Origin of the sequence: Streptomyces sp. NPDC048416, assembly GCF_043200435.1 — a bacterium.
Lineage (GTDB): Bacteria > Actinomycetota > Actinomycetes > Streptomycetales > Streptomycetaceae > Streptomyces.
On the sequence record NZ_JBICXU010000003.1, the window covers coordinates 201,999 to 316,037 of the forward strand.

Consider the following 114,039-nt stretch of genomic DNA (forward strand, 5'->3'; position numbering starts at 1 on the left):
GTCCTGACCACCGTCAACGACCGCGAAGCCGGCTTCAACGACCTCGTGGTCACGCTCCAGCAGCTCGTCTCCGGATTCGCCGGGGACCGCAAACCGCTCGGCGAGGCCATCGCCGCGATGGGCGACCTCACCACGGTCACCGCCGGGCTGTTCAAGGACGGCAGGGCCCCGCTCAAGGAAGACATCAAGCAGCTGGGCCGACTGTCCTCGAACCTCGCTGAGAGCGCTCCCCCGATCGAGGACTTCCTGCGCAAGACCCCCGACAAGATGCGCGCCATCACCCGCATCGCCTCGTACGGATCATGGCTCAACCTCTACCTCTGCGAGGCCAAGGTGTCCGGCGTGAGGACCGAGGACGGCAGCCCGCCACCCACCGGCATCCCGGTCAGCGAATCGAGGTGCCAGGGATGAGGCTTCCCCTCCCGCACAGGCCCCGGGCCGACCGGCCGCCCCGCCGCACACTCGGGCGGCCCACGCTGAAGCGGCCCACGGAGAAGCGCCTCGCACCGAACCACCTCGTGTCGAAGCGCCTGCGCCTCAAGCCCATGAAGGAACGCAACCCCGTCGCGGTCAGCCTGGTGGGGCTGCTGATCCTGGCCCTCATCGGCGTCGCCGCGTACAACGCCGACTCACTGCCGTTCATCGGCGATGGTACGACCTACAGCGCCGACTTCTCCGAGTCCGCCGGGCTGCGCGACGGAGACGAGGTACGCATCGCCGGGGTCAAGGTCGGCGAGGTCGGCGGAGTCTTTCTGGACGGCGCCAAAGTGAAGGTCACCTTCAAGGTGAAGGACGCCTGGATCGGGAACGCCTCGACCGCCGCCATCGCCATCAAGACCCTGCTCGGCGAGAAGTACCTGGCGATCGACCCGCTCGGCGACGCCAGGCAGAACCCGGACAGCCGCATCCCGCTGTCCCGGACGACCTCCCCCTACGACGTCACCCAGGCCTTCGAAGGGCTCAGCAACACGATCGGTGACATCGACACCGCCCAGCTCGCCAAGAGCTTCGAGACGATCTCCGACACCTTCAAGGACTCGCCTCCCGAGGTACGCACCGCGGTGTCCGGACTCTCGGCACTGTCCAAGACCGTCTCGCAGCGCGACAGTCAGCTCGCCCAACTCCTCAAGGGCAGCGAGCAGTTGACCAAGACGCTCGCCAACAAGAAGAGCAGTTTCGAGACGCTCATCGACGACGGCGGGCTGCTCCTCGGTGAACTCAAGCAACGCCGCGACGCCATCCAGGCTCTCCTCACCGGAACCCGCGGACTCGGCACCCAGCTCACCGGCCTGGTCAAGGACAACTCCGCCCAACTCAAGCCGACACTGGCCGCGTTGGGCCGGGTCACGGACGTCCTGGTCGAGAACCAGCAGGGTTTGGAGCGCACCCTGGCACTGGCCGGCCCCTATTACCGGCTCGTCGGCAACACCATCGGCAACGGCCGCTGGTTCGACACCTACATCTGCGGGCTCGTCCCCAGGAACTACCTGCCGGCGAAGTCACTCCCGACGACCGGCTGCATGCCGCCGAAGAACGGAGGCTACCCATGAGCCGGCGACGCGCTCTCACGATCGTCCTGGCCCTCGCGGTCATCGCCGCCACCGTGGCCGGCGGGCTGCGCGTGTTCGCCGGTTCCGGCGGCAAGCACATCACCGCCTATTTCGACCACGCCGTCGGGATCTACCCCGGCTCGGACCTGCGGGTGCTCGGCGTCAAGGTCGGCGAGGTCGACTCGGTGACCCCACAGGGCCGGCAGGTCAAGGTCGTGGTGACCCTGGACCGGGGGGTCCGAGTACCCAAGGACGCCCGGGCCGCCATCGTCTCGCCCAGCGTCGTCGCCGACCGGTACGTCCAGCTCGCCCCCGCCTACACCGGCGGACCCGAGATCGCCGACCGGGCGGAACTGCCCGCCTCCCGCAACGCCACGCCCGTCGAGGTGGACCAGTTGTACGCCTCCCTGACCGAGCTCAGTAAATCCCTCGGCCCCGACGGGGCGAACGCGACGGGAGCGCTCTCGGGGCTGCTCGACACCGGCGCCAGGAACCTCAGCGGCAACGGCGCCGCGATCGGCGACTCCATCGAGCAGTTCGGCAAGGCGGCCAAGACGCTGGACGGCAGCAGCGACCATCTCTTCGCCACCCTGGCATCTCTGCAGACGTTCACCACCATGCTGAAGAACAAGGACGGCGCCGTACGCGACGCGCAGAACCAACTCGCCGACGTGACCTCGTTCTTCGCCGACAACAAGGACAACCTCGCAGGCGCGCTCAAGGAACTCGGTACCGCGCTCGGCGACGTCAAGACCTTCATCCAGGACAATCGCGGCAGCCTCAAGGCCGAGGTCGACAAGCTCACCCCGCTCACGCAGATCCTCGTCGACCAGCGCGCCTCCCTCGCGGAAGCCCTCGACGTCGCACCTCTGGCCGCTGGGAACGCTCTCAACGCCTACGACCCGGTGCACCGTACGCTCGACGGCCGCGGCGACATCAACGAGATCAGCATGGGCGGCGACCTCGTCTTCGCACCCAATCCGGCGGTGGCGGGCAGCGCGGCGCTCGTGCCCGTGCCGCAGGCACGACTGAAAGCGCTCCCAGCGCTCCCGCTGCCACCCGTGGGCACCGTGTACGGCACCGCGGCCGACCCCGCGAAGGGCTCCGCGGCCGACCCCGCGAAGGGCTCCGCCGACACCCCGTCACCCGACACCCCGTCACCCGACACCCCGTCACCCGACACCCCGTCACCCGACACCTCGTCATCCGATTCCGCGCATGCGTCCGATTCCGCGCATGCGTCCGACGCCGCGTCTGGGACGGGTGCCGCGCAGGGATCATCCGCGGCGGCGGATGGATCGGCCTCCGGCTCGGCGGGTTCCAGCTCCTCAGCGGGCTCCGGCTCGTCGACAGGTTCCGGCTCGTCGACGGGTTCCGGCGGTTCGGCGTCCAAGAACGGAGGCCGGGGATGAAGCCCCGTATCACCCGGCGCGCCGGCGCCGCGGCGGTGGTCGGCGTCGCGGTCGTCGTCGCCCTGGCCCTCTCGCTCGGCAGCTGTTCGGTGCCGTCGTTCTCCGGGATCGACCAGCTACCGCTGCCCGGCGGGGCCGACCTCGGCAGCCATCCGTACGACGTCACCGCCGACTTCGCCGACGTGCTGAGCCTGGTGCCGCAGGCCGCGGTCAAAGTGAACGACGTCGCCGTCGGCCGTGTCACCAAGATCTCGCTCTCGCCGGACGGATGGTCGGCCAAGGTCAGCATGCGCATCCGGGGAGATGTGAACCTGCCCGCCAACGCCTACGCCCAGCTGGAACAGTCCAGCCTCCTCGGGGAGAAATTCGTCCAGCTCTCCGCGCCGGCGAAGGAGACCAAGGAGGCGGCACGGGGACGCCTCGGGCCCGGCGCGGCGATCCCGATCGCACGGACCAATCGCAATCCGGAGGTCGAGGAGGTCCTGGGAGCGCTCTCCATGCTGCTCAACGGAGGCGGTGTCAGCCAGCTCAAGACCATCACGACCGAGCTCAACAAGGCGATCGGAGGCCGCGAGCCCGAGGTGCGCTCCACGCTTCAGCGCGTCAACACCCTGGTCGGCGATCTGGACGGCCATCGCGGCGACATCACCGACGCCCTCGACGGCGTCAACCGGCTCTCCGCGACCCTCGCCACCCGCAAACAGCAGATCGGAACGGTCCTCACCGGCCTCTCGCCCGGCCTCAAAGTCCTTGAGGACCAACGGGGTTCACTCCTGACGATGCTGAAGTCTCTCGACACCCTCTCCACGGTCGCCGTCTCGACGGTCAACAAGAGCAAGGACGACATGGTGGCCGACCTGAAGGCGATCGCGCCGGTCCTGACATCGCTGGCCGACTCCGGCAAGGACCTGCCGGACTCGCTCCAAGTGCTGCTGACGTACCCGTTCACCGACGAGGTGCTGCGGGGGGTCAAGGGCGACTACCTCAACGTGTACCTCGACGTCACGGCCGCGCCCGGCACGCAGATCATCCCGCCGCTCACGACGCCATCCCCGCCGTCGTCGTCACCGATGTCGTCGCCACCGACGTCCCCGACGTCCCCGACGTCCCCGACGTCCCCGACGTCCCCGACGTCCCCGACGTCCCCGACGTCCCCGACGTCCCCGAGGCAATCGGCTCACACGTCACCCAAGGCGCCTCTCGGTCTGCCGTCCGTCGGCGGGCAGGGAGGTGCGCGCTGATGCTGACGCTCGCGACGCGGCTCAAGAACGTGGCGTTCCTCGTCATCGGCGTGCTGGTGCTCGGTTACACCGGATTCCGGTACGCCGACATCGGCCACTACGTCGGCATCCGCGACTACTACTCGGTGAAGGTCCATCTCACCGAGACGGGCGGTCTCTTCACCCACTCCAACGTCACCTACCGAGGCGTCTCGGTCGGGCGGGTTGGGCCCATCGGGCTCACCGACGACGGGGTGGTGGCCGAGCTGCGTATCGACAACTCGGCGCCGCCCATCCCGAGCACACTGCAGGCGGTGGTGGCCAACCTGTCCGCCGTCGGCGAGCAGTACATCGACCTGCGGCCCACCTCCGCCGGGGCTCCCTACCTGGGCGACGGCGCGGTGATCGCGCAGTCCGACACCCGCACGCCGGCGCCCGTCACCACCGTACTCACCAGCGTCAACGACCTTGCCGCGTCTGTGCCGTTGGAGTCGCTGCGTACGGTCGTCGACGAGTTCGGGAAGGCCTTCGAAGGGCGGGGAGATGATCTCCAGGCACTCCTCGACAACGGCAGCGACTTCGTGCGGGCGGCGGACAGGGCGCTCCCGAGCACGACCACACTGCTCGCGGACGGTCAGACCGTGCTGAGCACCCAGGCCGAGGAAGGGCAGGCCATCAAGACCTTCGCGTCCGGGGCGCAGCGCCTTGCCGCCACGCTGAAAGGATCGGACACCGATCTGCGTCGTTTGATCGCGGCCGCACCGGACGCGGCCGGGCAGGTCAGCGGCCTGCTCAGGGATCTCGACCCGCAGATCAGCGTGGTGCTCGCCAACCTCCTCACGACGGCGGACGTAGCCGTGACCCGTCAGCGCGGGATCGAGGAACTACTGGTGAAACTACCGCCGTTGGCCGCGGCGGGAGCCACTGCCATCGACGCGAAGGGTGCCAATCTCGGCATGGCGGTCACCTTTTTCGCACCGCTTCCCTGCACCGACGGATACGGGGGGACGGCCTACCGCAACGGCCTCGAAACCGTCGACACGCCGAAGCTCAACACCAAGGCGCGGTGCGCCGCACCGGCGAGCAGCGGCATCGACGTACGGGGCTCGGCGCATGCCCCGAGCGGCGGCCCGCTCCGGGCGCCGGCGCAGCCGGGCTCCCTGCCCGGCGCTCAGCCCCCTGCCCAGCCTTCCTCGCCTGCGGCCACAGCGGCGGCACTTCCGGGGGCCCTCGGTCTGCCCGCCCTGCCCGGCGGCGCCCCGGAGGACCTGGCCGGGCTGCTCGGCCTGACCCCCCGCGCCGGAGAAAGGGACGTACAACCGTGATCCGACTCCCCGCCGGCCCCCGGCTCCGGCGCGCACTCGCCGTGGCCGTGATCGCGCTCTCAACCGCTTTCGCCGCCTTCGGAGGATGGGCGTACGTGGACGCGCGCAACGACACGTCCCTGGCGTACGCCGCCTCGCGCGACACCGCCCTGAAGGCGGGCCGTACGCAGATCGTCGCGCTTTCGACGCTGGACGCCGCCCACCCCGACACGACATTGCGCACCTGGCTCGACGCGTCCACGGGGCCGCTCCACGACGAGTTGCGCCGGGCGGGGACCGGAAAGCCGTCGGCGTCGGCGCGCGGCGAGGTCACCGACGCCGCCCTCACCGAACTCGACGACCGTGCAGGCAGCGCCAAGCTCATCGCGACGGTGCAGGTCCGGCTCACCCCGAAGGGCGGCGCGGTCACCACCGACCGCAAGCGCTTCGAGGCAACGCTCCAACGCATCGGCTCCGGCTGGAAGTTGAAGGCACTCAACGCGGTCCCGGTCGCGGCCCCCTGACCGCCGGACCGGATGGAGGACAGGGGCGTGCGAACAACCGGTAGGGAGAGAACAGCGTGAGCACAGCAGAGGCGAAGGCCACGGAGGGCTCGGAGCCGAGCCGGGGCCTGGAGCCGAGCCGGGGCCCGGAGCCGAGCTCTCGGTGCCTGGAGCCGAACCCGGACCTGGGCCCGAACCCGGGCCCGCAGGACTCGGGTTCGGGCGGCGACTCGTACCCCGGCTTGCCTGGCGGCGACGAGGACGCCGGGGCGCCGGGCACCGACCCGCACTCCGGCTCGCCTGGCGGCGACGAGGGCGCCGGGTCGCCGGGCACCGACGCGCACTCCGGCTCGCCTGGCGGCGACTCGTACCCCGGCTCGCCGGGCTCTGACGTCGGTGACCCCGGTGGCGTCGGCGACCCCGGTGACGCCTCCGCGCCGCCCGGGCGCCGGCGCCGCCTGCTCATCATCACGTGCGCCTTCGTTCTCGTACTCGCTCTCCTGCTCACCGGAGGCGGATTGCTGTACCAGGCACGGCAGTTGAGCGACGCGCCGGCGGCGAGCAATCGTGCGCTCACCGATGCCACGGCGACCACGCAGGTCATCGGGGATGTGAGCAACACGCTCGGCAAGGTCTTCTCCTACGTTCCCCAGGACACCCGTGCAACCGAGGACGCGGCGAGGGAGCTGCTGGGTGGTCGCGCGGCGGGGCAATATGCAGCGCTCTTCGGGGAGTTGAGGCAGCGGGTCGCCGAGCAGAAGCTCAGTCTGACCACGCACGTCGTGCGGGCCGGGGTCATCCGGCTGACCCGTGACCAGGCCGAACTGCTCGTCTTCCTCGACCAGCGTGCGCAGAGGGACACCAAGCCCGCCACCTCGGCAGCTGCCCAGCTGGCCGTCACCGCTCAACTCACCGACGGTCATTGGCAGATCACCGATCTCCGCGCCCGTTAAACCGCGCCCGCCGTCGCCGGAACCTCATAGAGGGAGAACGAAGAACATGGCACGCATGACGATCCAGCCCCTGCTCGTCGCCGCGATGACGCTCACGCTGATCGCGGGCGGGTTCGCGGCATGGGCGGGGTGGTCCTGGTACGGCGCCGCGCACGACGATTCTGCCGCCTACGCACGTTCCCGCGACAGGGTGCTCGCGGCAGGGGAGCAGGCCGTGCAGAACCTCTCCACCCTCGACCACAAGAATCTGGCTCACGGTCTCGACATGTGGCAGGACTCCACCACAGGTGACCTGCGCCAGCAACTGGCGGCAGGGCGGGGGGAGTTCGAGAAGCAGGTCCAGCAGGCGCAGACCGTCACCACCGCCAAGGTGCTCGACGGCGCGGTCACCGAGCTCGACGACCGGGCGGGCCGGGCCAGAGTGATGGTGGCGCTGCGGATCACGGTACAGGCCCCCAAGCAACAGCCCGCCGCCAAGGACAGCCGGATGCTCGGCGAGCTCACCCGCACGCCGGGCGGCTGGAAACTCAGCGCCCTCGGCCAGGCCCCGGTCGGCAACAGCGCGGCCAACTGACCCTCCACCTCCCGGACAGGAGCCGCAGATGTCGACGACCCGTCACCTGGTCAACCGCCAACGCCGACTGGCCCACGCCGACGCCACACGCACCGGTGCCGAGTCCCCACCACAACCCACCAGAAGGGCGGTCAAGTCCCGTGAGACCAAGCCCGGTTCGCGGGCGCGGACGCCCTCGTCCTCGTCCTCGACGGTTCCGGCAACAGCTTTGTCGGCTTCGACAGCTTCACCAGCTACGTCGACATCATCGACCTCATCGGCCGCGACGACCTGGCGCGGCCGTCGCCTCCGTGCGCTGCGGGGGCCTCGCGCGGGGATCTTCGCGTCCGTGCGCCGGTTCGTGCGCGTCCCCGCGCCCATCGTCCTGTGCGCGCTCATCGTCCTGCTGGGTTGCTTCGCCGGGCTCGCTGCCACCAAGGCCGACACCCTGCGCTCCGACCCGGCCGCACGTAACTCCGCGCTGACCGACGCGGCCCGTACCAGCGAGGTCAAGGGCCAGACCGACAAGGCCGTCGCCGCGTTGTTCTCGTACAACTACGCGGACACCGGACCCGTCGACAAAGCCACATCAACTCTCCTGACGGGCAAGGCGGTTCAGCAGCACCACGACATGCTGGCCGCCGTCCGCTCCCAGGGCAAGGACCAGAAACTGGTCCTGACGACCACCGTCACCGAGAGCGCAGTGGAGATGATCGACGGCTCCCGCGCCCGGGTTCTCGTCTACGCCGACCAGAGCAGCACACGGACAGCGGGGGAGAAGCCCGAAACGTCCTACGCCGCCGCCATGTTCGCCGTCGACGTGGTCCGCGCCGGCGGCACCACCTGGAAGATCTCCGGCATCGACACCTTCGGGCAGGGATCATGACGGCCAAGATCACGACGCCCCGACGTCGCGGAAGCATCCGATTCGGCGAACTCGCGCTGCCCGGCGGGAAGCGCTTCCGACGTGGATTCACCGGCACGGCCGTCGCGGCCCTGGCGATGGCCGCGCTCACCGCCTCGCAAGCCCCCGGGCTGTTGCGTACCGGCCCCCAGGGCCAGGACGGGCCGGCTGCCGCGCCTCCCGCGACGGTACGCGCGGACCCGCCGTCGGACGGCTCGTACCACGCCGAACTGCCGCCGCCGGTCACGCCGGTCCCGCCGCGCACCGCGAGCGCGCCACCCACCGTGGCGGTGATCGACCCCGTGTGGACCCAGGAGGGCATCCCCGCCACCGTGCTCGCCGCGTATCAGCGGGCCCAGACGCGTCTGGAACGCACCGAGCCGCGCTGCCACCTTTCCTGGCAACTCCTCGCCGCCCTGGGCAAGGTGGAGTCGGGCCATGCGGGGGGCGGCCGGGTCGACGCGCACGGGACGACCCTCACGCCGATCCTGGGGCCGGCGCTCAACGGCACGGGATTCGCGCGCATCAGCGACACGGACCACGGAGCGCTGGACGGGGACGCCGATTACGACCGTGCGGTGGGACCCATGCAGTTCATCCCGTCCACCTGGTCGACCTGGGGCCAGGACGGCAACGACGACGGGCGTAAGGATCCCAACAACGTCTTCGACTCGGCGCTCGCGGCCGGCGGGTACCTGTGCGCGGATGCCCGGAACCTCGCCGTCCCCGCCGACCTGGAGCGCGCCGTCCTGAGCTACAACCACTCGGCCGACTATCTGCGTACGGTTCTGTCGTGGCTGGAGTTCTACCGCCGGGGCGTCCATCCCGTGCCGGACGGCGAAGGCGCTCTCCCGACCTCGCCGGGAGCCGGCAGCGCCGGGCAGCTCGACGCCGACCACAACCGCAAGCAGGGCGGAGGCATCGTCATCGGGCCCCAACCGAGCTCGCGCCCATCGGCATGGACCCCCGGGCCGCCCACGGGCAGTCCCTCGGCGTCGCGGCCGGCGCACTCGCCCTCTTCGCCCCCTTCCAGCTCCCCTTCGTCCTCCGCTTCCCCCGGCCCCACTTCTTCCCCCTCCTCGTCGGATGGCCCAAGCCCGTCCCCGTCTGAGAGCGCGACCACCAGCCCCTCGCCGTCGGGCAGCCCCGGCGTGCCGGACTGCCCCGGCGGATCGCAGGCCCCCTCGGCGACGCCGGACCCCAGCGCGCCACCCGCCGGCCCCGGCTGCCCGTCACCCACCCCATGAGCGTCACCCATCCCATGACCGGCAGCGACCCCGTGACGCGCGCCGACCTTGTGACGCGCGCCCACCATGTGGCGAGCACCGATCTTCGTGGCGAGCACCGATCTCTGTGGCGAGCGCCGATCTCCATGGCGAGCACGGGTCTCCGTGGCGAGCACCGATCTCTATGGCGAGCACGGATCTCGGTGACGAGCCCCGCTCTCCGTTGCAATCACCCCCGCGACGATCACCCACCCCCCGACGAAAGGACTTCCGCGAGGTCGTAGCCGACCGGCTCTTGCAACTGGGCGTACGTGCAGCTGTCGGGAGCGCGGTCAGGGCGCCAGCGCCGGAACTGCGCGGTGTGCCGGAATCGGTCGCCCTCCATGTGGTCGTACGCCACCTCCACCACCCGCTCCGGCCGCAACGCCAGCCACGACAAATCCTTCTTGCCGGTCCAGCGGCTGGTCGCACCCGGCAGCCGAGCGCCTTCGTGTGCGGCCTCCTCGGCCCACGCGGCCCATGGGTGGGACTCGCTCACGGGGTCGTCCATGAGCAGCGGCGCGAGCTCGTCGATGAGCTCCGCGCGGCGTTTCATCGGGAACGCCGCGCACACGCCGACGTGCTGTAGCGCGCCCTGCGCGTCGTACAGGCCGAGCAGGAGCGAGCCGACCACGGGACCGCTCTTGTGATGGCGGTAGCCGGCCACCACCACATCCGCCGTGCGCTCGTGTTTGATCTTGTACATGAGTCGGGCGTCGGGCCGGTAGGGCAAATCGAGCGGCTTGGCGACGACCCCGTCGAGCCCGGCGCCCTCATACTGCTCGAACCAACGGCGGGCCACCTCGATGTCGGTCGTGGCGGGGGCCAGATACACCGGCGCTGGAACCGCTCTCAAAGCCTTGGCAAGCATCGACCGCCGCTCGGCCAGCGGGGTGTCGAGCAGCGCCGCGTCCCCGAGCGCCAAGAGGTCGAACGCGACGAAACTCGCCGGGGTCTGTTCGGCGAGCAGCTTCACCCGGGACGCGGCGGGGTGGATGCGCTCGGTGAGCCGGTCGAAGTCCAGGCGCCCCTCGTGCGCGATGACGATCTCGCCGTCCACCACACAGCGTTCGGGCAGCCGCTCCGCCAGCGCGTCGGCCAGCTCGGGAAAGTAACGGGTCAGTGGCTTGCCGTTGCGGCTGCCGATGACGACCTCGGCGCCGTCGCGGTGCACGATTGCCCGAAATCCGTCCCACTTCGCCTCGTACTGCATCCCGGGCGGAATCTTCGCCACGGACTTGGCGAGCATCGGCTTGACTGGCGGCATCACCGGGAGATCCATACATCCGATCCTCACCGATATGCGCCATTGGCGCCCTCCGCCTACCGTGGCCTGCATGGGCAAGGGTGAGGCGATCGAGCTGGAGGTCGGCGGGCGGACCGTGCGGCTGTCCAATCCGGAGAAGGTGTACTTTCCGGGGCCCGGCTACACCAAGCTGGACGTGGCCCAGTACTACCTGGCCGTCGCCGACGGCATCACACGTGCCCTGCGCGACCGCCCCACCACGCTGGAGCGCTACCCCGACGGCGTCGACGGCGAGTCGTTCTTCCAGAAGCGGGCGCCGAAGAACCTGCCCGACTGGATCCCCACCGCCAAGATCGAATTTCCGAGCGGCCGCCACGCCGACGAGATCTGCCCCACCGAGCCCGCCGCGGTCCTGTGGGCCGCCCAGCTCGGCTGCCTGACCTTCCATCCCTGGCCGGTGCGGCGCGAGGCCACCGACCACCCCGACGAACTCCGGATCGACCTGGACCCGCAGCCCGGCACCGACTTCGACGACGCAGTCCCCGTCGCCCATGAACTGCGGGCGCTGCTCGGGGAGTTCGGGATCACGGGCTGGCCCAAGACGTCCGGAGGACGAGGCGTCCACGTCTTCGTTCCGATCGAGCCGCGCTGGACGTTCACCGAGGTGCGCCGCTGTGCCATCGCCCTCGGGCGCGAGCTGGAGCGTCGCATGGAGGGCCGGGTCACCACCGCCTGGTGGAAGGAGGAGCGCGGCGAGCGGATCTTCGTGGACTACAACCAGACCGCTCGCGACCGCACCATCGCCTCTGCCTACTCGGTGCGTCCCAAGCCGCACGCCCCGGTCTCGGCGCCGCTTCGCTGGGACGAGCTCGACGACGTGCATCCCGAGGACTTCGACCTGCGGACCATGCCCGCCCGCTATGCCGAACTGGGCGATCTGCACGCGGACATGGACGACCACGCGTTCGGCCTGGAGCCACTGCTCGAACTCGCAGAGCGCGACGAACACGATCACCGGCTCGGCGACATGCCGTACCCGCCGGACTACCCCAAGATGCCGGGAGAGCCCAAGCGGGTACAGCCGAGCCGCGCCGCCAAGGACACCTAGACGCCGTCGGCCCTTCGCGGCGGTCCGTCGACCGCCGTGCCCGAATGGTCAGTGCCCGGTGCAAGACTCAAGATGGCAGGACAACGGGACACCCGAAGGAGCTCATCATGCTCACCACCCGTTACGTCACGGGCTCTCCCAGCTGGTTCGACCTCAGCACGCCGGACATCGGCGCCGCGGCCGCCTTCTACACCGGTGTCTTCGGCTGGACGTACCAGCCGGGCGGGCCGGAGGTGGGCGGGTACGGAACGTTCCAGGCCGGGGGCACAGTCATCGCGGGCGGCATGACGGTCCCGCCCGACCAGGGCGATCCCGCGTGGAACGTGTACTTCCAGACGCCGGACATCGAAGCCACGGCCACGTCGGTCGAGCAGGCCGGCGGCAGTGTCACCGTCCAGCCCGTCGACGTCATGGAGCTCGGCCGCAGCGCGTTCTTCCAGGACGCGGCCGGTGTCGGCTTCGCGGCGTGGCAGCCCCAGCAGATGAGCGGCATGGGTGCCGCCGGTGAGCGCGACACGCTGTCCTGGATCGAGCTGTACACCCCGGACGTCAAGGCGGCCACCGGCTTCTACCACGCGGTGTTCGGCTGGGAGACCTTCGAGGTGCCCTTCCCCGGCGGCACGTACACGACAGTCAATCCGGCCGCGGCCGGGCCCGACTCCATGTTCGGCGGAGTCATCCCGCTCGACAACGACGCCCTGGAAGCCGAAGCGGGCGCCTACTGGATGCCGTACATCGAAGTGGCCGACGCCGACGCGACCGCCGCCAAGGCGCGGGAGCTGGGCGGCACGGTCCGCATGGCCCCCATGGATGTGGCGGGCGTGGGCCGGCTGTGCAAGGTCGCCGACCCGTTCGGCGCACGCATCGCCTTCCTCACGAGCGCGGCGCCCTCGTCCTAGAAACGCGGGCGTTCACCGTTCGTTGACCGGACGTTGATCAGTGCCCGGCAGCGTGGTCGGCATGTTGAACAACACCATCAACTCCGCCGCGGAACTCACCTGGCAGGAAGGCGCGCTGTGCGCTCAGGCCGGACCCGAGTTCTTCTTCCCGGCGCCGGGCAGCTCGACGCGCGAGGCCAAGCAGCTCTGCGGAGCCTGCGAGCAACGGAAGGCCTGCCTCGAATACGCCCTTGCCAACGACGAGCGATTCGGGGTGTGGGGCGGCCTCTCCGAGCGGGAGCGGCTGGTCCTGCAACGCACCCAACAGCGATAAGAGCGCGGCGCCGTGCGGCGCCGCGCTCTCGTAATGGCTCAGAACTCCGGCTCAGCGCCGTAGGTCACTGCCGGGGCTCAGCGCCGTAGCCCATCGCCGTAGCCCATCGCCGTAGCCCATCGCCGGGGCGCGGCGCTGGGGCTCGGCGCTGGGGCTCAGCGTCGGGCACGCTGTTAGCGGCGGGCCGCCATGCGTGCCTTGCGCGCGGCCAGCTTCTCGTCGAACTTGGACGCCTCGGAGTCGAGCCCGCCCATGTACATGCCGAGCTCTTCCTGGGCCTTCAGGCCCTCGGGGCCGAGCCCGTCGATCTCCAGGACCTTGAGGTAGCGCAGCACCGGCTGGAGCACGTCGTCGTGGTGGATCCGCATGTTGTAGACCTCGCCGATCGCCATCTGCGCCGCGGCCCGCTCGAAGCCCGGCATGCCGTGGCCGGGCATCCGGAAGTTCACGACGACGTCGCGCACCGACTGCATCGTCAGGTCCGGGACGAGCTCGAACGCCGCACCGAGCAGGTTGCGGTAGAAGACCATGTGCAGGTTCTCGTCGGTCGCGATCCGGGCGAGCATCCTGTCGCAGACCGGGTCGCCCGACTGGTGGCCGGTGTTGCGGTGCGAGACCCGCGTGGCCAGCTCCTGGAAGGCGACATAGGCGACCGAGTGCAGCATCGAGTGCCGGTTGTCCGACTCGAAGCCCTCGCTCATGTGCGCCATCCGGAACTGCTCCAGCTTGTCCGGGTCCACCGCCCGGGATGCGAGCAGGTAGTCGCGCATCACGATGCCGTGCCGGCCCTCCTCGGCGGTCCAGCGGTGCACCCACGTGCCCCAGGCGCCGTCGCGGCCGAAGAGCGAGGCGATCTCGTGGTGGTAGCTGGGCAGGTTGTCCTCGGTGAGCAGGTTCACCACCAGGGCGATCTTGCCGAGGTCCGTGACCTTGGACTGCTGGGGCTCCCAGGCTTCCCCGTCCTCGAAGAGGCCGGGGAAGTTACGGGCGTCCGACCACGGCACGTAGTCGTGCGGCATCCAGTCCTTGGCGACCTTGAGGTGCCGGTTGAGCTCCTTTTCGACTACCTCTTCCAGCGCGAACAGCAGCCGGGCGTCGGTCCACGCGTCCGAACTGCCGAGGTGGGGAGAAGTGATCGTCACGGGTGTGCTCCAGGGGGACGGAAAAGGGGGGACGGCAGGCGTACCTACGCATACGTAGGTTACGAAACCGTAGGTTAAGGCGGCCATAAGCGCCCAGCCAAGTCCGTCATCCTCTTCGCCCAGCTACGTTCTGTTATATGTGCTGGTAGGTGCGGTGAAACGAGAGGCAAGTCACCTCCAGTGCGGTCCGTTCGCATCCGCCGTCCTGTGACGGGGGATACAGCGAACCGGGCCCCCGCCCCGGGGGGGGCAATCCCGGGTCGCCGGCCCCGGCCCCGGGGGAGCGATCCCGGGTCGGCGGTCCCGGCCCGGGGAGCGATTCCGGCCCGGGGGCTCCGGCCTGGGAGGAGCGGCCCCGGGTCGCCGACCCGACCCCGAGGGGACGAGCCCAGGTCCGCGCCCCGCCCCGAGGAAGCGGCCCCGGGTCGCCGACCCGGCCCCGAGGGGACGAGCCCGGGTCGGCGCCCCGACCCCGAGGAAGCGGGCCCGGGTCGGCGGTCCGCTCCTCGGCGCCTCGGCAGACGGACCGCGCCGCGGTGGATGCTCTCGGCGTGCTCAGCCCACCGCCAGCCCCTCCCTGACCGCTTCCGCCGTGGTGTCGGTGAGCTCGCCGTCGAGCAGCAGCCAGCGGGTGACGCCGATCGACTCCAGGAACGGCACATCGTGGCTGGCCACGATCAGCGCGCCCTCATAGGCGTCCAGCGCGGCCTTGAGAGCGCTCACACTCGCCATGTCCAGGTTGTTCGTCGGCTCGTCCAGCATCAACAGCCGGGGCGCAGGCTCCGCCAGCAGCAGCGCCGCGAGTGCGGCGCGGAAGCGCTCTCCGCCCGACAGGGTCCCCGCCGGTCGCTCCGCCCTGGCCCCCTTGAACAGGAAGCGCGCCAGCCGCGCCCTGATCGCGTTGTCCGTCGCCCCCGGCGCATAGCGGGCCACGTTCTCCACGACGCTCAGCGCGTCGTCGAGCACGTCGAGGCGCTGCGGCAGGAACCGCAACGGCACATGGGCCACCGCTTCTCCCGCAACCGGTTCCAGCTGCCCCGCGAGCGTCCTGAGCAGGGTCGTCTTGCCCGACCCGTTCCGGCCGACCAGCGCGATCCGTTCGGGACCGCGCACATCGAGCTCGCCCTCCACCCTTGCGCCGTAGGGGAGTTGGAGATCGGTCAGGGTCAGGACGCGGCGGCCCGGATGCACGGTGGTGTGGGGGAGCTCGATACGGATCTCCTCGTCGTCGCGCACTGCCTCCACCGCCTGGTCAAGCCGCTCGCGCGCCTGGCCCAGGCGTTCGGTCTGGAGGATGCGGTGCTTGCCCGCGGACACCTGAGCCTCGCGCCGGCGGTTGTTGGCGACGATCTTCGGCACCACCTTGTTGTCGTAGCTCTTCTGTCCGTAACGTTGGCGCCGCGCCAACTTGACCTGGGCGTCGGAGAGTTCCCGTTTTTGACGCTGCACATCGGCTTCGGCGACGCGCACCATCCGCTCGGCCGCCTCCTGCTCGGCCCGCAACGCCTCCTCGTAGTCCGTGAAGTTGCCTCCGTACCAGGCGAGTTGGCCCTCCCGCAGATCGGCGATGCGGTCCACCCGGGCAAGCAGCTCGCGGTCGTGACTGACGACCAGGAGTACGCCGTTCCATGCGTCGACGGCGTTGTACAGGCGCTGCCGGGCGGGCAGGTCCAGGTTGTTCGTGGGCTCGTCCAGCAGCAGGACGTCCGGGCGCCTGAGGAGCAGGGCGGCCAGGCGCAGCAGCACCGACTCGCCGCCCGAGACCTCGCCGATCGTGCGGTCCAGGCCGATGGCGCCGAGGCCGAGCTGATCGAGGGTCGCGCGGGCGCGCTCCTCGACGTCCCAGTCGTCGCCCACGGTCTCGAAGTGCCGCTCGTCCGCGTCGCCGCCCTCGATCGCGTGCAGGGCGGCCCGTACCGCGTCGATGCCCAGCGCCTCGTCCACGCGCAGCGCGGTGTCGAGGACCAGGTTCTGTGGCAGGTATCCGATCTCGCCCGCGATCTTGACGTGGCCGACCGTCGGGGTGAGGGCCCCGGCGATCAGCTTCAACAGGGTCGATTTCCCTGATCCGTTGAGGCCGACGAGGCCGGTGCGTCCGGGGCCGACGCCGAGTTGGAGGTCTTCGAAGACGATGGTGCCGTCCGGCCATGCGAAGGACAGCGCGGCCGAGCTGATCTGAAGAGGGGGATGTGACATACGGGTCTCCCGGTTGCGGGGAAGGAATGCGGGCAACGGGGGTTCTGAGACACCGCTCAGGGCACGAAGAAGGCCCTGGTCGTGGAGGACATGGCTCGGAGGCAGAGGTCACACCGGACGCGCGCGACACGGAAGGGAGTGCGCGGTGCGGTGTCTCAGGGCCTCAGACGAGCAACGTCCTGCTCCATTCGACGACAACAGGGCCAGTCACGAAGGTACGCCGCGTTCCGACGGTCCCGCAAACCAATTAACGGGGCCCCGTCGGCGGGTGTGCGGGTCCGCCGGGGCAGCAGGGGGCGGGGCACCGCCGCGGCCGGGCAGGAACGGAGGCGGTGCGGGAGGGGGCGCCTGCCGAGCGTGGCGCGACCAGCGGGCAGGCCGACCGGCTGGGCCGACTGGACCGACTGGACCGACTGGACCGACTGGCTGGGCCGATTGGCCCGATCGGCGGCTTGGGCAGCGATGCGGTCTGCGGATCGGTCAGTGGCTCGGGCAGCGGGCTCGGCCCAGCAGGTTCAGCCCCTCAGCTTCGATCCGCAGCTTCGATCCGCAGGTCCGGTCGGCGGGCTCGATCCGCAGGTCCAGTCGGCGGGCTCGGCCGACGGGCCCGGTCGGCGGGTCCGGGCAGGGTTCTCGGACAGAGTTCTCGGCCAGGCTTCCGGTCGCGCCGGGTCAGCAGGCGTCGCGCAGCAGCACGGCGAGGTCCCCGTCCAGATCGAGGTACTGGTGCTCCCGGCCGGCCGGAACCAGGAGCTGGGCGCGCTTGAGGAAGCGGCGCACCTCGGAGGTGCGGATGTGCACCATGGCGACGCCCTCGCGGGCGTGGAACTCCAGGACGGTCCGGTCGTAGCCGTAGGGGCGCACCCGTACGTCGCCGACCCCGGCGGGTCCTTCGATGCCCGCTTCGAGCAGTTCGCGGGCGAACTCCCAGGAGACGTCGGCGCCTTCGAGGGTGGCCGGCGCCGGGAACACCATGTGGACGGCGAACGGGTCGTCGGGGTCGTAGCGCAGGGTCGCGGGCACGGTTTCCATGCGGGGCGCGGACGCGATCAGGCGTACCTGGACGGGCTGCTCGATGACGGTGGACAAAGCCCTGCTCCCTCAGCCTCGGGGGTTCTCTCCTGCCGCCCGGAGAGACGTCGAAATTCAGCGTTGCGTGCACCGGAGGTTCACGTGACGTGCATCACTGCCGACCGTCGACGCGCGGCTCGCGGGGCGGATTGGTCGTAATAGCGCTGATTCCCCCTCTCACCTCAGCCACACCGCGTCACCCGTGTCTCGTATGGCTCAATTCTTTCGGCTGCCCGAACATCCGTCGCAGGGCGTCGACGGGGTGTTCGGCGCAGCTCGCGTACGTCCGCGCGCCCCGGCGTCCGGGACCGGTGGCGTAGGCGCTCTGGACGGGTGGGACGGGCTCGGCTAGCTTCCGACGCCATGAGGTCCATGGGGAAGACGCGACGCATGCTTTCGGTGGGGCTGGGCGGGCTGATGTTGACGGCCGCGTTGACGGCGCCGGCCCAGGCGCACGACCACCGCACGCCGAGCTGGCAGATGAAGGACACCGCGAGCGATGCCCGCTTCCGCGGACTCGCGGCGGTCAGCCGGTCGACCGCGTGGGTGGCGGGCACCAAGGGCACGGTCCTGCGGACCTCGGACGGCGGCCGCACCTGGCAGAACGTCTCCCCGGCGGGCGCGGCCGGCCTGGAGTTCCGGGACGTGGAGGCCTTCGACGGCCGACGGGCCGTGGTGCTCGCCATCGGCGAGGGCGAGGCATCCCGGGTCTACCGCACCGAGGACGGCGGAGCCACCTGGAGCGAGTCGTTCCGCAACACCGACCCGAAGGCGTTCTATGACTGTCTGACCTTCTTCGACCCTCGCCATGGCCTGGCGATGAGCGACCCCGTCGACGGCAAGTACCGCATCCTGTCCACCGCGGACGGTGGGCGCTCCTGGAAGGTCCTGCCCAGCGCGGGGATGCCGGCCGCGCAGCCGGGGGAGGCCGGCTTCGCCGCGAGCGGTCAGTGCCTGGTGGCCTCCGGGCCAAGGGATGTGTGGCTCGCCACGGGCGGCGGCGCCACCGGACGCGTTCTGCACTCCGGCGACCGGGGACTCACCTGGACGGCCGCCGAATCGGGCATCCCGGCCGGCGACCCGGCCCGCGGCGTGTTCGGCCTCGCCTTCCGCGACCGCACGCACGGCATCGCGGTCGGCGGTGACTACCGGGCGGGGCAGCCGTCACCGAACGCCTCGGCGGTCACCGGGGGCGGCGGCCACCGCTGGCGCCCGGCGGCGACACCCGTCGCCGGGTACCGCTCGGGCGTCGCCTGGCTGCCGCACTCGCGCTCGGCCGCGCTCGCCGTCGGACCCACCGGCACCGATGTGAGCCGGGACGGCGGCCGCACCTGGCGCACCGTGGACACCGGCTCGTACGACACGGTCGACTGCGCCGTGGACGGCGGCTGTTGGGCCGCCGGCGAGCAGGGCCGGGTCGCGCGCCTGGCGGGCTGAGCCCTTGCGCGGGGATCGTGCCGGGCTCGCGGGGCCCGGCACCGCTCCCTGATCCGACCTGATCCGGCCTCCCCCCGAACGAAAGGCCCTAGCTCGGCAACGTCTGCTGGAACGGGGCGAGTTCGGGCGCCACCTTCGTCGCAAGGAACTCGGTGATCCGGTAGGTGCACAGGCCGTTGATGAGGAAGGGGTCGCTCGCCACGAGCTCTTCCATCGCCGCACGGTCGTCCCCGACGGCCAGGATGACGCCGCCGTCGCGCGGCTCCTTGCGCCCCGACGCGATGAAGACGCCCGCCTCGTAATGCTTGTTGAGCCAGACGACATGGGTGTCGAGCAGGTCGTCGATGCGGTCGAGGGGAGCGATGTAGGTGAGCTCAAGTATGAACATGATCGAAAGGCTACTCCTGGCCGGTCCGGCGCTCCGTTCCGTGTCGCTGTCTCAGAGCGTGCGGGGTCTCAGAGCGTGCGGGGTCTCAGAGCATGCGGGCCATGCCCACCGAGTCGGGAGCGGTCTCAAGGAAGCCGAACTGCCCGTAGAGGCGGCGTGCTTCGCCGTCCGCGATCAAGGACACATAGGCGGTCGCGGGCGCCCTGCGCTCCAGCTCCGCGGTCAGCGCGGCCATGATCCGCTTCCCGAGGCCGCGGCCCTGATGGGCCGGGTGGACACAGACGTCGGTGACCTGGAAGGCGGTGCCCCCGTCGCCGATGATCCGGCCCATGCCGACGGGTTCTCCGGCCGCGTACAGGAGTACGCCGTACCAGGTGTTGGGCAGCGCCAGGGCCACCGCCTCGGCGGACCGGTCGGACAGGCCGGCGACGGTGCGCAGGTGCCGGAACGTCTCGGGGGAGGGCACGCCCTCCCGTAGCTCGTAATGGCTGAGAGTGTCGTTCATGCCTTACATGGTAGGTGTGGGGTGCGCGGTTTCGACAGTGCCGCCCCGAGTCTTTGCCCGGGGTCCGCGCGACGGTCGGGCCGGGACTGGCACGGGTGGAAAGCGGCCCCGCCAGGACGGCCGGCCGGGAGGGGGACGGGGTATGCCGTGACGGGCCGACAGGAACCGTCGCGCGCCGCGACCGGAGCGGGGAGGCGGCCGCTCGGCGCGGGCCGCGGCCGGAAATCGACGCCCCGGCGGAGCGCCTAAGGTGGGCGCCATGGAGATCATCACGGGGGTTCCGGACGGCTGGCCGCGCGACGAGGCGACCGCGCTCGCCGTGCAGGACGAGCTGCGGGACCGGGTCGTGCGGGACGAGAGGGGACCGGAGCCGGGCAGCGGCCTCGTCACCGGCGTCGATGTGGCGTACGACGACGAGCACGACCTGGTCGTCGCGGCCGCCGTGGTGCTCGATGCCGCGACCCTGGAGGTCGTCGAGGAGGCCACCGCCGTCGGCCGGGTGGCCTTCCCCTACGTTCCCGGGCTCCTCGCCTTCCGCGAGATCCCCACCGTGCTCGCCGCCCTCGAACGGCTCGACTCCGGCCCGGGAACGGTGATCTGCGACGGGTACGGGCTCGCCCACCCGCGCCGGTTCGGCCTCGCCAGCCACCTCGGCGTACTCACCGGGCTCCCCGTCATCGGCGTCGCCAAGAACCCGTTCACCTTCACCTACGAGCCGCCGGGGCCCCGCCGCGGTGACACTTCCCCGCTGCTCGCCGACGACGGCGCCGAGGTCGGCCGCGCCCTGCGCACGCAGGACGCCACCAAGCCCGTTTTCGTCTCGGTCGGTCACCGGGTGAGCCTGGACGGTGCCTGCGCCCACACCCTCGCGCTCGCCCGGCGCTACCGCATCCCCGAGTCCACCCGGCACGCCGACTCGCTGTGCCGCCGAGCCCTCAAGGACGCCCAACAGGGCCTGAAGCGGCCGCAGTCGGGTCTCTGAGCCCGCCCGGTTTCAGCGGGCGTCCGCGACCCTGAAGCGCATCCCGGCGGCCCGCAGCCGCTCGGTCAGGGCTGTGCCCATCGCGGTGGCCGGTGTCAACTGGCCGACGCGGTCGGGGAGTTCGTCGAAGGCGAGACAGAGCGCGCCCTCGGCGAGGATCTTCGCCGTCTCGTCATAGCCCGGGTCGCCGCCGGACACCTCGGTGAAGACCCGGCGGCCGCCGCCCTCGCCGACGAAGCGGACCGTGAACCAGCTGCGCCGCCTCCGTGCCTCGTCCGGGCCCTGCCCCGCCTCGTAACGGTTCATCAGCCACGTGCGCGCGGGCGGGAGTTGGGTGGCAGCGGCGACGGCGCCGGCCGCGACCACGCCGCCGATGGCGACCGGCAGGCGCCTGACCGCGACGAAGTGCCGGTAGCGGAAGTCGGGTCCGTACCGCTCGTCGGCGGCCGCCGAGCGGGCGATGATCTGCGGGTCGATGGTGGGCATGGGCAGCGCCCAGACGCCGGTCTCCTTGCTGAAGTGCGGCGCGCCGAGCGGGGCGCGGGCCCGCCGTCCCACCAGGCGCGGCTCGTGCAGGCGGCGCTCCCGTGCGGCCCTCGCGGTCTGCGCACCACGCCCGAGGACGGTCAGCGCGGAGGCCAGGGTGCCGCCGGAGAACATCGCCTTGGTCCGTACGAAGCCGTCGACGCGCAGGGGAGACCCGGCCGGCAGCTGGTGCACGGTGAACTGGACACCGAGGTCGTGCGGCACCGAGTCGAAGCCGCAGGCATGCACCAGGCGGGCTCCCCGCTCGCGGGCCCGCGCGTCATGACGGACGTACATCGAGTCGACGAACTCCGGCTCGCCCGTCAGGTCGAGGTAGTCGGTGCCGGCCTCGGCGCACGCCTCGACCAGGCCCTCGCCGTACCAGATGTAGGGGCCGACGGTGGTGGCGACGACCCGCGACGACTCGGCGAGCGCGCGCAGCGAGGCCGGGTCGGTCGAGTCGGCGGTGACCAGCGCCAGTGTGGCGCACGCCGGATTCAGCTCCGTGAGCCGTTCGCGCAGCCGCTCCAGCTTGCTGCGGCTGCGGCCCGCGATCGCCCACCGGCAGCCCTCCGGCGCGTGGACCGCGAGGTACTGGGCGGTCAGCGCCCCGACGAAACCCGTCGCGCCGAACAGCACGATGTCGTAAGTCCGCTTCGGGGGTTCCACCTGTGCCTCAGTCCGCTTCGAGGGTTCCACCTGTGCCTCCGCACTTCTGCTGCCTGGTGACGCCGTCGGCCGATGCCGGGTTGTGAGGCTAGCGTGCGGCGTGCGCTCGTGGCATCCGGGCCCGCGCCGACGTGACCGACGCGGCGAGGGGGCGCCGGGCAAGACCGGCGTACCGGGGCAACCGCCACCCCTGGGCCGGCCCGCCATGCTGAGCGGTTGCTCACGGGGGGTTGTGCGGAGTGGAACGTGTTCTTAGCATCATTGATGTTACATCAGTTGTGTCACAGTGCTGGGGGCTTGATGGCAGCGACAGGAACCGGCCCGCTGGCCGGGGTGCGCGTGGTCGAGCTGGCGGGCATCGGGCCGGGCCCGTTCGCCGCCATGCTCCTCGCCGACCTCGGCGCCGACGTGGTGCGCGTGGACCGCCCGGGCGGCGCCGGCCTCGGAGTCGACCCGGCGCACGACCTGACCAACCGCAACAAACGCTCCGTGATCATCGACCTCAAGGCGCCGGAAGGACCGGGCCTTGTCCTCGATCTCGTCGAGCGCGCCGACATCCTGATCGAGGGGTACCGGCCCGGCGTCGCCGAGCGTCTGGGCGTCGGTCCCGAGGACTGCCTCGGCCGCAACCCGGCCCTCGTCTACGGCCGGATGACCGGCTGGGGCCAGGACGGGCCGCTCGCCCAGCGGGCCGGACACGACATCGCGTACATCGCCATCACCGGCACGCTCGGCATGATCGGCGAGGCGGACGGGGCGCCCGTCGTCCCGGCCAACCTCGTGGGCGACTACGCGGGCGGCTCGCTCTACCTGGTCATCGGCGTCCTCGCCGCCCTCCAGCACGCACGCGGCGGCGGAGCGGGACAGGTCGTGGACGCGGCGATCGTGGACGGGACCGCCCATCTCACCACGATGATCCACGCCATGCTGGCGGCCGGCGGCTGGCAGGACCGGCGCGGCGCCAACCTGCTCGACGGCGGCTGCCCCTTCTACGGCACGTACGAGACGTCCGACGGCCAGTACATGGCGGTGGGCTCCCTGGAGCAGCGGTTCTACGACGAATTCGTCCGCGTCCTCGGCATCCAGGACGAGGCTCCCGCCCGCAAGGACCTCGCCCGCTGGCCCCGTCTGCGCACCGTGATCGCCGAAAGGTTCCGCACGAAGACCCGCGAGGAGTGGACGGCCCTGTTCGAGGGCTCGGACGCCTGCGTCGCCCCCGTTCTCTCCCTCGCGGAGGCGCCGCACCACCCCCACCTGGCGGCCCGCGCCACCTTCACCGGGCACGGCGGCATCACCCAGCCCGCGCCCGCACCCCGCTTCTCCGCCACCCCCGGATCCATCCACAGGCCCCCCGCCCTGCCCGGCGCCGACACGGCGGACGTCGCCCGCGACTGGGACCTGCCGGGACTCACCGTGGGCCGACCGGGGCCTGCCGGGACCCACCATGAACCTGGCGCCAACTCCCGTACAGGAGGCTTGAGTTGAAACGGCAGATCTTCAGTGCCGAGCACGAGGCGTTCCGCGAGACCGTCCGCACCTTCCTCGCCAAGGAGGTCCTGCCGCACTACGAGCAGTGGGAGAAGGACGGCATCGTCTCGCGCCAGGCCTGGCTCGCCGCAGGAAAGCAAGGGCTGCTCGGCCTCGCCGTCCCCGAGGAGTACGGGGGCGGCGGACAGGCCGACTTCCGCTACAGCGCCGTCCTCGCCGAGGAGTTCGCCCGCGCCGGAGCCGCCGGCCTCGCGCTCGGCCTGCACAACGACATCATCGGGCCCTACCTCACCGGGCTCGCCACCGAGGAACAGAAGCGGCGCTGGCTGCCGGGCTTCTGCGACGGCTCCCTGATCACCGCCATCGCCATGACGGAACCCGGCGCAGGATCCGACCTCCAGGGCATCCGCACCACCGCCGACGACCAGGGCGACCACTGGCTGCTCAACGGCTCCAAGACGTTCATCTCCAACGGCATCCTCGCCGACCTGGTCGTCGTGGTCGCGAAGACCACTCCCGAGGGCGGCGCGAAGGGCCTGTCCCTCATCGTCGTGGAACGAGGCGCCGAAGGCTTCGAGCGCGGCCGCAACCTCGACAAGATCGGCCAGAAGTCGCAGGACACGGCCGAGCTGTTCTTCCACGACGTACGCGTCCCGAAGGACAATCTCCTCGGCGAACTCAACGGCGCCTTCGTCCACCTCATGACCAACCTCGCGCAGGAACGGATGGGCATCGCGGTCGCCGCGATCGCCGCCGCCGAACACCTCCTGGAGATCACCACGAGCTACGTCAAGGAGCGCGAAGCCTTCGGCCGACCGCTCTCCAAGCTCCAGCACATCCGGTTCGAGATCGCCGAGATGGCCACCGAGTGCGCCGTCACCCGCACCTTCCTCGACCGCTGCATCGTCGACCACTCCTGCGGGGAGCTCGACGCCGTGCACGCCTCCATGGCCAAGTGGTGGGCCACCGAACTGCAAAAACGCGTGGCCGACCGGTGCCTCCAACTGCACGGCGGATACGGCTACATGACCGAATACCGGGTCGCCAAGGCCTTCGCCGACGGCCGCATCCAGACGATCTACGGCGGCACGACCGAGATCATGAAGGAGATCATCGGCCGCTCCCTGCTCGGCTGACCGGCCGCTTCCTGCCCGGCTGACCGATCGCTCCCCAGCCCGGCTGACCGCCCGCTCCCTGCCCGGCTGACACTCGCTCCTCAGCCCGGCTGACGCCCGCTCCTCAGCCCGGCTGACAGCGCTCTCACGAACCACCCTCACCCGAAAGGCCCGACGTTGAGCACCGAAGCGTATGTGTACGACGCGATCCGCACCCCCCGCGGACGCGGCAAGGCCAATGGCGCCCTGCACGGCACCAAGCCGATCGACCTGGTCGTCGGCCTGATCCACGAGATCCAGGCCCGCTTCCCGGGCCTCGACCCGGCCGCCATCGACGACATCGTGCTCGGTGTCGTCGGCCCGGTCGGCGACCAGGGCTCCGACATCGCCCGCATCGCGGCGATCGCCGCCGGGCTGCCCGACACCGTCGCCGGCGTCCAGGAGAACCGCTTCTGTGCCTCCGGCCTCGAAGCCGTCAACCTGGCCGCGATGAAGGTCCGTTCGGGCTGGGAGGACCTGGTGCTCGCGGGCGGCGTCGAGTCGATGTCACGCGTCCCGATGGCCTCCGACGGCGGCGCCTGGTTCGCCGACCCGATGACCAACTTCGACACCAACTTCGTCCCGCAGGGCATCGGCGCCGACCTCATCGCCACTCTCGGGGGTTTCTCGCGCCGCGACGTCGACGAGTACGCGGCGCTGTCCCAGGAGCGCGCGGCCGACGCCTGGAAGGACGGCCGCTTCGGCCGGTCCGTCGTCCCCGTCAAGGACCGCAACGGCCTCGTCGTCCTCGACCACGACGAGCACATGCGCCCGGGCACCACCGCCGACTCGCTGGCCGGCCTCAAGCCGTCGTTCGCCGGCATCGGCGAGATGGGCGGCTTCGACGCCGTCGCGCTCCAGAAGTACCACTGGGTCGAGGAGATCGACCACGTCCACCACGCGGGCAACTCCTCGGGCATCGTGGACGGTTCGGCCCTCGTCGCCGTCGGCTCCCGCGAGGTCGGAGAGCGCTACGGAATGACCCCGCGGGCCCGCATCGTGGCCGCCGCGGTCTCCGGCTCCGAGCCCACCATCATGCTGACGGGCCCCGCGCCCGCCACCCGCAAGGCGCTCGCCAAGGCCGGTCTGACCATCGACGACATCGACCTCGTCGAGATCAACGAGGCCTTCGCCGCGGTCGTGCTGCGCTTCGTCGCGGACATGGGCCTCAGCCTGGACAAGGTCAACGTGAACGGCGGCGCCATCGCCCTGGGCCACCCCCTCGGCGCGACCGGCGCGATGATCCTCGGCACCCTCGTCGACGAACTGGAGCGCCGCGATCTGCGCTACGGACTCGCCACGCTCTGCGTCGGCGGCGGCATGGGCGTCGCCACCATCGTCGAGCGTGTCTGACCGTCCCGCCCCGGCATCCCCTCATACGGAGAATTCAGCAATGACGAAGAGCACGACCATCCGCTGGGAACAGGACGAGACCGGCGTCGTCACCCTCGTACTCGACGACCCCAACCAGTCCGCCAACACCATGAACCAGGCGTTCAGGGACTCCATCGCGGCCGTCGCGGAGCGCGCGGAGGCCGAGAAGGACTCCATCCGGGGCATCATCTACACCTCCGCGAAGAAGACCTTCTTCGCGGGCGGCGACCTCAAGGACATGATCCAGGTCGGCCCCGAACTCGCCCAGCGGGCCTTCGACACCGGCACCGCCATCAAGAACGCGCTGCGCCGCATCGAAACCCTCGGCAAGCCGGTGGTCGCCGCCATCAACGGCGCGGCCCTGGGCGGCGGTTACGAGATCGCGCTCGCCGCCCACCATCGCATCGCGCTCGATGCGCCCGGTTCCAAGATCGGCCTGCCCGAAGTCACCCTCGGACTGCTGCCGGCGGGCGGCGGCGTGACCCGCACCGTGCGCCTCATGGGCATCGCGGACGCCCTGCTCAAGGTGCTGCTCCAGGGCACCCAGTACTCCCCGCGGCGCGCCCTTGAGAACGCTCTCGTGCACGAGGTCGCCGCCACACCCGAGGAGATGCTGGCCAGGGCGCACGCGTTCATCGACGCCCACCCCGAGTCCCACCAGCCCTGGGACATGAAGGGCTACAAGATCCCGGGCGGCACGCCGTCCAACCCCCGCTTCGCCGCCAACCTGCCCGCCTTCCCGGCCAACCTCAAGAAGCAGCTCCAGGGCGCGCCCTACCCGGCGCCGCGCAACATCCTGGCGGCGGCCGTCGAAGGCTCCCAGGTCGACTTCGAGAGCGCTCTCACCATCGAGGCCCGGTACTTCACCGAGCTCGTCACCGGGCAGACGTCGAAGAACATGATCCAGGCGTTCTTCTTCGACCTCCAAGCCGTCAACTCCGGCGTCAGCCGCCCCCAGGGCATCGAACCGCGCCCCGTCCGCAAGGTCGCCGTCCTCGGCGCCGGCATGATGGGCGCCGGCATCGCGTACTCCTGCGCCCGGGCCGGGATCGAGGTGGTCCTGAAGGACGTGTCGCTCGAAGCCGCCCAGAAGGGCAAGGCGTACTCCGAGAAGCTGCTCGCGAAAGCGCTCTCACGGGGGCGTACGACCGAGGCCGACCGGGACGCGCTGCTCGCTCGGATCACACCGGCCGCCGACCCCCAGGCGGTGGCGGGCTGCGACGCCGTCATCGAGGCGGTCTTCGAGGACACCGCTCTCAAGCACAAGGTGTTCCAGGAGATCCAGGACATCGTCGAGCCCGACGCGCTCCTGTGCTCCAACACCTCCACGCTGCCGATCACGGGCCTCGCCGAGGGCGTCTCGCGCCAGGCCGACTTCATCGGTCTGCACTTCTTCTCACCGGTCGACAAGATGCCGCTTGTGGAGATCATCAAAGGCGGGCGCACCGGCGACGAGGCCCTGGCCCGCGCCTTCGACCTGGTCCGCCAGATCAAGAAGACGCCGATCGTCGTGAACGACTCGCGGGGCTTCTTCACCTCGCGCGTGATCGGCCAGTTCATCAACGAGGGCGTCGCGATGGTCGGTGAGGGCATCGAGCCCGCGTCCATCGAGCAGGCCGCGGGCCAGGCCGGCTACCCGGCCAAGGTCCTCTCCCTGATGGACGAGCTGACCCTGACCCTGCCGCGCAAGATCCGCAACGAGACGAAGCGGGCCGTCGAGGAGGCGGGCGGCGTCTGGCCCGGCCACCCCTCGGACGCGGTCATCGACCGCATGGTCGACGAGTTCGACCGCACCGGCCGCAGCGGGGGCGGCGGGTTCTACGAGTACGGCGCGGACGGCAAGCGGGGCAAGCTCTGGCCCGGCCTGCGCGAGCACTTCACGAAGCCGGGTCACGAGATCCCGTTCGAGGACATGAAGGAGCGGATGCTCTTCTCCGAGTCCCTGGACACCGTGCGCCTCTTCGAGGAGGGCGTCCTCACCTCGGTCGCCGACGCCAACATCGGCTCGATCATGGGTATCGGCTTCCCCGCCTGGACCGGCGGCGTCATCCAGTACATCAACGGGTACGAGGGCGGTCTGCCCGGTTTCGTGGCGCGCGCCCGCGAGCTCGCCGAACGCTACGGAGAGCGCTTCCAGCCGCCGGCCCTCCTGGTGACGAAGGCAGAGAACGGCGAGAAGTTCCAGGACGCCTAGGAACGGACGCGCGGTCGTGGACGACGCGCACCGTGCGCCCACGGGAGGACGGTGAAACCGCCCCGGAGACACACGCTCTCCGGGGCGGTTTCAGTTGCCGACGTGGCCAGTTGGAGGCGTGAGAGCGCTCTCGTGGGATTCGTCCCCGGACTCGCCGGTGCCGGTGCCGGCGGCGGACGCGGTGCCGGCGGCGGACGCGGGCCGGCCCGAGCCGAACGCCGCCCTCAGCTCCTCCTTCAGCGACCGCTGGAACGCGGTGACCAGAGCCTGCAGGACCATCGGCTGCATGTGCGCGGACAGCGACTTCATCGCCTCGACATGATGGGGATCCGATTCGCGCTCCCGGTAGGGATTCCACACCTCGTCGCGGAAGAGCCGGGTCAGCTCGTGCGCGGCCGAGCGGGTGTGCTCCATCAGGACCGCACGGGCCGCCAGGATCGTCTCGTGGGCGATCGGGACGTCCAGGAGCTGGACGCCCAGCGCAAGGAGCCCCGGGTCGACGCGGAAGGTGTCGGCGGAGCCGGCGATCCGCTCCAGGACGTTCATCGCGGCGAGCCGGTCGACATCGGTGGCGGACAGCGCACGTCCGGCCCGCCGTTCCAGCTCCGCGCGGCTGACATCGTCCGTCGAGTCGGGCGCCCAGGAGGCGACCACGGCCCGGTGAATGGCCAGATCGTGGGCGCTGAGATCCGGCGGCAGCTGCTGGAGATGGCGTTCGATGGCGGCCAGCGTCATCCCGTGGTGCTGCAACTCCTCGATCAGGGCGAGCCGCGACAGATGGGCAGGACCGTAGTGCCCCACCCGTCGCGGCCCGATCACCGGCGGCGGCAACAGCCCCCGGGTGCTGTAGAAGCGGATCGTGCGCACGGTGACACCGGCTCGCGCGGCCAGCTCGTCAACCGTGAGTGTCGGCTCCTCGGTCTCCGTCGCCATGGCAGTGCCTCGCCTCCCGGTGTTTCCGGCCGCCGGTATGCGCGGCCGATCCGGTGCAACAGTATTGCTGTCTCACCACCGCTGCTCAATATGCTCACGTACTGGATCGCCGGCCGGAGCGGCAGCAGCACGATGCCCATCGTCGCGCCGCTGCCGGCGTCGTCCTTGAGCGGAACGGTCACGGTGTCGCCGTCGGTCCAGGAAAAGCCCTGGGTGTCGAATGTCCAGGTGCCGGTGACCTTCCGCGCCGGGGCGCGTCAGCGGGCGGCGGCGAATGCCGCTTCGAGACGGGGCACGTAGTCCACGAGATCCTGGGCCCAGCAACCGCTCTCATGCCCACCGTGGCAGGTGCTGCCCCAGGCGGATCCGTTGCCGTAGTCGACGTAGTGCGAGGGCAGTTGGAGCGCGTCCAGATGGTCCTTGGCGTGCTGGGCCGCCGACTGGACCCAGAACTCCGCGGCGGAGGGATCACCGTTGCCGTTGCCCGTGTAGATCGAGACCCCCATACCGGCCAGCGCCCCCATGTGGGCCGACGGGTCGGCCTCGTTCCAGCGCCAGTCGGCGTTGAACACCGGGTACGGCGTGCCGAAGATGGCGTCACTCGACACCGTGGGCCCGAAGTTGAGGGAACAGGAGGCGGCGGCGTTGCCGCACAGGGCGGCACCGGCATTGGTCAGTGTGGCGACCACGGCGCCGCGCATGACCATGTGGTCGACCGACAGGTCGTCGGCGCCGGAGAACGTGGCCACCTGGCCGAACAGGTCCGGATGCCGCTGGGCGTAATGCAGGGCGCCGAAGCCGCCCATGGAGAGCCCGCCGACGGCCCGCTCCTGCTTGGTCGCCAGCGTGCGCAGGTTGGCGTCGATGAACGGGATCACCTGGTTGATGTGGAAGTTCTCCCAGTTCTGCGCCCCGGCAGCGGTGTTATGGTCCAGCCAGTTGGCGTACCAGCCCCGGAGGCCGCCGTCCGGAATCACCGTGATCATCGACGTGGAGGCGGTGAGGGCGGGATAGGCAAGATAGGGGTTGGCGGGGTCGTCGGAGGCGCCGTGCAGGAAGTAGAACACCGGATACCGCTTGGCCGGCTCGGTGGCGTAGCCGGCGGGCAGCAGAATCCGGATGTGGTGTTCCTGGGAGACCTCGGCCGTCTTCACCGTGATGACGAAGTTGGTCGCGCTCCCGGTGGCGGCGCCGACCTGGGTCAGGCCGAACCCGTCCGCCAGGACCGGTGGCGCCGGGGTGTCGGCGTGCGCGGAAGGCGCGCCGAGCAGGAGGAGAGCGGTGCCGGCGGCCGCGACCACGGCTTTGAGGCGCAGGCGCCCCCATCGCGTCCCGGCCCAGCTCCGTCCCGCCTTCACCGCACGTCCCCGACGCAGGGACCCGCACACAGCCTCATCATGGAACGTCTCCCCCTGTATGTCAGCCGGCTGGGCCGGACCGGCCGCGCCCGAAAGCGAACGGCGACCGGCCTTCCCCGCACCTTGGCCGGACCTAGAACACGTTTCTGTATGCACGTTCTCATGCAGCTCTGTAGGAACGCTCTCATTCAGCCACTGCCCGGCGAAGCCACCGAGCCGCACGGTCACGCCGTCCGGCCGGCCTGGAGCGGGTAGTGGTCACTGAGGTTCGTGTAGGTGTAGCTGGTGCCCCAACTGCTCACCGTCCAGGGCTCCGTGGACTCCTGCACCACGTTGTTGTTCCAGTCGGACGGACGCGCGTGGCCCGCGACATGGAGGACATAGTCCAGGTCCTCGCTCGGGTCCGTCGGGTAGCGGAAGTGCGCGATCGAGTTCGCGGTGGTGTCGAAGGAATACGTGTGCCCCGTTCGCGAGTCGGCGCCGACCAGGCCGCCGTTCGTGAGCATCGAGGCGTACTCGGAGCCGTGCGAGTCCACGTTGAAGTCACCCGCCACCATGACTTCCTCACTCGCCGGGATGTTCTTCGCGTCGAGGAAGGACTTGATGGACTTGAACTGAAGTGCGCGGTCCTTGACCGCCTCGCCCGCGCCACACCCCGAGTCCGTCGACTGGGTGTGAGTGGCGACGATGTGCACCCGGGTGCCGTTCACGTCCAACACCGCATAGGCGAAGCCCTTGTTGGACCACCAGTCGGAGCCGCAGGCATCCTTGTAGATGACCTGTTCCTTGTGCACGATGGGCCACTTGCTGAGGAGGGTCACACCGCCGTCCTCGGGGGTGGTCGAGGAGTAGGAGCCGCCGGTCGCGTCCCACCCGTCCTTGCTCCGGCCGACGACGGGCGTCTGGTACGGATACTGGGCCGAGGCGTTCCGCTTCAACGCGTCGGAGGCCGAGTTGTCGAACGCCTCCTGAAGCACCACGACATCATTGCCCTGGAAGAACGGGGCGGCGGGGATCGCCTGGGCGCGGTGGTCCTGACCCCAGTTCGGGTACAACTTCTGGCTCATCAGGAACGTGTTGTACGTCAGGACCTTGAGGTGGGGCGGCTCGGGTATGGCGGCCCGAGCGGGTGCGGCGGCCGTCAGCGTGACGACCGTGAGCGCGGCGGCAAGCGCCGCCCCGTGGATCCGGCGGAACGAAGGAAGAGGCACCTGAACTCCTGTTTCTGTCACGGGGATTGGTCCGGTGAGCACATCAAAGCAGCTCGGGTTACCTAGAGGTAACCTCCGCGCGTCCGCCGGCTGGTCCCTGTCGTACGATCAGGAGTACGAGAGCCCCTTGGGCATCCGGCCGGGGCGCGTGTGAAAGCGGTGCCGGGCGTGAACCTGATACCCATGAACGTGGGCCCACTCAATCCCACGCTGCCGGATCTCCTGATCGGTCTGGTCTCGTTCGTGATCTGCTTCTGGATCCTGGCGGGCGTCCTGCTTCCTCGTCTCAAGCGGACGTTGGAGGAGCGCGAGGCGCTGACCACGGGGCGCACCCGTGAGGCCGAGGCCGTCCTCGCGGAAGCGGCCGAGGTGCGCGCCCGGTACGAGGCCGAACTCGCCGGGGCACGTCACGAGGCCGCCCGTATCAGGCAGCAGGCCAAGGAGGAGGGCTCCGCGGCCATCGCCGCCGCCCGCGCCGAAGGCGCCCGGGAGCGCGATGAGGCCATCGCCTCCGCGACCGAAACCATCAGCGCCGCCCGCTCGGCGGCCGAGGCGGAACTCCGCCCCCACGTCCACGTCCTGGCCGCCGAACTGGCCGGCCGCATCCTCGGCGAACCACTCCCGGCCACTGCGGCGGGCCGCTGAGCGGATACCCGGCGCCCGAGGACCTGATCGCGCTCTCATGCGGCAGCGGGCTGCGACGTGACCACGTCCGTCCGCCGTACCTGCGCCGCCGTACCTGCGCCGCGGCACATGCCCCGCGCATCCATACCGCGGCGCGTACGGCGCGGTGCGTACGGCGCGGCTCCTGCGCCGAGATCGACCAGTTCGGGATTGCCCTGCCAGTCTCCGGCCGATCGGCGACGGTCACTCTCGGCTCTCGGCTCTCGGCTCTCGGCTCTCCGCTCTTCGCTCTTCGCTCTTCGCGAGATCGTGAGCGCGTCGTACCGTGCCTGGCTCGCACCCCCGCGCGCCGTCGTGATCGCGGCGATTGCATACTGGAATCCCTATCAAAACGGCAGTGCACAGCAGTGTCGTCAGCCACAGGGAGCCCAGCAATGAGTCGCCACGACCCCGCGCCCGTGCCGCCTCCCCCCGGGGGCGTGCTGTGGAGCCTCGCGGGCGACGTCAGGATGCTCCTCACTCTCCCCGCCGCGCTCACGATGCAGGTCGCGCACCCCGCGGTCGGGGCGGGCGTGGACGAGCACTCGGTATTCCGTACGGATCCGTGGGGCCGCGGGGAGCGCTCTCTGCGCTCGCTGCAACTCTGGGTGTACGGCGGCGCCGAGGCCGCGGAGGAGGGGCGCCGGCTCCGGGAGCTCCACAAGACGATTCAGGGCACCGACGCCACAGGGCGGCGCTACCACGCGCTGACTCCCGCCTACTACGCGTGGGTGCACGCCACCGGCTATCCCGTCTACGCCCACGCCCAGCAGTACCTCGGCCGCCCTTTCACCGACGCCCAGCACCGCAAGCTGTACGCGGAGTGGCTTCAGGTCGGGCGGATTCTCGGGATCCATGACCGGGACATGCCGCAGAGCATCGAGGAGTTCTGGCCCTACTACCGCAAGGTGCTCGCCGACGAGATCTGTTCCAATGGGGTGGTCGAAGAACTTGTCGCCACCGACCGCCCCGTTCCGGCCCCCGATCGCGGCCCGCTGCTCCTGCGGACGCTGCTGAGAGCGCTCTGGCCGCTGCTCCTGCCTCCCCTCGCGCGTTTCCGGCGGTTCGTCACCATCGGTTTCATGCCGCCGGACGCGCGTGAGGCGATCGGGCTCGACTGGACGGACGAGCAGGAGCGGAAACTTCGCCGCTTGGGCCGACTGGTCCGCGTGGTCGTGCCGCTGCTTCCGGAGCGGCTGCGCTATCTGCCGCTCGCCCGCCGGGCCCGCGCCGAGCGCCGACACGCCGCGCGTGCGCGAGAGCGCTCTCAGTGACGCCGACGTGAACGCTGCCCGCCTGTGTGGTCCCGGCCTGCCCCCGATCGCTGCCGTGCTGTGCCCGAAGCTGCCCGCGCTGTGTGACGGGTCATGCTCGCGCTGTGTCACGGGTAACGCTCGCGCTGGGCCCGGGGCAAGCTCGCGTCGCTCCGCCCGTCTCACAGAGGTCCGGGACCGCCGGTGTTCGAGCCAAGGCCCGAGCCGGGCGGGCCCGAGCCGCCGTCGGCGTTCGGGGGCTTGCTCGGCCTCCTGGGCCCGTGGGCGTCCCGGTCCGTCGGTGTTCGGGCCCGTGAGTGTCCGGGTCCTCGGTGCCCGGGCCCGCCGACATGCGGTTCGCTCACGTTCGGCACCGTTCCGCGCCTGCGGCACCGTTTCCGCCGCTCAGGCCGACGCGCGCCGGATCAGCGTTGTCGGGGTGATCACCGAGGCGGGTGGGGCTACTTCCGCGCCGCCCTGGTCGAGCCCACGCAGCAGCAGCCGTGCCATCAGCCGGCCCATCTCCTCGATCTCCTGGCGTACGGTCGTCAGCGGCGGGTCGGTTGCCTCCGCCACCGACGCCATGTCGTCGAAGCCGACCAGCGCGACGTCGTCCGGCACACGTCGGCCGCTTTCCCGCAGTACCCGCAGCGCACCCGATGCCATCAGGTCGTTGGCCGCGAACACGGCGTCCAAGTCCGGGCGGCGCGCCAGCAGTTGGGTCATCGCGCGGGCCCCGCTCTCGGACGTGAACGCGCCCTCCGCGATCAGGTCCGTATCCGCTTCCGGGAGTACGTCGCGATATCCGTCGAGGCGGTCCGTCGAAGCGGTCTGGTCCAACGGGCCCGCGATGTGTGCGATACGCCTGCGGCCGATCGCGAGCAAGTGACGCACGGCTTCGCGTGCGCCGCCACGGTTGTCGGCGTCCACATAGGGGACCGCCGCCGGGAAGCCGGGCCGGCCGCCGAAGACCGTCAGCACGCCGGCCCCGCGGGTGATCCCGGGCAGCGGGTCTTCTTCGTGCAGTGAGAAGGCGAGCGCCCCGTCGACATGACCACCCGAAAGATACCGGGACACCCGCCCGTAGTCGTCCGCTCCCTCGACGAGCAGCAGCACCAACTGGGTGTCGTGCGCGGTGAGTTCCTTGCCGATGCCGCGGATCTGCTGGGAGAAGAAGGGATCGGAGAAGAAGCGGGTCTCCGGTTCGGCAACGATCACGGCGACCGCTCCGGTACGGCGGGTGACCAGTGAACGGGCCGCCGGATTCGGGATGTAGCCCAACTCCTCCACGGCTTGGCGCACCTTGTCGACCAGGGGCGGACGCACGCCCGTACCGCCGTTGACGACGCGGGACGCCGTGGCCCGGGAGACACCGGCGAGTGCCGCGACGGCTTCGAGCGTGGGGCGCGTCCCGAAGTACTGCTCGGTCAAGGCGAGTTCTCCTCATCGGCGGGTCGTGGGCGGGGCCTGGCGGCACCAGAGAAGCGACTCGGCGACTTGGCGGGAGCCTCGCGCGCCGGTGCCTGCCGAGCGTAACGGCGACGGCAGGGGGAGTGGCGCCGCTGATCCTGCGGCGAGAGCGCTCCCAGCCGCCGGCTCGGTGGGCGGTCACCCCCCTCCCCGTCGAGCGAGAGCGCTTGCGGGCCCGGGCCCCGGCGGGCAACGCCACCGCCCCTGTTGGACGAGAGCGCTTTCCGCCCCAGGCCCCGCAGGCACCGTTGCCCCTCCCCGTACGTCGAGAGCGCTTGCGGCCCCGGGCCCGGCAGGCGCCGTCAACCCCTCCCGTCGGGCGAGAGCGCTCTCAGCCTCGGGCCGGCAGGCACCGTTACCCTCCCCGTATGGCGAGAGCGCTTCCAGCCTCCCCGGGCGCGCCAGGCATCGTTACCCCTCTCCGCCGAGCGAGAGCGCTCCCCGCCCCGGGCCCGGCAGGCACCGCCAACCGCCCCGTGGGGCGAAAGCGCTTGCGAGCTTGGGCCCGGCAGCCACCGCCACCCCTCCCCAAAGGGCGAGAGCGCTCCCGGCCCCGGGCCCGGCAGCCACCGTTGCCCCTCCCCACACGGCGAGAGCGCTCCCGGCCGCGGGCCCGGGAGCCACCGCCACCGGCCTCCCCATAGTGCGAGAGCGCTCCCGTGCCGTCGGCTGCGATCCGCCAGCCAGCCAGCCAGCCAGCCAGCCAGCCAACCAGCCAGCCAACCAGGCTGGCCCCGGCCGCCCCCCGCCGAAGCGCTCTCAAGAGCCGTGCGGCCCGCGGCCCCCAACCACCTCCTCCGCCACGACCTGGACGTTTACTCGACCTGGACGTTGGCCGCGACTGCGACTGCGACTGCGACTGCGACTGCGACTGCGACTGCGACCGCGACGGCGATCGCGACCGCGACCTGCGCCTGGATCTACGCCCGCGTCAGTGCTGGGCGTGCGTCGAATGGGACTCGGCGATCTTCTTCCACGACTTCGGTTCGACCGGCTTAACCGGCTTGGCCGGCTGGGCCGGGGTGGCGTGCCCGCCCGACTTGGTGGACGGGGACGCGGCGATTCCGGCGCGGGGGCCGAACTTGGCCTTGAGCGCGGCTGCTTCGGACGGCTTGGCAGGCTGGAAGAGCCAGGTGTCGAAGAGCTCCGCGAGCGGCTTGCCCGAGACCTTCTCGGCGTACTTGACGAAGTCGCCGACCGCCGCGTTGCCGTACGCGTGCTGGGCGGGCCAGCCCTTGAGGATCTTGAAGAAGGACGCATCGCCGACCGTGTTGCGCAGGGCCTGGATGGCCACGGCGCCCCGGTCGTAGACGGCGGAGTCGAACTGATTGTCCGGGCCCGGGTCGCCCGGCTTCACCTGCCAGAACGGGTCGTCGGCGGGGTGTTGTGAGTACACCCAGTCCGCCAGTTCCTGCGCGGTGCCGTCGCCCTCCTTCTCCGACCAGAGCCACTGGGCGTAGGAAGCGAAGCCCTCGTTGTCCCAGATGTCCTTCCAGCCCTTGACCGAGACGCTGTCGCCGTACCACTGGTGCGCCAGCTCGTGCACGATCACGGAGACGTTCGCGCCGTTGGCGAACTGTGCCGGGCTGTAGAACGGGCGGGTCTGCGTCTCCAGTGCGAAGTGGCTCGGCACGTTGGGGGCGTATCCGCCGACCGCGTTGAAGGGGTACGGGCCGAAAACGCTCTCAAGCCATTCGGTGACGTCCTTGGTGCGTTCGATGCTGGCGCGTACGGCACCGTCGTTGTCGCCGAGATCCTTGCTGTAGGCGTTCAGGACGGGCAGGCCGCTCGCGGTCTTGTCGGTGGTGATGTCGAACTTGCCGACGGCGAGCGTGGTCAGGTAAGAAGCCTGAGGCTTGTTGGAGCGCCAGTTGTACGTCGTCCAGCCGATCTTCGAACTCTGGCTCTGCAACACGCCGTTGCTGATCGCCTGCGTGCCGTCGGGCACCTTCACCGAGATGTCGTACGTGGCCTTGTCCAGCGGGTGATCGTTGGACGGGAACCACCACACGGCCGAATCCGGCTCCTGGGCCGCGACGCCACCGTCCGGGGTTCGCTGCCAGGCCGTCCAGCCGTCGACCTTCAACTCCGATGGCTTGCCCGCGTACTTCACCACCACCGTGATGGACTTGCCCTTGGGCAGCGGCGTGGCCGGGGTGATCTCCAGCTCGTGGCTGCCCGACGTGGCGAACGTCGCCTTGGTGCCGTTCACGCGCACCTCGCTGACGGCGAGGCCGAAGTCCAGGTTGAAGCGCGAAAGATCCTGCTGGGTCGTGGCGAGCAGGGTGGCCGTGCCCTCCAACAGGTCGGTTGCGGGCTGGTACTTGAGTTTGAGGTCGTAGTGCGAGACGTCGTAACCGCCGTTACCGCTGGCCGGGTAGTAGGGGTCGCCGATGCCCGGGGCGCCCGGAGTGAAGTCCGCGGCCGACGCCGGGATCACCAGCAGCAGGGAGGCGGCGAGCACGCTCGGGGCGATGATTTTGCGGTGCACAAAAACTCCAAGTCGTCAGTGTCGTCGTGGGGTGAACGATGGTGAACGATCTCTTCGGACCTTATTCAGCCCTCGCGGCCCCGGTCATGTCCATGGCCCCTGCTGTCACACGATCGCCATTCGGCCGACATGGTCAGGCGTCCGGCTTCGTTCGTCGCGGGGCCACGATTTGCTTCACCTCTGGCCTGCGATGTGCTCCACCTCTGGCCCACGACTTGCTCCACCACTGCTTTATTGCTGCTGCACCATGGGCTCTCCCGCTCCTCTCCTGCCCTCTTTTGTGCGGGAGTTGACCGGAGTACCTTCCCGCCCATGCCGATACGCGCGCGGGGCACCCGCCACAGGTCCAGATCATTCCTATCGCTCGTCTTCACGGCCGTGGCCGCCCTGGCGGCGGTGCTCCTCGCCCCGGTGGCCGCCCAGGCGGCCCGTGCCGGGGAGAGCCGGCCCATCTATTCGTACGCGAACGCGATTCGCGAGGCCGTGTGGGTGGACACCGGTCTCGACGCCGACGGTGACGGCAGGGGCGACCGTGTCGCGGTTGACATCGTCCGGCCGCGCGAACCCGCGCAACAGGGCCAAAAAGTGCCGGTCATCATGGACGCGAGCCCCTACTACTCGTGCTGCGGGCGCGGCAACGAGAGCCAGCTCAAGACCTACGACGCCCACGGCAATGTCGTGCAGATGCCGCTGTTCTACGACAACTACTTCGTGCCGCGCGGCTACGCCTTCGTCGGGGTCGACCTGGCCGGAACCAACCGCTCGGACGGCTGTGTCGACGTCGGCGGGCCCTCCGACGTCCTGTCCGCGAAAGCGGTCGTCGACTGGCTGAACGGCCGGGCGCGCGCCTATACGACGCGTACGGGCGGCGTACGCGCGACCGCCGGATGGACCAACGGCCGTACCGGCATGATCGGCAAGAGCTGGGACGGCACCATCGCCAACGGCGTTGCCGCCACCGGTGTCGACGGCCTCAAGACGATCGTGCCGATCAGTTCCATCTCCTCCTGGTACGACTACTACTTCGCCAAGGGCGCTCCCCTGTACGACGGGGGGCCCGCCGAACTCGCCGACGCCGTGGAGAGCCCGGACGCGCAGGCGCACTGCGCCGCCGTTCAACAGAAGATCGTCGACGGATCGCCCCGCAGCGGCGACTGGACGAAACTGTGGACCGACCGGGACTACGTGCTGCGCGCCGACCACGTCAAGGCCAGCGTCTTCGTCGTGCACGGCATGCAGGACCTCAACGTCCGCACCAAGAACTTCGGCCAGTGGTGGGACGCGCTCGCCGCGAACGGGGTCGAGCGGAAGATCTGGTTGTCGCAGACCGGCCACGTCGACCCGTTCGACTACCGGCGCGACGACTGGGTGCCGGCCCTGCACCAGTGGTTCGACCACTACCTGCTCGGCTACGACAACGGCATCGAGCGGCAGCCGATGGCCGACATCGAGCGCCACCCCGACCAGTGGACCCCCGACACCGTGTGGCCCCCGTCGGGCACCGCGGCCACGACCGTGCATCCCGTGAACGGTCCCGTTCCTGGCGTCGGCGCGCTCTCACTGAAGCGCGCGCCCGCCAAGTCGACCGCCTCCTTCACCGACAACCCGGCGCTCGACGAGACGAGTTGGGCCGCCGACATCGACAAGTCGACCCCGGACAAGGCGGGTTTCACCACCAAGCCGCTGACCAAGGACCTCAGGGTGTCCGGCTCGTCCAAGGTGACCGTCACCGCGACGCCGACCACCAGCAGCGCCCACCTCTCGGCGGTCCTCGTCGACCTCGGGCCCGACACGATCCGTAACTACGCCGGGCCCGGCGAAGGCATCCTCACCGGGACCGACCGCACGTGCTGGGGCGCGAGCACGACCGGCGACAGTTCCTGCTACCTGACCACGTCCGCCGACAAGACGGACGTCGGCTCCACCGTCTTCAGCCGCGGCTGGGCCGACCTCGGCAACTACGCCTCCGATCGCAAGGGCAAGCCGCTGACCCCGGGCAAGCCCTACACCATCACGCTCGACCTCGCCGCCACCGACCACGTCGTGCCGGCCGGCCACCGGCTCGCACTGATCGTCGCCGGTACCGACAGCGGGCTCATCGACCCGCCGCCGAGCAGGCCGACCCTCACGCTCGACCTGGCGCGCTCAGGCGCCGAGGTGCCGTTCGTCGGCGGTCCCGGAGCGTTCACGCGAGCCACCTCCGGCGCGCGGGCGCAGGCCGGCCCGGGCGGCGCGGTGGCGCCCAAGGGGGTTCCGGTTCCGCGCATGACGCAGCGGCTGCCCGGCGACTTCCGCCGCTGACCGCACGTCCGGTTCCGCTGGGGTGACGGTTTGATCGCCGCCGTCACCCCCGCGGTTCTGTTGGCGGCGTGAGCGCCACCGTCGCCCGGCTGTCCCGGTACGGCGTGATCGCCGCCGTCACCAGCTCTTCGGCCGCCTGCACCCCACGGAGCTCAGTGCGTCAGATCGCGGAGCTGGATGCGTCAGCCCACGGACCTCAATGTGTCACCCCACGGACGTGCGTCAGCCCACGGAGCTCAATGTGTCAGATCGCCCGTGGGCACGCCCACGCCCCTCAGTGCCTGCGCCAGCGCCGCGAGCACCGGGCCGGGTTCGTCTCGCAAATAGAAGTGTCCGCCCGGGAATTGACGTACCGTCACCGGTTGGGTGGTGTGGCTCTGCCAGTCGTCGAGCTGCTTGCGCGAGTGGTCGGCGTCGCCGCCGAGCACGGTGATGGGCACGGGGAGAGGTTCCGCTTCCTGCCAGGTGTACGTCTCCAGGATGCGGTAGTCGTCCCGCAGCGGACCGACGACCAGCTCCCGCAGCTCCGCGCTGTCGAGGACTTCCTGCGGGATGCCGCCGTGGAGCTGCGCGACCCGTTCGATGAGTGCGTCGTCCGACAGCAGGTGCAGCGGGTCCGAGGCGCGCACGTGCCGGTGGTGCGGCGCGGGAAAGCCGGAAAGGATGAGCCGGGCCGGCAGCGGCCGGCCCGCGTCACGCAGGGCGCGCGTGACCTCGTACGCGACGAGGGAGCCCAGGCTGTGCCCGAAGAAGGCGTACGGCTTGTGGCTCAGCGGCACCTCGCGGAGGAACGCGGCGACCAGGTCCTCCATCGACGCGAACATCTCCTGCCCGTACCGCGAGCCGCGGCCCGGCGGGAGTACGGCCCTGAGTTCGGCTTCCGGCATGTCGCGGGCCCAGCGCAGGTATTCCGTGGCCGAACCGCCCGCGTGCGCGAAGCAGTAGAGCGTGGGGGCGCCGGGGCGCGGCTTCCCGGCGACCAGCCAGTTGGGCGACGCGGCAGAGTGCATGGTGCGGGGACCTCCGGTGGAGCGGGCGGGTGGGACGGGCAGCCCCGAAAGCGCGCGGGCCGGGGCGCCTACCGTGCGGCCCCGTGCCGACGAGTCTCGCACCCGTCCCCGAACGCGTGGCCGGTTTTAGCCACCCGGCGGCACGGGCGGACCCGGGTCCCGGTCACGGCCCGGCAGGGCGTGCTGCCCGCGCGGGGGAGCACTGTCTCGGTGGGGGCGTGCTGCCCGGGCGGGGGAGCACCGTCCCGGTGGGGGCGTGCTGCCCGGGCGGGGCGTGTTGCCAGGGCATGGTGGTGAGGCACGGGCGTGGCCACCGGGCGGTCGGGGCGGGCCGGGCAGGGTGGTGCGGGGCACGGGCGTGACCACCGGGCGGACGGGGAGTCGGGGCGGGCCGGGGGACGCCTTAAGATCGGTCACCTCATGACTGCAACTCTCGTCGCCAAGGACCTCGCCGCCGGCCACGGCGACCGCACCCTGTTCGCCGGGCTCGACCTGGTGGTCGCCCCCGGTGACGTCATCGGCCTCGTCGGACCCAACGGAGCCGGCAAATCCTCGCTGCTGCGCCTGCTCGCCGGGCTCGACGCCCCCGAGGAGGGCGAGCTGCGGCTCTCGCCGCCCGGTGCGAGCGTCGGCCACCTTCCGCAGGAGCCCGACCGGCGCCCCGGTGAGACGATCCGCGCCTTCCTCGCGCGGCGCACCGGCGTCGCCGCGGCCCAGGAAACGATGGACGCCGCGACGCAGGCGCTGGTCGACGGGGCGCCCGGCGCCGATGACGCCTACGCCGACAGTCTGGAGCGCTGGCTCGCGCTCGGCGGCGCCGACCTGGACGAACGCGCCGAGGAGGTCGCCGCCTCGCTCGGTCTGACCACCGGCCTCGACCAGCCGATGACCGCGCTCTCCGGCGGCCAGGCCGCCCGCGCCGGACTCGCTTCGCTGCTCCTGTCCCGCTACGACGTCTTCCTGCTCGACGAGCCGACCAATGACCTCGACCTGGACGGCCTTGAACGGCTCGAAGCCTTCGTGAAGGGTCTGCGGGCCGGAACGGTCGTCGTCAGCCACGACCGCGAGTTCCTTGCCCGCACCGTCACCAAGGTCCTCGAACTCGACCTCGCCCAGCAGCAGATCAACCTGTACGGCGGCGGCTACGAGGCCTACCTCGAAGAGCGCGACACCGCGCGACGGCACGCGCGTGACGACTACGAGGAGTACGCCGACAAGCGCTCCGCCCTCGAAGGCCGCGCCCAGATGCAGCGCTCCTGGATGGACAAGGGCGTCAAGAACGCCCGCCGCAAGGCCACCGACAGCGACAAGCTCGGAAAGAAGTTCCGCAGCGAGTCCAGCGAGAAGCAAGCCTCCAAGGCGCGCCAGACCCAGCGCATGATCGAGCGCCTTGACGTGGTGGAGGAGCCCCGCAAGGAGTGGGAGCTGCGGATGGAGATCGCCTCCGCGCCCCGTTCCGGCGCTGTCGTGGCCTCCCTGCGGGACGCCGAGGTGCACCGCGAGGCCTTCACGTTCGGGCCGGTCTCGCTCCAGATCGACTGGGCGGACCGCGTCGCCATCACCGGCGCCAACGGTTCCGGCAAGTCCACCCTGCTGGCCGCTCTCCTCGGACGGCTTCCGCTGGACGCGGGCCATGCCACGCTCGGCTCGGGGGTCGTGGTCGGCGAGGTCGACCAGGCGCGCGGACTGTTCCTCGGGGACGATGCGCTGCTGGACGCGTTCTGCGCGGCGGTCCCCGACACGGAGCCCGCCGAGGTCCGCACCCTGCTCGCCAAGTTCGGCCTCAAGGCGCACCATGTGCTGCGCCCGGCCGGTTCGCTCTCGCCGGGCGAGCGCACTCGGGCGGCCCTCGCCCTGCTCCAGGGCCGTGGCGTCAACCTGCTCGTGCTCGACGAGCCGACCAACCACCTGGACCTGCCCGCGATCGAGCAGTTGGAGTCCGCGCTCGACTCGTACACCGGCACGCTGCTCCTGGTCACCCACGACCGCCGCATGCTGGACGCGGTGCACACGACTCGGCGCCTGGAAGTCGCGGACGGAAAGCTGATCGAGCACTGACCGAGCACTGACCGAACACTGACAAAGAGCTGACAAAGAGCCGACCGAGCGCTGACCGAGCGCACGCGCCGCTGACGGTGCGGGGTTCCGGGGCACGGGTCGCTCGCCAGGAGGCGTACGGTCCGCGCCCCGGGACACCGGGCGAACCGTCGACTCAGCGGCCGCCGCGGCCCTTCGGGTCGACAAGCCCCGCCTTGCGCAGGGCGTCCGCCATGGCGCTGTTCGCCGGGGCCGGCGCCGAGCTGCGGCCCTGGCCGCCACTCTGGCGGCCGCCGTCACGGCCTTCGCCGCCGCCCGTGCGACGCGGCTGACCCTGGCCCTGTCCCTGGCCCTGTCGCTGCCGCGGAGGACGTCCGCCGCTGGGACCCTGCCCGTTCTGGCCCTGCCCGTTCTGGCCCTGCCCGTTCTGGTTCTGGCCGCCCCGCTCGCCCCGCTCCCGGCGGGGCGCGCCGCCCGGCGCCGAGGCGTCGTCGTCGAGGCGCAGGGTCAGCGAGATCCGCTTGCGCGGCACGTCGATGTCAAGGACCTTCACCTTGACGATGTCGCCCGGCTTCACCACGTCGCGCGGGTCCTTCACGAATGTCTTCGACAGCGCCGAGACATGGGCGAGCCCGTCCTGGTGCACGCCGATGTCGATGAACGCGCCGAACGCGGCGACATTGGTGACGACGCCCTCCAGGACCATCCCGGACTCCAGGTCGCCGATCTTCTCGACGCCCTCCTTGAAGGTGGCCGTCTTGAACGCCGGACGCGGGTCGCGGCCCGGCTTTTCCAGCTCGCGCAGGATGTCGGTGACCGTGGGCAGACCGAACGTCTCGTCCACGTAGTCGTCGGGCCGCAGCGAGCGGATCACCGAGGTGTTGCCGATGAGGGAGGCGACCTCGCTTCCGGCCGTCTTCACCATCCGCCGCACCACCGGGTACGCCTCGGGGTGCACGCTGGAGGCGTCCAGCGGGTCCTCGCCGTTGCGGATCCGCAGGAAGCCCGCGCACTGCTCGTACGCCTTGGGTCCGAGCCGCGCCACGTCCTTCAGCGCCCTGCGGGAACGGAAGGGGCCGTTGCTGTCGCGGTGCGCCACGATGTTCTCGGCGAGGGTCGAGCCGATGCCGGACACCCGCGAAAGCAGCGGTGCCGAGGCGGTGTTGACGTCGACGCCCACACCGTTCACACAGTCCTCGACCACCGCGTCGAGCGAGCGCGACAGCTTCACCTCGGACAGATCGTGCTGGTACTGGCCCACCCCGATCGACTTCGGGTCGATCTTCACGAGCTCGGCGAGCGGATCCTGGAGACGCCGGGCGATGGAGACCGCGCCGCGCAGGGACACGTCCATGTCGGGGAACTCCTGCGAGGCGAACGCCGAAGCCGAGTACACCGACGCGCCGGCCTCCGACACCATCACCTTGGCGAGGTTCAACTCCGGGTGCTGGGCGATGAGTTCACCCGCGAGCTTGTCCGTCTCGCGGGAGGCCGTGCCATTGCCGATGGCGATCAGCTCGACCGCGTGCTCCGTGCAGAGCCCGGCCAGCTTCGCCAGCGCCTGGTCCCACTTGTTCGCCGGGACGTGCGGGTGGATGACGTCGGTGGCCACGACCTTGCCCGTCGCGTCCACGACGGCCACCTTGACGCCCGTGCGGAAGCCGGGGTCGAGGCCGAGGGTGGCGCGCGTGCCCGCCGGGGCGGCGAGCAGCAGGTCGCGCAGGTTGGAGGCGAAGACGCGGACCGCCTCGTCCTCGGCTGCCGTACGCAGTCGCAGCCGCAGGTCGATGCCGAGGTGCACCAGGATCCGGGTGCGCCAGGCCCAACGCACCGTCTCGCCCAGCCACTTGTCGCCGGGCCGTCCGCGGTCGGCGACGCCGAAGCGGCGGGCCACCATGTTCTCGTACGTGGAGGGGCCGGGCGCCTGCGAGGGCTCCTCGGGCTCCAGGACGAGGTCGAGGACGTCCTCCTTCTCGCCGCGCAGCATGGCGAGCACCCGGTGCGAGGGCAGCGCGGTGAACGGCTCGGTGAAGTCGAAGTAGTCGGCGAACTTGGCGCCGGCCTCCTCCTTGCCGGCGCGGACCTTCGCCGCGAGCCGGCCCTTGGTCCACATCCGCTCGCGCAGCTCGCCGATCAGGTCGGCGTCCTCCGAGAACCGCTCGGCGAGGATGGCGCGGGCGCCTTCGAGTGCGGCGGCCGGATCGGCGACGCCCTTGTCGCTGTCCACATACGCGGCGGCCGCAACGAGCGGGTCCACCGACGGATCGCCGAGCAGGCCGTCGGCGAGCGGTTCGAGACCTGCCTCGCGCGCGATCTGCGCCTTGGTGCGGCGCTTGGGCTTGAAGGGCAGATAGATGTCCTCCAGGCGGGCCTTGGTGTCGGCTCCCCGGATCTGGGCTTCGAGGGCGTCGGTGAGCTTGCCCTGTTCGCGTACCGACTCCAGGACGGCCGCGCGCCGGTCTTCCAGCTCCCGCAGATAGCGCAGGCGTTCCTCAAGGGTGCGCAGCTGGGCGTCGTCCAGCATCTCGGTCGCTTCCTTGCGGTAGCGCGCGATGAAGGGGACGGTGGACCCGCCGTCGAGCAGCTCGACGGCGGCTTTCACCTGCCGCTCCCGTACGCCGAGTTCTTCGGCGATCCTGCCTTCGATGGACGTCGTCACGTTGCCGTACCGCCTTCTCGCTGAGCTTGAGGCGCCATTGTGGCAGGCGGCGCCGACAATCGGCGATCAGCCCTTGCCGACGAGGTCGGCCGGAAACCCGCCCGCCAGGGCGGCCGTCGTCAGGAATTCCCTGGCGAGTTCGGTGAGCCGGGCCACGCCCTGGTCGCCGAGGTGTTCGTAAGGGGCGAGGTCGAGCCGGTCGGTGCGGTTTTCGAGCTCGGCGCGCAGGGCCACGCCGGCCTCGGTCAACTCGCCCTCGGCGTCGAGCAGTCCGCGCTCACGCAGCCGTCCGGCGGCCGCGTCCCAGTCCGACTCCTGCCAGCCGCGCGTGGCGATCACCCAGCGCGGCGCCATGCCCTTGCCCGTCGCGGTGTGGCTGACCAGGGCCTCCAGCGGGTCGAGGCCGAGGTCGAGCAGGGCCGTGAGGTGGCCGTCGCCGCGGTGTTCGCGCAGCAGCGTCGCCGCGTGCCAGTAGGCCAGGTGAGGCTGTTCGGGCACGGGCAGGTCGGCGTGCGCGGCGTACAGGGGGCGGGCGTGCCGGGTGCAGCCCTCGGCGGCGCGCAGGGCGAGCTCGGCCGCCTGCGCCATCTCGTCGGAGGCGATCGTCTTCTCGCCGAGCAGCCGGCGCAGCGTGCTGTCGACGGCGCGCAGGCGTGCGGCCAGGACGGCCTCGGGGGAGGCCGTGCGCCACACCGCGGGCAGGTGCCGGGCGATCAGGGCGTGGTTGAAGTTGTAGAAGGCGGCCGCCACGACACCCGGCCCCACGGCCCCCATCGCGGCCGCGCGCCCGGCGAAGTAGGCGGCGGAGCGGTCCTCGATGCCGAGGGCGGCGAGTTCCCCGGTGAGGTCGGGCGAGAAGTAGATCGTGGAGTGCAACGCGTTGACGGGGTTGTGGCAGCGGCGTGCGGCCTGCGGCGCGAGAGGGCTCATGACCAGAACGTTACCGACTGGTCGGTACGTCGTGAAGGGGTGGGCCGTATCCGTTGCCGATGGCAGGAAAGGTGGGATTCTCGTCATTGCGGCCATCGGGTGCGGGGCCAAGGATGGGGGCATGACGCAGCGCTCCGTCCTGGTCGTCCTCTTCGACGGCGTTCAGAGTCTCGATGTGACGGGACCCGCCGAGGTGTTCGCCGGGGCCGGCCGCGTCCTGGGGGACCGGGGCGCCTACCGGCTGCGCTTCGCCTCCCTGGACGGCGCGCCGGTCACCTCGCACAGCGGCCTGCGCCTCATGGCCGACGCCGCACTCGCGGACGCAGGACAGCCGGACGTGCTGCTCGTGCCGGGCGGCGACGGCGCCCATCACCCCGCGCCCGGCCTCGTCGACTGGCTGCGGGTCAACGGCCCGCGCGCCGAACGGCTGGTGTCCGTGTGCACCGGCTCGCTGCTCCTGGCCGAGGCGGGACTCCTGGACGGACACCGGGCCACCACGCACTGGGCGGCCTGCGACACGATGGCGGACCGCTACCCCGCGGTGCGGGTCGAAGCGGACCCGATCTTCGTGCGGGACGGCCGAATCGCCACCTCCGCCGGGGTCACCGCGGGAATCGACCTCGCGCTTGCGTTGGTCGAGGAGGACCACGGCAGGGACGCCGCGCTGGCCGTCGCCCGCATCCTGGTGGTGTTCCTGCGCCGCCCGGGCAACCAGGCCCAGTTCAGCGCCCAGCTCGCCGCGCAGACGGCCCGCCGGGAACCCCTGCGCGAACTCCAGCAGTGGATCACCGAGCATCCGGACGACGATCTCTGTGTGGAGGCCCTGGCCCGGCGCGCCAGACTTTCGCCGCGCCACTTCGCGCGTGCCTTCCACGCCGAAACCGGCACCACGCCCGGCCGCTACGTCGAGCGGGTCCGTCTGGAACACGCCCGGCGTCTTCTGGAGGAGACCTTGGACGGGGTGCGCGAGGTCTCACGGGCGGCCGGATACGGCACCCCCGAGGCGATGCGGCGCGCCTTCGTCAAGACCCTGGGCGCCGCCCCTGCCGAGTACCGGCGCCGCTTCCGCCCCGCCTCCGCCTGACTCCCGCGCGCGCAATCGCGCAGGGAAGCGCGGACGGCCGCTGACCCCGGAGCCGCCGCCGAGCGCCGCCCCTGCCCCCGCACCTTCCGCCGCTCTCTCGATGAAGGGCACCCATGCTGATCGCCGTCGTCCTGTACCCCGGCTTCACCGCGCTGGACGCGGTGGGCCCGTACGAGGCCCTGAGCCGGCTCCCCGGCGCCGAGAGCGTGTTCGTCGCCGAGCAGGCGGGTCCGGTGCGCAACGACAACGGCAGCCTGAGCCTGGTGGCGGAGAAGCCCTTCGCCCATGTGCTGCGGCCCGACATCGTGGTGGTGCCGGGCGGCCCGCCCGGCGCGGTCGAACCGCATCTGCGCGGCGGGCCGCTCCTCGACTGGCTGCGCACCGCCGACGTCGCCTCCACCTGGACCGCCTCGGTGGGCACCGGCTCCCTGCTGCTCGGCGCGGCGGGCCTCCTGAAGGGACGCCGCGCGACCTCGCACTGGCTCGCCCTGGACCAGCTCGCCGCGTTCGGCGTGAGCGCGAGTGAGCAGCGGGTCGTCGTCGACCGCAAGTACGTCACCGCGGCCGGAGTCTCGGCCGGCATCGACATGGGGCTCACCCTGCTCGGGGCGATCGCAGGGGACCGTTACGCCCAGGCCGTCCAGCTGCTCATGGCGTACGACCCGCAACCGCCCTACGACGCGGGCTCGCCGCACAAGGCGCCCGCCGACCTGGTGGAGCAGTTCAGGTCGAACGGATTCCCCCGGGACTGAGGTGCCAGGTGAAGCGAGGGGGCCGGCGTTCCAGGAAGGCGGCGATCCCCTCCGCCGGGTCGGCGCTGGCGCGCTCACGCTCCGCCCAGTGGTGGTCCCGGTCGTCCCTGCCGTCGGCGAATTCCTTGGCGGCCGCCTGCGTGAGCTGCGAACGCGACACCAGGACGCGGGTGAACTCCCGCACCCGCACGCCCAGTTGGCCCGACGGCAGCACCTCGTCCACGAGCCCGGTGCGCAGTGCCCGTTCGCTGTCGATCAACTCGCCCGAGAACAACAGGTACTTGGCGGTTGCGGGGCCCACCAGGCAGGCCAGGCGCCGGGTGGAGGACGCCGGATAGACGATGCCGAGTTTCGCGGGTGTCACGCCGAACAGCGCGCCCTCCTGCGCGAACCGCAGATCGCAGGCGGCCGCGAGCTGACTTCCGCCGCCCACGCAGTGGCCGCGCACCGCGGCGAGCGTCGGTTTCGGGAAGGCCGCGAGCGCTTCCTCGGCCCCCACCGCGAGCGCCCTCGGGTCCTCGCCGGGCTCGCGCAGCGAGGAGATGTCCGCGCCCGCGCAGAACGTGTCCCCGGCTCCGGTGAGCACCAGTGCCCGTACGTCCGGATCGGCGGCCAGCTCGTCGAGCAGCGGGGGCAGCGCCCGCCACATCGCGCACGTCATCGCATTGCGCTTGGCGGGGTTGCTGATCACGACGGTCGCGACGCCCTCGGCCAGGCTCTGCTGTAGCTGCGGCTGCATGGGCCGGATGCTATCCGGGCACCCGCTCCCTATGATCGCAAGGGGGGTCGCACGCGGATCGTGAGGAGACGCTGATGGCCGGACCCAGGCGGAACGCCGAACGTGAGGACGGCAGGCACGATGCCGGGCGCGAAGGCAGAAGGCTGAGCCGGAGCTTTGGTCTGCTCGCCCTGCTCGGCGCGATTTTGGTCGTGGCCGGTCTCGTGGGCCTCGGCTACACCGAGTTCGCCACCCTCACCACCATGCTGCTCTTCGGCTGGCTGCTGCTCATCGGCGGCATCGTCGGTCTCGCGCACGCGATCCAGTCGCGCGGCTCCGGATTCTTCTGGCTCGCCGTCGTGGTCGCCGCGCTGAACCTGGCCGCGGGCGTCGTCATCGTCCGCCGCCCCGAGGGCAGCGCCGAAGCGCTCACGATGTTCGCCGCCCTGCTGTTCCTGACCGGTGGGGTCTTCCGGCTCGCGGGCAGCGTGGTGGTGCGCGGGCCGCAGTTCGGCTGGACGCTGGTGCAGGGGGCGTTCGGGGTGCTCCTGGGCGTCCTGGTGCTTGCGAGCTGGCCGAGCAACAGCAGGTACGTGATCGGCTGCTTCTTCTCGCTCGCCCTTCTGTTCGACGGGCTGGGTCTGATCGCCATCGGGGTGGGCGGGCGCAGAATCGTCACTCTCGTGAGTGACGCGGTGGCCGCGCCCGAGGCCGCGAAGCGCACACCTCCGATGTCTCCGACACCCCCGCAAGCCATGGCAAAGCCCTCAGATGGTGATCAGAACCCGACGCAACGATGACTTTCTCTGGCGCGACACGTCAAAAAACGCCGATAGATGCTGACTTCTGTTCAGTCGGCCGGTCCTGACCCGCGCACTCCGGACACTCATCAGCAGTGGACGTGCCGTCGAGCCGCAAGGGTGGGTGCCGGAACATGGAGATCCGCGGGGGCCTCCCGCCCGAACCCGCCGCTCCGGCCAGAGGGCAGTCGTACGAAGGCGTGTGGCGCTTCACCGCTCCCGCCGTCGACGTCTCCGTCCCGCAGGCCCGGCACGCGGTGCGCGACCTGCTGCGGCGCCAGGGCGTACCGGCCCACGACGACCTCGTCCAGGGCCTGCTCCTGATCGTCTCGGAGCTGGTCACCAACGCGGTCCGGCACGCGGCACTGCTCTCGCCGCAGGTCGCGGTCGAGGTGGCCATCGGGGCGGAGTGGATCCGGGTGTCCGTGGAGGACAACCACCCCTACCGGCCCAAGGCCCTGGAGGCGGACTACGGCCAGACCGGCGGCCGAGGGCTGCTCCTGGTCCGCGAGATCACCGAGGAGGCCGGCGGGGTGTGCGACGTCGAGCAGACCGCGAACGGCGGAAAGATCGTGTGGGCCGCTCTCCCGCTGGCCCCCCTGCCGGGGATCACCAGCCCGCGCCGGGCCCCGTGAGCTCCTTGATCGCGGGCCGCGCCGCGTCCAGCACCGTCATGAACCACGCCGAGAACGGGACGCGCGCGTGCTGCTCGGCCAGCTCGCCCGGCGTCACGAACGCGGTCTCGTCGATCTCCTCCGGGTCGGGCCGCAGCGCCGACGACTGTGCCAGTCCCACGAACAGGTGGTTGTACTCCTGCTCCACCAGACCCGACGCCGGGTCCGGGTGGTTGTAGCGCACCGTGCCCGCCTCGGCGAGCAGCGTCGGCGCGATGCCCAGCTCCTCGTACGTGCGCCGGGCGGCCGCGGCGAACGGGGACTCGCCGGGATAGGGGTGTCCGCAGCAGGTGTTGGACCACACGCCGGGGGAGTGGTACTTGCCGAGCGCCCGGCGCTGGAGCAGCAGCCGGCCCGAGGCGTCGAAGAGGAAGACGGAGAACGCCCGGTGCAGCTGCCCGGGCGCCTGGTGCGCGGAGAGCTTCTCCGCGGTTCCGATGGTGTTGCCGCTCTCGTCGACGAGTTCGAGCATGATGTCCGGTGCGGCGCCCGTGGTCCCGGTCGACGAGTTGTTCGCCGTGGTGGCTGGTGTGCTCGGCATAACCATCCTTCGCTTCGGTCCTCGGCTGCCCAGTCTGCCGTACGAAGACGGTGTGTCCGCCATTGGCCGGCATCCGCATGTCCTGCCCCGCACGGCGGCCCGGGAACCGTCCGGCGTCAGTGGCAGAGCCTCGCCTCGTGCTCGGCGTGGCCGCCAGGCTCCAGCTGGAAGGTGCAGTGCTCCACGTCGAAGTGATCGCCCAGGCACCCCTGCAACTCGTGCAGCAGCTTCTCGTGCCCCACCGAGTCCAGGACCTCCTGGCTGACCACCACGTGCGCCGAGAGCACGGGCATGCCCGAGGTGATCGTCCAGGCGTGGAGGTCGTGCACGTCCTCGACGCCCGGAAGGTCCACGATGTGGGAGCGCACCTGAGCCATGTCGACCCCCGGGGGAGCCGATTCGAGGAGCACGTTCAGGGTCTCGCGCAGCAGCTTGACGGTCCTCGGCACGATCATCAGGCCGATCACCAGGGAGGCGATCGGGTCGGCCGCCTGCCAGCCGGTGCCCATGATGACCAGGCCGGCCACCACCACGGCCCCCGAGCCGAGCGCGTCGGAGAGCACTTCGAGGAAGGCGCCGCGCACGTTCAGGCTCTCCTGCTGCCCCTTCATCAGAAGGCAGAGCGAGACCGAGTTCGCGACCAGGCCGATCAGGCCGAAGACGACGGCGGTGCCACCCGCCGTGCCGGCCGGCTCGATGAACCGCGTGACCGCCTCGTACAGGATGCAGCCGCCCACCCCGAGCAGCAGCATGCAGTTGACGAGCGCGGCCAGGATCTCGGCGCGGGCGTACCCGTAGGTGCGGTTGCCCCCGGCCGGACGGTTGGCGAAGTGGATGGCGAGCAGCGCCATCGCCAGGCCGAGACCGTCCGTCGCCATGTGCGCCGCATCCGCGACGAGCGCGAGGGAGTCCGCCAGGAGACCGCCGACGATCTCCACGGCCATCACGGTCAGTGTGATGGCGAGCGCGATCCGCAGCCGTCCCCGGTAGGCGGCCGCCGCGGTGCCCGTCGGCGGCGGTCCGCCGTGTGTGTGTCCGTGGTCGTGCCCAGCCCCCATGGAAGGCCCTCCCAGATCCGTCGCGCTGCATGTGCATGCCGATGTACGAGGGGCCAGTGAACTACGCGCGCGGGGCGGGGGCAACACGGGACTGAACACCGTTGTCATGTGCTCTGACCTGCGGAAATGCTGGCAGGTCAGAGCCTTGCAGGAATTCCTGTGCCGGACCCGCCGTGCGGTCCGCCCGCCGGGCCTTCTGCCCGCCGCCCGCAGGCGGTTTGTGGGCGGCGCCCTTGATCGACCATGATGATCGCGGCCTCCCGTCCACGGGAGCTGCCGGGCCCCATCGGGCGTGAACGGCCAGTGAATTCCCGCTTCCGTGCATCCGATAGCCTCTGCCGACGTGCCGCCCGCCCCCGTGCCGGGCCGGGCCGTTGGACTTCAGCCATGTCAGTCGCAAGGAGTGAATTCGTCTGTCGACCGCCATCCTTACCGGCCCGCCGGTGCCCGGATCGCAGCTCGGACCCGATCTGCGCGCGCTGGGTTTCGAGGTACAGAACGCCTTCCTCCCCGACGACCTGCCCCGCCTGCTCGCCGAGGTGCCGGCCGGTGAGCGCGTCGCCCTGGTCGACCCGCGCTTCCTGGGCCACGTCCACGCGCTGCGCCTGGCGCTGACCGACCCCCGCTTCCCCGCGGCCTCGGTGGCCGGGGCTCTCACCGTCCAGGCCGAGGCCCGCCCCGCGCTCACCCGGGCCCTGGCCCACGGCGCTCCCGCGCCCGCGACACCGGTGTGCACGGCCTCCGTGCTCACCGACGACATCGCCGCGGCCATCGAGACCGACGGCGTAGCGGTGCACCACCCCGAACTCGGCTCACTGGTGGCGACCGTTCCCGCGGACGAGGCCGCCGCCGCGGAGGCGGCGCGGGCCGTCGCCGCGGTCGACGACGAGGCCGTACGCCTGCGCAACGCCGTCAAGTCCCGCGACGGCTTCTTCACCACCCACTTCATCAGCCCCTACTCGCGCTACCTCGCGCGCTGGTGCGCCCGCCGGCAACTGACCCCCAACCAGGTCACCACCGCCTCGCTGATCACCGCCCTGATCGCGGCCGGCTGCGCGGCGACCGGGACCCGCGGCGGCTACATCGCGGCCGGAGCGCTGCTGATCCTCTCCTTCGTCCTGGACTGCACCGACGGGCAGCTCGCCCGCTACTCGCTCCAGTACTCGACGATGGGCGCCTGGCTCGACGCCACGTTCGACCGGGCCAAGGAGTACGCCTACTACGCGGGCCTCGCCCTCGGGGCCGCCCGGGGCGGCGACGACGTATGGGCGCTCGCGCTCGGCGCGATGGTGCTCCAGACCTGCCGGCACGTCGTGGACTTCTCCTACAACGAGGCCCATGTCGTGGGGACCGACGCCACCACGAACACCAGCCCCACCGCCGCCCTCTCCGACCGGCTCGACTCGGTCGGCTGGACGGTCTGGGTGCGCCGCATGATCGTGCTGCCGATCGGCGAGCGCTGGGCGATGATCGCCGTGCTCACCGCCGTCACCACGCCCCGCATCGTCTTCTACGCGCTGCTCATCGGCTGCGCCTTCGCCGCCTGCTACACCACCGCCGGCCGTGTCCTGCGTTCCCTGACCCGCCGCGCCACCCGCACCGACCGGGCAGCCCGCGCGCTGGCCGAGCTCGCCGACAGCGGACCCCTGGCGCAGCTGATCGCGGCGAAGGCGCCGCGGATCCCGGGCGCCCCCGTGGTCGCGGCCGTCGGCGCCGCCGCCCTGATCGCCACCGCCCTGACCCAGCCGGTCGGCAGCCGCCAGATGATCATCGCGGCCGTCTTCTACGCGATCCTGTCCGGCCTCGCCGTGGCCGCCCCCCTCAAGGGCGCCCTCGACTGGCTCGCACCGCCACTCTTCCGGGTGGCCGAGTACTGCACCGTGCTGGTCCTCGCGGCCCGCTCGGACGTGGACGGGGCCCTTCCCGCGGCCTTCGGGCTCGTGTCCGCGGTCGCCTACCATCACTACGACACCGTCTACCGCATCAAGGGCGGCTCGGGCGCGCCCCCGGCGTGGCTGGTGCGGGTGATCGGCGGCCACGAGGGCCGCACGCTCGTGGTGGCGGTGCTCGCCGCCGTCCTCGCCACGCGGGGCACAGACTTCACCCTGGCGCTCACCGCCCTCGCGGCGGCCGTCGCGCTCGTGGTGCTCGTGGAGTCCATCCGGTTCTGGGTGTCCTCCGGAGCACCAGCCGTACATGACGAAGGAGAGACAGCATGATTGGCCTTGTTCTGGCAGCCGGTGCCGGACGGCGTCTGCGCCCCTACACCGACACGCTCCCGAAGGCCCTCGTGCCTGTCGACGGTGACACCACCGTCCTGGACATCGCGCTGAAGAACTTCGCCGAGGTCGGCCTCACCGAGGTCGCCGTCGTCGTGGGCTACCGCAAGGAAGCCGTGTACGCCCGCAAGGAGGCCCTTGAGGCCGCGTACGGCGTCACGATCACGCTGATCGACAACGACAAGGCCGAGGAGTGGAACAACGCCTACTCCCTGTGGTGCGCCCGTGACGTCCTCAAGCGCGGTGTGATCCTCGCCAACGGCGACACCGTGCACCCCGTCTCCGTCGAGAAGACCCTGCTGGCCGCGCGCGGCGAGGGCCGGAGGATCATCCTCGCCCTCGACACGGTGAAGTCCCTCGCCGACGAGGAGATGAAGGTCATCACCGCCGAGGGCAAGGGTGTCCAGCGCATCACCAAGCTGATGGACCCGGCGAGCGCCACCGGCGAGTACATCGGCGTCACGCTCATCGAGGCCGAGGCCGCCGAAGAGCTCGCCGACGCCCTGAAGGCCACCTTCGAGCGCGACCCCGACCTCTACTACGAGGACGGCTACCAGGAGCTCGTCAACCGCGGCTTCACGGTGGACGTCGCCCCCATCGGCGAGGTCTCGTGGGTCGAGATCGACAACCACGACGACCTGGCGAAGGGCCGTGAGATCGCGTGCCAGTACTGACGCGGCTGATCCCCTCACCCGTCGTCGTCGACATCCGCCGCGGTGCCCTGGACGACCTCGCCGTCGTCCTCGCCGATCAGCGGATCTCCGCCAACGGCAACCTGGCGATCGCGGTCAGCGGGGGATCGGGACAGAAGCTGCGCGAGCAGTTCGCCCCGCTCCTGCCGGGCGCAGAGTGGTACGCGGTCGACGGCGGCACCATCGACGCGGCGGTCACCCTCGCCGACCAGATGCGCGGCAAGCGCTACGACGCGGTCGTGGCGCTCGGCGGCGGGAAGATCATCGACGTGACCAAGTACGCGGCGGCCCGGGTCGGGCTTCCGATGGTCGCGGTCGCCACGAACCTCTCGCACGACGGCATCTGCTCGCCGATCTCCACGCTCGACAACGACAACGGGCGCGGCTCCTACGGGGTGCCGACCCCGCTGGCGATCCTCATCGACCTGGACGTGATCCGGGAGGCGCCCGCGCGCTTCGTGCGCTCGGGCATCGGTGACGCGATCTCCAACCTGTCCGCCATCGCGGACTGGGAGCTCTCGCACCGCGAGACCGGCGAGCACGTCGACGGCCTGGCCGCCGCCATGGCGCGCAGCGCCGGCGAGGCGGTCCTGCGCCACCCCGGCACCGTCGGCGACGACGACTTCCTCGTCACGCTCTCCGAGGGCCTGGTGATGTCCGGGATCGCCATGTCGATCAGCGGCGACAGTCGGCCCTCCTCCGGCGCCTGCCACGAGATCAGCCACGCCTTCGACCTGCTCTTCCCGCAGCGCGCCGCCAGCCACGGCGAGCAGTGCGGTCTGGGTGCCGCGTTCGCGATGCACCTGCGCGGCGCGAAGGACGCGTCCGCCCTCATGGCCGAGGTGCTGCGCAGGCACGCCCTGCCGGTGACGACCGAGGAGATCGGCTTCAGCGTGGACGAGTTCGTCCAGGCCGTCGAGTTCGCCCCGCAGACCCGCCCCGGCCGCTACACCATCCTGGAACACCTCGACCTGTCCACCGATCAGATCAGGGACGCGTACGCCGACTATGCCAAGACCATCCGTAGCTGAACTCCGCCCGGTCGTGCACCCGGCGGGCGTCAAGGACCGGGTCAGCGGAGAGCACTGGGGCGGCCGCCTGTACATGCGCGAGATCTCGTTGCGCATCACCCGCCGCCTGGTCACCACGAAGGTCACGCCGAACCAGCTGACCTACCTGATGACGCTCAGCGGTGTCCTCGCCGCGCCGGCCCTGCTGGTGCCGGGCGTCTGGGGCGCCGTCCTCGGTGTCATCGCCGTCCAGGGCTACCTGCTGCTCGACTGCGTCGACGGCGAAGTGGCCCGCTGGAAGAAGCAGTTCTCGCTGTCCGGCGTCTACCTGGACCGGGTCGGCGCCTATCTGTGCGACGCGGCTGTCCTGGTCGGCTTCGGCCTGCGCGCCGCCGATCTGTGGGGCCCCGGCCGCATCGACTGGCTGTGGGCCTTCCTCGGCACGCTCGCCGCGCTCGGCGCGATCCTGATCAAGGCCGAGACCGACCTCGTCGGCGTCGCCCGCCACCAGGCGGGGCTGCCCCAGGTCAAGGACGCGGCCGCCACGCCGCGCTCCTTGGGCATGGCGCTCGCCCGCAGGGCCGCGGCCGCGCTGAAGTTCCACCGGCTCGTCCTCGGCATCGAGGCGTCGCTGCTGATCCTGGTCCTCGCGATCGTGGACCAGGTACGGGGCGACCTGTACTTCTCGCGCCTGGGCGTCGCGGTGCTCGCCGGCATCGCGCTCCTCCAGACGCTGCTGCACCTCGTGTCCGTCCTGGCCTCCAGCAGGCTGAAGTGAGCGCCCCGATGAAGGTCGGCGCGGTCGTCATCACCATGGGCAACCGGCCCGCCGAACTGCGCGCGCTGCTCGCATCGGTGGCGAAGCAGGACGGCGACCGGGTCGAGGTCGTGGTCGTCGGCAACGGCGCCCCGGTCCCCGACGTCCCCGACGGCGTACGCACCGTGGAGCTGCCGGAGAACCTGGGCATTCCCGGCGGGCGCAACGTCGGCATCGAGGCGTTCGGTCCCTCGGGCGCCGAGATGGACGTGCTGCTCTTCCTCGACGACGACGGCTCGCTGCCCAACGCGGACACCGCCGAACTGTGCCGGCAGGCCTTCGCGCAGGACCCGGAGCTCGGCATCATCAGCTTCCGGATCGCCGACCCCGAGACGGGCGCCACCCAGCGCCGCCACGTGCCGAGGCTGCGCGCCGCCGACCCGTTGCGTTCCTCGCGCGTGACGACCTTCCTCGGTGGCGCCAACGCCGTGCGCACCCAGGTGTTCGCCGAGGTCGGCGCGCTGCCCGAGGAGTTCTTCTACGCCCATGAGGAGACCGACCTCGCCTGGCGGGCACTCGACGCCGGCTGGATGATCGACTACCGCGCGGACATGGTCCTGCACCACCCGACGACCGCCCCGTCCCGGCACGCGGTCTACCACCGGATGGTGGCCCGCAACCGGGTCTGGCTGGCCCGGCGCAATCTGCCGGCCCCGCTCGTCCCGGTCTACCTCGGCGTCTGGCTGCTCCTGACCCTGGCCCGCAAGCCCTCGGGTCCGGCGCTCAAGGCCTGGTTCGGCGGCTTCAAGGAGGGCTGGTCGACGCCCTGCGGACCCCGCCGCCCCATGAAGTGGCGTACGGTCTTCAAGCTCACCCGGCTGGGCCGTCCCCCCGTCATCTGAGAGCCGGCTCCGCGACCATCGGGCGTACTTCTTGAACACGAAAGTTTCCACTTGTGAGTGACACAACCCTGTCCCCGGCGGACCTCGCCGCCAAGCACGGGCTGTCGGTGAGCGGCGCCCGTCCCGGGCTCACCGCTTACATCAAGCAGCTGTGGGGCCGGCGCCACTTCATCCTGTCGTTCTCGTCGGCCAAGCTGACCGCCCAGTACAGCGAGGCGAAACTCGGCCAGATCTGGCAGGTGGCGACGCCCCTGCTGAACGCGCTGGTCTACTACTTCATCTTCGGCGTGCTCATGGGGACGAGGAAGGGCATCCCCAACGATGTCTTCATCCCGTTCCTGGTGACCGGCGTGTTCCTGTTCACCTTCACGCAGAACTCGCTGATGGCCGGCGTACGGGCGATCTCCGGCAACCTGGGCCTGGTGCGCGCCCTGCACTTCCCGCGCGCCTCGCTGCCGATCTCGTTCGCGCTCCAGCAGCTCCAGCAGCTGCTCTTCTCGATGATCGTCCTGATGATCGTGGTGGTCGCCTCCGGCTTCGCGCCGGGCATGACGTGGATCCTGATCGTCCCGGTGCTGGCGTTGCAGTTCGTCTTCAACACCGGTCTGGCGCTGATCTTCGCCCGGCTCGGCGCCAAGACGCCCGACCTCGCGCAGCTGATGCCGTTCATCATGCGGACCTGGATGTATTCGTCCGGCGTGATGTTCAGCATCACCGCCGTACTCAAGGACAAGCCGGGCTGGCTGAAGGACGTCCTGCAGGTCAACCCCGCCGCGATCTACATGGATCTGGCGCGTTACTCCCTGCTGGACGGTTACGGCGGCGGGTCCCTGCCCCCGCACGTCTGGGTCCTGGCGGTCGGCTGGGCCGTCGTCGTGGGCGCCCTGGGATTCGTGTACTTCTGGAAGGCGGAGGAGCGGTATGGCCGTGGCTGAGGACATCAAGGACCGCGTGGCGGTCGAGGACGCGCGCATTCCCACCGTGATCTGCGACGACGTGCACATCGTGTACACCGTCAACGGTGGCGGCGGCGGGCGGGGCAGTGCGACGGCCGCGCTGAGCCGCATCGTCAAGAAGGACAAGACCGGCGGCGCCTCGCGCGGCATGCGCCGGGTGCACGCGGTCAAGGGCGTGTCGTTCACCGCGTACCGCGGCGAGGCGATCGGCCTGATCGGCTCCAACGGCTCGGGCAAGTCGACGCTGCTGCGGGCCATCGCCGGCCTGCTGCCGCCGGAGAGCGGGCGCGTCTACACCGACGGGCAGCCCTCGCTGCTCGGCGTGAACGCGGCGCTGATGAACGACCTCACCGGCGAGCGCAACGTCATCCTCGGCGGCCTGGCCATGGGCATGTCGCGCGAGGAGGTCAAGGAGCGCTACGAGGAGATCGTCGACTTCTCCGGCATCAACGACAAGGGCGACTTCATCTCCCTGCCGATGCGGACGTACTCCTCCGGCATGGCGGCCCGGCTGCGGTTCTCCATCGCCGCGGCCAAGGACCACGACGTTCTCATGATCGACGAGGCGCTTGCCACCGGTGACCGCCAGTTCCAGATCCGCTCCGAGGCGCGGATCCGCGAACTGCGCAAGCACGCGGGAACGGTCTTCCTCGTGAGCCACAGCATCGGTTCGATCCGGGACACCTGCGACCGCGTGCTGTGGCTTGAGCGTGGCGAACTGCTCATGGACGGGCCGACCGACGAGGTCGTCAAGGCGTACCAGAACGAGTCGGGCCGCTGACGGCCACTCACCCCCGGCGGTCCGCACACCCGAAGCCCCTGTCGATCAACCCCGGCAGGGGCTTGTGCGTCCTATGGTGTGGTCGGACACTCCGCGCGGCGTCCGGACGGTCAAGATCCCGTCAAGTTGCCAGTGTGCGGGGAAGGTTGGGCCTGTTGGGAGTGTTCTTGTAACGCTCGCAACACCCCGGCGCGTCGGCGGCCGTTGTACAACGTAAGCTGTACCGGTGCTGATTCGCCGCAAGTGGGGTGATACGCCCCGGGCTCCCGGCGTGACGGGCCATCCCGTCCGGGGAGGTCAGGCGGCGTGTCCGAAATAGGATGTTTTGGGTCGGCGGTGTAGAACGGGAGATGTGACGGCCATGGCTACGGAAGATCTCCAGCTCAAAGGGACGGCCGCCGTTCCCGCCCCGGGCGGCACCCGGTGACCCCAGTCCGGGACGTGCGCACCGGAGCCGCATCACGCGCCACGCTCGACAAGGCCGCGGACGAGAACTTTCCGGTGGCCCCCTTCTTCCTGCCGCGCGCCTGGCGCGACGACCTCATGGCCGTGTACGGCTTCGCCCGGCTCGTCGACGACATCGGTGACGGCGACCTCGCTCCCGGCGGCGCCGACGCCCGCCACCTCGGCGTCGGCCCGGCCGACGCGGACGACCGGCTCGTCATGCTCGACGCCTTCGAGGCGGACCTGCGCCGGGTCTTCGACGCGGAGCCCCACCACCCGCTCCTCATGGCGCTCCAGCCCACCGTGCGGCGCTGCGGGCTCACCCCCGAGCCGTTCCTCGGGCTGATCGCGGCCAACCGCCAGGACCAGCGGGTGCGGCGCTACGAGACGTACGAGGACCTGCTCGCCTACTGCGAGCTCTCGGCCAACCCCGTGGGACGCCTCGTCCTCGCCCTCACCGACACCGCGAGCCCGGAGCGGATCCAGCGCTCCGACGCCATCTGCACGGCGCTGCAGATCGTCGAACACCTCCAGGACGTGAAGGAGGACCTCGGCCGTGACCGGATCTACCTGCCGGCCCAGGACATGGCACGTTTCCACGTCACACCGGCCGATCTGGCCGCCCCGCGCGGCAGCGCATCGGTGCGTGCCCTGGTCGCGTTCGAAGCGGAACGCGCCGGGTCGTTGCTGAATGAAGGCACCCCCCTGGTGGGTAGCGTCCACGGCAGACTCAAGCTGCTGCTGGCCGGATTCGTGGCCGGAGGACGTGCCGCGCTCGACGCGGTCGCTGCCGCCGGCCACGACGTACTCCCGGGGGCGCCCAAGCCCACCAAGGCAAGGCTGATGCGCGAGGTGGGAGCCGTCTTGCGAAGAGCGCGTAGAGAGGGGTGAGCCGGACAGTGGAGGCACAGGCACCCGTGTCCGCACCGGTACAGGCCGCATACAGCTACTGCGAGGCCGTGACCGGGCAGCAGGCGCGCAATTTCGCGTACGGCATCAGGCTGCTGCCGGCCGACAAGCGGCAGGCCATGTCCGCGCTGTACGCGTTCTCGCGCCGGGTCGACGACATCGGCGACGGGACGCTGGCCAAGGACGCCAAGGAGACGCGCCTTGAGGAGACCCGGGCGCTGCTCGGGCGTGTGCGCGACGGCGCGGTCGACGAGGACGACACCGACCCGGTCGCGGTGGCGCTCGCGGACGCGGCGCGCCGCTTCCCGATCCCGCTCGGCGGACTCGACGAACTCATCGACGGCGTCCTGATGGACGTCCACGGCGAGACCTACGAGACCTGGGACGACCTCAAGACGTACTGCCGGTGCGTCGCCGGCGCCATCGGACGGCTCTCGCTCGGCGTGTTCGGTACGCAGCCCGGCGCGCCGGGCAGCGAGCGCGCCGCCGAGTACGCCGACACGCTGGGCCTCGCCCTCCAACTCACCAACATCCTCAGGGACGTTCGTGAGGACGCCGGCAACGGGCGGACCTATCTGCCCTCCGACGACCTCGCCAAGTTCGGCTGCTCGACGGGTTTCAACGGGCCCCAGCCGCCGCCCGGTTCCGACTTCGCCGGCCTCGTCCACTTCGAAGTGCGGCGCGCCCGCGCCCTGTTCGCCGAGGGATACCGGCTGCTGCCCATGCTGGACCGGCGCAGCGGTGCCTGCGTCGCGGCCATGGCCGGCATCTACCGGCGGCTGCTCGACCGCATCGAGCGCGACCCCGAAGCGGTGCTGCGCGGCCGGGTCTCGCTGCCCGGCCGCGAGAAGGCGTACGTCGCGGTACGCGGCCTGTCGGGGCTCGACACGCGCAACGTCTCCCGGCAGACCGCCAGGAGGCGCGCCTGATGCACCACGCGCACCTGGACGAAGGGCCGAAGAGCATGACGCGGGCCCTGTGTGCCTCCACCGGCCGCTTCGCGGCGCCCTGGACCGCGCCGGCCCGCCGTGCGCACCACACCGGCACGCCGACGCGGGAGGGCGACGCATGACGAACGCGCGGCCCCAGCGCGCCGTGGTGATCGGCGGCGGTCTCGCCGGCATCACATCGGCGCTCGAACTCGCCGACGCGGGCGTCGAGGTGACCTTGGTCGAGGGCCGGCCGAGGCTCGGCGGACTCGCGTTCTCCTTCCGCAGGGGCGAGCTCACCGTGGACAACGGCCAGCACGTCTACCTGCGCTGCTGCACCGCCTACCGGTGGTTCCTCGATCGGGTGGGCGGGGCGGAACTGGCCCCGGTCCAGGCCCGGTTGGACGTCCCCGTCCTCGACGTCGCACACCCCGGTGGCCCCCGGCTCGGCCGGCTGCGCCGCGACCCGCTGCCCGTGCCCCTGCACCTGGCGCGCAGCCTCGCGACCTATCCGCACCTCTCGCTCGCCGAGCGGGCCTCCGTCGGGCGCGCCGCCCTCGCGCTCGGCCGCCTCGACCCGGACGACCCGGCTCTGGACGGCGTGGACTTCGCCACCTGGCTCAGCCGGCACGGCCAGTCCGACCGCACCATCGAGGCGCTGTGGGACCTGGTGGGCGTGGCGACGCTGAACGCCACCGCGCCGCACGCCTCCCTGGGGCTCGCCGCCAAGGTCTTCAAGACCGGCCTGCTCTCCGAGCCGGGCGCCGCCGACATCGGCTGGGCCCGCGTGCCGCTCGGCGAACTGCACGACACCCTGGCCCGCAAGGCGCTCGACAACGCGGGAGTGCGCACCGAGACGCGGACCAAGGCCGAGTCCGTCTCCCGTACGGACGACGGCGGCTGGCAGGTCCGGGTGAGCGGCGAGACGCTGGACGCCGACGCCGTCGTGCTCGCCGTGCCCCAGAAGGAGACGTACGACCTGCTGCCCGACGGCGCACTCGACAACCCGGGCAGGCTGCTCGACATCGGGACCGCTCCGATCCTCAACGTGCACGTCGTCTACGACCGCAAGGTGCTGCGACAGCCCTTCTTCGCCGCGCTCGGCACCCCCGTGCAGTGGGTCTTCGACCGTACGGACTCCTCGGGGCTCACGGGCCGGGGGCAGTATCTGGCCATCTCGCAGTCCGACGCGGGGGACGAGATCGAGCTGCCCGTGGCCGAACTGCGCGCGCGTTACGTGCCCGAGCTGGAAAAGCTGTTGCCCGCGGCGCGCGGCGCGGACATCCTCGACTTCTTCGTCACCCGGGAGCGGACAGCGACGTTCGCCCCCACCCCCGGCGTCGGACGGCTGCGGCCGCCGGCGCGGACCCGCGCGGACGGTCTCTATCTGGCCGGGGCGTGGACCGCGACCGGCTGGCCCGCGACCATGGAAGGCGCCGTGCGCAGCGGATTCAGCGCCGTCGGCGCCGCGCTCGCCGCTCTGGGCCGCCCCCATGTTCATCCGCTTCAGGAGGCGGCATGACTGTTAGCAGTACTGGAACAAGAGGAGAGACTGTGCCGACTGTGCCTTCGGCTTCGGCGAATCCGGCTGTGGACACCGTGGACGTCAACGCCCTGCTGGAGCGGGGGCGCGCGCTGTCGACGCCGGAGCTTCGCGCGGCCGTCGACCGGCTCGCGGCTCCCATGGACACCGTCGCCGCCTACCACTTCGGGTGGATCGACGCGCAGGGCCGCCCCTCGGCCGGCGACGGCGGCAAGGCCGTACGTCCCGCGCTCGCCCTGCTCTCCGCGGAGGCAGCCGGTGCCGCCGCCGAGGTCGGTGTGCCGGGGGCGGTCGCGGTGGAGCTCGTGCACAACTTCTCGCTCCTGCACGACGACCTCATGGACGGCGACGAACAGCGCCGCCACCGGGACACGGTGTGGAAGGTGCACGGCCCGGCGCAGGCGATCCTCGTGGGCGACGCCCTGTTCGCCCTCGCCAACGAGGTCCTGCTGGAGCTCGGCACGGTCGACGCGGGCCGCGCCACGCGCCGGCTCACCACCGCCACGCGCAAGCTGATCGACGGTCAGGCCCAGGACATCTCCTACGAGCACCGCGAGCGGGTCACCGTCGAGGAGTGCCTGGAGATGGAGGGCAACAAGACGGGCGCACTGCTCGCCTGCGCCGTCTCCATCGGCGCGGTCCTCGGCGGCGCGGACGACAGGACGGCCGACGTCCTTGAGGCGTACGGCTATCACCTCGGCCTCGCCTTCCAGGCCGTCGACGACCTGCTCGGCATCTGGGGCGACCCGGACGCCACGGGCAAGCAGACCTGGAGCGACCTGCGCCAGCGCAAGAAGTCGTTGCCGGTCGTCGCCGCGCTCGCCGCGGGCGGCACGGCCTCCACACGGCTCGGTGAACTGCTCGCCGCCGACGCCAAGAGCAATGACTTCGACAGCTTCTCCGAGGCGGAGTTCGCCACCCGTGCGGCTCTGATCGAGGAGGCCGGCGGCCGCGAATGGACCTCGCAGGAGGCCCGCAGGCAGCACACCATCGCCATCGACGCACTCGGCGCCGTCGACATGCCCGAAATCGTCCGCGCGCAGCTCACCGCGCTGGCGGACTTCGTCGTCGTACGAAAGAGATGATCACCATTCCCATATGACTCGCAGTCGCCGGAAGGGCCCGGGCAACCGGGCTCGCTCCGACGGAGACCCCAGCACAGCAGAAGTAGCCACTGCACTAAGGGGAAGCCATGACAGCGACGACCGACGGAAGCACCGGGGCCCCGCTGCCCCGGGCCGCCGCGGCCAGTACGACCGCCGGGACGGCTCCCGGCGCGGACAAGGTGCTCGACGCCGCCCGGCTGGCCGCGGAACGCGGCGTGGAGCACCTGTTGGCGAGACAGGACGCCCAGGGCTGGTGGAAGGGCGACCTGGAGACCAACGTCACCATGGACGCCGAGGACCTGCTGCTGCGGCAGTTCCTGGGGATCCAGGACGACAGGACGCTCCGGGCCGCGGCCCTGCACATCCGGGGCGAGCAGCGTGACGACGGCACTTGGGCGACCTTCTACGGCGGACCCGGCGAACTGTCCGCCACCATCGAGGCGTACGTCGCCCTCCGGCTCGCCGGCGACCTGCCCGAGGACGCGCACATGGCCCGCGCCTCGGCGTGGATCAGGGCGAAGGGCGGAATCGCCTCGGCCCGGGTCTTCACCCGTATCTGGCTGGCCCTGTTCGGCTGGTGGAAGTGGGACGACCTGCCCGAGCTGCCGCCCGAGCTGATCTTCCTGCCGCCGTGGGTCCCGCTCAACATCTACGACTTCGGCTGCTGGGCGCGGCAGACCATCGTGCCGCTCACCGTGGTGTCGGCGAAGCGGCCGGTCCGTCCGGCGCCCTTCGCGCTCGACGAGCTGCACACCGACCCCCGGTGCCCCAACCCCGCCAAACCCCTTGACCGGGTGGCGAGTTGGAGCGGCACGTTCCAGCGGCTCGACAAGGTGCTGCACGCCTATCGCAAGGTGGCGCCGCGGGTGCTGCGCCGGGCCGCGATGCGTGGCGCGGCGCGCTGGATCATCGAGCGCCAGGAGAACGACGGCTGCTGGGGCGGCATCCAGCCCCCCGCGGTGTACTCGGTGATCGCCCTGCACCTGCTCGGCTACGACCTCGACCACCCGGTGATGCGGGCCGGCCTTGCCTCGCTCGACCGGTTCGCGGTGTGGCGCGAGGACGGTGCCCGCATGATCGAGGCGTGCCAGTCCCCGGTGTGGGACACCTGTCTGGCCGCCATCGCGCTCGCCGACGCGGGCGTCCCTGCGGACCACCCCGCCCTGGTCAAGGCGGCCGACTGGATGGTCGCCGAGGAGATCACCCGGCCCGGCGACTGGGCCGTCCGCAGGCCCCGACTGGAGCCCGGCGGTTGGGCGTTCGAGTTCCACAACGACAACTACCCGGACATCGACGACACCGCGGAGGTGATCCTGGCGCTGCGCCGGGTCAAGCATCCGCAGAGCGAGAAGGTCGAGGCGGCCATCGCGCGCGGGGTGCGCTGGAGCCTCGGCATGCAGTCGAAGAACGGCGCCTGGGCCGCGTTCGACGCGGACAACACCAGCCCCTTCCCCAACCGGCTGCCGTTCTGCGATTTCGGCGAGGTCATCGACCCGCCGTCGGCCGACGTCACCGCCCATGTCGTGGAGATGCTGGCCTACGAGGGCAAGGCCCACGATCCGCGCACCCGGCGCGGCATCGAGTGGCTGATCGCCGAACAGGAGCCCAACGGCGCCTGGTTCGGGCGCTGGGGCGTCAACTACGTATACGGGACGGGGTCGGTGGTGCCCGCGCTGGTCGCGGCCGGGATCCCCGCATCGCACCCGGCGGTCCGCCGCGCGGTGAACTGGCTGGAATCCGTGCAGAACGACGACGGCGGCTGGGGCGAGGACCTGCGCTCCTACGGCGAGACCGAATGGATGGGCCGCGGGCCCTCCACGGCCTCCCAGACCGCCTGGGCGCTGCTCGCGCTCCTCGCCGCGGGGGAGCGGGACGGCAGGGCCGCCGAGCGAGGCGTCGCCTGGCTGGCCGAGAACCAGCGCGAGGACGGCTCCTGGGACGAGCCCTACTTCACCGGGACCGGGTTCCCCTGGGACTTCTCGATCAACTACCACCTGTACCGGCAGGTGTTCCCGCTGACCGCGCTCGGTCGCTACGTCCATGGAGAACCGTTCTCTCCCAACGCCGGCAAGGGGAGTTGATGGACACACCCCAGGATCCGCGGCCCGTGCCGCTGGTGATCGCCTGTGCGCTCACCATCGAGCGCCTCGCGCTGCGCGGCGCCCGCGGAGCCGCGGGCCCGGTCACCGTGCTGCGCAGCGGCATGGGTCCCAAGGCCGCCGAACGCGCTCTGGGACGCACCCTGAGTGCGCCCGGGACACACGACGCGGCGGTCATCGCCTCAGGCTTCTGCGCCGGCCTCGTCCCCGGGATGCACCCCGGGGACCTGGTCGTCGCCGAGGAAACCCGTGATCCGCGGGGTACCACCGGCTGCGTCGACGTCGAGGTGCTGGCCACGGCGCTCGCCGCGGCGCTGCCGGGCCGCACCGTCCACACCGGCCCGCTCGCCGGGTCCGATCACGTCGTACGGGGCCCGGAGCGGGCCGGTCTGAGGGCGACCGGGGCGATCGCGGTGGACATGGAGTCCGCCGCTACGCTGTGGGCCGCCCAGCGGGCCGGACCGCGTCCGGTTGCGGCCGTCCGGGTGGTCGTGGACGCTCCAGAACATGAACTCGTCCGGATTGGCACGGTGCGCGGTGGAATATCAGCCTTCCGCGTTCTTCGTGCCGTTCTTCCCGCTTTCTTTGAATGGCACCGTTCTTTGCTGCTCCCCAGGAGGTGAGCCAGATGGCCATGCCGCTTCGCCAGTCCATCAGGGTCGGGACCTATCTCTTTGAACAGAAGTTGCGCAAGCGTGAGAAGTTCCCGCTGATCGTCGAGCTGGAACCGCTCTTCGCCTGCAACCTGAAATGTGAGGGCTGCGGAAAGATCCAGCATCCGGCCGGGATCCTGAAGCAGCGCATGCCGGTGGCCCAGGCCGTCGGAGCGGTTCTGGAATCGGGCGCCCCGATGGTCTCCATCGCGGGCGGCGAGCCGCTGATGCACCCTCAGATCGACGAAATTGTGCGGCAGTTGGTGGCCAAGAAGAAATACGTCTTCCTGTGCACCAACGCCCTGCTCATGCGTAAGAAGCTGGAGAAGTTCACGCCGTCGCCGTACTTCGCGTTCGCCGTGCACATCGACGGGCTGCGCGAGCGGCACGACGAGTCCGTGGCGAAGGAAGGCGTCTTCGACGAGGCGGTGGAGGCGATCAAGGAGGCGAAGCGACAGGGCTTCCGGGTCACCACCAACTCGACCTTCTTCAACACCGACACCCCGCAGACGATCATCGAGGTGCTCAACTTCCTCAATGACGACCTCAAGGTCGACGAGATGATGATCTCGCCCGCCTACGCCTATGAGAAGGCGCCCGACCAGGAGCACTTCCTGGGTGTCGAACAGACCCGGGAGCTCTTCAAGAAAGCGTTCTCCGGCGGCAACCGCGCACGCTGGCGGCTCAACCACTCACCGCTCTTCCTGGACTTCCTGGAGGGCAAGGCCGACTTCCCGTGCACGGCATGGGCCATCCCCAACTACTCCCTGTTCGGCTGGCAGCGGCCCTGCTACCTGATGAGCGACGGGTACGTGCCGACGTACCGGGAGCTGGTCGAGGACACCGACTGGGACAAGTACGGCCGCGGCAAGGACGACCGGTGCGCGAACTGCATGGCGCACTGCGGCTACGAGCCGACCGCCGTGCTCGCGACCATGGGGTCCCTCAAGGAATCGCTCAGGGCGGTGCGCGAGACCATTCAGGCCAACCGCGGGTGACGTCTGAGCCCCGGAGAGCCCGGCTGTCCGGGCTCCCCGGGGCTCTGCGCGTCGACGGCCCGGGGCGGGACGCGCGGCGCGCAGAGCCCCCGGGCCCGGCCGGCGGCTGTCCGGCGGGGGCGCGCGACGCCGCCCGGCCGGCTCCGCCGTGACACGGGCCCGAGGGTGAACGCGAGCCGAACAGGATCCGAAAAGCGGCGCGCAAAGGTGCTGTGGCCGACATCGGGCCCGCCCGGTCGAGAGCGCGGGACGGATCGGCGCCGCGCTCGCGGTCACGGAGAGAGCCGCCGCTGCGGCGAGAAGGAGAAGGACGCATGACCGACGGCGAGCCGAAGGGCTTCCCCGCACCGAGCCCCGAAGTCCCTCAGGGCAAGGGCTTCGACCTCACGCGACTCCTCGCCGAACGCGGCGCCGAGCGCTATGAACTGCACACCAGACACCTCAACCACCAGCTTCCCCGCATGCTGCACACCATCGGCTTCGACAAGGTGTACGAGCGGGCCGAGGGCGCCTACTTCTGGGACTCCGAAGGCAACGACTACCTCGACATGCTCGCGGGCTTCGGCGTCATGGGCCTGGGCCGGCACCATCCGGTGGTCCGCAAGGCACTGCACGACGTGCTGGACGCCTCGCTCGCCGACCTGACCCGTTTCGACTGCCAGCCCCTGCCCGGGCTGCTCGCCGAGAAGCTGCTCACGCACAGCCCGCACCTGGACCGGGTGTTCTTCGGCAACAGCGGGACCGAGGCCGTTGAGACCGCTCTCAAATTCGCCCGGTACGCGACCGGCAGGCCCAGGGTCCTCTACTGTTCGCACGCCTTCCACGGCCTGACGACCGGCTCGCTCTCGGTCAACGGCGAGTCCGGCTTCCGCGACGGGTTCGCCCCGCTGCTGCCCGACACGGCGCTCCCCCTCGGCGATCTGGCTGCGCTGGAGCGGGAGTTGAAGCGTGGCGACGTGGCCGCGCTCATCGTCGAACCGATCCAGGGCAAGGGGGTCAACGAGGCGCCGCCCGGCTATCTGCTCGCCGCGCAGGAACTGCTGCACCGGCACAAGGCGCTGCTGATCGCCGACGAGGTGCAGACCGGCCTCGGGCGCACCGGCGACTTCTACGCCTACCAGCGCGACCCGGGCGTCGAACCGGACCTGGTGTGCGTCGCGAAAGCGCTCTCAGGCGGCTATGTTCCGGTCGGAGCGACCCTCGGCAAGGAGTGGATCTTCAAGAAGGTGTACTCGTCGATGGACCGCGTCCTGGTCCACTCGGCCAGTTTCGGCTCCAACGCCCAGGCCATGGCGGCCGGCCTCGCAGTGCTGTCCGTGATGGAGGAGGAGGGGATCGTCGAGAACGCGCGCACCACCGGCGATCTGCTGCGCACCCGGCTCGCGGCCCTGATCGACCGCTACGAGCTCCTGTCGGACGTCCGGGGCCGCGGGCTCATGATCGGCATCGAGTTCGGTCGGCCGTCCTCGCTCAAGCTGCGCAGCCGCTGGACCATGCTCCAGGCCGCCCGCAAGGGGTTGTTCGCGCAGATGGTGGTCGTGCCGCTGCTCCAGAAGCACCGCATCCTCACCCAGGTCTCGGGCGACCACCTGGAAGTGATCAAGCTGATTCCGCCGCTGACCATCACGGAGCGCGAGGTCGACCGGTTCGTCGAGGCGTTCACCGCTGTCATGGACGACGCGCACGGGGGCGGCGGACTCATGTGGGACTTCGGCCGGACCCTGGTGAAACAGGCCGTCGCCAACCGCTAGGGGGTGTCTGGTGGATCATGGCCGGGGGTGCGGCGCCTGGTGCGGTGCATCGCAAGGCGCCGGAACGTCGTGATAGCGGAGCTATCGGGGCGTTTCGGCAACGCCGCGAGGTGCCGTGCCAGGCGCCGCACCCCCGGCCATGATCCACCAGACACCCCCTAGGGGCCGGCCACGGCAGGGTTTGCCTCAGAGGCAAAAGATTTGCCTCTGAGGCAACCGACTGCCTGAATGGGGTGCATGAGCACTCCTGGCGACGACGACGTCGCGGCGCTCCCGGGCGTCGCACCCCGGCTGCGCGAACTGCGCCGCCGCCGCGGCCTCACCCTGGAGGCCGCCGCCCAGCGGGCCGGCCTCTCGCCCGCGCATCTGTCCCGGCTCGAAACGGGCGCGCGTCAGCCTTCGCTGCCGATGCTGCTCGGGCTCGCCCGCATCTACGGTACGACGGTTTCGGAACTGCTCGGCGAAATGCCGCCCGAGCGCGAGCCCGTCCTGCGGGCCGGCCGCGCCGCACCGCGCGAGGCCGACGGCTGGACGTACCACCAGACCGGCGGGCCGGGGCGCGCCATGCAGGCGCTGCGCGTGGAGGTTCCGTACGGCACCCAGCGCGAACTCGTCCGCGTCCACCCCGGCGAGGAGTGGCTGTACGTCCTGACCGGCCGGCTCAGGCTGAGCCTGGGGGAGGCCACTCACGAACTCGACCCGGGTGACAGCGCGCACTTCGACTCGCTGACCCCGCACCGGATCTCGGCCGCCTCCCGCGGCGGGGCCGAATTCCTCTTCGTGCACACCCTGTTGCAGAGCCCCGATCCGCATCCGTACCACCCGCACAGCTGAGAGGACACACCAGACATGTCCGAGCCTGAGAGCGCTCCCATCGCGGCGACGCCCCGCAAGAACATCGAGGAGACCGCGGAGACCAAGTTCCCGAGGGGTCTGGTCGTCCGCCTCTTCGCCTATCTCATCGCCGGACACATCTTCGCGGGCTTCCTCTATCTGCTCTTCGAGGTCGGCGGCAAGTAGGTGCCCGTCCGGCCCCCGGCCGGAGGGCTCAGGCGGAGCCTTCCAGGAGCCGTTCACGCAGCCGCTCGCGGGTCTCGGGGGCGAGCCCCAGTCCGTCGCGGAAGTAGCGGTCGGTGGTGCCCCAGGTCGTCTCGATGGTGTCGAACGCGGCGTGCAGATAGCTCGCACGGGCGTCGAAGAGGGGGCTCAGCAGCTCCATCACCTCGTCGGACATCGCATCGGGCGACGCGCTCGTGCGGCGCACCCGGTAACGGCGGTGCGGGGCGTTGGACTTGAGGTAGTCGGCCTCGATGGCATCGCGCTCCACGCCGACCGCGAGCAGGGCCACCGCTATGGACACGCCCGCCCTGTCCTTGCCCGCCGCGCAGTGCATCAGGGCCGGCACGCTGTCGTCGGCGAGCGCGTGCAGCACCCGGCTGTGCTCGGCGGTGCGGTGGGTGATGATCTCGCGGTACGACGCGATCATCCGGTCCGCGCCCCTGCTCCCCGAGAGCGCGGACCGCAGCTCGTCGAGGTCGCCCTCGCGGACCATCTTCCAGAACTCGGCGCCGTCGGCCGGATCCGTCAGCGGGATGTTGACGTTGCGCACGCCCGGCAGTGCGACGTCGGGTCCTTCCAGCTTCTGGTCCCCGGCATTGCGGAAGTCGAAGACGGTGTGCAGGCCGAGCGTGGCGAGGAAAGCGGCGTCCGCGGCGGTGGCGTGGGCGAGGTGCCCACTGCGATAGAGCCGCCCGCCCCGCACCCGAAGGCCGTCCACGGTCGGCAGCCCGCCCACGTCACGGAAGTTGCGCACCCCCGACAGTGCGGGCTCGGCGGAGGCGGTGGGGGCCTGCGGAATCTGTTGGGTCACGGGGACTCCTGACGTCGGTCCTGGGCGGCGCGGCCTGCGCGTCTTTCGACGATACGACAAACGTTCCTGGGGCAACCATCTCCGTGCCTCCCGTACAAACGTTGCCCTCACGCGGGGCCCGGCCGGCCGACGCCCGAGGTGAGAGCGCTCTCTGGCGCTGCCGGGCTGCCGGGCTGCCGGGCCGTCGGGCCGCCGGGCCGGGCCGAGGGGTCGCCGGGTCGCAGGTTCGCAGGTTCGCCGCGTCGCCGCGTCGCCGGGCTGCCGGGCTGCCGGGTCGGGCCGCCGGGCCGCCGGGTCGCCGCATCGCCGCGCCGCCGGGTGGCCGCGTCGCCGCGCCGCCGGGTGGCCGCGTCGCCGGGCCGCCGAGCCGGTCGGCGCCGCCATCTCGCTTACGGCAGCGGGGGGTTCATCCGTGCCGGGTCCCGGCGGCGGTCTGGCGGAGGCTCGGCGGACACGTGTGACCCCGGGCGTCCATTCCTGAAAACCCGGCCCCCGCAAGAGGTTTGTTCATTCCGGTGGGATCTCTTCACCTCTTCGCCATCAAAGGCGCAAGTCCGCACATAGTCGAGAGAAAGCCTTTGCCTTGGGACTCCTGTCAACGCGTGGGGCCTGTCGGTACGTTCGTGACTGCCCCCACTCCTCGTGGTGGCAGTCTCCGAACGTCAATTTGTCATGCACTCGACGTTTCTTCGCGTCCTGTCCGATTCCCAGGACCGGGCGATCCCCCCATGGAGGAAGAACGTGCAACACATACGGACCTTCAGGTTCGGACAACGATCCGGCGCCGCCGCGCCCGCGCTGCTGTCTCTGCTCACGCTCGTCACGGCGGGTCTTCTCGCCGCGGCCCCCTCGGCCACCGCCCAGCAGGCCGGCCATCCCGCCTCCGACGTCAAGCAGTTGTGCGCCGCACAGGCCGGACTCCGCATGATGCACTGCCTCGCGCTGGAGCGTACGGACGTCCAGCAGCACAGGGGCCTCACCGCAGGCGCCGCCCCCTCCGGCCTCGGGCCCGCCGACCTCCAGAAGGCCTACAACCTTCCGGCCGGCGGTGGCGCCGGTGCGACCGTGGCGATCGTGGACGCGCAGGACGACCCGAACGCGGAGTCGGACCTCGCCGCGTACCGCTCGCAGTACGGGCTGCCCGCCTGCACCACCGCCAACGGCTGCTTCAAGAAGGCCGACCAGAACGGCGGCACCAACTACCCCACGGCGGACGCGGGTTGGGCCGGCGAGATCTCCCTCGACGTCGACATGGTCAGCGCCGTGTGCCCGCAGTGCCACATCCTGCTCGTCGAGGCCAATTCCGCGAGCATGGATGACCTGGGAACCGCGGTGAACCGCGCGGTCTCCATGGGCGCCAAGTACGTCTCCAACAGCTACGGCGGCGGTGAGGACGCGGGCGACACCACCGCAGACAGCAAGTACTTCAACCACCCCGGCGTCGCCATCACCGTCTCCTCCGGCGACAACGGCTACGGCGTCGAGTACCCGGCCGCCTCCCAGTACGTCACCGCTGTCGGCGGCACGTCGCTGAAGAAGGACAGCAGCACGCGCGGCTGGTCCGAGTCGGTCTGGGGATCGAGCGGCGGCGGTGACGGAGCCGGCTCGGGCTGCTCCGCGAACGACCCGAAGCCGTCCTGGCAGAAGGACACCGGCTGCGCCAAGCGCACCGTCGCCGACGTCTCCGCGGTCGCCGACCCGGCCACCGGCGTCGCGGTGTACGACACGTATCAGGCCGGCGGCTGGAACGTGTACGGCGGCACCAGCGCCTCCTCGCCGATCATCGCCGGCGTGTACGCCCTGGCCGGCGCCCCCAGCGCGAATGCCACCCCCTCGTCCTTCCCCTACGCCCACACCTCCGCCCTCAACGACGTCACCTCCGGCGCCAATGGTGGCTGCGGCACCTACCTGTGCGAGGCGGGCTCCGGCTACGACGGGCCGACGGGCCTCGGCACCCCGAACGGCACGGCGGCGTTCACCGGCTGACCGGCTGACCGGCTGACCCACCCGCCAATCCGCCCACCCCTCGACCCACCAACCCACCAACCCGCCAACCCGGCAGCCAACCGGACCGCTGGTTCGGGCAACCGCCGACATCCGGGGCCGTCGCATCGCGACGGCCCCTTCGGCCGTTTCCCGGTGTGACCTCCGTCCGGTACGGCGCAGGCATCGGGACGTCCGTCGTGCGGAGCGAGGGTCAAAAGCCCTTCCCGGCACGTCAGTTGTGGACGGTCGGCCGACTATTCCCGGACACGGGAAACTGACCGGGTGGTCTATATCACCCCCAGTCAACCCCTCCCTACGGTGGCGTAGGTCACTTGCGCGGGTGGAGGATGGACCCTCGTGGCAGACGATTCGAGATCATTCAGCAACGGCACGTTCGGGTCGTACACGGCGATCGGCGACAGCTTCACGGAAGGGGTCGGCGACCCCGGTCCGGACGGGACGTTCGTCGGCTGGGCGGACCGGTTCGCTGTGCTCCTCGCCGACCAGCGGCCCGAGGGCACCTTCCGCTATGCCAATCTCGCGGTGCGGGGCAAACTCCTCGACCAGATCGTCGAGGACCAGGTGCCCAGGGCCAAGGAGCTCGCTCCCGACCTGGTGAGCTTCTGCGCGGGCGGCAACGACATCATCCGTCCCGGCACCGACCCCGACGAGGTGGCCGAACGCTTCGAGCGGGCACTCGCCGACCTGAAGCCGGCGGTCGGGACCGTCATGGTGACCACCGGCTTCGACACCCGGGGCGTCACGCTCCTGCGCCATCTGCGGGGCAAGATCGCGACGTACAACGGGCATGTGCGGGCCATCGCCGACCGCTACGACTGCCCGGTGCTCGACCTGTGGTCGCTCAAGTCGGTCCAGGACCGGCGCGCCTGGGACGGTGACCGGCTGCACCTCTCCGCCGAGGGACACACCCGCGTCGCCCTTCGGGCGGCCCAGGTGCTCGGGCTCGACGTGCCGGCCGACCCGGACCAGCCCTGGCCGCCGCTGCCGCCGCGCAACACCCTGGAGGTGCGGCGCGACGACATCCACTGGGCGCGCGAGTACCTGGTGCCGTGGATCGGGCGACGGCTGCGCGGCGAGTCGTCGGGCGACGAGGTCTCCGCCAAGCGGCCCGACCTTCTGCCGCTCTGACGTGCCGTCAACTCTGACGGTCGGTCATCAGGCGTCCTAGTCCGGGGATTTGGGCGCTCAGCGGGCCAGTACCTTCGCCTCCGTCTCCGGGTCGAGACCGAGCCGGGGGCGGTCCGGGCGCTGAGGCGCGGTCCCGCCGATCGAGCGGAGCCAGGCCCAGGTGTCGGCGACCGTCTCCTCGACGGGGCGGCAGCGCAGCCCGGCAGCCACCGCCTTCGCGACCGTCGTGGCGTGGATCGTGTCGTGCAGCTCGCCCGGCGGAATCCACACCGGCAGCTGCATCCACGGCTCGATTCCGGCCGCGAGGATCGGCTCCGGGTCGGTCCAGCGCGGCACGGCCCGCCCGCCGGTGACGCGTACGCAGGCATCGAGAAGAGACCCCATGGTGGCGTGACCCACCGGGCTGACCAGGTTGTACGCGCCGCCCAGGCCGTCCTGCGCCGCGTCCAGGATCCACTGGGCGAGATCACGGCAGTCGATGTACTGCACGCCCAGGTCGCGAGGGCCCGGGGCGAGCATGTCTCCGCCGCGTGCGGCCCGGGCCAGCCACCACGGGAGCCGGCCGATGTTCTCCCACGGGCCGAGGATCAGCCCCGCCCGCACCAACAGCGCCCTGTCCTCGCCGAACTCACGGACCGCGGCCAGCTCGCCGCCCCGCTTGGCCTGCGGATAGTCCACCTCGCCCGTGGCGTCGGGCGATCCGTCCACCAGCGGCGCCCGCTCGTCCGCTTCGGGCGGCGTCGGATGGGGGTACACCGACCGGCTCGACACATAGACGTACCGCTCGGCGCGGCCGGCGAGCAGCCGGGCCGCGTCACGGACCGCGACCGGGGCGCCGGACCAGGTGTCGACGACCACGTCCCACGTGCCGTCCGCGAGCGCCGCGAGCCCGCCCTCGGCGGCGCGGTCGCCCCGGAGGGAGAGCGCCCCTGCGGGCGGCTCGTGCCGCCCGCGGTGAAAGACCGTCACCTCGTGCCCGCGGGCCAACGCCGCCTCGGTCACGGCCCGGCCCACGAATTCCGTTCCACCCAGCATCAGCAGTTTCATGGCGTCCACTGTGCCCACGGCGCGAGCCGTAAGGAACGGTTGCTTGCTGTGGGCGTAATCGACGAGGCGGACGCAGGCGCCGATGCCGGGCCCACCGCTGTACTTCCGCCTCCCGGCGGGCCGTTCGGGACACCGTCCATCGAGGGCATGCCGCACCACTGGTACGGCCGGAACGAGGTGGGTGCGCATGCCTGGGTCCCGTACGCCGGGCAGTCCGTCCGCCCCGTCGGCGAGCGGGCCCACACGGATCGGGGGCGGCGGGCCGTTGCCGTCGTCACCGCGGCGCCCACGGCTCCGGCGTGAGCATTTTCGGAAACAGAATGGCCTGAAATATCTCGTCGCGGCATGGACGCCCCTGACTCCATGGCGCAGAATCTTGCTCGCGGTCGGTCCGTGAAGATCGCGAACTTCTTTTCCTTGGGACGCTCGCCCTGTGGCAGGCGCCTTCAGTGGCACATGGTTCGCGCGGCCGTTCTCCGCTGATCAGGCGCTGGGCTGCGGCGGTTGACCACCGTGCTCAATCTCCCCTCTCCAGATCGAGGTTGCATGCGCACTAAGATATGGGGCTGCCTGTTCGGCGTGGCCTCGATGACCGCTGTCGCGCTGATCGGTGCCCCCGGCGCTCAGGCCGCTCCGCCCACCGCCTCCCACTCGGCCCACGCGACCACCATCAGCGTGGCGGCCGGCGAGAACAGTGCGACCAGGACGGTGGGCGGAAGCACCGTGACCGTCACCAGGTCAGCCCCCTCCGTCGCCGTACTCACCTGCACCGTCAGCCCCGGCAAGCCCTACCACGGCGCTGCCGGCGTGACCTCCACGGTCTGGGCCTACTGCAACAGCAACGCGGCCACTCTGACGTTCGGAACGGCCCTGTACTTCTACGGATCCAGCGTCAGCCAGAACAATGCGACCAAGCACAACTGCACATCGTGCTATGTGACCGTTACGGCGCCCTACGAGGCCGGCCAATGGAAATCGGGCGCGATTCTCGGATACTTCGACAGCACGGGGAACGGGCAGTTCACCAACGAGGCGTACAGCGCAACGGCGAGTCTGTAAGAAGTCTGCCACGGGCCGTCCCGCTCGGGCAGATCTCGCGACGGAGCCGGCTTGAGCCGTCCTCGGCGCGACAACTCCCTTGCGGCGTCGGCCCGTTGGCCCGGTCAACTCCCGTGCGGCCATCGGTCGCCGGCCACCCGGGCGTGCAGGTGCTCGTCGTGCCAGCCGTCGGCGTGCAGCAGCGCTCCGCGCATCGTGCCCTCAAGGGCGAACCCGGCCCGCTGCGCGACCCGGCACGAGGCCGGGTTCCCCACCGAGTGGGTGATCCTCAACCGGTGCAGCCCCAGCTCTTCCAGCGCCCACCGGGCGGCCCGCAACGTCGCGTCGAGCGCCGCGCCGGCGCCGCGCCCGGTCGGCAGCAGCCAGTACCCGAGTTCCGCGCTGCCACCGCGCAGGTCTAGGGGGTGTCTGGTGGATCATGGCCGGGGGTGCGGCGCCTGGCACGGCACCTCGCGGCGTTGCCGAAACGCCCCGATAGCTCCGCTATCACGACGTTCCGGCGCCTTGCGATGCACCGCACCAGGCGCCGCACCCTGACCGACCCTGATCCACCAGACACCCCCTAGGTCCGAGAGCGCCAGCAGACCCACGGCCCGGTCGTCGTCACGCAGGGAGATCGCCCAGATCGCCGCGGCCTCCTCCGTCCAGCGCTGCCCCCAGCGGGCGATTTCGCGCGGGCGGCGTCGTGCGACAGCGGCTCGACGCGGTTCCACCGCACGATGTCCGGGTCGAGGCACGAGGCCACCAGGGCGGCCGCGTCCGACTCCCGCCAGGGCCGCAGCTCACGGCCGCCGGGCAGGACGAAGGAGGGCTGTGCCGTGCGGGCCATCCGGCCGGCGGGCACCACAGGGGGTATCGGAGTGATCATCCCCGCATCATGGCAGCCGGTGCGGGGCTGATCCGGGGAAACCGGCGGACCGGGCAAGGCACCCGTGCGGCCGAAGGGGGCGATGCGGCCCCCGGGGCGAACTTCTTCGCGTGGGACTGGGGCAGGCGCCGTGCGGCCGAGGGGGACGATGCGGCCCCCCGGGGCGAACTTCTTCGCGGGGGACCGGGGGAATCCGGCCGCCCGGATCCGCGTTCCCCAGCCATGACGGCATTCGAGGCACCCCAAGAAGCGCTGCTCACCCTGCTCGCCGAGTACGACGGCGGCGTACTGGTCACCTTGAAGGGGGACGGGCGACCCCAGCTCTCCAATGTCAGTCACGCCTACTACCCCGAGGACGGCGTGATCAAGGTCTCGCTCACCGACGACCGGGCCAAGACCAGGAACCTGCGCCGCGACGCCCGGGCGAGCTACCACGTGACCAGCGACGACCGCTGGGCGTACACCGTGGTGGAGGGGACGGCCGATCTCACCCCGGTCGCCGCGGATCCGTACGACGACACGGTCGAGGAGCTGGTCGCCCTCTACCGGGACGTCCGGGGCGAACACCCCGACTGGGACGACTACCGCACGGCCATGGTGCGCGACCGGCGCCTCGTGCTGCGGCTGCGCGTGGAGCGGGCGTACGGCCTGCCGCGCCGCGGCGGGGCCTGAGCGATCGCGCCGTCCACGGTCCGCCGCCAAAGCGACGGGAGGAGGCGCGCGAGGGGGGCGCACATAATGGAGACAACCCGAACATCAGGAGGTGCCGTGACCGGCGCTGGTTCTCTGCTTCCGCTCCGCTCCAGACTTCGTGAGCTGCGGCCCGACGCGTTCGGGGCCGACGCCAAAGGGGAGCGGTGGGCCCGGATCCGCCGCTCGCCGAACTTCGCGGACGGCGTGTTCCAGAACCCCGAAGGAGCGCGCGTCGCCCCTTCGGGCTCAAGCGTGGAGTTCGCCAAACAGTTCTTCGCCAAGGAGCAGCGCGTACGCCGCGCGCCCACCGGCACCATTCCGGTCCATCCGACCACGCTCGCGGACATCGCCAAGCCACCGGCCACCGGGCTTCGCCTCACCTGGATGGGGCATTCGAGCGTCCTCGCCGAGATCGACGGACGCCGCGTGCTCTTCGACCCGGTGTGGGGCGAGCGCTGTTCCCCGTTCGCGTTCGCCGGGCCCAAGCGGCTGCACCCCGTACCGCTGCCACTGGCCGCGCTCGGCCCGGTCGACGTCGTGGTCATCTCCCACGACCACTACGACCACCTCGATCTGCCGACGATTCGCGCCCTGGCCGGGACGGGCACGGTGTTCGCGGTGCCGCTCGGTGTCGGCGCGCACCTGGAGCACTGGGGAGTCGACCCCGACCGGATCCACGAGCTCGACTGGAACGAGGCCGTGAAGGTCGAGGGAATCACCCTCACCGCGACGCCGGCCCGGCACTTCTGCGGCCGCGGCCTGCGCAACCGGCAGCACACGCTCTGGGCCTCCTGGGTGGTGGCCGGGCCCGAGCACCGGATCTACCACAGCGGCGACACGGGTTACTTCGGCGGCTTCAAGGACATCGGCGCGGAGCACGGCCCGTTCGACGCGACCATGATCCAGATCGGTGCCTACAGCGAGTTCTGGCCCGACATCCATATGACTCCTGCCGAGGGCATGCGCACCCACCTCGACCTTCAGGGCGGCGCGCCGCACGGCGTGATGATGCCGATCCACTGGGGCACGTTCAACCTCGCCCCGCATGCCTGGGCCGAGCCCGGCGAGTGGACGCGGGACGCCGCTCAGGAGGCCGAGCAGGCCGCCGCGTTCCCCCGCCCGGGGGAGCCGTTCGAGCCCGCCGGTGAGCTGCCCACCACGCCCTGGTGGCAGCCGCTGTCCGCGCCGCTGGCCCACCCGTGGCGCAGCACCGCGGCTCCGGAGGTCACGCCGATGCCGCTGGGTGAGCTGGACCTGGCGGGGGAGCGCTGAGCCGTGCCGCGCGGCTGAGCCCGCTGCCCATGGTGTGAGGGGGCGTGCCCCGTTCTCACGGGGCGGGCACCAGGTGCGGCACCGACGTGGAAGGTGCCCGGGCGGCCCGGCCGCGCGGGTGCAGTGCGGCGTACTCCAGCGGGGCGGACGGGTCGATGGACACGTCGAGCGGGGCGGGTTGCGCACCCGCCCGGACCAGCAGATCACCCACCGCGGCGATCATCGCGCCGTTGTCGGTGCACAGCTTCAGGGGCGGCACGCGCAGGGTGATCCCGGCCGCGGCACAGCGCCGCTCGGCGAGGGACCGTACGCGTGAGTTCGCGGCGACCCCGCCCACCACGACCAGGGTGTCGACGCCGTGCGCACGGCAGGCGGCCACCGCCTTGCGGGTCAGGACGTCGGCGATGGCCTCCTGCAAGGACGCCGAGCCGTCGGCGACGGGCAGCAAAAGACCCGCGTGCCGCTCGGCCCAGCGGGCGGCGGCCGTCTTGAGGCCCGAGAAGGAGAAGGCGTACGGGTCGTCGCGCGGGCCGGTCAGCGGCCGGGGAAACGCGACCGCGCCCGCGTCGCCGCCCCGGGCCGCCCGGTCGATGGCAGGGCCGCCGGGGTAGGGCAGCCCGAAGACGCGGGCCACCTTGTCGAAACATTCGCCCGCCGCGTCGTCCAGGGTGTCGCCGAGGTGGATGATCGGGTCGCGCGCCAGGTCCCGTACCAGCAGGAGCGATGTGTGGCCGCCGGACACGATCAGCACCATGCACGGGTCGGGCAGCGGGCCGTGCTCCAGGGTGTCGGCGGCCACGTGCCCGGCCAGATGGTGGACCCCGTACAGCGGTACGCCCAGGGCATACGCCAGTCCCTTCGCGCCGGCCAGTCCCACGTGGAGCGCGCCGGACAGGCCCGGGCCGGTCGTCACGGCGATCGCGTCGATGTCGGACATCGCCAAGTCCGCCTCCTCCAGCGCGCGTTGGACAGCGGGAGTGAAGGCATGGACATGGGCCCGGGCGGCGATCTCCGGGACGACTCCGCCGTACCGGGCGTGCTCGTCCATGCTCGACGCCACCGCGTGGCCGAGCAGCCGCCCCTCGCGCACGAGACCGGCACCGGTCTCGTCGCAGGACGACTCGATCCCGAGCACCACTGGAGAGCCCACCCCAACACCTCTTTTGCATATGGTCTGCTGTTGCGAACAATGTGCAACAAGAATACGGGGAGGCCGGGAGTGCGGGACCCCGCCGGAGCCGGGTGCGGGACACTGGGGGCATGCGTACCCAATCCGTACTGGTCTATGACGGCGATTGCGCGTTCTGCACCACGTGTGTGAACTTCGCCGAGCGGCGTCTGCGGCCCCGCTGCGAGAGCACCCCCTGGCAGTTCGCCGATCTGGCTGCCCTCGGCGTCACCCAACAGCGCGCGGAATACGAGGTGTTGTGGGTCACCCCGGCCGGCAGGGTGCACGGCGGCGCGCAGGGCGTCGCCAAGCTGCTGCTGAGCGCGGGCAAGGGGTGGGCGGTGCTGGGGGCTTTGCTCACCGTGCCTCCCGTGCGCTGGGTCGCCCGCGGCGTCTATCGGCTCGTCGCCGACCATCGTGACCGCATGCCGGGAGGCACACCGGCGTGCGCCCTTCCCGCGCACCTGCGGCCGAGTGCCGAGTCCCCGGCCACCGCCGACTGAGCCCCGGCCCTCGACCGCGAGCCGAGCCCCGGCGGAGCCGGAAAACCCGGCGCCGCCCGGCCCGCGAGAAGCGGCGGCCCGCGGCCCGGTGCGGCGGCGGGCGCTCTGCTCGTGATCAGCCGATGTGCTGGGCGGAGAGCGGTGTCGGCTCGTCGTCGTCGGCCGACGGCTGGACTCCGGCGCCCGACGCCACCACGAGGGAGCGGCCACGGCGGGGCCGCAGGCTCAGATGGCGCTGCCTGTGCTGCTCCTCGTGCAGGTCGACACGGCGCGCGTGCAGGAGCTGACGCAGACTCACCAGGCCCTCAAGGCGCGGCTGTTGGTCGCGGCTGACGATGAGGATCCGGGTGATGTCGTGCTCGGCCATCCGGTTGGCCAGGGTGCGCAGGGTCTCGTCCTCGTACGCGGTCACGGCGGGGCGTACGACGTCGGTCAGGGGTGTGCTGTCGTCGTCGCGGCCGTGGACCAGCTGATGGCGGGTGACGACCCCGGCGAGGGTGTCGCCGTCGAGGACGGGGTAGAGGCGCTGCGCCAGCAGCTTGTCGGGGTCTCCGGCCTCGTACGCGCTGTGCAGCGTCCGGGCTGCCTCGCCCACCGTCTGCTCCGCTTGCAGGGTGAGGCGCAGCGGAGTCTCCAACTGCCGTACGAGGTGGACCTCCAGCGGGTCGACGGAGTACTCGCGGGTCAGGTGCATGCCCCGCCGGGCCAGCTTCTCGGTGAGCACGGAGCGCTTGAGGACGATGACCGACAGGAGGTAGGCGGCCGACGCGGTGATGACCATCGGGATGAGGGCGTTCATCTCATGGGTCAGTTCGAGACAGAACACGATGCCGGTGAGGGGCGAGCGCATGACGCCGCCCAGGACGCCCGCGAGCGAGACCAGCGCCCAGAAACCGGGGCTGACCTCCGGGAAGATGAGCCCTTCGGCGGCCCCGAGCGAGCCGCCGATCATGAACATGGGCGCGAGGACGCCGCCCGATGTGCCCGAGCCGAGCGACAGGCCCCAGATGAGCGTCTTGACGACGAGAATGCCGATGATCAGGCCCGTCGTGGCGCGCCCGGTCAGCAGCTGGTCGATGACGTCGTAGCCGACACCGAGGGCGCGGGGCTCGAAGAGGCCGCCGACGCCGATGATCGCGCCGCCGATGGCGGGCCACCACATCCAGTGGAAGGGCAGCTTGGCGAACAGGTCCTCGGAGAAGTAGACCAGCCAGGTCGCGCCGAGGGCGAGCAGTCCGGCGGCAAGTCCCGCGACGACGCACAGCCCGTACGCGGACGTGGAGAGGTGTGCGGGGACGTGGGCGCCGCCGAACAGGGGCGCGGTGCCGAGCAGGGGGCCGCGCACGAGCGTCGCTGTCGCGGCCGCGACGGCGACGGGCAGGTACGAGCGGGGGCGCCACTCGAAGAGCAGCAGCTCGACGGCGAGCAGGATCGCGGCCAGCGGCGCGTTGAACGTCGCGGCCATACCCGCCGCCGAACCCGCGACGAGCAGTGCCTTGCGTTCGTCGGTGGTCACGCGCAGGTGCTGGGAGATGATCGAGCCGACCGCGCCGCCGGTCATGATGATGGGGCCCTCGGCGCCGAACGGGCCGCCGGTGCCGATGGATATCGCCGCCGACAGGGGCTTGAGCGCGGCCACCCGGGGCTGGACGCGGCTGCCGCCGATCAGGATCGACTCGATGGCCTCGGGCATGCCGTGGCCCCGGATCTTCTCCGATCCGTAACGCGCCATGAACCCGATGACCAGGCCGCCGACGATGGGCATGACCACCAGGAGCCAGCGGTGCGGGGTGTCGTGCGGCGCCGTCGTCGAGAAGGCGAACCGCCCGTAGAAGCACAGGTTGGTGAAGAGCGCGATCAGTTTGAGCAGGCCGACGGCGACCAGCGCGGCGGCCCCGCCGATCGGGATGGCGAGCGCGGTGATGGCCACGACGCGCGGCGGAACGTGGAAGTCCCCGAGGTGCGGGATCTTCACGCCGTGGTGTGCGGGCGGATGGGAATGGGCGGCTTGGGAGAAGGGCATGGCAGGGCTCCGTATCCGGGGCGGGGTCGGGCAGGGCTCGCCGGTCCGGGCACGGCGCGGTGGCTGGCCGCGCGGCCCGGGGCAGCGGTGGGGGACGGGCGGCGCTGCCCGTCAGGAGCGGAAGAGGAAGACGATGCGGAAAGGGGGGCGGGTCGGCACCCGCGTGGGCAGTGCCTTGCGGGCGCCCGGAAGGGCGGCGTGCTTCGTCGGACGCGGTGCCTGTGGGCGTGGCCCGGTCAGTCGGAGAACGGGCGGGCCGAGGCGACGCGGCCGGGGCGCAGGACGCGGATCGTGGTGCGGTGGCAGATCCGGCAGGTGTTCTGGGTCAGCGGCGAAGGCTCCTGGACGCCGCGGACGTAGTAGTCCGTGCGTCGGACGCCGTTCGCATCCGTCGAGTGCTGTATGTCGTACGAGCCTTCCCAGCCGTGCCCGCAGTGCAGACACACGAACGAATAGGCTTCGCGTATCGGCTCCACCGTCATCGTCAATCACTCCTTGCCGACCGGGCCCGTCGCGCCCGCGCAGGTCCGGTCTTCCGCACACAGGCTAACATTGCAGACTGCAATGATTACAAGGGCCGCCCTGTTCGTCCTGAGGCAGCCTTGACACATCGGGGTGTATCGATGTCCACGGCGCACGACGAAGGCGCACAGCAGGCGCACGAGGCAGCACGGCAGGCGCGCGGCGGGCTCCCCCAGGGCCGGGCGGCTCAGGCGGCTCAGGATCGGCGGGTCCTCGATCAGGAGGCCGAGGAAGTGGCCGTGGCCGTCATGGCGGCGTCCCGGCTCCTGGTCGCGATCTCCGCGCGGGCCCTCACGTCGATCGACGACTCCATGACGCTCCCGCAGCTGCGCGCCCTCGTGGTTCTGGAAAGCTGTGAACCGCTCAAGCTGGCCGCCATGGCGACGACCCTGGGGGTGAACCCCTCGACCGCCATGCGGATGGTCGACCGTCTGGAGGCCGCGGGGCTGGTGGACCGCAGGACCAACCCCGCAAGCCGGCGCGAGGTCGTCCTCAACCTGACCGACGCGGGCCGTTCCCTGGTGGGTCGCGTGATGGCGCACCGCCAGGCCGAGGTCAGTGCGCTCGTCGCGCGCGTGCCCGCCGAGGAGCGGGCCGGGCTTGTTCCCGCCCTGCGCGCTCTGACGCGCGCCGCCGGTGAGCTGGCCGTGGACCCCTTCGACGAAGTGCGGCGCATCGGCGGGCTCGTCGAGGACCCGCTCGCGCCCGGACGGTGACGACGATCACGACAAGGGGTGGGCGATGAGGGTGCTGGTGGCCGGCGCGACGGGCTACTTGGGCAGCCGGGCCGTGCGCGAGCTGGCGACGCGCGGTCACCGCGTGCGGGCCCTGGTCCGCACGCCGGACAAGCTGGCGCCGGTCCGTTCATGGGTCGACGACGTGCACGTCGCCGACGCCACCGACGCGGCGGCCCTGGCCGGCTGCTGCGACGGCGTCGACGTCGTGGTCAGCGCCATCGGTCTCGTCGGCAGGCGCAGCCGGCTGACCTGCTGGGACGTGGACTACGGCGCGAACCACGCGCTGCTTCAGGAGGCGCGGCGCGCGGGAGTCGCCAAGTTCGTCTACGTGTCGGTCGTGCGCGCGCCCGGCCTGGAGCGCGTCCAACTGGTGCGCGCCAAGCGGAAGTTCGAGGAGGAGCTGCGGGGTTCCGGGCTCGCGTACACCGTCCTGTACCCCAACGGGTTCTTCTCCGACATGGATGAGTTCCTGGCCATGGCCCGCAAGGGCCGCGCTGTCGTATTCGGCAAGGGCACCTTCCGTATCAACCCGGTCGACGGGGCCGATGTGGCGGCCGCGGCCGCCGACGCCGTCACCGGGGCCGCCGAGGAAGTCGACCTCGGCGGCCCCGACGTGCTCACCCACGAAGCCATCGCGCGAGAGGCCTTCCGGGCGCTTGGCCGGTCCGCACGCATCACGCGCCTGCCCGCCTGGACGCTTCGGGCGGCCCTCGCGGTCCTGCGGCGGGCGACCCCGCTGAGGGTGCACGGCCTGCTGGAGTTCCCGCTGACCGTGCTCACCCAGGACGTCCTGGCCCCCGCCACCTCGCCGACCACTTCCGGCAGGCCGCCGCCCAGGACGGCTGAGCCGCCCGGAGCGGGCCCGGCGGCGGGCCCGGCCGGTCAGCGCGGCACGGGCTTCTCGTGCCGCGGGCGGACCCCGGAGGCGGGATGCCGGTACGGGGTGGCGCGTGCCCGCGAGCGGTAGACGACGTAGGGCCTGACCAGATAGCCCACCGGCGCGGTGAAGGCATGGATGAGGCGGCTGAAGGGCCACGCCGCGAACAGCGTCATGGCGAGCAGGGCGTGCAGCCGGTACACGAGCGGGGCGTGGGCCATCGCGTCCACGTCCGGGTCGAGCGCAAACAGGCTGCGGAACCACACCGAGACGCCGAGGCGGTAGTCGTACGGATTGGTGGCGCTGGTCGCGGTGGCCGTCAGACCCGCCAGGAGCACCAGGGTCAGCAGCGGATACACGAACCGGTCGCTGCGGCTGGTGGCACGGCGTACGCCCGGGGTGCGCAGCCGGCGTACGAGCAGGATCGCGAGGCCTGCGCCGGCGCCGATGCCCGCGGCGCCGCCCATGGCGAGCGCCGACGCGTGGTACATCTCCTCGCTGACGTGCAGCCGCTGGGTGAGCGCCTCCGGCACGAGCAGCCCCATGATGTGCCCGCCGATGACGAGCAGCAGCGCGTAGTGGAACAGGGGGCCGCCCACGCGCAGCAGCCGTGACTCGTGGAGCTGGCTTGAGCGGGTGGTGAAGCCGAAGCGGTCGTAGCGGTAGCGCCAGGCGGTGCCGGCCACGAGGACGGTGAGGGCGAGGTAGGGCAGGACGCCCCACAGGGCGATGTGCAGGTGTGTCACCGGCGGGCTCCTTCGGTGGGCCGGGAACCGTGGGGGGAGAAGGGGGCGAGCCCGACGGTCTCGGTGGGCGGCCCGTTGCGCGCAAGGCGCAGGGCCGCCGCGTGGTCGGCGGGCGCGGGGCCGGGCAGGGTGCGGCACACGGCCCGCACCACGTCGGCATGGGGGCTGGCGAACTTCTCCAGGGCGTGGCCGAGGAGTTCAAGGGCGGCCCGGTGCTCGACGAGCACGGCGAGACCCGGCTCGGGGCAGCGGGCCGCGAACTCCAGGACGCCGGGCAGGAAGTCGGGCAGCTCCCCGTCGCTCTGCTCCCAGCCGTGCTCGCGGAACAGCGCCTTGAGCCGGGCGAGGGAGGCGCCGCGGCGCCGGGTGTCACCGTCGGTGTAGTACGTCAGGTGCAGGGCGCGGCGCCTGCTGCGGTCGAAGGTGGCGACATAGCGGGCGCCGAGCTCCATCGGTGCCACCTGCGCGACGCTGTCGCAGAACCGCAGCATCAACTCGGCGTCGGCAGTCGGGAGTTGACCGAGCGCATGGCGGACGATCCGGAGTCGGCCGGGCCACTGGGCGTCGGGGTAGCCGAGCAGCAGCGAGGCCGCTTGGTGCAGGGCGGGGCGGATCACCGGCCGTCGTCCTTCCGGCGCTTGGGGAAGAGGCCGCCCGGAGCGCCCCGGCCGTCCCAGTTGAGGAGGTTGACCCGGCCGCGCAGCCCGGTGTCTGCCGGCGCGCCCGCGCCGGCCGCCGCGGGCACCGGCGGGGCGTGGAAGGCCTCCATGCCGGGCAGCCCCGCCTCGTACATGCCAGGACCGCCGTCGCCGTCCAGGCTGCACCCGTCGCCGGGGTCACTGGGCACCGATCCGGTGTAACTGGTGGGGATCACATAACGGTCCTCGTACTTCGCGACGGCGAGCAGCCGGTACATCTCCTCGATGCGCCGCTCGTCGAGGCCGACGGCGCGCGCGATGGCCGGGTCGCGCTCCTCGCCGAGGTTGACGCGGCGCATGTGGGCGCGCATCGCGGCGAGACGGCACAGCGCCGCCTCCACCGGGCCGGTGTCCCCGGCCGTGAAGAGACCGGCCAGGTACTCCAGGGGGATGCGCAGCGAGTCGATGGCACCGAAGAGCCGGGCGGGGTCCTCACCGTCGTGACCGCTGCGGGTCAGCGAGTCCACCACCGGGGACAGCGGCGGCACGTACCAGACCATGGGCATGGTGCGGTACTCCGGATGCAGCGGCAGCGCCACCCGATAGTCGGTGATCAGGGCCCGCACGGGCGAGCGGCGCGCGGCGGTCACCCAGTCGTGCGGAATGCCCGACTCCTCGGCGGCGCGGGCCACTTCGGGATCGTCCGGGTCGAGGAAGCAGCCGAGCTGTGCCTCGTAGAGGTCCTTCTCGTCGGTGACGGAGGCCGCCGCGCCGACCTTGTCCGCGTCGTACAGCATCACGCCGAGGTAGCGCAGCCTGCCCACGCAGGTCTCCGAGCAGACGGTCGGTTCACCGGCCTCGATGCGCGGGTAGCAGAACGTGCACTTCTCGGCCTTGCCGCTCTGGTGGTTGAAGTAGATCTTCTTGTACGGGCAGCCCGACACGCACATCCGCCAGCCGCGGCAGCGGTCCTGGTCGACCAGGACGATGCCGTCCTCGATGCGCTTGTACAGGGCGCCCGACGGGCAGACCGCGACACACGACGGGTTGAGGCAGTGCTCGCAGATGCGCGGCAGGTAGAACATGAACGCCTGCTCGTACTCCAGGCGCACCGACTCGTTCATCTGCCGCAGCACGGGGTCGCCGGCCAGGTGGGCGGGGCCGCCGCCCAGGTCGTCGTCCCAGTTCGGCCCCCATGTCACCTCGGTCGGCCGCCCGTCGATCAGCGAGCGGGGCCGGGCGGTGGGCACGTCGTCGCCGAGCGGGGCGCTGGTCAGCGTCTCGTAGTCGTACGTCCACGGCTCGTAGTAGTCGGCGAGCGAGGGGAGTTCGGGGTTGGCGAACAGGGTGGCGAGGCGGCGCGCGCGGCCACCGCTGCGCGGCACGAGGCGGCCGCTCTTGAGATGCCAGCCGCCCTTCCACTTCTCCTGGTCCTCGTGGCCGCGGGGGTAGCCCTGGCCGGGCCGGGTCTCGACGTTGTTGAACCAGGCGTATTCGGTGCCCGCGCGGTTGGTCCACGTCTGCTTGCAGGTGACCGAACAGGTGTGGCAGCCGATGCACTTGTCGAGGTTCATCACCATGGCGACCTGCGCCATGACACGTCCGATGGTCGCTGTGCGACGGGGCATGGTCTCAGTACTCCACGTTCTGCGAACGGCGGCGGATCACGGTCACGGCGTCGCGCTGGTTGCCGGTGGGCCCGTAGTAGTTGGGCGCGAACGACAACTGGCCGTAGCCGCCGATCAGATGGGTCGGCTTGATGAGGACCTTGGTGAGCGCGTTGTGGACACCGCCGCGCCGGCCTGTGGTCTCGGACTTGGGGACGTTCACCATCCGCTCCTGCACGTGGTACATGAACACGGTGCCGGCCGGCATGCGGTGCGAGACGATGGCGCGGGCGACGACCACGCCGTTGGCGTTGACCGCCTCGATCCAGTCGTTGTCCGCCACCTCGATGGCCTCGGCGTCCTGGACGCTCATCCAGATCACGGGCCCGCCGCGCGCCAGGGTCTGCATCAGCAGGTTCTCCTGGTACTCGGAGTGGATGGACCACTTGGAGTGCGGGGTGACATAGCGGACCGCCACCGAGCGGGCGCCCGGCTCCTGCGTCCCGGCGTACTCGCCGAGCACTGCCAGGTCCAACGGTGGCCGGTACAGGGGCAGTTGTTCGCCGAGCTCGGCCATCCAGTCGTGGTCGAGGTAGAAGTGCTGACGCCCGGTCAGGGTGTGCCAGGGCTTGCGGTGCTCGGTGTTGATGGTGAAGGGGGAGTAGCGGCGGTCGGGAGCCTCCTTGCCCGACCACTCGAAGCTGGCCCCGACCTGGACGGGTCCGCGCTGGGTGTCGGAGAACACCACGCGTCGTTCGGAGACCGTCTCCGACAGCGAGGAGAGTTCGCTCTCGGGGCCGCAGCGCAGGGCCAGTTGCTCGAATCCCTCCGCAGCGAGGCGGCCGTTGGTGGTGCCGGAGAGGGCGAGGATCGCCTCGCACAGCTTCACATCGGTGTCCAGGAGCGGGCGTCCGCTCGCCGGGCCCGCGGCCGCCGTGCCGCACCGGCTGGCCAGCCAGCGGGTCTCGGGCCCGGGGTGGACGGTGACACCCTTCACCGTCATCCCGTGCTGCTCGGCCAGGGGCCCGAGCGCGGCGAGCCGGTCGGCGACTGCGGTGTAGTCGCGCTCCACCAGGGTCAGGTCCGGCATGTTGAACCCGGGCACCGGAGCCGGGCCGCCCCGCCACTCGGGAGTGGTGCCGCCGGGCTGGGCCATCTCGCCCGGGGTGTCGTGCTGGAGGGCGGTGGCCACCAGGTCGTACGCGGTGTCCAGATGGCCCTCGGCGAGTTCGCTGAGCCTGGCCGCGAGCCCGTGGAAGATCTCGAAGTCGGTACGGGCCTGCCACGGAGGGTCGATGGCCGGCGAGAACGCGTGCACATAGGGGTGCATGTCCGTGCTGGACAGGTCGTGCTTCTCGTACCAGGTGGCGGCCGGCAGCACCAGGTCGGCCATCAGTGTCGTGGACGTCATACGGAAGTCGAGGGCGAGCAGCAGGTCGAGTTTGCCGCGCGGAGCCTCCTCGTGCCAGACGACCTCGCTCGGCCGCTCGTCGGGGGCCGCCTCGTCGGCGGACGCGTTGTCACTGGTGCCCAGCAGATGGCGCAGGAAGAACTCGTTGCCCTTGGCGGACGATCCGATGAGGTTGGCGCGCCACACCGTCAGCACCCGGGGCCAGTTGGCCGGTGCGTCGGGATCCGACGACGCGAAGTCGAGCCGCCCGGCGGCGAGTTCGGCCGCCGCCCATTCGCCCGGCTCGTGACCGCTGGCACGGACCCGGGCCCCGAGGTCCAGGGGGTTGGCGCTGAACGTGGGATAGGAGGGCATCCAGCCGATGCGCGCCGACTGCGCCACCAGATCGGCGGTGTGCCGTCCGGCGAACAGTCCCTGCCCGACCGGCGAGGCGAGGGCGTCCGCCCCGTACCTCTCGTAGCGCCACTGGTCGGTGTGCAGGTACCAGAACGGCGTGCCCGCCATCTGCCGGGAGGGACGCACCCAGTCCGCGGCGGACTGCATCTGCTGCCAGCCCGTGTAGGGGCGGACCTTCTCCTGCCCCACGTAGTGGGCCCAGCCGCCGCCGTTGACGCCCTGACAGCCCGTCAGGAGCAGCAGCGACAGGAAGGAGCGGTAGATGGTGTCGGAGTGGAACCAGTGGTTGGTGCCGGCTCCCATCACGATCATGCAGCGACCGCGGGTCTTCTCCGCGGTGTGCGCGAACTCCCGTGCCGCCCGCACCACCGCGCCCGCGGGCACCGAGGTGATGGTCTCCTGCCACGCCGGTGTGCACGGCTGCGAGGCGTCCTCGTAGTCGACCGGCCACTGCCCGGTCAGGCCCTCACGCCACACGCCGTACTGGGCGAGCAGCAGATCGAAGACCGTGGTCACCCGGCGCCCGCCGAACTCCCGCACCGGCACCGAGCGGCGCAGCGTGCCGGCCCGGTCGAAGCGGGGCAGCAGGATCTCGGCGCTCAGGGCGCCCGTGGACCGGTGGAAGGTCAGCTCGGGCACGATGTCGCCCAGCTCAAGGTTCCAGCGGCCCTCGCCCTGCTTGGACCAGCGGTCGCCGAGGGTGCCGCCCGGCACGACCGGCCGGCCCGACACCTCGTCGACCAGGACCGGCCGGAAGCGGTCCGCCTCGGCGTCCGACTCGTCCCCGAGCCCGAGGTCGGCGGCGGTCACGAACTTCCCGGCGACGCAGCTGCCGTCCTCGCGGGTCGTCACCTCGACCAGGAACGGCAGGTCGGTGAACTTCCGTACGTAGTCGACGAAGTACGGCACCTGGCGCTTGACGAAGAACTCGCTCAGGATGACGTGCCCCATGGCCATCGCCAGAGCCCCGTCCGTGCCGGGGTGGGGGTGCAGCCACTCGTCGGCGAACTTCGTCGCGTCCGCGTAGTCGGGGGAGACCACCACCACCTTCTGCCCCCGGTAGCGCGCCTCGGCCATCCAGTGGGCGTCCGGCGTCCGTGTCACCGGCACGTTGGAGCCCCACAGCATCAGATATGCCGCGTCCCACCAGTCACCGGACTCCGGCACGTCCGTCTGGTCCCCGAAGACCTGGGGGGAGGCGATCGGAAGGTCCGCGTACCAGTCGTAGAACGACAGCATGGGGGCGCCGATGAGGGAGTGGTAGCGGGCGCCCACCGCGTGCGAGGCCATCGACATGGCGGGGATCGGCGAGAACCCGGCGACCCGGTCGGGACCGTACGTCTTGATGGTGTGCACCTGGGCGGCCGCCGCGATCTCCAGGGCCTCCTCCCAGCCGATGCGCACCAGGCCGCCCTTGCCTCGGGCCGCCTGGTAGCGCCGGCGCCGCTCGGGGTCCTGGGTGACCTCGGCCCAGGCCGCCACCGGGTCCTTCAGACGCCCCTTGGCCTCGCGGTACATCTCCACCAGGACCCCGCGCGCCAACGGGAACCGCACACGTGTGGGGGAGTAGGTGTACCAGGAGAAGGAGGCGCCCCGGGGGCAGCCGCGCGGCTCGTACTCGGGGCGGTCGGGGCCCACGGAGGGATAGTCCGTCTCCTGGGTCTCCCAGGTGATGAGCCCGTCCTTGACGTACACCTTCCACGAGCACGACCCCGTGCAGTTCACCCCGTGCGTGGAACGCACCACCTTGTCGTGCGCCCAACGCTCGCGGTACGGCTCGTCGTTGACCTTCTGGTCCGTCCGGTACACCGCCCGCAGGTCCGGGGTCGTCGTGGTCCGCCGCAGTATCCGCCCGGCTCGCAGAAGCTGTTCCGTGGCGTTCGCCGCCACCTTTTCCGCCTCCTTGCGGGCACCGCGCCGTACTGCCACCGTCGCTCCTTTCAGGGCTCCCGGAACACACCGGCCCTCCGCTCTGGCTTACGGTGGCCGGTGTTCCGCTTCACTTCAGACTGCATCCGTGGCGCTCTGTGTGAAGGCGCGACTCCGGAGAGTTGATGGGAGCTATACGCTTTTTGTCTTGCTCTTTGCAATACTTGCACTACGCATGTGTGTGGCCGGCCGACGAGGCGGCCGGAGGGAAACCGTGCTGGTCAATGGGAGGGTGACGGAGTGATGGAAGAGCAGAACGCCCGTGTGGTGGCCGATCTCGGCCGAGAGCTCGCGGTGGCCGCGCCGCACGCGGCCGGTGCGCTGTGGCGGCTGAGTGAGAGCGGGCGGGGGCTCGACGCGAACCTGCTGCGGCTGCCGCCGGACCGCGCCATCGACGAGCACACGGATCCCGCGCTCGACGTCCTGCTGGTCGTCCTCGAAGGCGGCGGACGGCTGCGCACCGCGACGGGCACCGAGGACCTGCGTCCGGTCACCGCGCTCTGGCTGCCCAAGGGTTCACGCCGCGCCCTGACGGCGGGGCCGGACGGCATGGGCTACCTCTCCGTGCACCGGCGCAGGCCTGGCCTCGCCATCGGCGGCCCGCCGAGCGACGAGGGCGGCGAGCGCGGCGAGGGCGGCGAGGAAGCGTGCCTGCTCGCACGGGTGTGCCCCGAATGCGGCCGACTCGCCACCGAGCGCGCTGCGCGGTTCTGCTGGAACTGCGGCACGGCGCTGGAGGGATGACGGCCGCGGTGGCGGCGGGGTGTGTGGGCGGGGGGCCGTCTGCTCGCAGTCGGCGGCGTGCAGTCCGCGGTGCGCAGTCCGCGCCTCACAGTCCGCGGCTCGCGGCTCGCGGTCCGCAGTCCGTAGCCCGCGGCTCGCAGTCCGCGGCCCGTGGCTCGCGGTTGTAGCCCGCGGCTCGCGGTCCGCGGTCCGCGGTCCGTAGCCCGCGGCTCGCAGTCCGCGGCTCGCAGCCCCAGCCCCCAGCCCGCGGCTCGCAGCCGACGTGGCGCCCGCTCCCTCGCAGCTGCCGGAAGCATCAACTCGCGTTGTTTCGAAGGGGGTTCACACGGCGGTTTCGCCGTCCGTGCCGGCTGAGGTCAGGATGCGCCGCAGCCAGCGCGTGCGTGCGGCGCGGGCGTCCTGGCTGAGCGCGGCCCGCGGGGCGAAGCTGTCGAAGCCGTGGAAGGCGCCCGGCCACACGTGCAGCTCCGCAAGGCCGCCGGCCCGCCAGATCGCGTCTGCGTAGGCGACCCCCTCGTCCCTGAAGGTCTCGGCCGATCCGACCTCGATGTACGCCGGGGGCAGGCCCGTCAGGTCCGTGGCCCGGGCGGGAGCGGCGTAGGCCGGCACGTCCGAGGTCCCGTACAGATCGCCCAACAGGGCTTGCCAGGCGGTCGCGTTGGAGGTGCGGTCCCAGATGTCGTGACCGGCCATCTGGTGGCTGGAGCAGGTGGCGCCGCGGTCGTCGAGCATCGGGCACAGGAGCAGTTGACCGATCGGCGCGGGTCCGCCCCGGTCGCGGGCCATCAGGGCGAGCGCCGCGGCCAGGCCGCCACCCGCGCTTTTCCCGCCGACCACGATCCGGTCCGCGTCGATCCCCAGCGTGCGGGCGTGCGCGGCCGTCCAGAGGAGCCCGGCATAGCAGTCCTCGACCGGTATCGGGTACCGGGCGCCGGGAGCGAGCGGGTACTCGACGGAGATGACGGCGAGCCCCAGCGGAAGGGCCCACTCGCGCAGTACCTTCGGCAGGACGGACCAGGCGTTTCCCATGATCATCCCGCCGCCGTGCAGGTAGTACAGCAAGGGCAGCGGCCCGTCGGCCGCGGCGGGCCGCGCGCAGACGAGGGTGGTCTCGCGGCCGCCCGACGCCGCGGGCACGCGCAGCTCGCTCACCTCGAAGCGCCCGTCGGCCCGCAGGTCCCGCGCGGTAGGCCTCGGCCGTGCGGTGGCATCCCGCTCCTGCCGGGCCGCGAGGTTGTCGGTGGTGAACGCTTCCCTGGCCTCGCTCCGCAACTCCGCCAGGGCCGCCCGGAGTTCGGGGTCGAGTGCAGGCGCCGCGCGGCCGTCCGGGACCGCCGCGGATGCCGGGCGCGCCCGGTCCTCGCTCATGCGGCGTCGCTGCGTGCGGTGAGCGGGCGCCGCCCGGCATCCCGTCCGCGAGAGCGCGTCGCTGCGGCGGTACGGGCGGGGTGCGCCGGTGCGTGATCCATGCGGCGTAGTTAATCACTCAGCCCGGCGCGGCCTGCCGGGGTGGCCCCAGAGAGCCGTCGGCATTCGATGGACGCATCAGGGAACGCGTGTTGTCGGCGGGTGTCGACCACCGCGTCGGCCATCCTGCCGAAGGCCCATGAAACCGCCCGCCTGGAGCCGGGCGCACCGAACCGCCCGCCTGGAGCCGGGCACGCCGAACCGCGCACCCGGAGCCGGGCGCACCGAATCGACCACCTGGAGCCGGGTGCACCGAACCGCGCACCTGGATCCGGGCACACCGAACCGCGCACCCGGAGCCGGGCGCACCGAACCGCCCGCCTGGAGCCGGGCGCACCGAACCGCGCACCCGGGGCCGGGCACACCGTCCCGCCGGGTCCGAAGCCCCGGCCGCCAGGTCGCCCGGGACGTGCCCGCGCCGTCGCAACTGGAGGAAACCATGCAGATCGCCGTCACCACCCCGACCGGCAACGTGGGCCGGCACGTCGTCGCCGCGCTGCTCCGCGCCGGTGTCCGGCCGCGCGTCCTGCTGCGCGAGCCCGCGCGCCTGGACCCCGGCGTCAAGGACGACGTGGACGCCGTGCGCGTGGACCAGTACGACGGTGACGCCGTGGTCGCCGCCACCCGTGACGTGGACGCACTGTTCTGGGTGGACCCCACCACCGGCAGCGAGGACCCCCTCGCCGACTACGCCCGCGCCACCGACGCCGTGGTCCGTGCCGTCACCGAGAACGGGATCCGCCGCGTCGTCTTCCAGAGCAGCGTCGGCGCCGAGAAACGCCACGGCGCGGGGGAGATCGACGGCCTGGCCCATACGGAAACCGCTCTCGACGCCCTCGGTGTCGACGTCACCCACCTGCGCTGCGGCTATTTCTTCAGCAACCTCGAACTGCAACGCGACGCGCTACGGGCCGGCTCCCTCCAGGTCATCCTTCCGCTCGACCAGCCCATGGCCTGGGTCGCGCCCCGCGACATCGCGGAGGTCGCCGTCGGGCGACTGCTGTCACCGGCCTGGTCCGGCCGCTGCGTACAAGCGGTGCACGGCCCTGCCGACCTCACCTGGCGGCAGGTCGCCGGCATCCTCACCGCCGCCACCGGGCGCCGGATCGCAGTGGAGAGGATCACGGACGACGCGATGCGCACCCAGCTCAGCCGGGCCGGGATGACCGACGGGCTGGTCGAGGCCGTGCTCGGCATGTCGACGGGCCTGCGCGAGAACTTCGTACCCGAACAGCGGCGCACGCAGGTGAGCACCACCCCGACCACCCTCGCCGCGTGGACCTACGACCACTTGAGGCACGAGATCGGCGACAAATGACGTGGTCCCGCGGGCAGTTGTGCGCGCCGGGAGCTCCAACCCGTGCCCGCCACGGGTGTCCGGTCTCCTTCCCGCCGGTGTTATGTTCCCCCGATGATGGATGTCGCAGCAGCCCAGGCGGTCCTCGACAACAGTCCCTTCGGCCCGTGGTGGGGGTTTCGGGTGGACGGCGTCACAGAGGGATGGGCCAGGGTCTCGCTGCCGCGGCGCCCCGAACTCTTCCGCCCGGGCGGCGTCCTCCAGGGCGGCTGCGCCATGACCCTCGCCGACGTGACCTGCTGGATCGCGATCATGTCGCTGGCCGGCGAGGACGACCCCTCCGTCACCCAGCAGATGACGACCACCTTCCTCGGCCCGGCACGCACCGATCTGGTCTGTGAGTCGAGGATCGTCCGCTCGGGCCGTCTGATCGTCTACGGCACCGCCGAGACCACCGACACCGAGGGAAAGCTGGTCTCCCACCACACCCTCACCTACATCCGGCCACCCGCCACGACCGGGGGCGGCGCCGTCGACGCCAGTCCGAAATGACCGGATGGTTCGGGCGGGGAAACCGGCAGAACCGCGCCCGAACCGCCTGTTCCGGCCCTCGGCACCCTGAATCGCCGGTCATGGGAAATTACTTGGTGTGATTCATAGGTGTACTGCGTATGTTTCGCCGTATGCCCTTCACGCGTTCCCGCTCGGACGGATCTCCAGTCACCCGTACCCTTCGATTCCTCGGAGTGAGTGTCCTGGCGGGCGTGATGGCCGCCGGCATCGCGCTGCCGGTGGCGGGCGCGCTGGGGGTGGGCGCCAAATCCGCCGCGGAGAACTTCAACAGCCTGCCCGACGAGTTCAAGACACCGCCGCTCTCGCAGGCCTCCCAGATCTACGACGCCGACGGTGGACTCATCGCCACCGTGTACGACCGCGACCGCACCGTCATACCGGGCGACCAGATCGCGCCCGTCATGCGCCAGGCGCTGGTCGACATCGAGGACAACCGCTTCTACCAGCACGGAGCGGTGGACCTGCAGGGCGTGCTGCGCGCGCTGAACAAGAACGCGGCGAGCGGGAGCGTGGCCCAGGGCGCCTCCACCCTCACCCAGCAGTACGTCAAGAACGTGTTCGTGGAGCAGGCGGGCAGCGACCAGAAAGCGGTCCTCGAAGCCCAGCGCCAGACCCTGGGCCGCAAGATCCAGGAACTACGGTACGCGATCGAGCTCGAACAGACCCTGCCCAAGGACCAGATCCTCACCAACTACCTCAACATCACCTTCTTCGGTGAGCAGGCGTACGGCATCGAGGCGGCCGCCGAGCGGTACTTCAGCGTGCACGCCAAGGACCTGACCCTGCCGCAGGCGGCCCTGCTGGCCGGCCTCGTCCAGTCGCCGTCCATGTACGACCCGGTCACCTACGCGACCCTCGCCAAGCAGCGCCGCGACACCGTACTCGGCAAGATGGCCGAGTACGGTTCGATCACCGCGGCCCAGGCGCAGGACGCGATCGGCACACCGATCAAGCTCAAGATCAGTGCGCCCCGCCAGGGCTGCATCACCGCCCACCAGGGCGAGGGCTTCTTCTGCGACTACGTCCACCGGATCGTCCTGACCGACGCGGCATTCGGCAGGACCGCGAGCGAACGCCGGGCGCTGTGGAGCAGGGGAGGCCTCCAGATCCACACGACGCTGTCCCCCAAGGCGCAGAAGGCGCTCCAGGAGTCGGTCACCTCGCACGCGTACAGCACGGACGACGCCGCCGCGGTGATGAGCCTCGTGCAGCCGGGCACCGGCAAGATCGTCGCGATGGGCCAGAGCCGCGACTACGGACTCGGCGCGCATCAGACGGAGATCAACCTCAACGTCGGCACGAAGATGGGCGGCGGCCTCGGCTTCCCGACCGGTTCCACGTTCAAGCCGATCGTGGCGGCCGCGGCGCTGGAGAAGGGCACGAGCCCGGACCAGAAGTACCCGGCACCGTACTCCATGCCCTGGCCCGCCATGTCCGACTGCTCAGGCAACACCTATCCGGAGAACGGCGAGGTCCACAACGACAGTCACTCGCTGGTCGGTCCGTTCGCCATGCCGGACGCCATGGCCCAGTCCGTCAACACCTACTTCGCCGAGCTGGAGGCCGACACGGGCCTGTGCGACGTGGCGAAGATGACCAACGCGCTCGGCATCAAGGCCCAGGCGGGCGGCACCAAGTTGCAGGTGGTCCCCTCGCTCACGCTGGGCAGCAACGACCTGACGCCGCTTGAGATGGCCAATGTGTACGCCACCTTCGCCAACCACGGCACCTACTGCACCCCGATCGCCGTGACCTCGGTGACCAAGCCGGACGGCGGGAGCGTCCCGGTGCCCGGGGCCGACTGCCACCAGGTGATGTCGGCGCAGACCGCCGACACCGTCACCACCATGCTCCTGGGCGTCGTCCAGGACGGCACCGGCAAGCCCGCCGGGCTCACCGACCGCGACAGCGCGGGCAAGACCGGCACGACCGACGAGAGCAAGCAGGTCTGGTTCGCCGGCTACACCCCGGAGCTGTCCGGCGCGGCCGTCGTCAGCGACACCAGGAGCCCGCACGACCTCGACGGCCAGAGCATCGGAGGCACCACCGTCGGGCAGGCGTTCGGCGGCACCCTGGCGGGGCCCGTCTGGCGCGACGCCATCGAGGGCGCGCTCGCCGGGACCCCGGCCGGCCCGCTCACCACGACGACCCTGCCGGGCTCGGACGGCTGACGGCACGGGCCCGGCGCGGGCGGATACGGGCGGGCATCGGGCGCGCGGGCCCCGGGCGGGCGCGGGCGGGGCGGGGCGTGGGGCCGCGCACATCGGTGCTGGTTATCGGTCTGCCGTGCGACGCGTCATACCAGAGTGGGACGCCACGCGGGGAAGTTTGCCAACTGCGCACCGAGGGTGATGGATCGGCTACTACGGTGAGTGGCCGACGATCAAAATGGGCCTTACATCAGCCGAGTTGGGCCCGCCAGAGTGATCCATGGGACCCCACGCACCGAGGACGCCGATGTCTCATCTCCGCGCACCCGCAGCGCGGCCGGACCGCCGCGAAGGCGGGCGGCACGGCCGTAACGCCACCCGGCCGCAGCAGGCCCCCGCCGACGCCGCCCGCCAGGACCCGGCGGGCCGGACCCCGGCGCCCCCGGGGCCACGCCCGTCACCCGAGTCCCGCATACGACCCCAACTGCTGCGCGCCGCCGTACTGCCCGCCACCGTCGCGGTGCTGTGCGGCGCGGCCGCCGTCGCCTTCACCCTGCACTCCACCGGCAGCCACCCCTCGCTGGGGCTCTGGGCACTGCTCGCGGGCCTTGCCGTACTGGCGATCGCCGCGCTCGTCGCGGCCGGCATCGGCGCCGACCGGGTGGCCAAGTCCGTGCTCGGCCGGGCCAACGGGCTGCGCCGCGGCAGCGCCAGGTCGGCAGCCGACCTGCGTACGGTCGTCGAGGCGCTGCGCCGCGGCGAAGGCCCGCCCGCACGCCGGACGCCGACGCATCTGCCGCCCGGCGCCGATGAGTTCGAACTGCTGGCGCACGAGCTGACCCGCTCGCACGACGCGGCCGTGGTCGCGGTGGTGCAGGCCTCCCAGCTCTCCAGCAGCGTCGGCAACGAACAGAAGGTCGAGGTCTTCGTCAACCTCGCCCGCCGGCTCCAGTCCCTCGTCCACCGGGAGATCCAGCTCCTGGACGAACTGGAGAACCAGGTCGAGGACCCCGAACTGCTCAAGGGGCTCTTCCACGTCGACCACCTGGCCACCCGGATCCGCCGGCACGCCGAGAACCTGGCCGTGCTCGGCGGCGCCATCTCCCGGCGCCAGTGGTCCCACCCGGTCACCATGACGGAGGTCCTGCGCTCCTCGATCGCCGAGGTCGAGCAGTACCCACGGGTCAAGCTGGTCCCGCCGATCGACGGGACGCTGCGCGGCCACGCCGTGGCCGACGTCATCCACCTCCTGGCCGAACTCGTCGAGAACGCCACGGTGTTCTCGGCACCGCACACGCAGGTCCTGCTGCGGGCACAGTTCGTGACGGCGGGTCTCGCCGTGGAGGTCGAGGACCGCGGCCTCGGCATGCCGGTCACCGAGCAGAACAAGATGAACGCGCTGCTGTCCGACCCCGACCAGGTCAATGTCGCCCACCTCCTCCAGGACGGCCGCATCGGATTGTTCGTGGTCTCCGCGCTGGCCCGCAGGCACGGCATCGCGGTCCGCCTCCAGACCAACATCTACGGCGGAGTGCAGGCCGTTCTGGTACTGCCCCAGGGCCTGCTGGGCGCCGAACCCGGCGACGCGAACCAGCAGGACCGCACGGACTCGCGGACGGCGCCGGGCTCGGAGCAGGAGAGCACCGGACAGACCTCCCTCGCGCCGGCCCCCGACCTGGCGGCCCCGGCCATGGGCGCGAGCACCCACCTGCCGGCCGCCATTCCAGCACCGGCACCCGCGCCCGCACCGGCACCCGCGCCGCCCCCCGCCCCCGCACCGGCTCCCGCCTACGCCGAACCCGTACAGCCGGAGCCCGCCCACCAGGCCCGGCCGTCCATCCACCTGCTGCCCCCACCCCGGCAGTACGTGGCGGAGCCGACCACGGCCGGTCACGGAAACGGACCGCTGCCCGTACGGGGGGCGCACGAGGAGCGGCCCAACCCGGCCGCCGCACCGCCCGGCCTCCAGCACGGCATGACTCCCGCGGTCGCCGAGCCCGTGCTGCCCACCGTGCCCAGAGTCCGCGACGACGCCGTACGCGGCACCATGGGCCGCCCCGATCTGCCCCGGCGCCGCAGTCAAGAACACCTCGTACCCCAGCTGCGGGACGCCCCCGCGCCCCGCAGGAACGGCGAAACCACCCTGCACGACCCGGGGTTGATGGCCGCCTTCCAGCGGGGCATCGGACTCGCCGAGGCGCAGCAGAGCCACACCGCACAGCCGACCCACCAGTCACCCCAGGCGCCCCAGTCGGAAACTGACGCCGAACACTCCAAGGAGTAGATGCACCATGGCGAGCGATGCGCCGACCGGACACGTCTCGGACCTCGACTGGCTGCTGAGCGGACTGGTCCAGCGGGTGCCCTACACCCGCAACGCGGTTCTGCTCTCCTGCGACGGCCTGGTGAAATCCGTCCACGGCCTGGACACCGACAGCGCCGACCACATGGCGGCCCTCGCGTCGGGTCTCTACTCGCTCGGCCGCAGCGCGGGAGCGCGCTTCGGTGACGGGGGCGAGGTCAGGCAGGTCGTGGTGGAACTCGACTCCACGCTGCTGTTCGTGTCCACGGCCGGCTCGGGCACCTGTCTCGCCGTCCTGGCGGGCCGGGAGGCGGACGCCGCCGTGCTCGGCTACGAGATGGCCATGCTCGTCAAGAGCGTACGGCCCTACCTCGTGACGCCGGCCAGGCAGGGAGCAGGCACACCGAGCGGCCTGAGGAGTTGACCGTGGCGGCCCCCCAGGACGGGCCGTGGCTCGACGACGCGGCCGGGCGGCTGATCCGCCCCTATACGGTGAGCAACGGCCGTACCAGGCCGACCGCGACCCTCGACCTGCTCTCCCAGGTCATGGCGACCGGCGCCCCGCCCCAGACGCATCTGGGCCCCGAGCACTCGCAGGCACTCGGCCTGTGCAAGGGGCCCACCTCGGTGGCGGAGATCTCGGCCCATCTGCGGTTGCCGGCCGTCGTCACCAAAGTGCTCCTTTCCGATCTGGTGGACTGCGGGGCGGTGACCGCACGGGCCCCACGCTTCACTCACACACCCACCGACCGATCTCTGCTGGAGGCAGTGCTCGATGGCCTACGACGACGGCTGTGACGCCCGCCTAGCCGGGGACGCCGTGGACCTGTTCCCGACCGCGCTGAAAATCCTCGTCGCGGGAGGGTTCGGGGTCGGCAAGACGACCTTTGTCGGAGCGGTCAGCGAGATCGAACCGCTCTCCACCGAAGAACTCCTCACCACATTCAGCGTGGGCCACGACAGCCTCGAAGGAGTCGAGTCCAAGACCACCACCACGGTCGCCATGGACTTCGGCCGCATCACCCTGGACGACCGCCATGTGCTCTACCTGTTCGGTACGCCGGGACAGGAGCGGTTCTGGTTCATGTGGGACGAGCTGTCCGAAGGGGCGCTGGGCGCGGTGATCCTCGCCGACACCCGCAGGCTCCACGAATGTTTCGCCGCCGTCGACTTCTTCGAGCGGCGGGGCATCGGATTCCTCGTCGCCGTCAACGAGTTCGACGGTTCGTACCGCTACGACCCGGAGGAGGTGCGGGCCGCCATAGACCTCAAACCCGAGGTCCCCGTCGTACTGTGCGACGCCCGCATCGCAAGCTCCGGCATCCGGACGCTGGTCACCCTGGTCCAGCATCTGCTCGCCACCGTCCCGGCAGCCACCAGCCATGGAGCCTGACTATGACGTACGACCCGACCGGACATCTGCTGCTCACCCCCGTGGACCGGGAGGCGCCGGTCCGCGTCCAGCGGCTGCGGCAGCTGGGCATGGGCCAGTTGCCCGATCCCGCCTTCGACGAGTTCGCCCGCAAGCTCGCCGAGGTGACCGGCGCCCCCTTCTCGATGGTCAACTTCATTGACGAGAACCAGCAGTTCTTCGCCGGACTGCACACGCCGAACGGCACCCACACGGGCTCCGACCTCGGCACGGCGGTCGGCGGATCCGGTGGCGTGAGCCGGATCATGGCCCGCGACCACGGGTACTGCCCGCACGTCGTGGTGCGGCGCAAGGCGCTCGTCCTGGAGGACGTGTGCGACTACCCGCGGTTCGCGGGGAACCCGGTCGTGGACGAGATCGGCATCCGGTCCTATCTCGGGGCGCCGCTCATCGACCGTACGGGCATCGCACTCGGCACGATCTGCGTCGTGGACACCGAGCCCCGGCCCTGGGGCAGGGCGGGCCTTGAGACGATCAAGTCGATGGCGGCGGAGCTGATCGAGCAGATCCACCGGCGCGAGGACGGCCGCATCTGAGCCGTCCCCGCGGCGCACCTGTGGTCAGTGGACCGGGGCCGGCTCCTCCATGCGTACCTGATCCGAGAGCCGCTGCGACCACTGGCCCTTCGCCGTGCCCAGCGCCACCTCGGCCAGCCGCAGCAGTTGGACGTCCGAGGTGCCGGCCGGGGCGAAGATGTGGTGGGCGTCGCGCAGGTACCGCTCGATGGGGCGGTCGGTGAACAGCCCCGCCGCCGCGTGGATCTCCATGGCGTTGCGCGCCGAGTCCAGAGCCGACTCGACGTTGACCACCTTGGCGTTCATGAGCTCCGCGTCGCACGGCAGCCCCTGGTCGAGCAGCTGGACCGCGTGGTAGGCCACCAGTCTCGCCGTCATGACCCGGGACTGGAGCTGGCCCAACTTGATTTTGATGTTGGGGAGTTCGTGCAGCGGCTTGCCGTAGCGGACCCGCTCACGGCAGAACGCGGTGGTCTCCTCAAGGATCGCCTGGTGAATGCCGAGCGACACGGCGGTGAGGTTGGCCCGCCCGTAGAGCACGCTTGAGGAGTATGCGACGGCGAGTCCTTCACCCTCCTCGCCGAGCCGATGGGACGCGGGCACCCGGCAGTTGTGGAAGCGGACCTCACCGAAACTGAAGCCGTGCAGCCCCATCGACTCGCTGTGCTCGCCCAGCGAGAAGCCGGGCCGGTCGGACTCGACGAGGAAGGCCGAAAGCCCTCTGGAGCCCGGCCCGGTGCGCAGGATCACCCCATGGAGATCGCCCACATGACTGTTGCCCACATACACCTTTCGGCCATTGAGAATGTAGTCGTCACCGTCCCGCACCGCGCTCGCGGCCATGCCCAGCACATGCCCGCCCGACTCCGGCTCGGTCACTGCGATCGTCGGCAGGCACTCACCGGCGGAGACGGCCGGGAGCCAGTGCTTCTTCTGCTCCTCGTTCCCATAGTGAAGGATCTTGGCGACGCCGAGCTGCGAGGCCTGCACCATCGCGCCCATCGCGCCGCTGACCCGCGACAGCTCCTCGATGATGATGGTCTTGCCCAGGTGTCCGACCCCCATGCCCCCGTACGCGGGGCTGACGGTGGCCCCTATCCAGCCCTGGCGGGCGATGAGCCGCGACAACTCGTGCTGAACGGTGCGCGCCGTCTCCATCTCCGCTATCCGTGGCCGCACCTCGTGTTCCGCGAAGTGCCTGACGTCGTCCCTGAGTTGTTGGTGCGGTCGGCTGTTGATGTATCCGTGCATCCGCGAGCCCTCCTCCGCGAAACGCCTGCTGCGGGTGGCCCCGGCAGGTGGTGCATCGGCAGTGGTCCCGTCCCGAAGGGGCCGACCTCTCGTGTGGTGGATCGTTGTCGGTTCGTACACCATCCATAACCAACGTTGGCCAGAATCAAGCGAGTTGACGTTGAGTGGCGAGGTGTTGTGTGGGGGCCGGCCCCGTCCGGTCCCAGTCGATTGCATCCCCTTCACACAACTTCCTGCCACATGCCCACGGCAAAAGTTTCGTGGGCATGTGGCACTGAGGGACAGGAAGCGGAATCAGATGAGCGCGGACGTGACATCTGAGGACAACTGAAGAACTGGTTCCGCTTCGACAACGACGAAAATGGACTGCTCTTCCTGCGTGTGGGTGAACGAAACGGCTCCCGCCACCGCGCCCACCAGCGCACTCCCGTCCGTGGGGTGGCGTCGGGTGGCGGATCAAGCGGGGCCATGAGGAGGGTGCGACCGGTGCGCACGCCCCGCGCACCAGGCCGCGGGGGCGGCATGGTCGCCACGACAGCCCCTCTGGCCTGCTGCTTTCCGGGCCGGGCCGGGAGGCGGCCGAAGGATCATGAGGAGCCGGAGAGCGGTTTCGGGTCCGAGCGGGCGGGGTGGCGCGTCGGGCCGGCGACCCGGCACGGGCCCGGGAGGCGGGAGCGAGGCGGCAGTCGTCTTCTTCCCCTCCCTGTGTTCATAAGGGGAACGGGTCGGCCCCGGGAGCGCTGTGGGACCCTTGCCGTGCGCTTCCGACTACCTCGGGGGGACAGCGCGTTGGAGTGCGGATCGGCGCGAAGGGGGCGTTGAGGTGGTGTGGGGCGCGCGACGGAGCGTGAAATGTGGAATGGACCGCCTCCCCGGTCGCGCTCCCGGGGCGGCGGCACGTTCCGGCCGACGAGCGTCCGCTTCCGGACACCGGCCGCCGCCGCGCCAAGCGGGCCGACCGCCCGGGCTCGCTGCCCGGCGTGTTTCGCATGGGCCCGCGGTGTGGGGAAATGGTGGAAAAACCGGCCAGTGCGCGGGCCGGACGGAAGCGCTCCGTACGCCTCGGCCCTGCGGGTGTCGCGCCGCACGGGTGTCGCGCCGCACGGTGTCGCGCCGCACGGTGTCGCGTGCGACAGCCGAGGCGGGCGCCACCGTACGCCCCGGGCGCCGGTTGTCCCTAGGGGGTGCCTGGCGCACCAGGGCCGGGGGCGCGGCCCCCACTGTCCCGGTTCGTACCGTCCCGGCTCCCACCCCTGACGCACCCGTATCCGCCCCCGCCGCAACACCGCTCGACATGAAGGAAGTTGACACATGAGTGACCTCCGTATCGGCGTCATCGGATACGGCATGCGCGGCGCCTTCGCGCGCACCGCGCACCGGCCCGGTCGCGGCGCTCGCGTCGTCGCCGTGGCCGACCCCGACCCCCGGGCGCGTGACGCGGCCACCGCGGCCTTCCCCGACGCGCGGGTCCCCGGCGACCACCGCCGGGTGATCGAGGCCCCGGACATCGACGCCGTGCTCGTCCTCACCCCCGACCACACCCACGCCGACCTCGCCTGCGCCGCCCTGCTCGCCGGGAAGCCGGTGTTCGTCGAGAAGCCCCTCGACATCACGGTCGAGCGCTGCGACGAGATCCTGCACACGGCCCGTGAGACCGGCACCCGGGTGTACGTGGGTCACAACATGCGGCACATGCCGGTGGTGCGGACGATGCGGGACCTGGTCGCCCGCGGCGCCGTGGGCAACGTCAAGACGGTCTGGGTCCGTCACTTCGTGGGGTACGGCGGCGACTGGTACTTCAAGGACTGGCACGCCGAGCGCCAGTACACCACCGGCCTCCTGCTGCAAAAGGCGGCGCACGACATCGACGTACTGCACTGGCTCTCCGGCGGCTACACGCGTGACGTCCAGGCCATGGGCGATCTCATGGTGTACGGCGACAACCCGAACCGCCGGGCCCCGGGCGAGCCGAAGGCCGATGACTGGTACACCAAGGACGGTCACTGGCCGCCGCACACCCAGCGCGGCCTGAACCCGGTCATCGACATCGAGGACGTGTCCCTGCTCAACATGCGCCTGGACAACGGCGTCCTGGCCTCGTACCAGCAGTGCCACTTCACCCCCGACTACTGGCGCAATTACACGGTCATCGGCGACGCCGGCCGTCTGGAGAACTTCGGCGACGGCCCGGGCAGCCACGTGAAGGTCTGGAACTCCCGGCGCTCCCACTACCGCGCCGAGCCCGACGCCACGTACGAGATCCCCAAGGCCACGAGCCGCCGGGGGCACGGCGGGGCCGATCCGTTGATCATGGACGAGTTCCTGCGCTTCGTCCGTGACGGCGGCGCCACCGACACCTCGCCCGTCGCCGCCCGGATGGCGGTCGCCGCGGGGTACGAGGCCACGGCCTCCCTGCGGGCCGGCGGCGTCCCGCGGCGGGTGCCACCGCTCGACCCCGAGCTGGCGGCGTACTTCGAACGGGGACAGCGGCACGAGGCGCACTGAGCCCGCCGCGTCCCGCCGCGGGTACCCCGTGAAAGGGGTTCGTGACCACCCGGGGAAGTGCGGTATTGTTCTCATGCACGAACGGCCGGGGGAAACCCCAGGTCAGACGGGCATCGGGACGTGGCGCAGCTTGGTAGCGCACTTGACTGGGGGTCAAGGGGTCGCAGGTTCAAATCCTGTCGTCCCGACTTGAAAGAGTCGAGGTCAGGGCCGGTTTCGGAGAAATCCGAAACCGGCCCTCGATCGTTTCCGGGGCCGGATGGGCCCCCAGTGATCGAGACCCCCGGCTGTCCGAGGCCGACGACCGGGCCCGGTGGGGAGCGCGGTACGTACGGCGCCCCGACAGCGGAAACGATCAGCCGCCTCCGAGGGGGCACTGGCGTACGCCTCCGAGGGGGGACCGGCGTACGCCTTCGAGGGGGGACCGGCGTGCGCCTTGACGCGTGTTCACCGCTGACCACCGACCGCTGACCACCAACCGCCGTCCGCCGACCGGCCGGGTGTCTCTGCGGCTCCCGCCCCGCTGGGGGCACGCGCGTCGGCGGTCGGGTGACAGGGGTTTTGCCGCCGTCGGCTGCCGGGGACTGATCACCATGTTTTCCCCCTCAACCGCTCGAACAGGAGCCAACATGCGTATGCGCACCACTCTGGCCGCCGGCGCTCTCGCCGTCGCCGCGATCCTCGGCAGCACCGGCACCGCGCTGGCCCACGACCGGGACGACGACCACCACTCCGGTGGCAAGACCGCCGCCTGCGGCTCGTTCGCCGCGACGATGGGCATGGGGCACGCCGCGGTCGGCAACGGCTGCAAGTACTCCTCGTGGGAGGGCATGATGCACGACTACGGCTTCCAGAACCACCACTCGTCCTAGGTCCTCGCGGCCAGTGCGAGCACGCAGGGCGCGTCCCGCCTCCAGGGCGGGTACGCGCCCTGCCGCTGTGCGTCCGCGCCCTGCCCGCCGTGTCGGCGAGCCCGGCGGGGGCGATCCCGGGGGCGATCTCGGGGGGCGGGCCGGGGGCGATCCCGGGGACGGGCGCACCCCGATCCTGTGACCCAGCTCACTTGTCAAGGGTGACAGGACGTTGTCGCGAGCGGCTGCGACCGTACGGAACATGGAGATCAAAGACGAGGACTGTCTCGCTGAAACCTTGGCATTCAACGAGCAATTCGCGGCAGCTGCCGCGAGCCGGCCCGCTCCCGGCGGGCCGCCGGACGCCACGCTGTTCGCCACCCTGCGGCGCAACCGGCTGGGCGGCGACACGCCACCCGTGAGACTGCCGCAGGGCCGCGACCGGATCGTGGCGGGCGGGGTGAAGGTCAGGACGTTCGTGCCGGACCATGTCGACGGCGTGTACCTGCACATGCACGGAGGCAGCTGGGCCTTCGGCTCCGCCGACGGGCAGGACGAGCGGCTGTGGTGGCTCGCGACCCAGACGCGGCTGGCCGTGGTCAGCGTGGAGTACCGCCTCGCGCCCGAGCATCCGTTCCCCGCCGGGCCGGACGACTGCGAAGTGGCCGCCCGGTGGCTGGTGGAGCATGCCGCAGCCGAGTTCGGCACCCGCCGGCTCCTGATCGGCGGCGAGTCGGCCGGCGCCCACCTTGCCGTCGTGACACTGCTGCGCCTTCGGGACCGGCACGGCATCAGCGACGCGTTCGGGGCGGCCCAGCTTCTGTTCGGCGTGTACGACCTGTCGATGACACCGAGCCAGCGGACCTTCGGATCCCGGCGGCTGTTGAGCAACACCGACACCCTGAGGCCCGCCTACGAGATGTTCACGCCCGGCATGGAAGCGGAGCAGCGCCGCGATCCCGATGTCTCACCGCTGTTCGCCGATCTGACGGGTCTGCCGCCCGCGCGGATCGCGGTCGGCACCGAGGACCCCCTGCGGGACGACTCGCTGTTCCTCGCCGCGCGCTGGCAGGCGGCCGGCGCGCCCGCGCAGCTCGACGTCGTCGCGGGCGCCATGCACGGATTCACCCTGTTCCCGCTGACCGTCACCGAACGCGAGCTGCGGCGGGAGCGGGACTTCCTGGCCGCGGCGGCACGGTAGCGTCCACCGACGTGAACCGCACTGCTCGGCTGTACTGGCTGGTGGAAGAGTTGCGTGCGGCGGCGCCGCGTCCGGTGACGGTCGCGGTGCTCGCCGCGCGGTGCGAGGTCAGCACGCGCACCGTGCAGCGCGACCTCCAGGCGTTGATGGAAGCGGGCGTCCCGGTGCGCACCGCGACGGGGCGCGGCGGAGGCTGGTCCATCGACGCGGCGATGACGCTGCCACCGATCCGGTTCACCGCCGACGAGGCGTCGGCCCTGACCGTGGCCCTCGCCGCGGCCGACGCCACCGCCCCCCATGCCGGCGCGGCCCGCAGAGCGGCCCAGAAACTCGCGGCCTCGATGAGCGGCCCCGCCTCGGCCGCGGCGGGCGTGCTCGCCACCCGGATCGTCACGCTGCCCTCACCGGCCAACCCCACGGTCCGCGCAGCGGTGGAACAGGCCCTCGCCGCCAACGCGGTGCTGCGCCTGTCCTACGCCGACGCGGCAGGACGCGCGAGTTCGCGTGTGGTGGAACCGGCAGGCCTGCTCGGTGCCGGGGGCCGGTGGTACCTCATCGCCTGGTGCCGCACGCGACAGGCCGGCCGTGGATTCAGGCTGGACCGGATCGCGGAAGCGGTGCTCACCGCCGAGCAGGCTGAACCCCGTGACCTGGGGGCCCTGTTGATCGGCTCGGTGGCCGCCGAGGCGGCGCGGCCCCCCGCCCTGACGCCGCTCATACCTCCGTCTTCCGACGCCTGAGGGGGCCAGGTGCCGGCTGCGCAGCACGCCGGGGCGCGTCGCAGTCCTGGCCGGGATGGAACGCGGTGACGGGGAGCGATTACGATCCGGGCTCATGAGCACCTCGGATCAGGAACAAGCGGTGGACGCGGCCCCGGAAGCGCCGAGGGCGCCCGAAGCGAAGGAAGAGCCCATACCCGGCGGGGCGTCGGCGCCGAAACGGCCGCGGGCTCAGCGCGCTTCGGCACGGCAGGACGTCGACGCGGCGGAGGAACCGGGTGCGGCGGAAGGTGGTGCCGGTGCCGGTGCCGGTGCCGGTCTTGATGCCGAGGGTGCGGATTCCGGTGCCGGTGCCGGCGGTGTGGTTGCGGAGGCCGGTGCCGGGGCGCGTGCCGGATCCGTGATCACGGAAGGCGTGGATGAGGCCAAGCGCGCGGAGGGTGCGGGGTCCGGTGCCGCCGGGTCGGGGGTTCCGGGAGCCGCCGCGTCTGCCGCCGAGGGCGCCGCCGGGTCCGCGGGGGAGGGAAAGCGTGGGCCGGCCATGACGGCCACCCCCGCCCCCGCCCCCGCTCCCACCGCCGCCGCAGCCGAACGCCCCGACGGCGTGGGCGACTTCGAGGACGATACGGACCCCGAGGACGCCTCGGACCGCAGCGAAGCCATGCGGGAGGGGATGGCTCCTCGACAGGCGCGGCGCATACGCATGGTTGCCGCCGGTGTGCTCATGGCGGCGATGGGGGTGATCCTCGTCGTACGCCTGGCCACCCGGTCGTCCGTACTCGTCGTCGGTGTGTACGGGATCGCTCTCATCCTGTGCGGGGTGGTCATCGAGCTGAGCCGCAACGGGCGGACCCGGCTGGGCTCCTGGCTCCTCGTGGTGGGTCTCGCCGCGGCGTTCGGCATGGACTGGTTCGTCCTGCCATGACCCCCTGCCCCGGGGCGGGGGCCGGGTCCGCCATCCGTCCGACCCGGCGTCGCGGTACCCCCTGACTCCATGTGAGGCGCGCCCTCGGGGACCGGGGGGCCGCTTCCGGGGAGGGCCGGTGGCGCAGTCCCCGCGCCCCTTAACCCCGGCGTCGTCTGCGGGCTGTGGCCGGTTGTTCGCGCAGTTCCCCGCGCCCCTTAACCCGCGTCCGTCTGCGGGCTGTGGCCGGTTGTTCGCGCAGTTCCTCGCGCCTCGCGCCTCTTAACCCCCCTCCGTCCGCGGACCGCATCCGGTTGCCCGAGCAGTCCCGCGCGTTCCCCCAACCCCCTCCGTCCGCGGACCGCATCCAATTGCCCCCGCAGGTCCCCGCCCCGCCAAACCCCCTCCGCCTGCGGGCCGTACGGTGCGGTGCGCGGGCGCCCGGGTGTGTCGGCTGCGGCCAACCCGTCGACTCCTCTGCGGTGCGGTGCGGTGCGGTCCGTGTCCGATGCCATGCCGGGTGGGGCCGTGAACTGGGCCCCCGGCGGGGGAGATGCAGCCCACCCATCGCGCTCACGAAACCCCCGCGTGTCACAGGCGTTGACATGTACCCGCCTCGCGGTGATTCTTGATGCTCGAAACTCCACTGTTCCAAGCATGAACGCGCACGCCTCGCCCCGGCTGTTGCTCGGTACGAACGGAGAACGACCCTTGCGGACCCCCTGGCACCGATTCCACCCGCCCCGACGGCCCGCCGTGGCCGTCTTCTCGACGCTCGCGCTCGCCCTTACCGCGCTAACCGTCCCGGCCGTCCCGGCCGCCCGCGCCGAGGCCGCGGCGCCACCCGGCGGCGTCCTGGACAGTGGTACGAAGTCCGTGACGTGGCAGAGCCCGGTCTACGAGAAGGGCACTGTCGGTTCGCCCGACAAGTGCCCGCCGCCCGCGCAGGATCCGGACGGCGCCGTCTGTGCCCGGTTCGACCTGACGGTGCGGCCGCCGGCCGGTGAGTGGGACGACAACCCGGAAGGCGGCGTGCCCGTCTCCGTCCAATGGGCGACCCCCACGGACGACTTCGACCTGTACGTCTATGACGACGCGGGCAAGCAGGTCGCGTCGAGCGCGGGCACCGCCGACCCCGAGGCCACCGTCATCCCGAAGGCGTCGGGGACGTACCACGTGGTCGTCGTCCCCTACGACGTGCACCACAACTCGTTCACGGGCACGGCCTACCTGCCGGAGCCGACCGACGCCGGGAACGTCACCGCCTTCGGCGGCAAGGACGGCACGTACGACATCGCCGCCGGAGCGCTGAAGGCCCGCGTGGACTTCCTCGCCGACGACACGCTGCGGCTGCGCGCCGCCCCGGACGGCACCTTCACCGACCCGCCCGACAGTCACATGATCCAGACCCGGCCGAAGCCGCAGAAGAACACCAACTCCTTTGACGCGGGCGCCTATTACGGCATTCGCAGCAAGGACGTCGTCCTGCGCGTCTACAAGAAGCCGCTCCGCTTCGCGCTCTACAAGGGCGACAACAGAACCGTCATCTGGTCCGAGGCAGACCCGCTGCGCTGGACCTCCGGCGGCATGCGGCAGAGCCTGACCCGCGGCGCCGACGAGCAGTTCTTCGGCGGGGGCGAGCAGAACGGCAGCTTCTCCCACCGCGACCAGGTCATGAACGTCGGCAACAACACCAACTGGAACGAGGGCGGCTGGAACAACTCGCAGCCGTTCTACATCTCCTCCGCCGGATACGGCGTGTTCCGCAACACCTTCACCCCCGGCGTCTACGACTTCGGCCCGCGGGTGCGCACCGGGCAGCAGGAACGGCGCCTGGACGCCTACTACTTCACGGGCGACGTGAAGTCCGTCATCGGCAAGTACACCTCGCTGGTCGGCAAGCCGTTCATGCCGCCCGTGTACGGGCTCGAACCGGGCGACTCCGACTGCTATCTGCACAACGCCAACCGGGGTGAACGGCACACCCTGGACGCGCTCAAGGTCGCCGACGGCTACACCCAGAACCAGATGCCGCTCGGCTGGATGCTCGTCAACGACGGCTACGGCTGCGGCTACGAGAACCTTGTCGAGACCGGAAAGGGCCTCCAGGCCCACAACGCGCAGCTCGGCCTGTGGACCCAGGACGGCCTGGACAAGCTCGCCGACCAGGTCAAGGCGGGCCAGCGCGTCGCGAAACTCGACGTCGCCTGGGTCGGCAACGGCTACGGCTTCGCGCTCAACGCGTGCGATCAGGCGAAGGCCGGCATCGAGGACAACAGCGACGCGCGCGGCTTTGTCTGGCTGCCCGTCTCCTGGGCGGGAGCCCAGCGCTGCGGCGTGCTGTGGAGCGGCGACCAGAAGCTCAGCTGGGACTACCTGCGCTGGCAGATCCCCACGTACGCGGGCGCCACGCTCTCCGGCATCGCCTACAACACCGGCGACGTCGGCAGCATCTTCGGCCACGACCCGAAGATGTACACGCGTGACCTCCAGTGGAAGGCGTTCCTGCCCACCATCATGACGATGGACGGCTGGGCCAAGGACCTCACCACCGGCAAGGCCGCCGACCAGCAGCCCTGGCTCGACGGCGAACCGTACGCCTCCATCAACCGCAAGTACCTCCAGCTGAAGGAACGGCTCATCCCGTACATGTACGGGCTCTCCAAGGACGCCACCACCACCGGCGTCGGCGCGGTCCGCCCCCTCTCCCTGGAGTACCCGGACGACCCCGCCGCCCTGGGCGCGAACGCCAAGTACGAGTTCCTGGCCGGGCCGGACTTCCTCGTCGCCCCCGTCTACAGCGACACCAGCGTCCGCGACGGCATCTACCTGCCCAAGGGCACCTGGACCGACTACTGGACGGGCAAGACCTACCAGGGCCCCACCACCATCGACCACTATGCGGCCCCGCTCGACACCCTCCCGCTGTTCGTGAAGGGCGGCTCGATCGTGCCGATGTGGCCCAAGGGCACGACGTCCTGGCAGACCAGGGACAAGGGCGAGCTGGACTACGACATCTACCCCCGGCTCGGCAGCTCCTCCTACACGCTGTACGAGGACGACGGCGTCACCCGGCAGTTCGCCAAGGGGAGTTCGGCCACCCAGCGGGTCCAGGTGACCTCGGCCGGCCGCGCATCGGTCCTCAACGTCGGCGCCAGTGTGGGCAGTTATGAAGGCAAGCCCGCCGCCCGCTCCTACCGCTTCACCGTCCACAGCGGGGCGGCCCCCGGGATCGTCGCGCTCGGCGGGAAGCGGCTGCACCGGTACGGGTCGGCGGCGGAGCTCGACGCGGCGGGCTCGGGGTGGTTCTTCGATCCCGCGAGCGGAGTGACCGACGTCAAGACGCCGTCGCAGTCGACTGGTCACGCCTTCTCCGTGCAGATCGCGTGAGCGGGACCTGACGGTCCGCCGCCGGCGGGCCGGGGCCGTACCGTGAGCCGTCCGGTACGGCCCCTGCGCAGGTGCGGGGGTGGCGGTTGGGGCAGGATCGGCGTACGGCTGAACAGGCACCCGACCGCCA

General features: G+C 71.2%; 97 protein-coding genes, 1 tRNA gene and 2 pseudogenes (1 of these 100 cut by a window edge). 70 read left to right on the top strand and 30 right to left on the bottom strand.

Annotated elements, in window-relative coordinates; all coding sequences use genetic code 11:
• From ACGFW5_RS05665 to ACGFW5_RS05710, 10 genes and pseudogenes are all read left to right on the top strand, one after another.
• On the top strand, positions 1 to 411 hold the end of the coding sequence (locus tag ACGFW5_RS05665) for an MCE family protein (RefSeq protein WP_393832895.1). The gene continues 621 nt to the left of window position 1, outside the view; the window shows 411 of its 1,032 coding nt (coding positions 622-1,032); its start codon lies beyond the left edge, outside the window; it ends in the stop codon at positions 409 to 411.
• A gap of 134 nt (positions 412 to 545) precedes the next feature.
• Positions 546 to 1,550, top strand: a complete 1,005-nt coding sequence (locus ACGFW5_RS05670) for an MCE family protein (protein WP_393833084.1) — start codon at positions 546 to 548, stop codon at positions 1,548 to 1,550.
• A pseudogene (locus tag ACGFW5_RS05675) lies at positions 1,547 to 2,674 on the top strand (MCE family protein); the annotation flags it as partial. The gene ACGFW5_RS05670 and the pseudogene ACGFW5_RS05675, both read left to right, overlap by 4 nt.
• Positions 2,675 to 2,958: 284 nt before the next feature.
• Complete coding sequence (locus ACGFW5_RS05680; protein ID WP_393832896.1) at positions 2,959 to 4,203, top strand: MCE family protein; 1,245 nt, start codon at positions 2,959 to 2,961, stop codon at positions 4,201 to 4,203.
• Positions 4,203 to 5,507 (top strand): MCE family protein, encoded by a 1,305-nt coding sequence (locus ACGFW5_RS05685; protein WP_393832897.1) that lies wholly within the window; start codon positions 4,203 to 4,205, stop codon positions 5,505 to 5,507. The genes ACGFW5_RS05680 and ACGFW5_RS05685 overlap by 1 nt, the downstream gene beginning before the upstream one ends.
• A complete protein-coding gene (locus ACGFW5_RS05690; protein ID WP_393832898.1) occupies positions 5,504 to 6,010 on the top strand; it encodes a hypothetical protein in 507 nt (168 codons plus the stop codon). The genes ACGFW5_RS05685 and ACGFW5_RS05690 overlap by 4 nt, the downstream gene beginning before the upstream one ends.
• A 56-nt stretch (positions 6,011 to 6,066) precedes the next feature.
• Complete coding sequence (locus ACGFW5_RS05695; RefSeq protein WP_393832899.1) at positions 6,067 to 6,942, top strand: hypothetical protein; 876 nt, start codon at positions 6,067 to 6,069, stop codon at positions 6,940 to 6,942.
• A gap of 46 nt (positions 6,943 to 6,988) precedes the next feature.
• Positions 6,989 to 7,516 carry a nuclear transport factor 2 family protein gene (locus ACGFW5_RS05700; protein ID WP_393832900.1) on the top strand — a complete coding sequence of 176 codons (528 nt, stop codon included), beginning with the start codon at positions 6,989 to 6,991 and terminating at the stop codon, positions 7,514 to 7,516.
• A gap of 28 nt (positions 7,517 to 7,544) precedes the next feature.
• A complete protein-coding gene (locus ACGFW5_RS05705) occupies positions 7,545 to 8,381 on the top strand; it encodes a hypothetical protein (RefSeq protein WP_393832901.1) in 837 nt (278 codons plus the stop codon).
• Entirely contained in the window at positions 8,378 to 9,646 is a 1,269-nt protein-coding gene (locus tag ACGFW5_RS05710; RefSeq protein ID WP_393832902.1) for a lytic transglycosylase domain-containing protein, read from the top strand. The genes ACGFW5_RS05705 and ACGFW5_RS05710 overlap by 4 nt, the downstream gene beginning before the upstream one ends.
• A gap of 223 nt (positions 9,647 to 9,869) precedes the next feature.
• On the opposite strand, the gene ACGFW5_RS05715 is transcribed toward ACGFW5_RS05710, so the two are convergent.
• Positions 9,870 to 10,946, bottom strand: a complete 1,077-nt coding sequence (locus tag ACGFW5_RS05715; RefSeq protein ID WP_393832903.1) for an ATP-dependent DNA ligase — start codon at positions 10,944 to 10,946, stop codon at positions 9,870 to 9,872.
• A 55-nt stretch (positions 10,947 to 11,001) separates the two neighbouring features.
• On the opposite strand from ACGFW5_RS05715, the gene ligD reads away from it, so the two are divergent.
• The 3 genes from ligD (at position 11,002) to ACGFW5_RS05730 (ending at position 13,230) form a co-directional block, all read left to right on the top strand.
• Positions 11,002 to 12,018, top strand: coding sequence for a non-homologous end-joining DNA ligase (gene ligD / locus ACGFW5_RS05720; RefSeq protein WP_393832904.1), 1,017 nt, complete (start codon positions 11,002 to 11,004; stop codon positions 12,016 to 12,018).
• A gap of 107 nt (positions 12,019 to 12,125) precedes the next feature.
• Complete coding sequence (locus ACGFW5_RS05725; protein WP_393832905.1) at positions 12,126 to 12,917, top strand: VOC family protein; 792 nt, start codon at positions 12,126 to 12,128, stop codon at positions 12,915 to 12,917.
• A gap of 61 nt (positions 12,918 to 12,978) precedes the next feature.
• Positions 12,979 to 13,230, top strand: a complete 252-nt coding sequence (locus tag ACGFW5_RS05730) for a WhiB family transcriptional regulator (protein WP_393832906.1) — start codon at positions 12,979 to 12,981, stop codon at positions 13,228 to 13,230.
• A 173-nt stretch (positions 13,231 to 13,403) separates the two neighbouring features.
• On the opposite strand, the gene ACGFW5_RS05735 is transcribed toward ACGFW5_RS05730, so the two are convergent.
• The 3 genes from ACGFW5_RS05735 to ACGFW5_RS05745 form a co-directional block, all read right to left on the bottom strand.
• Positions 13,404 to 14,372 (bottom strand): acyl-ACP desaturase, encoded by a 969-nt coding sequence (locus ACGFW5_RS05735; protein ID WP_393832907.1) that lies wholly within the window; start codon positions 14,370 to 14,372, stop codon positions 13,404 to 13,406.
• A 555-nt stretch (positions 14,373 to 14,927) separates the two neighbouring features.
• Positions 14,928 to 16,568, bottom strand: a complete 1,641-nt coding sequence (locus ACGFW5_RS05740) for an ABC-F family ATP-binding cassette domain-containing protein (protein ID WP_393832908.1) — start codon at positions 16,566 to 16,568, stop codon at positions 14,928 to 14,930.
• Positions 16,569 to 17,240: 672 nt separating this feature from the next.
• Positions 17,241 to 17,657, bottom strand: a complete 417-nt coding sequence (locus tag ACGFW5_RS05745) for an SsgA family sporulation/cell division regulator (RefSeq protein ID WP_393832909.1) — start codon at positions 17,655 to 17,657, stop codon at positions 17,241 to 17,243.
• 345 nt (positions 17,658 to 18,002) lie between these two features.
• Here ACGFW5_RS05745 and ACGFW5_RS05750 point away from each other — a divergent pair, with 345 nt between their 5' ends.
• Positions 18,003 to 19,076 (top strand): YCF48-related protein, encoded by a 1,074-nt coding sequence (locus tag ACGFW5_RS05750; protein WP_393832910.1) that lies wholly within the window; start codon positions 18,003 to 18,005, stop codon positions 19,074 to 19,076.
• Between the two features lie 88 nt (positions 19,077 to 19,164).
• On the opposite strand, the gene ACGFW5_RS05755 is transcribed toward ACGFW5_RS05750, so the two are convergent.
• Together ACGFW5_RS05755 and ACGFW5_RS05760 are read right to left on the bottom strand one after the other, a co-directional pair.
• Positions 19,165 to 19,464, bottom strand: a complete 300-nt coding sequence (locus ACGFW5_RS05755; protein WP_393832911.1) for a YciI family protein — start codon at positions 19,462 to 19,464, stop codon at positions 19,165 to 19,167.
• Between the two features lie 85 nt (positions 19,465 to 19,549).
• Positions 19,550 to 19,969 carry a GNAT family N-acetyltransferase gene (locus tag ACGFW5_RS05760; RefSeq protein ID WP_393832912.1) on the bottom strand — a complete coding sequence of 140 codons (420 nt, stop codon included), beginning with the start codon at positions 19,967 to 19,969 and terminating at the stop codon, positions 19,550 to 19,552.
• A 259-nt stretch (positions 19,970 to 20,228) separates the two neighbouring features.
• On the opposite strand from ACGFW5_RS05760, the gene ACGFW5_RS05765 reads away from it, so the two are divergent.
• Complete coding sequence (locus ACGFW5_RS05765) at positions 20,229 to 20,951, top strand: endonuclease V (RefSeq protein WP_393832913.1); 723 nt, start codon at positions 20,229 to 20,231, stop codon at positions 20,949 to 20,951.
• A 12-nt stretch (positions 20,952 to 20,963) separates the two neighbouring features.
• Here ACGFW5_RS05765 and ACGFW5_RS05770 read toward each other — a convergent pair whose 3' ends face one another.
• Positions 20,964 to 22,145 carry a saccharopine dehydrogenase family protein gene (locus ACGFW5_RS05770; protein WP_393832914.1) on the bottom strand — a complete coding sequence of 394 codons (1,182 nt, stop codon included), beginning with the start codon at positions 22,143 to 22,145 and terminating at the stop codon, positions 20,964 to 20,966.
• A 300-nt stretch (positions 22,146 to 22,445) separates the two neighbouring features.
• Here ACGFW5_RS05770 and ACGFW5_RS05775 point away from each other — a divergent pair, with 300 nt between their 5' ends.
• From ACGFW5_RS05775 to ACGFW5_RS05790, 4 genes are all read left to right on the top strand, one after another.
• On the top strand, positions 22,446 to 23,630 hold the full coding sequence (locus ACGFW5_RS05775) for a CaiB/BaiF CoA transferase family protein (protein ID WP_393832915.1): 1,185 nt from the start codon (positions 22,446 to 22,448) through the stop codon (positions 23,628 to 23,630).
• Entirely contained in the window at positions 23,627 to 24,769 is a 1,143-nt protein-coding gene (locus tag ACGFW5_RS05780; RefSeq protein WP_393832916.1) for an acyl-CoA dehydrogenase family protein, read from the top strand. Before ACGFW5_RS05775 ends, ACGFW5_RS05780 begins: the two co-directional genes overlap by 4 nt.
• 156 nt (positions 24,770 to 24,925) lie before the next feature.
• Complete coding sequence (locus tag ACGFW5_RS05785) at positions 24,926 to 26,140, top strand: acetyl-CoA C-acetyltransferase (RefSeq protein WP_393832917.1); 1,215 nt, start codon at positions 24,926 to 24,928, stop codon at positions 26,138 to 26,140.
• A gap of 40 nt (positions 26,141 to 26,180) precedes the next feature.
• Positions 26,181 to 28,355 (top strand): 3-hydroxyacyl-CoA dehydrogenase NAD-binding domain-containing protein, encoded by a 2,175-nt coding sequence (locus ACGFW5_RS05790; protein ID WP_393832918.1) that lies wholly within the window; start codon positions 26,181 to 26,183, stop codon positions 28,353 to 28,355.
• 90 nt (positions 28,356 to 28,445) lie between these two features.
• Here ACGFW5_RS05790 and ACGFW5_RS05795 read toward each other — a convergent pair whose 3' ends face one another.
• The 3 genes from ACGFW5_RS05795 to sph form a co-directional block, all read right to left on the bottom strand.
• A complete protein-coding gene (locus tag ACGFW5_RS05795) occupies positions 28,446 to 29,288 on the bottom strand; it encodes a MerR family transcriptional regulator (RefSeq protein ID WP_393832919.1) in 843 nt (280 codons plus the stop codon).
• Between the two features lie 257 nt (positions 29,289 to 29,545).
• Positions 29,546 to 30,646 (bottom strand): alpha/beta hydrolase, encoded by a 1,101-nt coding sequence (locus ACGFW5_RS05800; RefSeq protein ID WP_393832920.1) that lies wholly within the window; start codon positions 30,644 to 30,646, stop codon positions 29,546 to 29,548.
• 224 nt (positions 30,647 to 30,870) lie between these two features.
• Positions 30,871 to 31,857, bottom strand: a complete 987-nt coding sequence (sph, locus tag ACGFW5_RS05805) for a sphingomyelin phosphodiesterase (protein ID WP_393832921.1) — start codon at positions 31,855 to 31,857, stop codon at positions 30,871 to 30,873.
• Positions 31,858 to 32,040: 183 nt separating this feature from the next.
• Between sph and ACGFW5_RS05810 the strand changes: the two genes are divergently transcribed.
• Together ACGFW5_RS05810 and ACGFW5_RS05815 are read left to right on the top strand one after the other, a co-directional pair.
• Entirely contained in the window at positions 32,041 to 32,502 is a 462-nt protein-coding gene (locus tag ACGFW5_RS05810) for a hypothetical protein (protein WP_393832922.1), read from the top strand.
• A 413-nt stretch (positions 32,503 to 32,915) separates the two neighbouring features.
• Positions 32,916 to 33,794, top strand: coding sequence for an oxygenase MpaB family protein (locus ACGFW5_RS05815; RefSeq protein WP_393832923.1), 879 nt, complete (start codon positions 32,916 to 32,918; stop codon positions 33,792 to 33,794).
• Positions 33,795 to 34,178: 384 nt separating this feature from the next.
• Here the strand turns inward: ACGFW5_RS05815 and ACGFW5_RS05820 are convergent, their stop codons facing one another.
• Both ACGFW5_RS05820 and ACGFW5_RS05825 read right to left on the bottom strand, forming a co-directional pair.
• Positions 34,179 to 35,204 carry a LacI family DNA-binding transcriptional regulator gene (locus tag ACGFW5_RS05820; protein ID WP_393832924.1) on the bottom strand — a complete coding sequence of 342 codons (1,026 nt, stop codon included), beginning with the start codon at positions 35,202 to 35,204 and terminating at the stop codon, positions 34,179 to 34,181.
• A gap of 970 nt (positions 35,205 to 36,174) precedes the next feature.
• Positions 36,175 to 37,734: a M1 family metallopeptidase gene (locus tag ACGFW5_RS05825; protein ID WP_393832925.1), complete on the bottom strand. Its 1,560-nt coding sequence runs from the start codon at positions 37,732 to 37,734 to the stop codon at positions 36,175 to 36,177.
• Between the two features lie 312 nt (positions 37,735 to 38,046).
• On the opposite strand from ACGFW5_RS05825, the gene ACGFW5_RS05830 reads away from it, so the two are divergent.
• Entirely contained in the window at positions 38,047 to 40,035 is a 1,989-nt protein-coding gene (locus tag ACGFW5_RS05830; RefSeq protein ID WP_393832926.1) for a Xaa-Pro dipeptidyl-peptidase, read from the top strand.
• A 236-nt stretch (positions 40,036 to 40,271) separates the two neighbouring features.
• On the opposite strand, the gene ACGFW5_RS05835 is transcribed toward ACGFW5_RS05830, so the two are convergent.
• Positions 40,272 to 41,045, bottom strand: coding sequence for a thioesterase II family protein (locus ACGFW5_RS05835; protein WP_393832927.1), 774 nt, complete (start codon positions 41,043 to 41,045; stop codon positions 40,272 to 40,274).
• 420 nt (positions 41,046 to 41,465) lie between these two features.
• On the opposite strand from ACGFW5_RS05835, the gene ACGFW5_RS05840 reads away from it, so the two are divergent.
• Complete coding sequence (locus ACGFW5_RS05840) at positions 41,466 to 43,103, top strand: ABC-F family ATP-binding cassette domain-containing protein (RefSeq protein ID WP_393832928.1); 1,638 nt, start codon at positions 41,466 to 41,468, stop codon at positions 43,101 to 43,103.
• A 154-nt stretch (positions 43,104 to 43,257) separates the two neighbouring features.
• On the opposite strand, the gene ACGFW5_RS05845 is transcribed toward ACGFW5_RS05840, so the two are convergent.
• On the bottom strand, positions 43,258 to 45,741 hold the full coding sequence (locus ACGFW5_RS05845) for a Tex family protein (protein ID WP_393832929.1): 2,484 nt from the start codon (positions 45,739 to 45,741) through the stop codon (positions 43,258 to 43,260).
• A gap of 66 nt (positions 45,742 to 45,807) precedes the next feature.
• Complete coding sequence (locus ACGFW5_RS05850; RefSeq protein WP_393832930.1) at positions 45,808 to 46,671, bottom strand: hypothetical protein; 864 nt, start codon at positions 46,669 to 46,671, stop codon at positions 45,808 to 45,810.
• A gap of 121 nt (positions 46,672 to 46,792) precedes the next feature.
• Between ACGFW5_RS05850 and ACGFW5_RS05855 the strand changes: the two genes are divergently transcribed.
• Complete coding sequence (locus ACGFW5_RS05855) at positions 46,793 to 47,755, top strand: GlxA family transcriptional regulator (RefSeq protein ID WP_393832931.1); 963 nt, start codon at positions 46,793 to 46,795, stop codon at positions 47,753 to 47,755.
• A gap of 113 nt (positions 47,756 to 47,868) precedes the next feature.
• Entirely contained in the window at positions 47,869 to 48,507 is a 639-nt protein-coding gene (locus ACGFW5_RS05860; protein WP_393832932.1) for a DJ-1/PfpI family protein, read from the top strand.
• Here ACGFW5_RS05860 and ACGFW5_RS05865 read toward each other — a convergent pair.
• Positions 48,479 to 49,246 carry an enoyl-CoA hydratase/isomerase family protein gene (locus tag ACGFW5_RS05865; protein ID WP_393832933.1) on the bottom strand — a complete coding sequence of 256 codons (768 nt, stop codon included), beginning with the start codon at positions 49,244 to 49,246 and terminating at the stop codon, positions 48,479 to 48,481. The two genes, ACGFW5_RS05860 and ACGFW5_RS05865, sit on opposite strands and share 29 nt — an antisense overlap.
• A 74-nt stretch (positions 49,247 to 49,320) precedes the next feature.
• Between ACGFW5_RS05865 and ACGFW5_RS05870 the strand changes: the two genes are divergently transcribed.
• Both ACGFW5_RS05870 and ACGFW5_RS05875 read left to right on the top strand, forming a co-directional pair.
• A complete protein-coding gene (locus tag ACGFW5_RS05870) occupies positions 49,321 to 50,025 on the top strand; it encodes an HdeD family acid-resistance protein (protein ID WP_393832934.1) in 705 nt (234 codons plus the stop codon).
• A gap of 134 nt (positions 50,026 to 50,159) precedes the next feature.
• Positions 50,160 to 50,660 carry an ATP-binding protein gene (locus tag ACGFW5_RS05875; protein WP_393832935.1) on the top strand — a complete coding sequence of 167 codons (501 nt, stop codon included), beginning with the start codon at positions 50,160 to 50,162 and terminating at the stop codon, positions 50,658 to 50,660.
• Here ACGFW5_RS05875 and idi read toward each other — a convergent pair.
• Positions 50,635 to 51,240, bottom strand: a complete 606-nt coding sequence (gene idi / locus ACGFW5_RS05880; protein WP_393832936.1) for an isopentenyl-diphosphate Delta-isomerase — start codon at positions 51,238 to 51,240, stop codon at positions 50,635 to 50,637. The genes ACGFW5_RS05875 and idi overlap by 26 nt on opposite strands.
• A gap of 116 nt (positions 51,241 to 51,356) precedes the next feature.
• On the bottom strand, positions 51,357 to 52,298 hold the full coding sequence (locus ACGFW5_RS05885) for a cation diffusion facilitator family transporter (protein ID WP_393832937.1): 942 nt from the start codon (positions 52,296 to 52,298) through the stop codon (positions 51,357 to 51,359).
• A gap of 413 nt (positions 52,299 to 52,711) precedes the next feature.
• Here ACGFW5_RS05885 and ACGFW5_RS05890 point away from each other — a divergent pair, with 413 nt between their 5' ends.
• The 18 genes from ACGFW5_RS05890 (at position 52,712) to ACGFW5_RS05975 (ending at position 71,127) form a co-directional block, all read left to right on the top strand.
• Positions 52,712 to 54,517, top strand: coding sequence for a DUF5941 domain-containing protein (locus tag ACGFW5_RS05890; protein ID WP_393833085.1), 1,806 nt, complete (start codon positions 52,712 to 52,714; stop codon positions 54,515 to 54,517).
• Positions 54,514 to 55,251, top strand: a complete 738-nt coding sequence (locus ACGFW5_RS05895) for a sugar phosphate nucleotidyltransferase (RefSeq protein ID WP_393832938.1) — start codon at positions 54,514 to 54,516, stop codon at positions 55,249 to 55,251. Before ACGFW5_RS05890 ends, ACGFW5_RS05895 begins: the two co-directional genes overlap by 4 nt.
• Positions 55,239 to 56,300, top strand: a complete 1,062-nt coding sequence (locus ACGFW5_RS05900) for an iron-containing alcohol dehydrogenase family protein (RefSeq protein WP_393832939.1) — start codon at positions 55,239 to 55,241, stop codon at positions 56,298 to 56,300. The genes ACGFW5_RS05895 and ACGFW5_RS05900 overlap by 13 nt, the downstream gene beginning before the upstream one ends.
• Positions 56,278 to 57,057: a CDP-alcohol phosphatidyltransferase family protein gene (locus ACGFW5_RS05905; protein ID WP_393832940.1), complete on the top strand. Its 780-nt coding sequence runs from the start codon at positions 56,278 to 56,280 to the stop codon at positions 57,055 to 57,057. Before ACGFW5_RS05900 ends, ACGFW5_RS05905 begins: the two co-directional genes overlap by 23 nt.
• Positions 57,054 to 57,938: a glycosyltransferase family 2 protein gene (locus ACGFW5_RS05910; RefSeq protein ID WP_393832941.1), complete on the top strand. Its 885-nt coding sequence runs from the start codon at positions 57,054 to 57,056 to the stop codon at positions 57,936 to 57,938. Before ACGFW5_RS05905 ends, ACGFW5_RS05910 begins: the two co-directional genes overlap by 4 nt.
• A gap of 53 nt (positions 57,939 to 57,991) precedes the next feature.
• Positions 57,992 to 58,873: an ABC transporter permease gene (locus tag ACGFW5_RS05915; RefSeq protein WP_393832942.1), complete on the top strand. Its 882-nt coding sequence runs from the start codon at positions 57,992 to 57,994 to the stop codon at positions 58,871 to 58,873.
• Complete coding sequence (locus ACGFW5_RS05920; RefSeq protein ID WP_393832943.1) at positions 58,860 to 59,675, top strand: ABC transporter ATP-binding protein; 816 nt, start codon at positions 58,860 to 58,862, stop codon at positions 59,673 to 59,675. The genes ACGFW5_RS05915 and ACGFW5_RS05920 overlap by 14 nt, the downstream gene beginning before the upstream one ends.
• Positions 59,676 to 60,116: 441 nt before the next feature.
• On the top strand, positions 60,117 to 61,010 hold the full coding sequence (gene hpnC / locus ACGFW5_RS05925) for a squalene synthase HpnC (RefSeq protein WP_393832944.1): 894 nt from the start codon (positions 60,117 to 60,119) through the stop codon (positions 61,008 to 61,010).
• Positions 61,007 to 61,957 (top strand): presqualene diphosphate synthase HpnD, encoded by a 951-nt coding sequence (hpnD, locus tag ACGFW5_RS05930; RefSeq protein ID WP_393832945.1) that lies wholly within the window; start codon positions 61,007 to 61,009, stop codon positions 61,955 to 61,957. The genes hpnC and hpnD overlap by 4 nt, the downstream gene beginning before the upstream one ends.
• A complete protein-coding gene (locus tag ACGFW5_RS05935; protein WP_393832946.1) occupies positions 61,957 to 62,100 on the top strand; it encodes a hypothetical protein in 144 nt (47 codons plus the stop codon). The genes hpnD and ACGFW5_RS05935 overlap by 1 nt, the downstream gene beginning before the upstream one ends.
• The gene (gene hpnE, locus ACGFW5_RS05940) at positions 62,097 to 63,479 is read left to right on the top strand and encodes a hydroxysqualene dehydroxylase HpnE (protein ID WP_393832947.1); all 1,383 of its coding nucleotides are present in this window, start codon (positions 62,097 to 62,099) and stop codon (positions 63,477 to 63,479) included. Before ACGFW5_RS05935 ends, hpnE begins: the two co-directional genes overlap by 4 nt.
• On the top strand, positions 63,476 to 64,585 hold the full coding sequence (locus tag ACGFW5_RS05945) for a polyprenyl synthetase family protein (RefSeq protein WP_393832948.1): 1,110 nt from the start codon (positions 63,476 to 63,478) through the stop codon (positions 64,583 to 64,585). The genes hpnE and ACGFW5_RS05945 overlap by 4 nt, the downstream gene beginning before the upstream one ends.
• 107 nt (positions 64,586 to 64,692) lie before the next feature.
• Positions 64,693 to 66,687, top strand: coding sequence for a squalene--hopene cyclase (gene shc, locus ACGFW5_RS05950; RefSeq protein ID WP_393832949.1), 1,995 nt, complete (start codon positions 64,693 to 64,695; stop codon positions 66,685 to 66,687).
• Complete coding sequence (locus ACGFW5_RS05955; RefSeq protein ID WP_393832950.1) at positions 66,687 to 67,328, top strand: 1-hydroxy-2-methyl-2-butenyl 4-diphosphate reductase; 642 nt, start codon at positions 66,687 to 66,689, stop codon at positions 67,326 to 67,328. Before shc ends, ACGFW5_RS05955 begins: the two co-directional genes overlap by 1 nt.
• A 5-nt stretch (positions 67,329 to 67,333) precedes the next feature.
• Positions 67,334 to 68,356: an adenosyl-hopene transferase HpnH gene (gene hpnH / locus ACGFW5_RS05960; protein WP_393832951.1), complete on the top strand. Its 1,023-nt coding sequence runs from the start codon at positions 67,334 to 67,336 to the stop codon at positions 68,354 to 68,356.
• Between the two features lie 314 nt (positions 68,357 to 68,670).
• Entirely contained in the window at positions 68,671 to 70,107 is a 1,437-nt protein-coding gene (locus ACGFW5_RS05965) for an aspartate aminotransferase family protein (protein ID WP_393832952.1), read from the top strand.
• Between the two features lie 237 nt (positions 70,108 to 70,344).
• Positions 70,345 to 70,941, top strand: a complete 597-nt coding sequence (locus ACGFW5_RS05970) for a helix-turn-helix domain-containing protein (RefSeq protein ID WP_393832953.1) — start codon at positions 70,345 to 70,347, stop codon at positions 70,939 to 70,941.
• A gap of 15 nt (positions 70,942 to 70,956) precedes the next feature.
• Entirely contained in the window at positions 70,957 to 71,127 is a 171-nt protein-coding gene (locus tag ACGFW5_RS05975; RefSeq protein WP_393832954.1) for a DUF6126 family protein, read from the top strand.
• A gap of 28 nt (positions 71,128 to 71,155) precedes the next feature.
• On the opposite strand, the gene ACGFW5_RS05980 is transcribed toward ACGFW5_RS05975, so the two are convergent.
• Complete coding sequence (locus ACGFW5_RS05980; RefSeq protein WP_393832955.1) at positions 71,156 to 71,977, bottom strand: tyrosine-protein phosphatase; 822 nt, start codon at positions 71,975 to 71,977, stop codon at positions 71,156 to 71,158.
• Positions 71,978 to 72,904: 927 nt separating this feature from the next.
• On the opposite strand from ACGFW5_RS05980, the gene ACGFW5_RS05985 reads away from it, so the two are divergent.
• Together ACGFW5_RS05985 and ACGFW5_RS05990 are read left to right on the top strand one after the other, a co-directional pair.
• Positions 72,905 to 73,963 (top strand): peptidase S8, encoded by a 1,059-nt coding sequence (locus ACGFW5_RS05985; protein WP_393833086.1) that lies wholly within the window; start codon positions 72,905 to 72,907, stop codon positions 73,961 to 73,963.
• A gap of 357 nt (positions 73,964 to 74,320) precedes the next feature.
• On the top strand, positions 74,321 to 75,112 hold the full coding sequence (locus tag ACGFW5_RS05990; protein ID WP_393832956.1) for an SGNH/GDSL hydrolase family protein: 792 nt from the start codon (positions 74,321 to 74,323) through the stop codon (positions 75,110 to 75,112).
• Between the two features lie 57 nt (positions 75,113 to 75,169).
• On the opposite strand, the gene ACGFW5_RS05995 is transcribed toward ACGFW5_RS05990, so the two are convergent.
• The gene (locus ACGFW5_RS05995) at positions 75,170 to 76,159 is read right to left on the bottom strand and encodes an NAD-dependent epimerase/dehydratase family protein (RefSeq protein WP_393832957.1); all 990 of its coding nucleotides are present in this window, start codon (positions 76,157 to 76,159) and stop codon (positions 75,170 to 75,172) included.
• Between the two features lie 48 nt (positions 76,160 to 76,207).
• On the opposite strand from ACGFW5_RS05995, the gene ACGFW5_RS06000 reads away from it, so the two are divergent.
• Both ACGFW5_RS06000 and ACGFW5_RS06005 read left to right on the top strand, forming a co-directional pair.
• Positions 76,208 to 76,462 carry a hypothetical protein gene (locus ACGFW5_RS06000; protein ID WP_393832958.1) on the top strand — a complete coding sequence of 85 codons (255 nt, stop codon included), beginning with the start codon at positions 76,208 to 76,210 and terminating at the stop codon, positions 76,460 to 76,462.
• Positions 76,463 to 76,705: 243 nt separating this feature from the next.
• Positions 76,706 to 77,218 (top strand): hypothetical protein, encoded by a 513-nt coding sequence (locus tag ACGFW5_RS06005; RefSeq protein ID WP_393832959.1) that lies wholly within the window; start codon positions 76,706 to 76,708, stop codon positions 77,216 to 77,218.
• A gap of 104 nt (positions 77,219 to 77,322) precedes the next feature.
• Here ACGFW5_RS06005 and ACGFW5_RS06010 read toward each other — a convergent pair.
• Positions 77,323 to 77,619 (bottom strand): annotated as a pseudogene (locus ACGFW5_RS06010) (GNAT family N-acetyltransferase); the annotation flags it as partial.
• Positions 77,620 to 78,308: 689 nt separating this feature from the next.
• Here ACGFW5_RS06010 and ACGFW5_RS06015 point away from each other — a divergent pair.
• The gene (locus tag ACGFW5_RS06015; RefSeq protein WP_393832960.1) at positions 78,309 to 78,758 is read left to right on the top strand and encodes a TIGR03618 family F420-dependent PPOX class oxidoreductase; all 450 of its coding nucleotides are present in this window, start codon (positions 78,309 to 78,311) and stop codon (positions 78,756 to 78,758) included.
• A gap of 96 nt (positions 78,759 to 78,854) precedes the next feature.
• The gene (locus ACGFW5_RS06020; protein WP_393832961.1) at positions 78,855 to 80,051 is read left to right on the top strand and encodes an MBL fold metallo-hydrolase; all 1,197 of its coding nucleotides are present in this window, start codon (positions 78,855 to 78,857) and stop codon (positions 80,049 to 80,051) included.
• Between the two features lie 55 nt (positions 80,052 to 80,106).
• Here ACGFW5_RS06020 and tsaD read toward each other — a convergent pair whose 3' ends face one another.
• Positions 80,107 to 81,201 (bottom strand): tRNA (adenosine(37)-N6)-threonylcarbamoyltransferase complex transferase subunit TsaD, encoded by a 1,095-nt coding sequence (tsaD, locus tag ACGFW5_RS06025; protein WP_393832962.1) that lies wholly within the window; start codon positions 81,199 to 81,201, stop codon positions 80,107 to 80,109.
• Positions 81,202 to 81,311: 110 nt separating this feature from the next.
• Between tsaD and ACGFW5_RS06030 the strand changes: the two genes are divergently transcribed.
• Positions 81,312 to 81,722, top strand: a complete 411-nt coding sequence (locus tag ACGFW5_RS06030) for a thiol-disulfide oxidoreductase DCC family protein (RefSeq protein WP_393832963.1) — start codon at positions 81,312 to 81,314, stop codon at positions 81,720 to 81,722.
• Positions 81,723 to 81,837: 115 nt separating this feature from the next.
• Here ACGFW5_RS06030 and ACGFW5_RS06035 read toward each other — a convergent pair whose 3' ends face one another.
• Both ACGFW5_RS06035 and ACGFW5_RS06040 read right to left on the bottom strand, forming a co-directional pair.
• On the bottom strand, positions 81,838 to 83,745 hold the full coding sequence (locus ACGFW5_RS06035; protein ID WP_393832964.1) for a chloride channel protein: 1,908 nt from the start codon (positions 83,743 to 83,745) through the stop codon (positions 81,838 to 81,840).
• 236 nt (positions 83,746 to 83,981) lie between these two features.
• Complete coding sequence (locus ACGFW5_RS06040; RefSeq protein WP_393832965.1) at positions 83,982 to 84,227, bottom strand: hypothetical protein; 246 nt, start codon at positions 84,225 to 84,227, stop codon at positions 83,982 to 83,984.
• Positions 84,228 to 84,368: 141 nt separating this feature from the next.
• Here ACGFW5_RS06040 and ACGFW5_RS06045 point away from each other — a divergent pair, with 141 nt between their 5' ends.
• Together ACGFW5_RS06045 and ACGFW5_RS06050 are read left to right on the top strand one after the other, a co-directional pair.
• Entirely contained in the window at positions 84,369 to 84,983 is a 615-nt protein-coding gene (locus tag ACGFW5_RS06045) for a MarR family winged helix-turn-helix transcriptional regulator (RefSeq protein ID WP_393832966.1), read from the top strand.
• A 25-nt stretch (positions 84,984 to 85,008) separates the two neighbouring features.
• Positions 85,009 to 85,971, top strand: coding sequence for an SDR family oxidoreductase (locus tag ACGFW5_RS06050; protein ID WP_393832967.1), 963 nt, complete (start codon positions 85,009 to 85,011; stop codon positions 85,969 to 85,971).
• On the opposite strand, the gene narI is transcribed toward ACGFW5_RS06050, so the two are convergent.
• From narI to ACGFW5_RS06070, 4 genes are read right to left on the bottom strand one after another with little or no spacing between them, the layout of a single operon-like run.
• Positions 85,887 to 86,627, bottom strand: a complete 741-nt coding sequence (gene narI / locus ACGFW5_RS06055; RefSeq protein WP_393832968.1) for a respiratory nitrate reductase subunit gamma — start codon at positions 86,625 to 86,627, stop codon at positions 85,887 to 85,889. The genes ACGFW5_RS06050 and narI overlap by 85 nt on opposite strands.
• Positions 86,624 to 87,244: a nitrate reductase molybdenum cofactor assembly chaperone gene (narJ, locus tag ACGFW5_RS06060; protein ID WP_393832969.1), complete on the bottom strand. Its 621-nt coding sequence runs from the start codon at positions 87,242 to 87,244 to the stop codon at positions 86,624 to 86,626. Before narJ ends, narI begins: the two co-directional genes overlap by 4 nt.
• Positions 87,241 to 88,893 (bottom strand): nitrate reductase subunit beta, encoded by a 1,653-nt coding sequence (gene narH, locus ACGFW5_RS06065; RefSeq protein ID WP_393832970.1) that lies wholly within the window; start codon positions 88,891 to 88,893, stop codon positions 87,241 to 87,243. Before narH ends, narJ begins: the two co-directional genes overlap by 4 nt.
• Positions 88,894 to 88,897: 4 nt before the next feature.
• A complete protein-coding gene (locus ACGFW5_RS06070; protein WP_393833087.1) occupies positions 88,898 to 92,569 on the bottom strand; it encodes a nitrate reductase subunit alpha in 3,672 nt (1,223 codons plus the stop codon).
• Between the two features lie 282 nt (positions 92,570 to 92,851).
• Here ACGFW5_RS06070 and ACGFW5_RS06075 point away from each other — a divergent pair, with 282 nt between their 5' ends.
• Complete coding sequence (locus ACGFW5_RS06075) at positions 92,852 to 93,352, top strand: hypothetical protein (RefSeq protein ID WP_393832971.1); 501 nt, start codon at positions 92,852 to 92,854, stop codon at positions 93,350 to 93,352.
• Positions 93,353 to 93,673: 321 nt separating this feature from the next.
• Here ACGFW5_RS06075 and ACGFW5_RS06080 read toward each other — a convergent pair whose 3' ends face one another.
• Positions 93,674 to 94,720: an alpha/beta hydrolase gene (locus ACGFW5_RS06080; protein ID WP_393832972.1), complete on the bottom strand. Its 1,047-nt coding sequence runs from the start codon at positions 94,718 to 94,720 to the stop codon at positions 93,674 to 93,676.
• A 538-nt stretch (positions 94,721 to 95,258) separates the two neighbouring features.
• Between ACGFW5_RS06080 and ACGFW5_RS06085 the strand changes: the two genes are divergently transcribed.
• The 8 genes from ACGFW5_RS06085 (at position 95,259) to ACGFW5_RS06120 (ending at position 103,109) form a co-directional block, all read left to right on the top strand.
• Positions 95,259 to 96,137 carry an NAD(P)H-binding protein gene (locus ACGFW5_RS06085; protein WP_393832973.1) on the top strand — a complete coding sequence of 293 codons (879 nt, stop codon included), beginning with the start codon at positions 95,259 to 95,261 and terminating at the stop codon, positions 96,135 to 96,137.
• A 93-nt stretch (positions 96,138 to 96,230) separates the two neighbouring features.
• Positions 96,231 to 96,668 (top strand): PaaI family thioesterase, encoded by a 438-nt coding sequence (locus ACGFW5_RS06090; protein ID WP_393832974.1) that lies wholly within the window; start codon positions 96,231 to 96,233, stop codon positions 96,666 to 96,668.
• A gap of 194 nt (positions 96,669 to 96,862) precedes the next feature.
• Complete coding sequence (locus ACGFW5_RS06095) at positions 96,863 to 98,860, top strand: transglycosylase domain-containing protein (protein ID WP_393832975.1); 1,998 nt, start codon at positions 96,863 to 96,865, stop codon at positions 98,858 to 98,860.
• Between the two features lie 286 nt (positions 98,861 to 99,146).
• Positions 99,147 to 101,123: an ATP-binding protein gene (locus ACGFW5_RS06100; RefSeq protein WP_393832976.1), complete on the top strand. Its 1,977-nt coding sequence runs from the start codon at positions 99,147 to 99,149 to the stop codon at positions 101,121 to 101,123.
• 7 nt (positions 101,124 to 101,130) lie between these two features.
• Positions 101,131 to 101,565 carry a roadblock/LC7 domain-containing protein gene (locus ACGFW5_RS06105; protein WP_393832977.1) on the top strand — a complete coding sequence of 145 codons (435 nt, stop codon included), beginning with the start codon at positions 101,131 to 101,133 and terminating at the stop codon, positions 101,563 to 101,565.
• 2 nt (positions 101,566 to 101,567) lie between these two features.
• The gene (locus ACGFW5_RS06110; protein WP_393832978.1) at positions 101,568 to 101,939 is read left to right on the top strand and encodes a DUF742 domain-containing protein; all 372 of its coding nucleotides are present in this window, start codon (positions 101,568 to 101,570) and stop codon (positions 101,937 to 101,939) included.
• Positions 101,917 to 102,534 (top strand): ATP/GTP-binding protein, encoded by a 618-nt coding sequence (locus tag ACGFW5_RS06115; protein ID WP_393832979.1) that lies wholly within the window; start codon positions 101,917 to 101,919, stop codon positions 102,532 to 102,534. Before ACGFW5_RS06110 ends, ACGFW5_RS06115 begins: the two co-directional genes overlap by 23 nt.
• Before the next feature lie 2 nt (positions 102,535 to 102,536).
• Positions 102,537 to 103,109 (top strand): GAF domain-containing protein, encoded by a 573-nt coding sequence (locus ACGFW5_RS06120; RefSeq protein WP_393832980.1) that lies wholly within the window; start codon positions 102,537 to 102,539, stop codon positions 103,107 to 103,109.
• Between the two features lie 24 nt (positions 103,110 to 103,133).
• On the opposite strand, the gene ACGFW5_RS06125 is transcribed toward ACGFW5_RS06120, so the two are convergent.
• On the bottom strand, positions 103,134 to 104,339 hold the full coding sequence (locus ACGFW5_RS06125) for an acyl-CoA dehydrogenase family protein (protein ID WP_393832981.1): 1,206 nt from the start codon (positions 104,337 to 104,339) through the stop codon (positions 103,134 to 103,136).
• A 1,311-nt stretch (positions 104,340 to 105,650) separates the two neighbouring features.
• Between ACGFW5_RS06125 and ACGFW5_RS06130 the strand changes: the two genes are divergently transcribed.
• The 7 genes from ACGFW5_RS06130 to ACGFW5_RS06160 all read left to right on the top strand — a co-directional run bounded on the left by ACGFW5_RS06130 (position 105,651) and on the right by ACGFW5_RS06160 (position 113,909).
• Positions 105,651 to 106,844 (top strand): Gfo/Idh/MocA family protein, encoded by a 1,194-nt coding sequence (locus ACGFW5_RS06130; RefSeq protein WP_393832982.1) that lies wholly within the window; start codon positions 105,651 to 105,653, stop codon positions 106,842 to 106,844.
• 114 nt (positions 106,845 to 106,958) lie between these two features.
• Positions 106,959 to 107,032: transfer RNA gene (locus ACGFW5_RS06135), tRNA-Pro, on the top strand.
• Between the two features lie 441 nt (positions 107,033 to 107,473).
• Positions 107,474 to 107,716 carry a hypothetical protein gene (locus ACGFW5_RS06140; RefSeq protein ID WP_393832983.1) on the top strand — a complete coding sequence of 81 codons (243 nt, stop codon included), beginning with the start codon at positions 107,474 to 107,476 and terminating at the stop codon, positions 107,714 to 107,716.
• Positions 107,717 to 107,957: 241 nt separating this feature from the next.
• Positions 107,958 to 108,896, top strand: coding sequence for an alpha/beta hydrolase (locus ACGFW5_RS06145; RefSeq protein WP_393832984.1), 939 nt, complete (start codon positions 107,958 to 107,960; stop codon positions 108,894 to 108,896).
• Between the two features lie 11 nt (positions 108,897 to 108,907).
• On the top strand, positions 108,908 to 109,636 hold the full coding sequence (locus ACGFW5_RS06150) for a helix-turn-helix transcriptional regulator (RefSeq protein ID WP_393832985.1): 729 nt from the start codon (positions 108,908 to 108,910) through the stop codon (positions 109,634 to 109,636).
• A 520-nt stretch (positions 109,637 to 110,156) separates the two neighbouring features.
• Entirely contained in the window at positions 110,157 to 110,540 is a 384-nt protein-coding gene (locus ACGFW5_RS06155) for a hypothetical protein (protein ID WP_393832986.1), read from the top strand.
• 636 nt (positions 110,541 to 111,176) lie between these two features.
• Positions 111,177 to 113,909: a TIM-barrel domain-containing protein gene (locus ACGFW5_RS06160; RefSeq protein WP_393832987.1), complete on the top strand. Its 2,733-nt coding sequence runs from the start codon at positions 111,177 to 111,179 to the stop codon at positions 113,907 to 113,909.
• Positions 113,910 to 114,039 lie beyond the last annotated feature (130 nt).

What these genes read in the sequence shown, in the direction of transcription:
- ACGFW5_RS05670 (WP_393833084.1), top strand. Translation starts at nt 546, where the DNA reads ATGAAGGAACGCAACCCCGTCGCGGTCAGCCTGGTGGGGCTGCTGATC.
- ACGFW5_RS05680 (WP_393832896.1), top strand. Translation starts at nt 2,959, where the DNA reads ATGAAGCCCCGTATCACCCGGCGCGCCGGCGCCGCGGCGGTGGTCGGC.
- ACGFW5_RS05685 (WP_393832897.1), top strand. Translation starts at nt 4,203, where the DNA reads ATGCTGACGCTCGCGACGCGGCTCAAGAACGTGGCGTTCCTCGTCATC.
- ACGFW5_RS05700 (WP_393832900.1), top strand. Translation starts at nt 6,989, where the DNA reads ATGGCACGCATGACGATCCAGCCCCTGCTCGTCGCCGCGATGACGCTC.
- ACGFW5_RS05705 (WP_393832901.1), top strand. Translation starts at nt 7,545, where the DNA reads ATGTCGACGACCCGTCACCTGGTCAACCGCCAACGCCGACTGGCCCAC.
- ACGFW5_RS05710 (WP_393832902.1), top strand. Translation starts at nt 8,378, where the DNA reads ATGACGGCCAAGATCACGACGCCCCGACGTCGCGGAAGCATCCGATTC.
- ACGFW5_RS05715 (WP_393832903.1), bottom strand. Translation starts at nt 10,946, where the DNA reads ATGGATCTCCCGGTGATGCCGCCAGTCAAGCCGATGCTCGCCAAGTCC.
- ligD (WP_393832904.1), top strand. Translation starts at nt 11,002, where the DNA reads ATGGGCAAGGGTGAGGCGATCGAGCTGGAGGTCGGCGGGCGGACCGTG.
- ACGFW5_RS05725 (WP_393832905.1), top strand. Translation starts at nt 12,126, where the DNA reads ATGCTCACCACCCGTTACGTCACGGGCTCTCCCAGCTGGTTCGACCTC.
- ACGFW5_RS05730 (WP_393832906.1), top strand. Translation starts at nt 12,979, where the DNA reads ATGTTGAACAACACCATCAACTCCGCCGCGGAACTCACCTGGCAGGAA.
- ACGFW5_RS05740 (WP_393832908.1), bottom strand. Translation starts at nt 16,568, where the DNA reads ATGTCACATCCCCCTCTTCAGATCAGCTCGGCCGCGCTGTCCTTCGCA.
- ACGFW5_RS05750 (WP_393832910.1), top strand. Translation starts at nt 18,003, where the DNA reads ATGAGGTCCATGGGGAAGACGCGACGCATGCTTTCGGTGGGGCTGGGC.
- ACGFW5_RS05755 (WP_393832911.1), bottom strand. Translation starts at nt 19,464, where the DNA reads ATGTTCATACTTGAGCTCACCTACATCGCTCCCCTCGACCGCATCGAC.
- ACGFW5_RS05760 (WP_393832912.1), bottom strand. Translation starts at nt 19,969, where the DNA reads ATGAACGACACTCTCAGCCATTACGAGCTACGGGAGGGCGTGCCCTCC.
- ACGFW5_RS05765 (WP_393832913.1), top strand. Translation starts at nt 20,229, where the DNA reads ATGGAGATCATCACGGGGGTTCCGGACGGCTGGCCGCGCGACGAGGCG.
- ACGFW5_RS05775 (WP_393832915.1), top strand. Translation starts at nt 22,446, where the DNA reads ATGGCAGCGACAGGAACCGGCCCGCTGGCCGGGGTGCGCGTGGTCGAG.
- ACGFW5_RS05790 (WP_393832918.1), top strand. Translation starts at nt 26,181, where the DNA reads ATGACGAAGAGCACGACCATCCGCTGGGAACAGGACGAGACCGGCGTC.
- ACGFW5_RS05795 (WP_393832919.1), bottom strand. Translation starts at nt 29,288, where the DNA reads ATGGCGACGGAGACCGAGGAGCCGACACTCACGGTTGACGAGCTGGCC.
- ACGFW5_RS05810 (WP_393832922.1), top strand. Translation starts at nt 32,041, where the DNA reads ATGAACGTGGGCCCACTCAATCCCACGCTGCCGGATCTCCTGATCGGT.
- ACGFW5_RS05815 (WP_393832923.1), top strand. Translation starts at nt 32,916, where the DNA reads ATGAGTCGCCACGACCCCGCGCCCGTGCCGCCTCCCCCCGGGGGCGTG.
- ACGFW5_RS05830 (WP_393832926.1), top strand. Translation starts at nt 38,047, where the DNA reads ATGCCGATACGCGCGCGGGGCACCCGCCACAGGTCCAGATCATTCCTA.
- ACGFW5_RS05835 (WP_393832927.1), bottom strand. Translation starts at nt 41,045, where the DNA reads ATGCACTCTGCCGCGTCGCCCAACTGGCTGGTCGCCGGGAAGCCGCGC.
- ACGFW5_RS05840 (WP_393832928.1), top strand. Translation starts at nt 41,466, where the DNA reads ATGACTGCAACTCTCGTCGCCAAGGACCTCGCCGCCGGCCACGGCGAC.
- ACGFW5_RS05850 (WP_393832930.1), bottom strand. Translation starts at nt 46,671, where the DNA reads ATGAGCCCTCTCGCGCCGCAGGCCGCACGCCGCTGCCACAACCCCGTC.
- ACGFW5_RS05855 (WP_393832931.1), top strand. Translation starts at nt 46,793, where the DNA reads ATGACGCAGCGCTCCGTCCTGGTCGTCCTCTTCGACGGCGTTCAGAGT.
- ACGFW5_RS05860 (WP_393832932.1), top strand. Translation starts at nt 47,869, where the DNA reads ATGCTGATCGCCGTCGTCCTGTACCCCGGCTTCACCGCGCTGGACGCG.
- ACGFW5_RS05865 (WP_393832933.1), bottom strand. Translation starts at nt 49,246, where the DNA reads ATGCAGCCGCAGCTACAGCAGAGCCTGGCCGAGGGCGTCGCGACCGTC.
- ACGFW5_RS05870 (WP_393832934.1), top strand. Translation starts at nt 49,321, where the DNA reads ATGGCCGGACCCAGGCGGAACGCCGAACGTGAGGACGGCAGGCACGAT.
- ACGFW5_RS05875 (WP_393832935.1), top strand. Translation starts at nt 50,160, where the DNA reads ATGGAGATCCGCGGGGGCCTCCCGCCCGAACCCGCCGCTCCGGCCAGA.
- idi (WP_393832936.1), bottom strand. Translation starts at nt 51,240, where the DNA reads ATGCCGAGCACACCAGCCACCACGGCGAACAACTCGTCGACCGGGACC.
- ACGFW5_RS05885 (WP_393832937.1), bottom strand. Translation starts at nt 52,298, where the DNA reads ATGGGGGCTGGGCACGACCACGGACACACACACGGCGGACCGCCGCCG.
- ACGFW5_RS05895 (WP_393832938.1), top strand. Translation starts at nt 54,514, where the DNA reads ATGATTGGCCTTGTTCTGGCAGCCGGTGCCGGACGGCGTCTGCGCCCC.
- ACGFW5_RS05905 (WP_393832940.1), top strand. Translation starts at nt 56,278, where the DNA reads ATGCCAAGACCATCCGTAGCTGAACTCCGCCCGGTCGTGCACCCGGCG.
- ACGFW5_RS05920 (WP_393832943.1), top strand. Translation starts at nt 58,860, where the DNA reads ATGGCCGTGGCTGAGGACATCAAGGACCGCGTGGCGGTCGAGGACGCG.
- ACGFW5_RS05935 (WP_393832946.1), top strand. Translation starts at nt 61,957, where the DNA reads ATGCACCACGCGCACCTGGACGAAGGGCCGAAGAGCATGACGCGGGCC.
- hpnE (WP_393832947.1), top strand. Translation starts at nt 62,097, where the DNA reads ATGACGAACGCGCGGCCCCAGCGCGCCGTGGTGATCGGCGGCGGTCTC.
- ACGFW5_RS05945 (WP_393832948.1), top strand. Translation starts at nt 63,476, where the DNA reads ATGACTGTTAGCAGTACTGGAACAAGAGGAGAGACTGTGCCGACTGTG.
- shc (WP_393832949.1), top strand. Translation starts at nt 64,693, where the DNA reads ATGACAGCGACGACCGACGGAAGCACCGGGGCCCCGCTGCCCCGGGCC.
- ACGFW5_RS05955 (WP_393832950.1), top strand. Translation starts at nt 66,687, where the DNA reads ATGGACACACCCCAGGATCCGCGGCCCGTGCCGCTGGTGATCGCCTGT.
- hpnH (WP_393832951.1), top strand. Translation starts at nt 67,334, where the DNA reads ATGGCCATGCCGCTTCGCCAGTCCATCAGGGTCGGGACCTATCTCTTT.
- ACGFW5_RS05965 (WP_393832952.1), top strand. Translation starts at nt 68,671, where the DNA reads ATGACCGACGGCGAGCCGAAGGGCTTCCCCGCACCGAGCCCCGAAGTC.
- ACGFW5_RS05970 (WP_393832953.1), top strand. Translation starts at nt 70,345, where the DNA reads ATGAGCACTCCTGGCGACGACGACGTCGCGGCGCTCCCGGGCGTCGCA.
- ACGFW5_RS05975 (WP_393832954.1), top strand. Translation starts at nt 70,957, where the DNA reads ATGTCCGAGCCTGAGAGCGCTCCCATCGCGGCGACGCCCCGCAAGAAC.
- ACGFW5_RS05985 (WP_393833086.1), top strand. Translation starts at nt 72,905, where the DNA reads ATGCACTGCCTCGCGCTGGAGCGTACGGACGTCCAGCAGCACAGGGGC.
- ACGFW5_RS05995 (WP_393832957.1), bottom strand. Translation starts at nt 76,159, where the DNA reads ATGAAACTGCTGATGCTGGGTGGAACGGAATTCGTGGGCCGGGCCGTG.
- ACGFW5_RS06005 (WP_393832959.1), top strand. Translation starts at nt 76,706, where the DNA reads ATGCGCACTAAGATATGGGGCTGCCTGTTCGGCGTGGCCTCGATGACC.
- ACGFW5_RS06015 (WP_393832960.1), top strand. Translation starts at nt 78,309, where the DNA reads ATGACGGCATTCGAGGCACCCCAAGAAGCGCTGCTCACCCTGCTCGCC.
- ACGFW5_RS06030 (WP_393832963.1), top strand. Translation starts at nt 81,312, where the DNA reads ATGCGTACCCAATCCGTACTGGTCTATGACGGCGATTGCGCGTTCTGC.
- ACGFW5_RS06035 (WP_393832964.1), bottom strand. Translation starts at nt 83,745, where the DNA reads ATGCCCTTCTCCCAAGCCGCCCATTCCCATCCGCCCGCACACCACGGC.
- ACGFW5_RS06040 (WP_393832965.1), bottom strand. Translation starts at nt 84,227, where the DNA reads ATGACGGTGGAGCCGATACGCGAAGCCTATTCGTTCGTGTGTCTGCAC.
- ACGFW5_RS06045 (WP_393832966.1), top strand. Translation starts at nt 84,369, where the DNA reads ATGTCCACGGCGCACGACGAAGGCGCACAGCAGGCGCACGAGGCAGCA.
- ACGFW5_RS06050 (WP_393832967.1), top strand. Translation starts at nt 85,009, where the DNA reads ATGAGGGTGCTGGTGGCCGGCGCGACGGGCTACTTGGGCAGCCGGGCC.
- narH (WP_393832970.1), bottom strand. Translation starts at nt 88,893, where the DNA reads ATGCCCCGTCGCACAGCGACCATCGGACGTGTCATGGCGCAGGTCGCC.
- ACGFW5_RS06075 (WP_393832971.1), top strand. Translation starts at nt 92,852, where the DNA reads ATGGAAGAGCAGAACGCCCGTGTGGTGGCCGATCTCGGCCGAGAGCTC.
- ACGFW5_RS06080 (WP_393832972.1), bottom strand. Translation starts at nt 94,720, where the DNA reads ATGAGCGAGGACCGGGCGCGCCCGGCATCCGCGGCGGTCCCGGACGGC.
- ACGFW5_RS06085 (WP_393832973.1), top strand. Translation starts at nt 95,259, where the DNA reads ATGCAGATCGCCGTCACCACCCCGACCGGCAACGTGGGCCGGCACGTC.
- ACGFW5_RS06090 (WP_393832974.1), top strand. Translation starts at nt 96,231, where the DNA reads ATGATGGATGTCGCAGCAGCCCAGGCGGTCCTCGACAACAGTCCCTTC.
- ACGFW5_RS06100 (WP_393832976.1), top strand. Translation starts at nt 99,147, where the DNA reads ATGTCTCATCTCCGCGCACCCGCAGCGCGGCCGGACCGCCGCGAAGGC.
- ACGFW5_RS06105 (WP_393832977.1), top strand. Translation starts at nt 101,131, where the DNA reads ATGGCGAGCGATGCGCCGACCGGACACGTCTCGGACCTCGACTGGCTG.
- ACGFW5_RS06115 (WP_393832979.1), top strand. Translation starts at nt 101,917, where the DNA reads ATGGCCTACGACGACGGCTGTGACGCCCGCCTAGCCGGGGACGCCGTG.
- ACGFW5_RS06120 (WP_393832980.1), top strand. Translation starts at nt 102,537, where the DNA reads ATGACGTACGACCCGACCGGACATCTGCTGCTCACCCCCGTGGACCGG.
- ACGFW5_RS06125 (WP_393832981.1), bottom strand. Translation starts at nt 104,339, where the DNA reads ATGCACGGATACATCAACAGCCGACCGCACCAACAACTCAGGGACGAC.
- ACGFW5_RS06130 (WP_393832982.1), top strand. Translation starts at nt 105,651, where the DNA reads ATGAGTGACCTCCGTATCGGCGTCATCGGATACGGCATGCGCGGCGCC.
- ACGFW5_RS06140 (WP_393832983.1), top strand. Translation starts at nt 107,474, where the DNA reads ATGCGTATGCGCACCACTCTGGCCGCCGGCGCTCTCGCCGTCGCCGCG.
- ACGFW5_RS06145 (WP_393832984.1), top strand. Translation starts at nt 107,958, where the DNA reads ATGGAGATCAAAGACGAGGACTGTCTCGCTGAAACCTTGGCATTCAAC.
- ACGFW5_RS06155 (WP_393832986.1), top strand. Translation starts at nt 110,157, where the DNA reads ATGACGGCCACCCCCGCCCCCGCCCCCGCTCCCACCGCCGCCGCAGCC.
- ACGFW5_RS06160 (WP_393832987.1), top strand. Translation starts at nt 111,177, where the DNA reads ATGAACGCGCACGCCTCGCCCCGGCTGTTGCTCGGTACGAACGGAGAA.